Annotated in this window: 98 protein-coding genes and 1 pseudogene (2 of these 99 only partly in view); 56 read left to right on the forward strand and 43 right to left on the reverse strand. The window is 71.6% G+C overall.

Annotated elements, in window-relative coordinates:
• On the forward strand, positions 1-759 hold the final stretch of the coding sequence (locus IF29_RS41925; RefSeq protein ID WP_051725323.1) for a tetratricopeptide repeat protein. Its footprint begins 1,410 nt before the window's first position; the window shows 759 of its 2,169 coding nt (coding positions 1,411-2,169); its start codon lies off the left edge, out of view; its stop codon occupies positions 757-759.
• A 205-nt stretch (positions 760-964) separates the two neighbouring features.
• Here IF29_RS41925 and IF29_RS0114040 read toward each other — a convergent pair whose 3' ends face one another.
• On the reverse strand, positions 965-1,168 hold the full coding sequence (locus IF29_RS0114040; protein ID WP_030253957.1) for a hypothetical protein: 204 nt from the start codon (positions 1,166-1,168) through the stop codon (positions 965-967).
• A gap of 298 nt (positions 1,169-1,466) precedes the next feature.
• Here IF29_RS0114040 and IF29_RS43520 point away from each other — a divergent pair, with 298 nt between their 5' ends.
• Both IF29_RS43520 and IF29_RS43525 read left to right on the forward strand, forming a co-directional pair.
• The gene (locus IF29_RS43520; protein ID WP_157623735.1) at positions 1,467-1,979 is read left to right on the forward strand and encodes a hypothetical protein; all 513 of its coding nucleotides are present in this window, start codon (positions 1,467-1,469) and stop codon (positions 1,977-1,979) included.
• 198 nt (positions 1,980-2,177) lie between these two features.
• Entirely contained in the window at positions 2,178-4,760 is a 2,583-nt protein-coding gene (locus IF29_RS43525) for a tetratricopeptide repeat protein (RefSeq protein ID WP_232242130.1), read from the forward strand.
• Positions 4,761-5,333: 573 nt separating this feature from the next.
• Here IF29_RS43525 and IF29_RS44890 read toward each other — a convergent pair.
• Positions 5,334-6,194 carry an SUKH-3 domain-containing protein gene (locus IF29_RS44890; RefSeq protein ID WP_232242141.1) on the reverse strand — a complete coding sequence of 287 codons (861 nt, stop codon included), beginning with the start codon at positions 6,192-6,194 and terminating at the stop codon, positions 5,334-5,336.
• 643 nt (positions 6,195-6,837) lie between these two features.
• On the opposite strand from IF29_RS44890, the gene IF29_RS0114075 reads away from it, so the two are divergent.
• Entirely contained in the window at positions 6,838-7,389 is a 552-nt protein-coding gene (locus IF29_RS0114075; protein ID WP_030253962.1) for a Uma2 family endonuclease, read from the forward strand.
• A 201-nt stretch (positions 7,390-7,590) separates the two neighbouring features.
• On the opposite strand, the gene IF29_RS0114080 is transcribed toward IF29_RS0114075, so the two are convergent.
• On the reverse strand, positions 7,591-8,385 hold the full coding sequence (locus IF29_RS0114080) for an MBL fold metallo-hydrolase (RefSeq protein ID WP_030253964.1): 795 nt from the start codon (positions 8,383-8,385) through the stop codon (positions 7,591-7,593).
• Between the two features lie 72 nt (positions 8,386-8,457).
• Here IF29_RS0114080 and IF29_RS0114085 point away from each other — a divergent pair, with 72 nt between their 5' ends.
• From IF29_RS0114085 to IF29_RS0114095, 3 genes are all read left to right on the forward strand, one after another.
• Positions 8,458-9,051, forward strand: coding sequence for a TetR/AcrR family transcriptional regulator (locus IF29_RS0114085; RefSeq protein WP_030253965.1), 594 nt, complete (start codon positions 8,458-8,460; stop codon positions 9,049-9,051).
• Between the two features lie 150 nt (positions 9,052-9,201).
• Positions 9,202-9,990: an ABC transporter ATP-binding protein gene (locus IF29_RS0114090; protein WP_030253967.1), complete on the forward strand. Its 789-nt coding sequence runs from the start codon at positions 9,202-9,204 to the stop codon at positions 9,988-9,990.
• On the forward strand, positions 9,987-12,554 hold the full coding sequence (locus tag IF29_RS0114095) for an ABC transporter permease (RefSeq protein ID WP_030253969.1): 2,568 nt from the start codon (positions 9,987-9,989) through the stop codon (positions 12,552-12,554). Before IF29_RS0114090 ends, IF29_RS0114095 begins: the two co-directional genes overlap by 4 nt.
• 60 nt (positions 12,555-12,614) lie before the next feature.
• Here IF29_RS0114095 and IF29_RS0114100 read toward each other — a convergent pair whose 3' ends face one another.
• The 3 genes from IF29_RS0114100 to IF29_RS0114110 are packed head-to-tail and all read right to left on the reverse strand — an operon-like array spanning position 12,615 to position 14,948.
• On the reverse strand, positions 12,615-13,064 hold the full coding sequence (locus tag IF29_RS0114100; RefSeq protein WP_030253970.1) for a nuclear transport factor 2 family protein: 450 nt from the start codon (positions 13,062-13,064) through the stop codon (positions 12,615-12,617).
• Entirely contained in the window at positions 13,061-13,960 is a 900-nt protein-coding gene (locus IF29_RS0114105) for an SDR family NAD(P)-dependent oxidoreductase (RefSeq protein WP_232242131.1), read from the reverse strand. The genes IF29_RS0114100 and IF29_RS0114105 overlap by 4 nt, the downstream gene beginning before the upstream one ends.
• Complete coding sequence (locus tag IF29_RS0114110; RefSeq protein WP_030253974.1) at positions 13,953-14,948, reverse strand: LLM class flavin-dependent oxidoreductase; 996 nt, start codon at positions 14,946-14,948, stop codon at positions 13,953-13,955. The genes IF29_RS0114105 and IF29_RS0114110 overlap by 8 nt, the downstream gene beginning before the upstream one ends.
• A gap of 339 nt (positions 14,949-15,287) precedes the next feature.
• Here IF29_RS0114110 and IF29_RS0114115 point away from each other — a divergent pair, with 339 nt between their 5' ends.
• Positions 15,288-17,498, forward strand: coding sequence for an RICIN domain-containing protein (locus IF29_RS0114115; protein ID WP_037595147.1), 2,211 nt, complete (start codon positions 15,288-15,290; stop codon positions 17,496-17,498).
• An 85-nt stretch (positions 17,499-17,583) separates the two neighbouring features.
• Here the strand turns inward: IF29_RS0114115 and IF29_RS0114120 are convergent, their stop codons facing one another.
• The 7 genes from IF29_RS0114120 to IF29_RS0114150 all read right to left on the reverse strand — a co-directional run bounded on the left by IF29_RS0114120 (position 17,584) and on the right by IF29_RS0114150 (position 25,804).
• Positions 17,584-19,959, reverse strand: coding sequence for a beta-glucosidase family protein (locus tag IF29_RS0114120; RefSeq protein WP_051725288.1), 2,376 nt, complete (start codon positions 19,957-19,959; stop codon positions 17,584-17,586).
• Positions 19,960-20,060: 101 nt separating this feature from the next.
• Positions 20,061-20,879 (reverse strand): carbohydrate ABC transporter permease, encoded by an 819-nt coding sequence (locus IF29_RS0114125; RefSeq protein ID WP_030253979.1) that lies wholly within the window; start codon positions 20,877-20,879, stop codon positions 20,061-20,063.
• Positions 20,876-21,763: a carbohydrate ABC transporter permease gene (locus IF29_RS0114130; protein ID WP_030253981.1), complete on the reverse strand. Its 888-nt coding sequence runs from the start codon at positions 21,761-21,763 to the stop codon at positions 20,876-20,878. Before IF29_RS0114130 ends, IF29_RS0114125 begins: the two co-directional genes overlap by 4 nt.
• A gap of 70 nt (positions 21,764-21,833) precedes the next feature.
• On the reverse strand, positions 21,834-23,126 hold the full coding sequence (locus IF29_RS0114135; RefSeq protein ID WP_084714173.1) for an ABC transporter substrate-binding protein: 1,293 nt from the start codon (positions 23,124-23,126) through the stop codon (positions 21,834-21,836).
• A 277-nt stretch (positions 23,127-23,403) separates the two neighbouring features.
• On the reverse strand, positions 23,404-24,444 hold the full coding sequence (locus tag IF29_RS0114140) for a LacI family DNA-binding transcriptional regulator (protein WP_030253985.1): 1,041 nt from the start codon (positions 24,442-24,444) through the stop codon (positions 23,404-23,406).
• A 108-nt stretch (positions 24,445-24,552) separates the two neighbouring features.
• Complete coding sequence (locus IF29_RS0114145; RefSeq protein WP_063757494.1) at positions 24,553-25,218, reverse strand: TMEM175 family protein; 666 nt, start codon at positions 25,216-25,218, stop codon at positions 24,553-24,555.
• Between the two features lie 31 nt (positions 25,219-25,249).
• Positions 25,250-25,804: a potassium channel family protein gene (locus IF29_RS0114150; RefSeq protein WP_051725289.1), complete on the reverse strand. Its 555-nt coding sequence runs from the start codon at positions 25,802-25,804 to the stop codon at positions 25,250-25,252.
• A gap of 166 nt (positions 25,805-25,970) precedes the next feature.
• On the opposite strand from IF29_RS0114150, the gene IF29_RS0114155 reads away from it, so the two are divergent.
• Together IF29_RS0114155 and IF29_RS0114160 are read left to right on the forward strand one after the other, a co-directional pair.
• Complete coding sequence (locus IF29_RS0114155; RefSeq protein WP_030253990.1) at positions 25,971-26,678, forward strand: MIP family channel protein; 708 nt, start codon at positions 25,971-25,973, stop codon at positions 26,676-26,678.
• A 110-nt stretch (positions 26,679-26,788) separates the two neighbouring features.
• Positions 26,789-28,006 (forward strand): cytochrome P450, encoded by a 1,218-nt coding sequence (locus IF29_RS0114160; RefSeq protein WP_030253992.1) that lies wholly within the window; start codon positions 26,789-26,791, stop codon positions 28,004-28,006.
• A 22-nt stretch (positions 28,007-28,028) separates the two neighbouring features.
• Here IF29_RS0114160 and IF29_RS0114165 read toward each other — a convergent pair whose 3' ends face one another.
• The 6 genes from IF29_RS0114165 to IF29_RS0114190 all read right to left on the reverse strand — a co-directional run bounded on the left by IF29_RS0114165 (position 28,029) and on the right by IF29_RS0114190 (position 34,106).
• Positions 28,029-29,318, reverse strand: a complete 1,290-nt coding sequence (locus IF29_RS0114165) for a cytochrome P450 (RefSeq protein ID WP_380523546.1) — start codon at positions 29,316-29,318, stop codon at positions 28,029-28,031.
• A gap of 29 nt (positions 29,319-29,347) precedes the next feature.
• Complete coding sequence (locus IF29_RS0114170; protein WP_030253995.1) at positions 29,348-29,986, reverse strand: GTP-binding protein; 639 nt, start codon at positions 29,984-29,986, stop codon at positions 29,348-29,350.
• On the reverse strand, positions 29,967-30,326 hold the full coding sequence (locus IF29_RS0114175; protein WP_030253997.1) for a DUF742 domain-containing protein: 360 nt from the start codon (positions 30,324-30,326) through the stop codon (positions 29,967-29,969). The genes IF29_RS0114170 and IF29_RS0114175 overlap by 20 nt, the downstream gene beginning before the upstream one ends.
• Positions 30,323-30,724, reverse strand: a complete 402-nt coding sequence (locus IF29_RS0114180; protein WP_030253998.1) for a roadblock/LC7 domain-containing protein — start codon at positions 30,722-30,724, stop codon at positions 30,323-30,325. Before IF29_RS0114180 ends, IF29_RS0114175 begins: the two co-directional genes overlap by 4 nt.
• The gene (locus tag IF29_RS41930; protein ID WP_063757495.1) at positions 30,721-32,391 is read right to left on the reverse strand and encodes a sensor histidine kinase; all 1,671 of its coding nucleotides are present in this window, start codon (positions 32,389-32,391) and stop codon (positions 30,721-30,723) included. The genes IF29_RS0114180 and IF29_RS41930 overlap by 4 nt, the downstream gene beginning before the upstream one ends.
• A gap of 200 nt (positions 32,392-32,591) precedes the next feature.
• Positions 32,592-34,106, reverse strand: a complete 1,515-nt coding sequence (locus tag IF29_RS0114190; protein ID WP_030254000.1) for an MFS transporter — start codon at positions 34,104-34,106, stop codon at positions 32,592-32,594.
• Positions 34,107-34,202: 96 nt separating this feature from the next.
• On the opposite strand from IF29_RS0114190, the gene IF29_RS0114195 reads away from it, so the two are divergent.
• Complete coding sequence (locus IF29_RS0114195) at positions 34,203-35,186, forward strand: helix-turn-helix transcriptional regulator (RefSeq protein ID WP_030254001.1); 984 nt, start codon at positions 34,203-34,205, stop codon at positions 35,184-35,186.
• Between the two features lie 81 nt (positions 35,187-35,267).
• Here the strand turns inward: IF29_RS0114195 and IF29_RS0114200 are convergent, their stop codons facing one another.
• A complete protein-coding gene (locus IF29_RS0114200) occupies positions 35,268-36,308 on the reverse strand; it encodes a terpene synthase family protein (RefSeq protein WP_030254002.1) in 1,041 nt (346 codons plus the stop codon).
• A 181-nt stretch (positions 36,309-36,489) separates the two neighbouring features.
• Here IF29_RS0114200 and IF29_RS0114205 point away from each other — a divergent pair, with 181 nt between their 5' ends.
• Positions 36,490-39,405: an ATP-binding protein gene (locus IF29_RS0114205; RefSeq protein ID WP_084714176.1), complete on the forward strand. Its 2,916-nt coding sequence runs from the start codon at positions 36,490-36,492 to the stop codon at positions 39,403-39,405.
• A gap of 82 nt (positions 39,406-39,487) precedes the next feature.
• The gene (gene trxA / locus IF29_RS0114210) at positions 39,488-39,865 is read left to right on the forward strand and encodes a thioredoxin (RefSeq protein WP_030254004.1); all 378 of its coding nucleotides are present in this window, start codon (positions 39,488-39,490) and stop codon (positions 39,863-39,865) included.
• Between the two features lie 24 nt (positions 39,866-39,889).
• Here the strand turns inward: trxA and IF29_RS0114215 are convergent, their stop codons facing one another.
• Positions 39,890-40,495: a TetR/AcrR family transcriptional regulator gene (locus IF29_RS0114215; protein WP_030254005.1), complete on the reverse strand. Its 606-nt coding sequence runs from the start codon at positions 40,493-40,495 to the stop codon at positions 39,890-39,892.
• A gap of 182 nt (positions 40,496-40,677) precedes the next feature.
• Between IF29_RS0114215 and IF29_RS41935 the strand changes: the two genes are divergently transcribed.
• From IF29_RS41935 to IF29_RS46000, 3 genes are all read left to right on the forward strand, one after another.
• A complete protein-coding gene (locus tag IF29_RS41935; protein ID WP_037595150.1) occupies positions 40,678-41,070 on the forward strand; it encodes a Zn-ribbon domain-containing OB-fold protein in 393 nt (130 codons plus the stop codon).
• A 123-nt stretch (positions 41,071-41,193) separates the two neighbouring features.
• Positions 41,194-41,592, forward strand: a complete 399-nt coding sequence (locus IF29_RS0114225; RefSeq protein ID WP_037595152.1) for a hypothetical protein — start codon at positions 41,194-41,196, stop codon at positions 41,590-41,592.
• A 238-nt stretch (positions 41,593-41,830) separates the two neighbouring features.
• A complete protein-coding gene (locus IF29_RS46000) occupies positions 41,831-42,046 on the forward strand; it encodes a hypothetical protein (protein WP_030254007.1) in 216 nt (71 codons plus the stop codon).
• Between the two features lie 158 nt (positions 42,047-42,204).
• On the opposite strand, the gene IF29_RS0114235 is transcribed toward IF29_RS46000, so the two are convergent.
• Both IF29_RS0114235 and IF29_RS0114240 read right to left on the reverse strand, forming a co-directional pair.
• The gene (locus tag IF29_RS0114235) at positions 42,205-42,513 is read right to left on the reverse strand and encodes a hypothetical protein (protein WP_030254008.1); all 309 of its coding nucleotides are present in this window, start codon (positions 42,511-42,513) and stop codon (positions 42,205-42,207) included.
• Between the two features lie 179 nt (positions 42,514-42,692).
• Positions 42,693-43,655: a cation diffusion facilitator family transporter gene (locus tag IF29_RS0114240; protein WP_051725325.1), complete on the reverse strand. Its 963-nt coding sequence runs from the start codon at positions 43,653-43,655 to the stop codon at positions 42,693-42,695.
• Between the two features lie 108 nt (positions 43,656-43,763).
• On the opposite strand from IF29_RS0114240, the gene IF29_RS0114245 reads away from it, so the two are divergent.
• The 5 genes from IF29_RS0114245 to IF29_RS0114265 all read left to right on the forward strand — a co-directional run bounded on the left by IF29_RS0114245 (position 43,764) and on the right by IF29_RS0114265 (position 48,761).
• Complete coding sequence (locus tag IF29_RS0114245; RefSeq protein WP_051725291.1) at positions 43,764-45,383, forward strand: threonine/serine exporter family protein; 1,620 nt, start codon at positions 43,764-43,766, stop codon at positions 45,381-45,383.
• Between the two features lie 24 nt (positions 45,384-45,407).
• Positions 45,408-46,325 carry a hypothetical protein gene (locus IF29_RS0114250; RefSeq protein ID WP_084714185.1) on the forward strand — a complete coding sequence of 306 codons (918 nt, stop codon included), beginning with the start codon at positions 45,408-45,410 and terminating at the stop codon, positions 46,323-46,325.
• A gap of 270 nt (positions 46,326-46,595) precedes the next feature.
• Complete coding sequence (locus IF29_RS0114255; RefSeq protein WP_030254012.1) at positions 46,596-47,678, forward strand: C40 family peptidase; 1,083 nt, start codon at positions 46,596-46,598, stop codon at positions 47,676-47,678.
• A gap of 26 nt (positions 47,679-47,704) precedes the next feature.
• Positions 47,705-48,343 (forward strand): class I SAM-dependent DNA methyltransferase, encoded by a 639-nt coding sequence (locus IF29_RS0114260; protein WP_030254014.1) that lies wholly within the window; start codon positions 47,705-47,707, stop codon positions 48,341-48,343.
• Between the two features lie 28 nt (positions 48,344-48,371).
• Positions 48,372-48,761: a nitroreductase/quinone reductase family protein gene (locus IF29_RS0114265; protein ID WP_030254015.1), complete on the forward strand. Its 390-nt coding sequence runs from the start codon at positions 48,372-48,374 to the stop codon at positions 48,759-48,761.
• 94 nt (positions 48,762-48,855) lie between these two features.
• Here the strand turns inward: IF29_RS0114265 and IF29_RS0114275 are convergent, their stop codons facing one another.
• A complete protein-coding gene (locus tag IF29_RS0114275) occupies positions 48,856-49,350 on the reverse strand; it encodes an inorganic diphosphatase (protein ID WP_030254020.1) in 495 nt (164 codons plus the stop codon).
• Positions 49,351-49,447: 97 nt separating this feature from the next.
• Between IF29_RS0114275 and dacB the strand changes: the two genes are divergently transcribed.
• The 7 genes from dacB (at position 49,448) to IF29_RS0114310 (ending at position 58,280) form a co-directional block, all read left to right on the forward strand.
• The gene (gene dacB, locus IF29_RS0114280; RefSeq protein ID WP_030254021.1) at positions 49,448-50,974 is read left to right on the forward strand and encodes a D-alanyl-D-alanine carboxypeptidase/D-alanyl-D-alanine endopeptidase; all 1,527 of its coding nucleotides are present in this window, start codon (positions 49,448-49,450) and stop codon (positions 50,972-50,974) included.
• 27 nt (positions 50,975-51,001) lie between these two features.
• Complete coding sequence (locus IF29_RS0114285; protein WP_030254023.1) at positions 51,002-52,192, forward strand: zinc-dependent metalloprotease; 1,191 nt, start codon at positions 51,002-51,004, stop codon at positions 52,190-52,192.
• Between the two features lie 238 nt (positions 52,193-52,430).
• Positions 52,431-53,537, forward strand: a complete 1,107-nt coding sequence (tilS, locus tag IF29_RS0114290) for a tRNA lysidine(34) synthetase TilS (protein WP_030254025.1) — start codon at positions 52,431-52,433, stop codon at positions 53,535-53,537.
• 83 nt (positions 53,538-53,620) lie between these two features.
• Positions 53,621-54,175, forward strand: coding sequence for a hypoxanthine phosphoribosyltransferase (gene hpt / locus IF29_RS0114295; protein WP_030254026.1), 555 nt, complete (start codon positions 53,621-53,623; stop codon positions 54,173-54,175).
• A 248-nt stretch (positions 54,176-54,423) separates the two neighbouring features.
• On the forward strand, positions 54,424-56,433 hold the full coding sequence (ftsH, locus tag IF29_RS0114300; protein WP_030254028.1) for an ATP-dependent zinc metalloprotease FtsH: 2,010 nt from the start codon (positions 54,424-54,426) through the stop codon (positions 56,431-56,433).
• 97 nt (positions 56,434-56,530) lie between these two features.
• On the forward strand, positions 56,531-57,139 hold the full coding sequence (gene folE, locus IF29_RS0114305; protein WP_030254030.1) for a GTP cyclohydrolase I FolE: 609 nt from the start codon (positions 56,531-56,533) through the stop codon (positions 57,137-57,139).
• A gap of 286 nt (positions 57,140-57,425) precedes the next feature.
• Positions 57,426-58,280, forward strand: coding sequence for a hypothetical protein (locus IF29_RS0114310; protein WP_232242144.1), 855 nt, complete (start codon positions 57,426-57,428; stop codon positions 58,278-58,280).
• Positions 58,281-58,354: 74 nt separating this feature from the next.
• On the opposite strand, the gene IF29_RS0114315 is transcribed toward IF29_RS0114310, so the two are convergent.
• Both IF29_RS0114315 and IF29_RS0114320 read right to left on the reverse strand, forming a co-directional pair.
• Complete coding sequence (locus tag IF29_RS0114315) at positions 58,355-59,614, reverse strand: alpha/beta hydrolase (RefSeq protein WP_030254038.1); 1,260 nt, start codon at positions 59,612-59,614, stop codon at positions 58,355-58,357.
• A 167-nt stretch (positions 59,615-59,781) separates the two neighbouring features.
• Positions 59,782-60,969: an alpha/beta hydrolase gene (locus tag IF29_RS0114320; protein WP_030254039.1), complete on the reverse strand. Its 1,188-nt coding sequence runs from the start codon at positions 60,967-60,969 to the stop codon at positions 59,782-59,784.
• A 218-nt stretch (positions 60,970-61,187) separates the two neighbouring features.
• Between IF29_RS0114320 and IF29_RS0114325 the strand changes: the two genes are divergently transcribed.
• The 7 genes from IF29_RS0114325 (at position 61,188) to IF29_RS0114355 (ending at position 67,509) form a co-directional block, all read left to right on the forward strand.
• Entirely contained in the window at positions 61,188-63,050 is a 1,863-nt protein-coding gene (locus tag IF29_RS0114325) for a phosphatidylglycerol lysyltransferase domain-containing protein (RefSeq protein WP_084714188.1), read from the forward strand.
• A gap of 155 nt (positions 63,051-63,205) precedes the next feature.
• Positions 63,206-64,078 carry a dihydropteroate synthase gene (folP, locus tag IF29_RS0114330; protein ID WP_030254043.1) on the forward strand — a complete coding sequence of 291 codons (873 nt, stop codon included), beginning with the start codon at positions 63,206-63,208 and terminating at the stop codon, positions 64,076-64,078.
• Positions 64,075-64,545, forward strand: a complete 471-nt coding sequence (locus tag IF29_RS0114335) for a nuclear transport factor 2 family protein (protein ID WP_030254045.1) — start codon at positions 64,075-64,077, stop codon at positions 64,543-64,545. Before folP ends, IF29_RS0114335 begins: the two co-directional genes overlap by 4 nt.
• 275 nt (positions 64,546-64,820) lie before the next feature.
• A complete protein-coding gene (gene folB, locus IF29_RS0114340; protein WP_030254047.1) occupies positions 64,821-65,180 on the forward strand; it encodes a dihydroneopterin aldolase in 360 nt (119 codons plus the stop codon).
• Positions 65,177-65,764, forward strand: coding sequence for a 2-amino-4-hydroxy-6-hydroxymethyldihydropteridine diphosphokinase (folK, locus tag IF29_RS0114345; protein ID WP_030254049.1), 588 nt, complete (start codon positions 65,177-65,179; stop codon positions 65,762-65,764). Before folB ends, folK begins: the two co-directional genes overlap by 4 nt.
• Positions 65,765-65,820: 56 nt before the next feature.
• Positions 65,821-66,315 carry a DUF3180 domain-containing protein gene (locus tag IF29_RS0114350; RefSeq protein ID WP_030254051.1) on the forward strand — a complete coding sequence of 165 codons (495 nt, stop codon included), beginning with the start codon at positions 65,821-65,823 and terminating at the stop codon, positions 66,313-66,315.
• 120 nt (positions 66,316-66,435) lie between these two features.
• Positions 66,436-67,509 carry a hypothetical protein gene (locus IF29_RS0114355; RefSeq protein ID WP_157623736.1) on the forward strand — a complete coding sequence of 358 codons (1,074 nt, stop codon included), beginning with the start codon at positions 66,436-66,438 and terminating at the stop codon, positions 67,507-67,509.
• An 84-nt stretch (positions 67,510-67,593) separates the two neighbouring features.
• On the opposite strand, the gene IF29_RS0114360 is transcribed toward IF29_RS0114355, so the two are convergent.
• From IF29_RS0114360 to IF29_RS48500, 5 genes are read right to left on the reverse strand one after another with little or no spacing between them, the layout of a single operon-like run.
• Positions 67,594-67,956 (reverse strand): tetratricopeptide repeat protein, encoded by a 363-nt coding sequence (locus tag IF29_RS0114360; protein ID WP_030254054.1) that lies wholly within the window; start codon positions 67,954-67,956, stop codon positions 67,594-67,596.
• A gap of 29 nt (positions 67,957-67,985) precedes the next feature.
• Positions 67,986-70,547: an Hsp70 family protein gene (locus tag IF29_RS43530; protein ID WP_051725293.1), complete on the reverse strand. Its 2,562-nt coding sequence runs from the start codon at positions 70,545-70,547 to the stop codon at positions 67,986-67,988.
• A 38-nt stretch (positions 70,548-70,585) separates the two neighbouring features.
• On the reverse strand, positions 70,586-71,263 hold the full coding sequence (gene grpE / locus IF29_RS0114370) for a nucleotide exchange factor GrpE (RefSeq protein WP_030254058.1): 678 nt from the start codon (positions 71,261-71,263) through the stop codon (positions 70,586-70,588).
• 7 nt (positions 71,264-71,270) lie between these two features.
• Positions 71,271-71,699 (reverse strand): hypothetical protein, encoded by a 429-nt coding sequence (locus tag IF29_RS0114375; RefSeq protein ID WP_030254060.1) that lies wholly within the window; start codon positions 71,697-71,699, stop codon positions 71,271-71,273.
• A gap of 20 nt (positions 71,700-71,719) precedes the next feature.
• On the reverse strand, positions 71,720-75,946 hold the full coding sequence (locus IF29_RS48500; RefSeq protein WP_030254062.1) for a hypothetical protein: 4,227 nt from the start codon (positions 75,944-75,946) through the stop codon (positions 71,720-71,722).
• Between the two features lie 255 nt (positions 75,947-76,201).
• Here IF29_RS48500 and IF29_RS0114385 point away from each other — a divergent pair, with 255 nt between their 5' ends.
• Positions 76,202-78,076 carry a protein kinase domain-containing protein gene (locus IF29_RS0114385; RefSeq protein WP_030254064.1) on the forward strand — a complete coding sequence of 625 codons (1,875 nt, stop codon included), beginning with the start codon at positions 76,202-76,204 and terminating at the stop codon, positions 78,074-78,076.
• A gap of 26 nt (positions 78,077-78,102) precedes the next feature.
• Here the strand turns inward: IF29_RS0114385 and IF29_RS0114390 are convergent, their stop codons facing one another.
• Both IF29_RS0114390 and IF29_RS0114395 read right to left on the reverse strand, forming a co-directional pair.
• Positions 78,103-79,314: an NADH-quinone oxidoreductase subunit D gene (locus IF29_RS0114390; protein WP_030254066.1), complete on the reverse strand. Its 1,212-nt coding sequence runs from the start codon at positions 79,312-79,314 to the stop codon at positions 78,103-78,105.
• The gene (locus IF29_RS0114395; RefSeq protein WP_063757497.1) at positions 79,274-80,416 is read right to left on the reverse strand and encodes an SAM-dependent methyltransferase; all 1,143 of its coding nucleotides are present in this window, start codon (positions 80,414-80,416) and stop codon (positions 79,274-79,276) included. The genes IF29_RS0114390 and IF29_RS0114395 overlap by 41 nt, the downstream gene beginning before the upstream one ends.
• Before the next feature lie 170 nt (positions 80,417-80,586).
• On the opposite strand from IF29_RS0114395, the gene IF29_RS0114400 reads away from it, so the two are divergent.
• Together IF29_RS0114400 and IF29_RS0114405 are read left to right on the forward strand one after the other, a co-directional pair.
• Positions 80,587-81,897 carry a sensor histidine kinase gene (locus tag IF29_RS0114400; protein WP_084714245.1) on the forward strand — a complete coding sequence of 437 codons (1,311 nt, stop codon included), beginning with the start codon at positions 80,587-80,589 and terminating at the stop codon, positions 81,895-81,897.
• 11 nt (positions 81,898-81,908) lie between these two features.
• On the forward strand, positions 81,909-82,607 hold the full coding sequence (locus tag IF29_RS0114405) for a response regulator (RefSeq protein ID WP_030254071.1): 699 nt from the start codon (positions 81,909-81,911) through the stop codon (positions 82,605-82,607).
• A gap of 123 nt (positions 82,608-82,730) precedes the next feature.
• Here IF29_RS0114405 and IF29_RS0114410 read toward each other — a convergent pair whose 3' ends face one another.
• Positions 82,731-83,852: a threonine aldolase family protein gene (locus IF29_RS0114410; protein WP_030254073.1), complete on the reverse strand. Its 1,122-nt coding sequence runs from the start codon at positions 83,850-83,852 to the stop codon at positions 82,731-82,733.
• A 126-nt stretch (positions 83,853-83,978) separates the two neighbouring features.
• Between IF29_RS0114410 and IF29_RS0114415 the strand changes: the two genes are divergently transcribed.
• The 14 genes from IF29_RS0114415 (at position 83,979) to IF29_RS0114480 (ending at position 97,074) form a co-directional block, all read left to right on the forward strand.
• Complete coding sequence (locus IF29_RS0114415; protein ID WP_030254075.1) at positions 83,979-84,653, forward strand: lysophospholipid acyltransferase family protein; 675 nt, start codon at positions 83,979-83,981, stop codon at positions 84,651-84,653.
• A 161-nt stretch (positions 84,654-84,814) separates the two neighbouring features.
• Complete coding sequence (locus IF29_RS47590; RefSeq protein WP_232242134.1) at positions 84,815-85,747, forward strand: Rossmann-like and DUF2520 domain-containing protein; 933 nt, start codon at positions 84,815-84,817, stop codon at positions 85,745-85,747.
• A complete protein-coding gene (panC, locus tag IF29_RS47595) occupies positions 85,744-86,592 on the forward strand; it encodes a pantoate--beta-alanine ligase (protein ID WP_030254078.1) in 849 nt (282 codons plus the stop codon). Before IF29_RS47590 ends, panC begins: the two co-directional genes overlap by 4 nt.
• A 47-nt stretch (positions 86,593-86,639) precedes the next feature.
• Positions 86,640-87,131 carry an aspartate 1-decarboxylase gene (panD, locus tag IF29_RS0114430; protein ID WP_084714194.1) on the forward strand — a complete coding sequence of 164 codons (492 nt, stop codon included), beginning with the start codon at positions 86,640-86,642 and terminating at the stop codon, positions 87,129-87,131.
• On the forward strand, positions 87,128-88,822 hold the full coding sequence (locus IF29_RS0114435; protein WP_051725294.1) for an L-aspartate oxidase: 1,695 nt from the start codon (positions 87,128-87,130) through the stop codon (positions 88,820-88,822). The genes panD and IF29_RS0114435 overlap by 4 nt, the downstream gene beginning before the upstream one ends.
• Entirely contained in the window at positions 88,819-89,802 is a 984-nt protein-coding gene (gene nadC, locus IF29_RS0114440; protein ID WP_030254084.1) for a carboxylating nicotinate-nucleotide diphosphorylase, read from the forward strand. Before IF29_RS0114435 ends, nadC begins: the two co-directional genes overlap by 4 nt.
• Positions 89,803-89,842: 40 nt before the next feature.
• Positions 89,843-90,628 carry a type III pantothenate kinase gene (locus tag IF29_RS0114445; RefSeq protein WP_030254086.1) on the forward strand — a complete coding sequence of 262 codons (786 nt, stop codon included), beginning with the start codon at positions 89,843-89,845 and terminating at the stop codon, positions 90,626-90,628.
• Between the two features lie 198 nt (positions 90,629-90,826).
• On the forward strand, positions 90,827-91,699 hold the full coding sequence (locus tag IF29_RS0114450) for a hypothetical protein (RefSeq protein ID WP_157623737.1): 873 nt from the start codon (positions 90,827-90,829) through the stop codon (positions 91,697-91,699).
• Positions 91,700-91,830: 131 nt separating this feature from the next.
• A complete protein-coding gene (locus IF29_RS0114455; RefSeq protein ID WP_157623738.1) occupies positions 91,831-93,591 on the forward strand; it encodes an LPXTG cell wall anchor domain-containing protein in 1,761 nt (586 codons plus the stop codon).
• Between the two features lie 84 nt (positions 93,592-93,675).
• Positions 93,676-95,208, forward strand: a complete 1,533-nt coding sequence (gene lysX / locus IF29_RS0114460) for a bifunctional lysylphosphatidylglycerol synthetase/lysine--tRNA ligase LysX (protein ID WP_084714197.1) — start codon at positions 93,676-93,678, stop codon at positions 95,206-95,208.
• A gap of 115 nt (positions 95,209-95,323) precedes the next feature.
• Positions 95,324-95,494 carry a hypothetical protein gene (locus IF29_RS46860; RefSeq protein ID WP_030254094.1) on the forward strand — a complete coding sequence of 57 codons (171 nt, stop codon included), beginning with the start codon at positions 95,324-95,326 and terminating at the stop codon, positions 95,492-95,494.
• Positions 95,495-95,609: 115 nt separating this feature from the next.
• Positions 95,610-96,086, forward strand: a complete 477-nt coding sequence (locus IF29_RS0114470; protein WP_084714200.1) for a BlaI/MecI/CopY family transcriptional regulator — start codon at positions 95,610-95,612, stop codon at positions 96,084-96,086.
• 9 nt (positions 96,087-96,095) lie between these two features.
• On the forward strand, positions 96,096-96,599 hold the full coding sequence (locus tag IF29_RS0114475) for an amino-acid N-acetyltransferase (RefSeq protein ID WP_030254097.1): 504 nt from the start codon (positions 96,096-96,098) through the stop codon (positions 96,597-96,599).
• A gap of 127 nt (positions 96,600-96,726) precedes the next feature.
• Positions 96,727-97,074, forward strand: a complete 348-nt coding sequence (locus IF29_RS0114480) for a histone-like nucleoid-structuring protein Lsr2 (RefSeq protein WP_030254099.1) — start codon at positions 96,727-96,729, stop codon at positions 97,072-97,074.
• Positions 97,075-97,081: 7 nt separating this feature from the next.
• Here the strand turns inward: IF29_RS0114480 and IF29_RS43535 are convergent, their stop codons facing one another.
• Complete coding sequence (locus IF29_RS43535) at positions 97,082-97,543, reverse strand: hypothetical protein (protein WP_030254101.1); 462 nt, start codon at positions 97,541-97,543, stop codon at positions 97,082-97,084.
• Positions 97,544-97,971: 428 nt separating this feature from the next.
• Here IF29_RS43535 and IF29_RS0114490 point away from each other — a divergent pair, with 428 nt between their 5' ends.
• The gene (locus tag IF29_RS0114490; protein WP_030254103.1) at positions 97,972-100,488 is read left to right on the forward strand and encodes an ATP-dependent Clp protease ATP-binding subunit; all 2,517 of its coding nucleotides are present in this window, start codon (positions 97,972-97,974) and stop codon (positions 100,486-100,488) included.
• A gap of 100 nt (positions 100,489-100,588) precedes the next feature.
• Here the strand turns inward: IF29_RS0114490 and IF29_RS0114495 are convergent, their stop codons facing one another.
• The 4 genes from IF29_RS0114495 to IF29_RS0114510 form a co-directional block, all read right to left on the reverse strand.
• A complete protein-coding gene (locus tag IF29_RS0114495) occupies positions 100,589-101,416 on the reverse strand; it encodes a DUF1906 domain-containing protein (RefSeq protein ID WP_030254105.1) in 828 nt (275 codons plus the stop codon).
• A gap of 78 nt (positions 101,417-101,494) precedes the next feature.
• On the reverse strand, positions 101,495-104,737 hold the full coding sequence (locus IF29_RS0114500; protein WP_051725295.1) for a serine protease: 3,243 nt from the start codon (positions 104,735-104,737) through the stop codon (positions 101,495-101,497).
• 1 nt (position 104,738) lies between these two features.
• A complete protein-coding gene (locus IF29_RS0114505; RefSeq protein ID WP_030254108.1) occupies positions 104,739-105,071 on the reverse strand; it encodes a trypco2 family protein in 333 nt (110 codons plus the stop codon).
• Positions 105,072-105,147: 76 nt separating this feature from the next.
• A complete protein-coding gene (locus IF29_RS0114510) occupies positions 105,148-107,916 on the reverse strand; it encodes a YfhO family protein (RefSeq protein ID WP_030254110.1) in 2,769 nt (922 codons plus the stop codon).
• Between the two features lie 346 nt (positions 107,917-108,262).
• On the opposite strand from IF29_RS0114510, the gene IF29_RS0114515 reads away from it, so the two are divergent.
• The gene (locus IF29_RS0114515; protein ID WP_084714203.1) at positions 108,263-109,234 is read left to right on the forward strand and encodes a glycosyltransferase family 2 protein; all 972 of its coding nucleotides are present in this window, start codon (positions 108,263-108,265) and stop codon (positions 109,232-109,234) included.
• A gap of 137 nt (positions 109,235-109,371) precedes the next feature.
• Here IF29_RS0114515 and IF29_RS0114520 read toward each other — a convergent pair whose 3' ends face one another.
• Entirely contained in the window at positions 109,372-110,523 is a 1,152-nt protein-coding gene (locus IF29_RS0114520) for a glycosyltransferase (protein WP_051725296.1), read from the reverse strand.
• 213 nt (positions 110,524-110,736) lie between these two features.
• Here IF29_RS0114520 and IF29_RS0114525 point away from each other — a divergent pair, with 213 nt between their 5' ends.
• The gene (locus IF29_RS0114525; protein WP_198037449.1) at positions 110,737-111,471 is read left to right on the forward strand and encodes a class I SAM-dependent methyltransferase; all 735 of its coding nucleotides are present in this window, start codon (positions 110,737-110,739) and stop codon (positions 111,469-111,471) included.
• A 60-nt stretch (positions 111,472-111,531) separates the two neighbouring features.
• Positions 111,532-112,617, forward strand: a complete 1,086-nt coding sequence (locus IF29_RS47600; RefSeq protein ID WP_084714206.1) for a lysylphosphatidylglycerol synthase transmembrane domain-containing protein — start codon at positions 111,532-111,534, stop codon at positions 112,615-112,617.
• Between the two features lie 769 nt (positions 112,618-113,386).
• On the opposite strand, the pseudogene IF29_RS47605 reads toward IF29_RS47600, so the two are convergent.
• From IF29_RS47605 to IF29_RS0114545, 3 genes and pseudogenes are all read right to left on the reverse strand, one after another.
• Positions 113,387-113,545: pseudogene (locus tag IF29_RS47605) on the reverse strand (type IV toxin-antitoxin system AbiEi family antitoxin domain-containing protein); the annotation flags it as partial.
• Between the two features lie 75 nt (positions 113,546-113,620).
• Positions 113,621-114,730, reverse strand: a complete 1,110-nt coding sequence (locus tag IF29_RS0114540) for a ferritin-like domain-containing protein (protein ID WP_030254121.1) — start codon at positions 114,728-114,730, stop codon at positions 113,621-113,623.
• 131 nt (positions 114,731-114,861) lie between these two features.
• On the reverse strand, positions 114,862-115,343 hold the 3' portion of the coding sequence (locus IF29_RS0114545) for an aldehyde dehydrogenase family protein (protein WP_051725327.1). 1,057 nt of this gene lie beyond the right edge of the window; the window shows 482 of its 1,539 coding nt (coding positions 1,058-1,539); the start codon falls outside the window, past its right edge — the gene reads right to left on this strand; the stop codon is at positions 114,862-114,864.

Here is a 115,343-nt window from a genome sequence, read left to right on the forward strand (position 1 = left end):
GCAGCGACCGCGTTCACCGACCTGCTGGAGGACCGGCTGCGAGTGCTGGGTGCCGACCACCGCGACACCCTGGCCACCCGACACCACCTCGCCCACTGGCGGGGCGAGACAGGGGATGCGGCCGGAGCAGCGACCGCGTTCACCGACCTGCTGGAAGACATGCTGCGGGTACTGGGTGCCGACCACCGCGATACCCTGGCCGCTCGGCACGACCTCGCCCGCTGGCGGGGGGAGGCAGGGGATGTGACCGGAGCAGCGACCGCGTTCACCGACCTGCTGGAAGACATGCTGCGGGTGCTGGGTGCCGACCACCGCGACACCTTGACCACCCGACACCACCTCGCCCACTGGCGGGGGGAGACAGGGGATGCGGCCGGAGCAGCGACCGCGACCGCCGACCTGCTGGAAGACATGCTGCGGGTGCTGGGTGCCGACCACCCCGACACCCTGGCCACCCGACATACCCTCGCCCACTGGCGAGGGCAGGCGGGGGATGCGGCCGGAGCAGCGACCGCGTTCACCGACCTGCTGGAGGACCAGCTGCGGGTGCTGGGTGCCGACCACCCCCACACCCTGGTCGCGCGGGGTAACCAGGCTTACTGGCGGGGGCAGGCCGGGGATGCGGCCGGAGCCGCAGCCGCGACGGCCGAGTTACTGGAAGACATGCTGACGGTGCTGGGCGCTGACCACCCCGAAACCCTGGCCAACCGGCGCAACCTCGTAAGATGGCGGAGGGCAAGCAGGGAAGTCAATTTCTGATGCCGTCCCAAGGCACCTCTCCGTGATTAAGCGGGAGCTGGTGACACGACCTTTGCGCACCCGACTACGCCTCGCTGTGCGCCGCAGCTCTGCTGGCCGAGAGAAGCCGTCCGGGGAGCCGAGGGCCAGGATCCTGAAGATCATTCACGGAAGTACGGTCAGAACCGCTTTCAAGGAGGGTCATCACCAACTGGCAGGCGCCCACTCACCTGACCGCCCGCACCGGCGAACGGACCGCAGACGGGGCCGGGCGGCTCTCGGTGGGCTGCAGGGCGAGTACGCCGACCAGCTGCAGCCGGCCGAAGACGCGCTGGGCAGGCAGATACTGGCCCAGCCGCAGCAGCTGGAGGCGGCCTGCCAGGCCGCAGAAGAGCTGTTCGAGGCGGGGCAGGAGGCGTTTCCTCCGCATCCGAACGCGGAGGTAAATCTGCGCCTCCCCGGGCTAGGCATCCAGCTCGGCACCCGGGCCCTGGCTGAGATTGGAGACGATTGCCACCGCTTCGCTGACGCCTGCGGCCTGTAGGCATACTCCGACTCCTCGGCCACTGACCGTTTCCTGGTTACGCCTGCGTACGCGGCTGCGTACTGTCGGTCTGGGGGCGGCCACGGAATCGCCTCGGGCCCGCGCAAGCCATTACGTGCACTGAGGAATCGGTTCGCGAGTACCGTCGTTCCGCAGGAGCTGATTGGGGGCCGTGTTGACGGGCGTGGAAATCGCAGTCGGGTATGTGTTCGCGTGGTTGGTCCGCAAGGCTAAGCGCGTAGCGGGGCCGGCCGATACGGAGACTGACCGGGTGTTGGACGCGGGCATGGACCGGCTTCACGAGCTCGTCAGTGCGAGGCTGGGCCCGGATCCGGCACTGAAGCGGGCTCAGGAGGAGGCGCAGTCAGGCCAGGGTGAGCTGAGCGCGCGCACGCGTCGACGGTTGGTCGATGCGCTGGACGAGGTGGCCGAGCGCGACACGGCCTTCGCGCAGGCCCTGCTGCATGCGGTGGCTGGGGTGCAGGTGGCTGGACCGGTAGACGTCGCTCGCTACACCGGCACCGCGAAGGCCAGCGGCGGCGGCAGCGCGAGCACAGGGATCGTTCGCCCCGGCGGAGCGGGGGAGGGCTCAGCGACTGCAGAGAACACGGGGTACGCCACGGCAGAGGGTGCGGGCAGTCGCGCGATTACGGGTGTCGAGTACGGCTGGCCGGGCCACAGCCTTGCTACGACGTAATTGACGGGAGGGTCAGGCGAAGTGGGCAAAAGGGAAAAATATGCACCCTCTGCCACAGGTGCCGAGCCTGTTGCTGGAGAAGGGCCGGGCACAGCGGGTGAACCGGGTGTGTGCTCCAAGCTGGTTGGTCCCAGTGGTGACAATGGGGTGTCCTCACAGCAGTCGCCCTCCAGCCCGGGGGTATTGGCTGTGGGACAGGTGTCAGTCTCGGACACGGCTTCTGCGACAGCCATCGCAGGTGGTGTTGCTGTCACTGGCTACGTCCACAACTTGACGCTCGTGCAGTTGGAACGGCAGCCCGTCAGCTTTCCGTATCAGGTTGGCGTCCTTCCCCGACCCGCAGCATATTTCCAGTTTCGAGAGGAGGTTGCCCAACTGGAACGGATGGTCGCAGGGGGCGGTACTGCGGTGGTTGGTCCGGTGCTGTCGGGGATGGGCGGGGTCGGCAAGACGCAACTTGCGGCGCATTTCGCCCGCCGGGCCTGGGACACTGATTCTCTTGACTTATTGGTATGGGTGACAGCAGGGACGCGCGCGGCGATCGTCGATGCTTACGCTGGCGTTGCTGGCGCCGTCCTGGGGTCGGTGCCTGCTGACCGCGAACAAGCAGCACAGCAGTTTCTGGCCTGGTTGCAGCCCAAGCGTGCTTCTGGTCCTTGCCGCTGGTTGATGGTCCTTGATGACGTAGCGGATCCCCAAGATATCAAGGGGCTGTGGCCTCCTGACAGCCCTCTGGGCCGCACTCTGATCACCACACGCCGACGAGACGACTCTTTGCTGCGTGGCCGTAGCATCGTGCGGGTGGAACTGTTCACACAGGCTCAAGCGGTCACTTATCTCTCCGAAGCGTTGGCAACTGGGGGACGTGGCCACTCCACTGCCGAGCTGGCTGGTTTGGCAGCAGACCTTGGCTACCTTCCTCTGGCCCTGTCTCAGGCTGCCGCCTACCTCGTAGATGCCGCCCTGGACGTCGGCATCTATCGCGACCTTCTCGCTGATCAGGCCAGACGGTTGCCAAACCTCCTTCCCCGGGGCGGGCAGCTGCCGGATGACCAGACGCTCACCGTGGCGGCGGCCTGGACCTTGTCACTGAACCGTGCCGACCTGCTGCATCCTCAGAACCTTGCCCGAGCCATGCTCGATCTCGTTGCGATGCTTGATCCCAACGGCATTCCCGAGCGGATCCTGACCAGCAAGCCAGCCAGAGACTTCCTCGCGTTCCAGCGCAGGGCCGCTGCAACTGACAGTAGCGGATCGATCTCGGAGGTATCGGCAGACGATGCGGTGGCTGCACTGCGAGCACTCGACCGCTTGGGCCTGATCGACCACACTCCCGCCACACCGCACCGCGCGGTGCGTGTCCATCAGCTCATCCAGCGGTCCGCCCGGGACCGCATGGACTCGGCATACCGCTCCCTTCTGGCTCGGACCGCAGCTGACGCCCTCATCGACAGCTGGCCCGGCATCGAACGCGACACCGATCTCGCCCAGGGGTTCCGTGCCAACTCCCAGGTCCTTACGGACCACAGCGGGGAACTGCTCTGGCAGTTCGGTGCACACCACCTGCTTTTCCGCACCGGGCACAGCCTCGGCGAGAGCGGACAGCCCTCAGCTGCTGTTGCTTACCACCAGCACATGATGGAAATCGGAGCCCGCACGCTGGGGCAAGACCATCGGGACGTACTCGCTTGTCGCCATTTCCTCGCCCTGTGGCAAGGCCAAGCGGGCGACGCGTCAGGCACCGTTGCGGCCTACGAACATCTGCTGTCCGACCAGACTCGCGTTCTGGGGGCCTCTGACCTCGACACTATCTCGACGCGCAACAATCTCGCATGGTGGCGTGGGCGCTCAGGAGACGCGGCCGGAGCAACTGCCTCGTTCAAAGCGCTCCTGGCAGAGGTGCTGGACACTCTTGGGCCCACCCACCCCGCTGCCTTCAAGGCGCGCCACAACTTCGGTTACTGGCAAGCCCACGCCGGAGATGTCGCTGGTGCCGTCACGACCTATGAGGCCCTGCTCTCCGACCAGGTTCAGGCATTGGGCCCAGATGACCCCGACACTATGAACACGCGAAACTGCCTCGCGTGCTCACGCGGCTCCGCAGGTGATCCATCCGCAGCCGTCCGTTCCTTGAAAGTGCTGCTTGATGACCGTCTTCGTGTCCTCGGCCCCAACCATCGGCTGACCCTGGTCACGCGCCATAACCTCGCCCGCTTCAGCGGTGAATCCGGTGACGCGGCTGGCGCGTTCGCCGCATTCGGACCCATCGTGGCCGACAGGCAGCGCGTCCTGGGTCCCGATCACCCGCACACCCTCAACGCACGCAGCGAGCTCCTTCGCTGGCAGGCAGAAGTCGGGGATCCAGCTGGTGCCGCCGCCGGCTACCAGGAGCTACTCCTGGACCGGCTCCGCGTCCAGGGACCAGATCACCCCGACACGCTCACCACACGTCACAGCCTGGCGCAACGGTGCGGGGAGGCCGGCGACAGCACTAACGCCGCACGCAGCCTTGAAGGTGTCCTCGCAGATCGACTGCGCATTCTTGGCCCCGATCATCCGCAATCACTCACCACCCGCAGCGAGCTGATCCGCTGGCAGGCAGGGGCCGCCGGTCCCGGTAACACTGTGAACGCGTATGAGGAACTGCTCGCGGATCGGCTACGCGCCCTTGGGCCAGATCACAAGGACACGCTGGCCACCCGCAACGACCTGGCCCAATGGCGAGGCACCGCAGAAGACACAAATGGCGCCGCCACTGATACTGAACTTGATTGGGGGTAGCTCCTTTCTCTGGCGGCGCACACGTCGAACTGTGGCGGGTGCTCCAAGGTCGCAAGGAGATCGTCAATGGCGCGGGACAGACGGTCTCGCTTCCCGCGCCTGCCCCGGACGCGATCCGGTCTGCCGTACAGACCACGATCGATGCCTGCCTGCACCCCATACTCCGCTTGGGCGAGCACTTCGGTTGGACCTACGCGGAACTGACCGTGGATGTTCTCGTCGACGACGTGTCCACCGCCGTCGAGGGGGCCATGTAGAGCGCGGCATCCACATGCTGGGGCCCGGCCAGATGACCGCTGGCTGGGCTCCTCTGCGCAGGACACTCAGGCAGAGCGATCCTCTTCCGCCGATCCGGCGGGCTTCCGTGGTGGTGTCTTCCTCTTGGTCGGGGACGGCCTGACCGTGTAGATCGCTGAAGTAGGGCCGACGCGAAGTCGGATCCGTCTCTCGATCCCCCGGATAGGAGCTGTGCTAGTCGGCAACTGGCGAGTGTCCGAGCCCAGTTGCTCTTGCAGTCGATCAGGAGTTCGCCGGGCTGCTGCAACGGCCCGATCTGCACGACGTGGAACGCGCTCATGACGTTGCGATGGTCTGCGGAAGGACGCCCAGGACGAGTTTCTCCAGGGCGTCCTTGAGGGGGCCGAACGTCGCGATCCAGTCTGCGACGAGGTAGATCTCGCTGTGCTCGTCGATGCCCAGGAAGAACCGGCCCTGGTCGAGCTCCCCGATAGGGAAGAGGTCGCGCCCGATCGTTTCACCCCAGTCGGCGAACCGGTCTCCCTCGCCGACGCAGAGCTCGGGATCGAACTCGAAGGGGGTCTTGGCGCAGGTGATGCCCGGCCCGCTCAGTGACACGCTCAGGCCCCCGAACTCGGCCAGGAACCGTTCGGCTGCTTCATGCAGGTGCACCAGGCCGTCCTCTTCCAGGGCGTCGCGCCACGGATCAACGGACACGCGCCGGCTGGGCCACCATCCGGCCGCGCGCAAGGCTTCCTCGGTTTCGATGGAGAACCCGGTCACCACGTCCGCTTCTGCCAAGGGCGTTGCCGTCGCGTCCACCCAGGCGTGGACCCGGGCCTGCGTTGCTGCCGACGACGTGCTGACGGGTACTGGCTGTCCCCGCTCAGCGGCCCAGGCCGGTCGCATTCTCGCCTGCCACCGATCGAAGTCGTCTCGCAGGAAGCAGGGGTCGACCGGCTTGAGTCGCAGTTGCGGTCGCTCGTCGGCCCACCAGACCTCGAACTCGACGACAGAGCCCTCCCGCGGCCACCGGTCCGCATCGACCGGCAGCAGGAGCACGTCCACGAAGCCACCAACGGGCAGGCCGACGTCGATGAAGATCCCCATCGCCCCCGGCCTCGGCACCCGGACCACCCTCCCCGAGAGCCGCTGCCCGAAGCGCAGGCCCCCGCGAACGCGATTCCACTCCTCCATGTCCACCACGCCGGCATCCTCGCAGCCTTCCGGGCCACAAGAATTCGAGTTAGCCCCGCCGTCCGGATCACAAGACCGGAACCCTGGTGCCGCCGCGCGGCCAGAGGAGCGACTGGAGGCCGTTGGGTGGGCACACTGCGTAGCGATAGGGAGAGTGGAGCAGCTGGCCTGCGAATGCTGAACCCGTCGACTCCCGTGGCTCCTGGTGCGAAAATCATGGTGCGCGGAGGGCGCTGTGAGGCTCCGATTGCGCTGGCCTGCAGGGCCCTCGGCGGCGTGAACTGGAGGCCAGGAGCTCGCACGTTGGAGTACGGATTCAGTCCGCATGAGGACGAGAATTCACGAGAAACGTTGAGAGCCACTGAGAGGGATTTATGCAGGTCAGACGAGATGGCGGCTGCATTTGCGCAGGTCAGGGGCCTGCTCGGCCAAAACTCGTAATGCGTAGGTCTCGGGTTCGAATCCCGAAGGCGGCTCACCCCAAAGCCCCGGTCGGACCACTCCGACCGGGGCTTTCGTGGCTGTCGGTCCGTCGTCGCTCCGTCCTGTTGGCGGTGGAATCCCTGGACTGACTGTGCGGTGTGTCCAGGGTGTGCGCGGAGAGCGGAGGTGTGCGGTGACTGTCACAGAGGATCGGCCGCAGATGCTGGCGGAGGAGTTCGAACGCATTGCCGCTGCCGCTGAGCGTGAGGGCGTTCGGCTGGAGTTCGTCCACGGGAAGCTGGGGGTCAAGGCTGTGCCGGACGGGGATCATGATGAGATCGTCCGCTGGGTGATGGAGCACTGTATGCAACAGCGTCCGGACCTGTGGCTCTATCCGGAACGTGGTCTGAAGGTCGAGACCTGTCGAAAAGGCCATGCGAAACCTGACGGGGCACTGGCACCCAAGGGAAGCTTTGCCGGGCAGGGGGAGTGGGCGAACGCTGACCGGGTGCAGATGGTGGTCGAGGTGACGTCCTACGACACCGACACCGACAGGCGCGACCGGGATGAGAAGCCGCGCGCCTACGCGCAGACCGGCATCCCCGTGTACCTGCTGATCGACCGGGATTCCTGCGAGTCCCTGGTGTACAGCGAGCCCGAGGACGGCGCGTACACAACGCTCACGCGACGCCCGTTCGGGAAGACCGTCGAACTGCCCGGTCCGGTCGGGATCACTCTGGACACCGAGCCGTTGAAGGATTGGGTTCGCTGACGACGAAGGCTGCTGAGAGGGACTTCGTAGGCCGGACGGGCTGTCAGCTACGTTCTCGCGCTCTCGCGCGGAGTGTCTGAACTGGACGGCGGAGCAGCCCCGTCGGGGCGAGTGTGTCCGACCTGGTCTGAATTCGACGGCACCCAGCACTCGGCACCCGGCAGCCGCTGGCCGGAGGGCTGTTTTGGGGCCGGCTGCTGTTCAGAGCGTCAGGGCTTCGCCCTGTTTCGGGGTGAGGGCCTGGTAGGTCTCGGTGGAGGCGGCGTCGAGGAAGCGGGGGAGTTCCTCCGGCTGGGTGGTGTAGACGCCGTTGATGTGGAAGCCGTCGTAGTGGATGGGTAGTGCGACCTTGGCGCCCAGCAGGCGTGCGGCCACTGCCGCGTGTTCGGCGTCGAGGGCTGCGGGGTAGGGGCTCGGTGGTTGGCAGTGCGGGAAGCAGAGGGTCGGGCCGTTGATCGGGGTCAGTACCGCGTCGAAGGGGCCGTACCGGTGGGCGGCTCGCCACCAGTAGCCGTGGAACATGCTGTCGCCCAGGTGGATCACGCGTTTGCCGCCGGCTTCGACGGCCCAGGAGACCTGGGGGTCTCCGAGGGCGTCGACGGCGGGGACGGCTGCGATCGTGAAGGGTCCGATCCTGGTGGTCTCCCACAGCGCCATGGGCCGTCTGGGCAGCTTCCGTTCGGTGAGTTCGCCGTCGGCCTTGAGTAGCCAGAGGTTCTCGTGGGCGTCGCCGCCGAAGGGCTGGGGGTGCAGCACCTGGCCGCCGGGGCGCAGGGCGCGGGCGAGTGCTCCGGCGTCGGTGTGGTCCCGGTGCAGATGGGTGCAGAGCCCGGCGAGCACGTCCCCTTCGGTGCTCGGCGGGGTGACCCTGGGCAGCGGAGCCGAGAGCGGGGTGCCCTCCAGGACTCCCTCGGGGCGGCCGAGCAGGTCGATGACCAGGCTCTCGCCCTGTGCTTCGAGTTCCACTCCGGCCCAGCCCAGCCATCGGACGCGCATCGGGATCCCCTCCACTTTGGCGTACGCTCGTTCGGCAAAAATTAGCACACGGGCGTTCGGTAAGCTGCGGGCATGAGGAAATCCGTCGACGAGGCCCGCCGTACCCGCGACCGCATCGTCAGCACGGCCGTGATGCAGGCGTCGAGCACGGGGCTCTCGGGCCTGACCATCGGCTCGCTCGCCGAGGCGCTCGGCATGAGCAAGGCCGGAGTGGTGGGTCCGTTCGGCTCCCGGGCGGAGCTTCAACTTGCCGCACTGACGCGGGCGGTGGACATGTTCATCGAGGCCGTGGTGACGCCGGGCCTCGGGGCCGATCCCGGCGCCGCCCGACTGAACGCCGTGATCGACAGGTGGTGCGACTACCTCGCCGACAGCCCGTTCCCCAACGGCTGCTTCGTCACGGCGGCCTCCTGCGAGTTGGACGGTCGGCCGGGTGAGCTGCGCAGCTACCTGCGCGAGACGGTGCTCCGCTGGCGGGCCTTCCTGCGTGAGCAGATCGTCGTCGCGCAGGCCGCGGGGGACATCGGCGCCGGGGTCGACGCCGACGGCCTGGTGTCGGGGCTGATCGGCATCGCCATGGCCGCCAACCAGGAGATCCAGTTGCTGGACGACGACACGGCGGCGGAGCGGGCACGGGGTCTGATGCACGCCGTCGTCCGCCCGTAGCCGCCAGGCCGTGCCGTACCGCGCAGCCGGGTGGGGTGGGGTTACCCCCACCCCAGACCCGGTGACGTGCCCCATGGTTGCGCCATGCCCGCTCCAGGAGGCTTGAGACACAAGGACGCACGCCCGTGTCGAGCATTCAGGAGAACTCCAGTGACCACGTCCGTATCGAGTCACCAGGCTGAGGGCAGCACAGCGCACTCGTCGTACGCTGCCCGTGCGCGGGGACTGACCAAGGCGTACGGCAGCGGCGAGACCCGGGTGGTCGCGCTCGACGCGGTGGACGTCGACATTCCCCGCGGGCAGTTCACCGCGATCATGGGTCCGTCGGGCTCCGGCAAGTCCACGCTGATGCACTGCCTGGCCGGTCTCGACACCGCCTCCAGCGGCAAGATCTGGGTCGGCGGGACCGAGATCACCAGGCTCAGGGACAAGCGGCTGACCCGGCTGCGCCGGGACAACATCGGCTTCATCTTCCAGGCGTTCAACCTGCTGCCGACGCTGACCGCGCTGGAGAACATCACCCTGCCGATGGACATCGCCGGCCGCACCCCCGACCGGGTCTGGCTGGACCTGGTCGTGGAGACGGTGGGGCTGGCCGGACGGCTCAAGCACCGCCCGTCGCAGCTGTCCGGCGGCCAGCAGCAGCGGGTCGCCGTGGCCCGGGCCCTGGCCGCCCGCCCCGAGATCATCTTCGGGGACGAGCCGACCGGGAACCTGGACTCCCGGGCCGGCGCCGAGATCCTCGGCTTCCTGCGCCACTCGGTGGACCAACTCGGCCAGACCATCGTCATGGTGACCCACGACCCGGTGGCCGCCTCCTACGCCGACCGGGTCCTCTACCTCGCCGACGGACGGATCGTCGACGAGATGCACACACCGACGGCCGACGCCGTGCTGGAGCGGATGAAGTCCTTCGACTCCCGGGGCAGGACGTCATGACCGTGCTGCGGACCTCCCTGCGCAACTTCCTCGCCCACAAGGGCCGGATGGCCCTCTCCGCGGTGGCCGTGCTGCTGTCGGTGGCCTTCGTCTGCGGGACGCTGGTGTTCACCGACACCATGAACGCGACCTTCGACAAGCTCTTCGCGACCACCTCGTCCGACGTCACCGTCAGCCCGCCGAAGGTCGACAACGCCCAGCAGACCGGGACCCCGGACACGCTCCCCGCCTCCCTGCAGGCCCAGTTGGCCAAGGTGTCCGGCGTGGCCCGGGTCGTGCCCGAGGTCAGCAGCCAGCAGGCCACCGTCGCCGACAGCCGCAACCAGGACATCGGCTCCAGCACCGGCGCGCCGACCATCGTCGGCAACTGGAACCCGACCCAGACCAAGGCCGTCGACATCACCTCCGGCCACACCCCGCAGGCCCCCGGCGACGCGGTACTGGACACCGACACCGCGGCCAAGCACCACCTCGCCATCGGCGACACCCTGCGGGTGATCGCCGGACCCGGCGACACCAAGGTGACCATCACCGGCATCGCCACCTTCCGGACCACCAACCCGGGCGCGGCCGTCGTCTACCTCGACACCCCCACCGCCCAGCAGGTGCTCCTCGGCTCCCGCACCGCCTACACCGACTTCGCCCTGGACGCCGCCCCCGGCGTCAGCAACGACCAGCTCAAGGCGCAGGTCGTCGCCGCGCTCGGCGGGCACGGCTACCAGGTGCAGACCGCCGCCGAACTGACGGCCCAGAACCAGCAGGACATCGGCTCCTTCCTCAACCCCATGAAGTACGTGCTGCTGGGCTTCGCCGGCATCGCCGTACTGGTGGGCGTCTTCCTGATCGTCAACACCTTCTCCATGCTGGTCGCCCAGCGCACCCGGGAGATCGGGCTGATGCGGGCCATCGGTTCCAGCCGCCGGCAGGTCAACCGCTCGGTGCTGGTGGAGGCGGTGCTGCTCGGAGTCGTCGGCTCGCTGGCCGGGATCGGCGCGGGCATCGGCCTCGCCGTCGGCCTGATCAAGCTGATGGGCGCGCTGGGGATGCACCTGAACACCGCGGACCTGACCATCAAGGCGGCCACCCCGCTGATCGGTCTGACCGTCGGTGTGGTGGTGACCGTGGTGTCCGCGATGCTGCCCGCCCACCGGGCCGGCGCGATCTCGCCGATGGCCGCCATGCGCGACGCCGGTACCCCCGCCGACGCCCGCGCCGGACGGGTCCGCGCCGCCTTCGGTGTGCTGCTCACTGCCGCCGGCGGCACCGCGCTCGCGATGGCCGCGTCCTCGTCCACCACCTCGGCCGGTTCCGGGCTGCTCGCCATCGGTGTGCTGTTGACGCTGGTCGGCTTCGTGGTCGTCGGCCCGCTGCTGGCCGGGCTGGTGGTGCGGATCCTGGGCGCGGTCACGCTGCGGATGTTCGGCCCGGTGGGCCGTCTCGCCGAGCGCAACGCGCTGCGCAACCCGCGCCGCACCGGTGCCACCGCCGCCGCGCTGATGGTGGGTCTGGCGCTGGTCGCCAGCCTGTCGGTGGTCGGCAACTCCATGGTGGCCTCGGCGACCAACCAGATGGACAAGTCCGTCGGCGCCGACTTCATCATCCAGTCGGGCAACGGCAACCCGATCAGCCCGGCCGCGGCCCAGGCGATCCACGCGGCCGGACACCTGGCGCATGTCACCGACCGCACCGACGTCGCGGCCACGGTCATCGCCCCCGACGGCAGCAGGGACAAGACGCAGATCGCCGCGGCCACCCCGTCCTACACCGACGACCTGCAGGCCAAGACCGTGCAGGGACGGCTGATCGACGCCTACGCCGCCGGCGCCATGTCGGTGCCCGAGGGCTGGGCCAAGACCCACAAGGTCGTCCTCGGCGACCGGCTCAAGGTCGCCTTCACCAGCGGCAGCACGGCGCAGCTCACGGTCAGGGCGATCACCTCCGACGACACCGTCTTCGACAAGGGCGCGATGTACATGAACATCGCCGACGCGAAGAAGTACCTCCCGGCCGCCGAGTTCCCGCTGAACGACATGATGTTCGCCGCCGCGTCCCCCGGCCAGCAGAGCCAGGCGGCAGCGGCGCTGAAGGCGGCCACCGCCGACTACCCGCAGGTCAAGGTCCGCGACCAGGCCGACTACAAGGCCATGATCAAGCAGCAGTTGGACCAGCTGCTGAACATGATCTACGCCCTGCTGGCGCTCGCCATCGTGGTCGCCGTCCTCGGCGTGGTGAACACCCTCGCCCTCTCGGTCGTCGAACGCACCCGGGAGATCGGGCTGATGCGCGCCATCGGGCTCTCCCGGCGCCAGCTGCGCCGGATGGTCCGGCTGGAGTCGGTGGTCATCGCCCTGTTCGGCGCGGTGCTGGGGGTCGCCCTGGGCATGGGCTGGGGCATCGCGGCGCAGAAGCTGCTGGCCCTGGCCGGGCTGGGGGTGCTCAGCATCCCGTGGACCACCATCGGCGTCGTCTTCCTCGGCTCCGCCGTGGTGGGCCTGCTGGCCGCGCTCTTTCCGGCCTTCCGGGCCGGGCGGATGAACGTGCTGAAGGCCATCGCGACGGACTAGCGGCAACGCGAGGACTAGCGGCAAGGCGACGGGAGCACTGCTCCGGCACGGCGCGGACGGTCACCCCACGGGACCGTCCGCGCCGTGCTCCGTCCGTGAGAGCAGCCTGGTGTAGCGGCGGCGGGCGATCCGCCAGCCGTCGTCGGTGCGCACCAGGTCGTCGTCGCAGTAGCCGACGGTCTGCACGGCGGCCCGGCCGTCGGCGGTCATGACGACGGCGTCGAGGTAGCAGCGGGCGGTGGCGGTGGTCCCGTCGTCGCCGGACCGGGTGACGGTCTGGTTGGTGACCCGGTGCAGCGAGGGGCCGGCCCGTCGGTGGGCCCGGTCCATCCAGGCGGTGAAGGAATCGGCGTCGCTCCAGGCGCCGATGTCGCCGTAGTCGGCCCGGCAGTCGTCGGTGAAGCAGCTGCGGAACAGCTCCCAGTCGCGCCGGTCGACGCCGGTGGCGTAGCGCACCAGCAGCTCGGCCACGTCCTGCTGCAGCTCCCGGTCGGTGGAGTGGACGGTCATCGGGCGGCCTCCCGCCGGGAACCCCCGGCCATCACCCCGCCGCTGCTGTGCCGCAGCATCGCCCTGACCGCGTCGCTGCGGGTGAGCGCCCCCAACTGCCGGGCGCTTTCCCGAAGACGGCTGCCGGCGAACCAGGTCGGGCCGTTGGACAGGTTGGCGATCGCCTCGGCCACCACCTCCTCCGGGGTCATCGCGCCGGGGATCGGGACGGGGGGCAGGGCGGCGTCGTCCGGGGCGCGGAGGCTGCCTCGGGCGGCCAGCAGCCGACGCAGCGCGGGGGTGTCGGTGGCCCCCAGCACCAGGGCCAGGACGTCCACGCCGTCGCCGTGCAGCTCCGCCCAGAGCGCCTCGGCCATCACGGTGTCAAAGGCCTTGGAGGCGCCGTAGGCCACCATGTTGGCGGAGCCGTAGAGCCCGGCCGCCGAGGAGACCAGCACGACGGCGCCGCTGCCCCGGGCCTGCATCGGCGCGGCGAAGTGGTGGCAGACCTGCAGCGGCACCAGGCAGTTGCGCTGCACCATGGCCAGCGCGGTGTCCACCGGGCCGGCCAGGAAGGGCCGGAAGTCGGGGTCGGCGCCGGCGCAGTACATCACCGTGCCGATGTCGAGCCCGGCGGTGGCCGCCACGATCGTCTCCATCGCCCCGTCACGGGAGAGGTCGACGGCGACGGTCCGGGTCTGCACGCCGGTGTCCGCGCGGATGGCCGCGGCGGTCTCGTCGAGCACGGCCTGGCGCCGGGCCAGCAGCACCACATGGACGCCGCGTTCGGCCATCGCCCGGGCATAGGCGGCACCGACCCCCTCCGAGGCGCCGGCCACCAGCGCCCACGGGCCGTAGCGCTCGGCGAAGGCGGTGTCCGGCGCGTGATCACGGTCCGTCATGTGTTCCTCAGACATGGGGTCCTCCTCGGTCAGCGGCGAACGCCGGCAGCACCTCGTGCTCGAACAGCCGCAGGCTCGACCAGGCCGACTCGATCGGCATCCCCCCGCACAGCGGGTGGAACTGCACGAACGGGGACGCCGACTCCTGCTGCTCGGTCACGAACTGTTCCGGCGTCAGCACCCGGTACCGGCCGGTGGCCCGAAGCGCCTCGGCGTCGGCGACGGTGCGGTAGGGGCCGGCGACGCCGTCCTGGGCCTGCCAGGCGCCGTAGGCGTTGGTCTCGTGCAGGAAGAAGCGCGCCATCTGCTCCCAGCCCTTCTCCGGGTCCTCGGCGAGCGCCACCACGCGGTTCTCGCCGACCGGGCTGGGGCCGGGGTCGGGCCGGCCGAGCCGCTGGACCTCGTCCCGGTAGAACTCCCACACCTCCGGCACCGAGGGGACGAACCCGTCCGCGATGCGGGCGGCCCGCCGCGCGGCCGGCTCGCTGCTGCCGCCCAGCAGGACGCCCGGTCCACCCGGCCGGTACGGCGCCGGCGTCAGTCGCACCGTGCGGCCCCGGTAGTCGAACGGCTCGCCGGTGAAGGCCGCCTTCAGGGTGCGCACCGCCTCGGTGACACGTGCCGCCCGCTCGCCCATCGGGACGTCGAACAGGGCGAACTCCTCGCGTACGTAACCGCCGGCGGCGATCAGGTCGACCCGCCCCCGGCTGAGGTTGTCCAGCACGATCAGGTCCTCGGCCAGCCGCAGCGGGTCGTGGAACGGAACGATCAGCGCGGCGATGAGGAAGCGGACGTCGGTGGTGCGGGCGGCCATCGCCGCCAGCATCGGGATCGGGCTGGGCAGGTACCCGTCCGGCGAGCCGTGGTGCTCGGAGACCGTGATCCTGGTGCAGCCGAGGCGGTCGGCCCAGGCGGCCATGTCGACGGCGGCCGCGTAGCGGTCGGCCATGGTGGTGCCGGACAGGTCGGGGTTGCGGAAGTCGAAGCGCAGCGCGAACTTCATGCAGTGATGTTAGCCAGTCTGGTTCTCGAAATCGAGAGGAAGGTTCTCATCGGTTCCGGTCGCGCCGCGGACCCCCGTCCGCAGCCGCTTCCGGGTGTTGCCGCTCCGTCAACACCCGGTGACGGCAGGATTTCGAAAGCCTTTCGGATGCGCGCCGGTGACATGTCGGCGTCGCGCGCCAATACTGTCCCCAACCGGTTCCTCGCCGCAATGAGCGCAATTCGCGCGGCCTTCCACCCGATGGCGGCGGCGAGGGGCCGGAATGATTTCCCCCACCCAGCCGCGGAGTGGTTCTTCCCTGCTCCGACGGCTGCCAGGCGTACGTCCAGAGGAACCGCAATGGTACAGAATTTGATACGGAAGGCGGTCGCAGCGGCGACCGCCTTCTGCATCGGCGTGGTATTCGCCATCGCCTCGGCGACGAGTGCGTCGGCCTATCAGCCGGTCTCGTCCAACCTGTATGTGGCGACCAATTCCGCTGCCTGCAACAAGAGTCCCTGTGTGCTCTACCCGAAGTCGGCGCAGCTGCCGGACGGCCGACTGGTGTCGGCGTTCGAGGACAGCGAGACCGCCCCGGTGGGGCAGACGATCCCCATCAACGCGAGCGACGACGACGGCACCACCTGGACCAAGCTGTCCGACGTCAAGGCCCCCGCCTACCTCTCCAGCGACTCCAAGTACGCGGCCTACACCAGCAACTGGACCAACCCGTACCTCTATGTGCTGCCGCAGGCGGTCGGCTCGCTGAGCGCCGGCACGCTGATGCTGGCCAGCATCGTCTCGGGTGACGACCAGTACTACGAGGAGCAGAAGGCCGCCAACTCCGCCTGGACCCCGTCCGGCGACGGCGACCGGCAGAACGTCGCACTCGCGCTGTACGACAGCACCGACAACGGCGTGACCTGGAACATCGTCAACATCATCGCTGCCGGCGGCTGGCAGGGCGGCAGCGCCGGTGACCTCGGCCGGGTCTCCACCGCCAACACCTACGCCCAGGCCGACGCGGTCTGGGAGCCCTACCTGATGGCCCACAACGGCCAGTTGATCGCCTACTACTCCGACGAGGACGACTACACCGGCTACAACGCCACCACCGGGGCGCTGACGATCGACCCGGACAACGCCACCGCCACCGACTCGGGCGGCCAGGTGCTGATGCACCGGACCTGGGACGGCGTCAGCGCCGACGCCTGGAGCTCGCCGGTGGTCGACGTCCCGGGCAGCACCGTGACCATGAGCAGCACCAAGACCGAGATCGGCGGCGGCCGTCCGGGCATGGAGACGATCGTCCCCACCACCGACGGCAAGTGGCTGCTCACCTACGAGTACTGGGGCGGCGGCACCAACGTCCGCTACCGGATCTCCAGTGACCCGCTGAAGTTCTTCTCGGCCACCGACGCCGCGATCACCGCGCTGCCGGTGCCCTCGGGCGGCAACACCCTGGCCACCGGCGGCAGTCCGGTGCTGGAGGCGATGCCGGACGGACGGATCGTCTACAACGCGGCCGGCAGCGGCGACGTCTGGGTGAACGAGTCCGGGGCCAGCACCGGGACCTGGAAGGAGTACAAGACCCCGATGGCGGCCGGCTACAGCCGAGACCTCCAGTACGTCCAGGGGACCGGACGGATCCTCATCCTCCAGGCCGCCTGGAGCGGCGGCAGCGTCGGACCGGTGCACTACGCCGAGGTGGACCTCGGCCACTCCGACGGCACCTACGACACCCTGGTGAACCGGCTGACCGGGCAGGTGCTCAGCCCCACCGCCGGAAAGACCCAGGACGCCAGCCTGACCGGGAACGTCGCCGACCTGATCACGCGGGCCGCGGACGCCACCGACGCCTCGCAGCGCTGGCACCTGACCGCCAAGGGCAGCAGCGTCACCCTGCTCAACAAGGCGGGCGGCCGCGCCGTCGCGATCTGGACCGGCACCGCGACGGCCGGGCAGCAGTTGGCCCAGTGGGTCGACGACGGGGCCAGCGACAAGCAGTGGAACATGGTGGCCCAGAGCGACGGGTACTACAAGATCCAGTCGGTGCTCAACACCTCCATGTATATGACGGGTGCGACCGCGGGCGGCGCGGTCACCCTGGGCACGCTGATCGACACCTCCAGCAGCGCGGCGGCGGGCTACTCGCAGGAGTGGCAGGTGGTCGCGGACGCCACGACGACCGGGGTGGCCGACACCCTGGTCGGCAGTGCCTCCGGCCGCTGCCTCGACGTGCCGAACGGCGCGCTGGGCGTGCAGGTGCAGATCTACGACTGCTCCGGCAACGCCAACCAGGAGATCACCCCGACCGCCGCCGGCGAGCTCCGGGTCTCCGGCTCGTGCCTGGCCGCCAACGGTGACGGCACCACCGCGGGCACCAAGGTCATCCTCTGGACCTGCAACGGCAAGACCAGCCAGCAGTGGTCGACCACGCTGAACGGATCCATCGTCAACCGCTCCAACGGGCTGGCGATCGATGTCACCGGTGCGGCGACGGCCAACGGCTCGCCGGTGGAGCTGTGGACGCCGCTCGGCAGCACCAACCAGATCTGGAGCCGTGGGTAGTCGTTAGGAGAGCACAGCACGAAGAAGCCCCAGGTCGGATATCCGACCTGGGGCTTCTTCGCGGGACATCGGTCCTGATCGGGCGTCAGTCCTGATCCACCGTCACCGGGGCGCTCATGGCCCGGGTGTGGTCGACGATCCGGGTCTCGCCCTCCAGGGTGACCAGCAGGCTCGCGCCGGGGTCGGCGGCCGACTGCCCGAGGCGCAGCAGGATCCGGCCGGGCTCGACCCGGCGCCGCAGGTCCTGGCCGGTGAAGCTGGTCAGGTCGGCGTGGACCTCGAACTGCACGGTCCGGCTCCGGCCCGGCTCCAGGTCGACCCGGGTGAACCCGATCAGCTGCCGGACCGGGCGGGTCACCGTGGCGACCAGGTCGGTGAGGTAGAGCTGCGGCACCCCGGTGCCGGCCCGGTCGCCGGTGTTGGTCACCGTGGCGCTGACCGTCACCGAGCCGTCGACGGCCATCGTGCTCCCGGAGGCCCGGACGTCGGTGATGGCGAAGCCGGTGTAGGACAGCCCGTGCCCGAAGGGGAAGGCCGGGGTCGGGTCGATGTTGCTCACGCCGTCGCTCTTCAGCGCCAGCGCGGCGGCCAGGTAGGTGCCGGGCTGGCCGGCCCTGTCGCCGGGGATCTGCACCGGCAGGTGCCCGGACGGGTTGACCCGTCCGGAGAGCACGCCGGCGATCGCCGCGGCGCCCTCCTGGCCGGGGAAGAAGGCCTGCACGGTGGCGCCCGCCGCGGCGGCGTGGCGGCCGACCGCGTACGGGCGGCCGGAGACCACCACCAGGACGGTCCGGTCGGCGCCGGCGGCCAGCACGGCCTGCACCAACTCGTCCTGCACACCCGGCAGTTGCAGCGTGGAGACGTCGCAGCCCTCGCCCGAGGTCCCGTGGCCGAACAGGCCCGAGCGGTCGCCCACGACCAGCAGGGTCAGGTCCGCGGCCGTCGCCGCGGCCACCGCTGCCTCGATGCCGCTGCGGTCGTCGCCGGTGATCCCGCAGCCGGTCACATGCTCCACCGTCGCCTGCGGGAACTCGCGCCGGACCGCGTCCAGCACGGTCGGCGCCTCGACGCCGAGGGGGAGCTCGGGGTGGTGCGGCAGCACGTGGTTGGGGAAGGAGTAGCAGCCGAACAGGCACTGGGCGTCGTCGGCGGCGGGCCCGACCACCGCGATGGACCGCGGGCCGGCCGGGGCGTCGGCGAGCGGGCCGCCCAGCGGCAGCAGGCCGGAGCCGTTGGCGAGCAGCACCACGGACTCCTCCGCCAGCCGGCGGGCGATGTCCCGGTTGCCCGGCGAGTCGAAGTCCGCGGGCGCGGTGTACTGCCCGGGGTGCCAGTCGGGGTCGAGCAGGCCCAGTTCGGCCTTCTGGGTCAGCACCCGCAGCACGGCCCGGTCCAGGAGTTCGACCGGAACGCGGCCGTCCTCCACCATCGCCCGCAGCGGGTCGCCGTAGCCGGAGGTGTGCGGCAGCTCCACGTCCAGGCCCGCCGCCAGCGCGAGGTGCGCCGCGTCGGGTATGCCGTCGGCCATGTGGTGCATCGAGGCGAGGAAGGCGATCGACCAGTAGTCGGACACCACCGTCCCGGTGAAGCCCCAGGTGTCCCGGAGCAGACCGGTGAGCAGCCGCTCGTTGGCGGCGCAGGGGACGCCGTCGACGTCGTTGTAGGCGTTCATCACCGAGCCGACCCGGCCGTGCACCACCGACTTCTCGAAGGGCGGCAGGATGACGTCGGCGAACTCCCGCGGGCCGAGGGCGGCCGGCGCGTGGTTGCGGGCGGCCCTGGAGGTGGAGTAGCCGGCGAAGTGCTTCAGCGTGGCGACCACCCCGGCCGACTGCAGCCCCTGGACGTAGGCCAGGCCCAGCTCGGAGACCAGGTAGGGGTCCTCGCCGAGGGTCTCCTCGACCCGTCCCCAGCGGTAGTCGCGCACCACGTCCAGGACCGGGGACAGGCCCTGGTGGATGCCGACGGCGGCCATGTCCGAGCCGATGGCCGCGGCCATCGCCCGGACCAGCTCGGGGTTCCAGGTGGCGGCCCAGGCCAGCGCGGTCGGGTAGACGGTGGCCTGCCAGGTGGTGAACCCGGTCAGGCACTCCTCGTGGGCGACGGCCGGGATGCCGAACCGGTTGGCGGCCACCACCTGGGCCTGCAGCCCGGCCAGGCGCTCGCGGCCGGCCTCGGGGCTGACCGGCCCGGTGCCGAAGACCCGGGTCAGCTGCCCGAGGCCGTCGACGAGGGCCTCCTCGAAGGACTCGGCGTCCCGGAAGGTCTCCTGCATCGGGGCGACGTCGCCGCCGTCGTCGTGCCCCGGCCAGGAGCTGCCGAGCTGGCGGGCCTTCTCGGAGATGGTCATGGAGTCGAGCAGGGCCTTGGCGCGGACGGGTGCCGGAAGGGCGGGGTCGTTCCAGGGCCCGGTCGTGGGGCGCTCATCGCTGATCGTCAAGACAGGTCCGTTTCTGCGCATGCCAAAGGCGGCCCGCGCGGGCAAGAAGGGGAGAGCGAGCAGGGTGCGGGGCAGGCAAGGGCGTTGCGCGCTGAGGGCCGGGGGGATTCCCCGGCCCCTCATCACTTGCCGCCGGCTCCCATGAGTCCCGCCACCAGGGCCCTGCGGGCGAAGAGGTAGACGAGGAGGATCGGGATCGCGGACATCAGCACCGCGGCCAGCAGGGCCGGGATGTCGGCTCCGTACGAGGAGACGAAGTTGTACAGGCCGAGGGTGACCAGCTTGTTGGAGTTGGACTGCGTCATGATCAGCGGGAACAGGAAGCCGTTCCACGCCTGCAGCGCCGCGAACACCGAGGCGCTGGCGATGCTGGACCGCGACAGCGGGACCACCAGGTCCCACAGGATCCGGGCGGGCCGGGCGCCGTCCAGCGCCATGGCCTCGTAGAGCGAGACCGAGATCTCCCGCATGCCGCCGCTGATCACCAGCACGCTCACCGGCAGTGAGAAGGCCGCGGTGGGCAGGATGACGCCCCACAGGGTGTCGTAGAAGCCGAGCCGGTTGATGATCAGGAACAGCGGGATGATCACGGCCTGGGCCGGGATCGCCAGGCCCAGCAGGAACAGCCGGAACACGCCCCGGGTGAGCCAGCTGCGCCCGCGCACCACGGCGTAGCTGATCGGCACGGCGAGCAGCAGCACGATGGCGACGGTGGCGGCCGCGACCAGGATGGTGTTCCACAGGTAGCCGAGGAATCCGCTGTCCACCACGGTGGCGAAGTTGTGGAAGGTGATCCCGGAGGGGAGCGACAGCGGCCCCCGGTCGCTGTACTGGGACTGCGACTCCAACGAGCTGTTGACCAGCGCGTAGAGCGGGGTGCCGATGATCAGCAGCCAGGCGAACGCGGCGATGCCGGCCAGGTAGTTCGGGCGGCTTCTCACATTCCCTCCAGGGTGCTGGTCATCTTGTCGTAGCCGCTGAGCTTCACCATCACGAAGGAGGCGCCGGTGGCGAGCAGCAGCAGGAAGCTGGCGATCACGCTGGCGTATCCGTAGTCGTAGGTCTGGAACCCGGTCTGGTACATGGCGAAGGGCAGGATCGAGGTGTCTGTACCGGGCCCTCCGTCGGTGAGCAGCAGCACGATGTCAAACGCGGTGAGGCCGCCGACCACCATGAAGATGGTCGAGGTCACGATGGTGTTGCGGAGCTGCGGAAGGGTGATGGCGAAGAACTGCCGCACCCTTCCGGCCCCGTCGATCGCCGCTGCCTGGTACAGGGTCTCCGGGACGGTGCGGGCGGCGCCCTGGTAGAGCAGGGTGTGGAAGGGGATGAACTGCCAGCTGGTCACCAGGACCAGGCAGGCGACCGCGCCGCTCTGGCTGCCGAGCAGGTTGGTGTCCCCGATGAGGCCGGACAGCTTGGCCGGGATGCCGAAGTTGGGGTCCAGCAGCTGCCGCCACATCACCGCGGTGGCCGCGGTGGAGAACAGCAGCGGCAGGAAGAAGATCGCCGACAGCACCGCGCGGTTGCGCTGCTTGCCGGCCGACCAGACCCCCAACAGGATGCTGATCGGCGCCTGCACCACGATGTTGCCCACCAGCAGCACCGCCGTGACGACGGTGTCCTGCCACATCTGGCCGTCGCCCAGGAACCGGGACCAGTTCTGCAGTCCGGTGAACTGCGGATCGCTGAGCCCGTCCCAGCTGGTGAGGGAGAGGTAGACCACTCCCACCATCGGCACCAGTGCGAAGAGGCAGAAGAAGACCAGCCCGGGAACCGCCCAGGCCGCGCCCGGCCGCGCCAGATCGGCAGCGGCCGAGCGCACCTCACCGCTCCGATGTCGCCGGGAACTCGTACGCCGGGAACTCGTAACGGAGACCACGTGCCTTGCCTTTCTAGTGCTTGATCGCCAGCACGCCGCTGACGAACTGCTCAGGGGTGTCCTGGCCGTTGAACAGCTTCTGGATCACGGTGAGCAGCGGCGTGCCCAGGGTCAGGCCGAGGGCCTGGTCCCAGGACTGGGTGAACGAGGGGGCGTTCGCCACCAGGTTGTACTGGAACATGGCGTAGGTCGGGTCCGGTGCCTTGGCCAGCGCGGCCTTGGCGTTGGTGGTGACCGGGACCTCGCCCTTGGCGACCAGGCCCGCGACGTAGCTGTCGCTGTAGGTGGTCTTGAGGAACGCCTCTGCGGTCTGGCTGGGAGCGGAGGTGGTCACCGAGAGGTAGTTGGTCGGGTTGCCGACCACATCGGCCGGGTTGCCCTTGCCGCCCTCGACGGACGGGAACGGAACGTAGCCCAGCCCGGACTTGGCGAAGGTCGCGTCGGCGGCCTGCTGGGTGGCGTACTCCCAGGACCCCATCAGGACCATGGCGGCCTTGCCCTTGTCCAGCAGGGTCGAGGTGCCGCCGGCGCCGTAGCTGACCGAGGCGAAGTTGCTGCCGAAGGCGCCGCTGTCCACCAGCTGCTTGACCATCTGCGCGGTCTTGAGGATGGCGGGGTCGCTCCACAGGTTCCAGTCGCCGGCCGCGATCTTGCTGAAGAGGTCGGGGCCGGCGAGGCGGTCGACCAGGTACTCGATCCACATCAGCTCGGTCCACGAGTCGGTGGCGGTGCCCGCGACGGCGAACGGGGTGATGCCCTTGGCCTTGAACACCGGGACCAGGTTGACCAGGTCGGTCCAGGTCTTGGGGGGCGTCACGCCGGCGTCGGTGAAGACCTTCTTGTTGTAGAAGAGGAAGACCGGCTGGGTGCCGCGGCTCGGGACCCCGACCAGCTTGCCGTCGACCGTTCCGGCCTGCAGCGCGGACGGGAGGAAGTGGGAGATCAGGTCCGAGTCGAGGGTGACCAGCTTCCCGGCCTTGACGTAGTCGCTGAGGCTGCCGCCGCCCCAGTTGAAGAAGATCCCGGGCATCGCCGAGGAGCCCATCGCGGTACGGAGCTTGTCCTTGTACCCGTCGGTGGCGATGACGTTCATGCTGACCTTGCCGGGCCCGGTGGTGTTGTAGGCGTCGACGGCGGACTGGCTCACCGAGTTGGTGGGGTCCTGGAGCATCCAGAGCGAGGCGCTGCCGGTGGAGGACTTGGCCGTGCTGGAGGACGATCCGCAGCCCGCCGCCGTGACCACGAGCGCAGCGCTGACCGCCAGGGTGATGCAGGCCCGCTTTCTGGATGCGGTGATGTTCTTCATTGAACGCCTTCTTTCGACTCCGAGAGGTGCCCCGCCGGGGTTCGCTGTCACCCGGTGGGCGGTGGGACGACCTGGTGCGCGCTCAGTGGGGGAGCGGCGGGTTGTCACGTTAGGCGCCGAGATTCGGGGGCGGCAATAAAGTGGACGCTCTTGGTTTCGAAAGACTTTCGGCGGTCGGGCCGGTGGGTGGCGGCCATGCACGCACTCCGCATGCGGTCTTTACGGCGGATCGGGGTCGCCGGGCGGTGCGAATCGAAAGACTTTCGGAAGGGTTCCGTTACTTCCGGGCGAGGTGGCGGGGGGTCGCGGTGGACGTCCGCAGCACCAGTTCGGTGGCCAGCTCGACCCGCAGCGAGGCCGGTGGACGGCCCTCGGCCAGCTGCAGCAGCACCCGGGTGGCCTCGTGTCCCAGCTCCTCGAAGGGCTGCCGCACCGCGCTCAGCGGGGGACAGGCCATGGCGGCCACCAGGGTGTCGTCGAAGGACATCACCGCCAGGTCCCTGGGGACGCTCAGGCCGTACTGCCGGGCCGCCTCCAGCACGCCCAGGGCCTGCGCATCACTGGCCGCGAAGAAGGCCGTGGGCGGCTCCGTGGAGGCCATCACCTGCAGGCTGGCGACCAGCGCCTCGTCGAAGTCGAAGTCGGTCGAGCGGACGATGGCGGGGTCGTAGGCGATCCCGGCCTCCTCCAGGGCGGCCCGGTAGCCGTGCAGCCGCGCCGCCCCGGCCAGCGAGTGCGAGCGGCCCGCGACCATGCCGATCCGGGTGTGCCCGAGCCCCAGCAGATGCTGCACCGCGTCCCTGGCCCCGCTCCAGTTGGTCACCCCGATGCTGGGGATGTCCAGGGTGGGGGAGCTGAGCGGGTCGATCAGCACCACCGGGAGCTGCTGTTCGACGATGCGGCGCTGGTCCTCCTCGGTCAGCATGGAGATGACGATGATCATGCCCTTGGCGCGGAGCGCCAGGCACTCCTCCAGCCACTGGGAGATCGACCGCCGGCTGGTCGTCCCGGTGATCACGTCCACGCCGAGCGCCCCTGCGGCGTCGACTATCCCGCGCACGACCTCCAGCGTGAACGGTCCGGACAGGTCCCGGAAGACCGCGACGATCTGGCGCGGCGCCGAGGCGTCCTGCTCCCAGACCCGGACGTAGCCGTACCGCGCCAGCAGCTCCTCGACCCGGGCCCGGGTGCTCGCGGCGACGTCGCGGCGCCGGTGCACCACCTTGGACACCGTGCTGAGCGACACCTCCGCCTCGGCGGCGATGGTCGTCAGCAGACCGTACTGCGCATCCACGTGCGCCCTGTCCTGAGCTGTCATGCGACGCCGTCCCACTCGTCGGCACTGCTGCGCCTTGTGCTGCGTTCCGCGCGGGAACCTCGCCGCAAGCTAACCGGACCGGGGGTCCGGGGCAAGCCTCGGAGCAGCTCAGCGGCGCAGTCGGTGCTGGAGCGGCCGGTCGTGCAGGCTCCAGTCGTGAACGGCCCGCCCGGCGGCCGGTGCGAGGATCCAGCACAGGTAGGCGTACTGGCCGGCGGCGAACGAGACCGGGATCGACACCAGGAAGGCGACCGCCATCACGGTGATCCGCTGGACCGTCCGGGGGAACAGCTCCGGCGGGGTGCCCTCCCGGAGCAGGCCGTCGCGCCGGACCTCCCGGAGCATCAGCACGAACAGCACGCAGCCGGCGCACTGCACGGCGGCGTAGAAGGAGAACCGCGCCTGGAACGCCCCGTCGCTGCTGAGCAGCCTGGTCGCGAACGGGGTGATCACCAGTATCAGCAGCCAGTACAGGGTCAGGTTGGTCAGCCGCCGGTTCAACCCGGTGACGTAGCGGAACAGGGTGTGGTGCGAGCGCCAGTGCGAGCCGATCACCAGGAAACTGATGACGAACGCCAGGTACCCCTCCCGGTCCTTGAACGCCGCGTGCAGCAGCGCGGAGTTGGTGCTCCCCTCAGGGAGCGGCAGCTCCAGCGCCAGCAGGGTGAGCGCGATGGCGATCACCGCGTCGCTGAAGAAGGTCAGCCGTTCGGCGGCGACCGCCCTCGCCTCCAGTGCGTCGTCGGGCGGTTCGCGGTCCACGGCTTCGGTCATGGCAGCAGAGAATGCCACATCCCGGGGCGCCTCAGGTGTCGCCGCGGTGCAGGCTGAACCGGGTGACGGTGACCAGGAAGCGCAGGAACAGCGCGACATAGGCCAGGTCGACCAGGATCTGCAGGCTGACCAGGATACGGGCCACGTCGCTCCTCGGCACGATGTCGCCGTAGCCCACGGTGCCCAGGGTGACGACGGCGAAGTACAGGCCCGCGGTGCGGTTCAGCCGCTCGCTGAAGTCGGCGGGGCTGGCGTTGGACAGCGACACGTAGGCGGTGGCGAACACCACCACGAACAGCGGCAGCGACACGGCCATGGCCTCGACCGCGCGCAGCTGCGGCAGTTGGGCGGTGAGGATCCGGTGCAGCTCCAGCCCCATCACCACGACGAAGACCAGCGCCCCCAGCACCAGCCGGACCACGGCGCCGGTGTCCCCGGGCGCTCCGTCGAGCGGGAGGAGGTAGTAGACCAGCACCACCACCGCGGTGGTGAGCAGGCAGCGGATGGTGCTGGCCGCCATCGCCCGCCGCCGCTCCCGGCGGCCGAGGTCGCCCAGCCGACGCGGGGACACCGGCGCGACGCCCATCACGGCTCCTTCCAGCTGGTCAAGGCCAGGCTAGGGGCGGAGCCGCCGGGCGGCGCGGCGAAAGCCGATTTGCCAGGGTCCGTCCTGAGATGCGGCTTGATGATCCGTACCTGATGATCGTCCTGTATCGCCCTGTTCGCCCCGGGCAGGGTCGAAGGAGGGAACGATGGACAGGCGACCGATCATCTGCGAGTTCTTGGGCACCGCGCTGCTGGTACTGATGGGCGTCGGAGCCGCCGTCCTTGCCGGCGCGTGGATCGGGAATCTCGGTGTGGCGCTGGCGTTCGGGTTCGCCCTGCTGGCGCTGGCCTACTCGCTCGGCCCCATCTCCGGCTGCCATGTGAACCCGGCGGTCACCCTGGGCTTCCTGCTGGCCAAGCGGATCGACGTGCGCACCGCGGTCTCCTACTGGGTGGCCCAGTTCCTCGGCGGGATCGCCGGTGCCGCGCTGGTGTTCTGGCTGGCCAAGAACGTCCCCGGGCTGCGGACCCACGGCAAGATGGGCAGCAACGGCTGGGGCGCGCGCTCCGAGGTGCACATCGACATGGGCGGCGCGTTCCTGGCGGAGGTGCTGCTGACCTTCCTGCTGGTGTTCGTGGTCCTCTCGGCCACCCACAAGCTGGCGCTGACCGGCTTCGCCGGGCTGCCGATCGGCTTCTCACTGGCCGTCATCCACCTCATCGGCATCCCGCTGACCGGCACCTCGGTCAATCCGGCCCGCAGCCTGGGCCCGGCGATCTTCGCCGGCGGCGCGGCCCTGTCGCAGCTGTGGCTGTTCATCGTGGCCCCGCTGGTGGGCGGTGCCATCGCGGCGGGCGCGCACATGCTGACCCACCCGCCCGCGCCCAACGCCGTTGCGGCGGACCAGGCGTAGCCGGACCGGATTGGCTGAAAGCAGGCTCAGAGCGGCCGGGCGACAGGACCCGTGGAAACGTCAGATCAGTAGTCTGTTCGATCAGTTGACCACTGATCGAGGAGCATGACGTGACAACTGCCCAGCAGGCACCGGACATCCTGTCCCCGGCCTTCGCCGCCGACCCGTACGCGTCCTACCGCGTCATGCGCGAGCAGTACCCGCTGATCTGGCACGAGGGCATGCAGAGCTACATCGTCTCCCGGTACGCGGACGTCGAGAAGGCCTTCAAGGACCCGGTGTTCACCAGCGACAACTACGACTGGCAGCTGGAGCCGGTGCACGGCAGGACCATCCTGCAGATGGGCGGGCGGGAGCACTCGGTGCGCCGGGCGCTGGTGGCCCCGGCCTTCCGCGGCAAGGAGCTGCAGGAGAAGTTCCTGCCGGTGATCGAGCGCAACGCCAGGGAGCTGATCGAGGCCTTCGCGGCCGACGGCAGCGCCGACCTGGTGGCCCAGTTCGCGACCTGGTTCCCGATCAACGTGATCGTCGACATGCTCGGCCTGCCGCGCGAGGACCACGCCCGCTTCCACGGCTGGTACACCTCGATCATCGGCTTCCTCGGCAACCTCACCCAGGACCCCGAGGTCACCGCCGCGGGGCTGCGCACCCGCGAGGAACTCGCCGCCTACATGATCCCCGTCATCCAGGAGCGCCGTGCGAACCCGGGCGACGACCTGCTCTCCGCCCTGTGCACGGCGGAGATCGACGGCACCACCATGAGCGACGAGGACATCAAGGCGTTCGTCAGCCTGCTGCTGGCGGCCGGCGGCGAGACCACGGACAAGGCGATAGCCGGGGTCTTCCGCAACCTGCTGGCCAACCCGGACCAGCTGGCCGCGGTGCGGGCCGACCGGGAGCTGGTCCCGGCCGCCTTCGCGGAGACCCTGCGGTTCACCCCGCCGGTGCACATGATCATGCGTCAGCCCTCGGCCGACGTGGAGCTGAGCGGTGGCACGGTGGCCGCGGGCAAGACGGTGACCTGCCTGATCGGCTCCGCCAACCGGGACGGCGAGCGGTACGCGGACGCGGACCGCTTCGACGTCTTCCGCCAGGACCTGACCACGGCCAACGCCTTCTCGGCCGCCGCCGACCACCTCGCCTTCGCGCTGGGACGGCACTTCTGCGTCGGCGCGCTGCTGGCCAAGGCCGAGATCGAGGTGGGCGTCAACCAACTCCTGGACGCCCTGCCCGATCTGGCCCTGGCCGAGGGCGAGACGGCCGAGGAGCAGGGACTGTTCACCCGGGGCCCGGCCTCGCTCCGGGTCACCTTCACGCCGAAGGGCTGAGCGTCCGGATCCGGCCGCCCGCTCAGATCGAGGTGAACTCGACCGGGAGGGTGGCCGGGCCGCGCATCCAGATCGACGGACGCCACTCGACCTCCTCGGCCGGCACGGTCAGCATCACGTCGGGAAGGCGGTCGAGCAGCACCTCGACCGCCGCCCGGGCGATCACCTCGGCCATCTCCGGCGCCGGCACCGGGCAGCGGTGCTCGCCGTGGCTGAAGGACAGATGGGCCTGGTTGCCCACCGAGCCCGCACTGAAGTCCGGCTGCACCTCCGGGTCGGTGTTGGCCGCCGCGAGCCCCAGCACCAGGCAGTCGCCCTTGCGGATCCGCACGCCCGCCAGCTGGGTGTCCCGCGCCGCCCAGCGCCCGACGAAGTTCTGGGTCGGGGTGTCCGCCCAGAGCACCTCGTTGAGCGCCTGGCCGACGCTGCGCCTGCCGCCGGACAGGGTGACCGCGAAACGGTCGTCGGTGAGCATCAGCCGCAGCGTGTTGCCGATCCAGTTGGCCGTCGGCTGCTGGCCGGCCGCCATGATCGAGATCATGTCCTGGATGATCTCCTCGTCCTCCAGCCCGGCCGGGTGCGCCAGCATCCGTGACGGAACATCAGGTCCCGGGGCGCTGCGGCCCTTCTCCAGCAGCCCGGTCATGGTGGCGTGGATGCGCATGTAGGCGTCCAGGGCGCCGGGGCCCTCGTCCAGCGAGCCGGCCATGTCCCGTTCCAGCTGGAAGATCTGGTCCAGGTCCAGGCCGAAGAGCCCGGCCACCACCCGCAGCGGGACCTGGGCGGCGTAGTCGGCCATCAGGTCGGCCTGCCCGGCGCCGGCGAAGTCGTCGATCAGCGCGTCGGCGACCCGTTCGCTGGTGGCGTGCAGCTCGAACTGGTCCACCGCGGAGAGCACGTCGGTGATCACCCCGGCCCGGCGCTGGTGCTCGGCCCCCTCCTTGAACAGCACCGAGGGGGTGTAGGTGACGTAGGGCATCAGCGGCCAGTTGGCCGGGATGGCGTCCCAGGCGTGCCAGCGCCGCGAGTCCCTGGCGAACAGTTCGGAGTTGCTGGTGACGTAGTGGACCTCGCGGTAGCCCAGCACCAGCCAGGCCGGGATGTCGTCGTCCAGCAGGATCGGCGCGACCGGGCCGTGCTCGCGCCGCAGCAGCCGGTAGAGCTCGGCCGGGTCCCGCTGGAAGCGCGGCGAGTGCATCCGCACCGCGCCGCCCGGGCCGGTGCTCTCCCCGGCCGCCGAGGGGTCGTGCGCGGGACAGCCGGGTGGCGGCTGGACTGCGGCTTCCTGCGGTGGCGCTGCCTGAACTGACACTGCCTGAACTGTCGATTCCTGAGATGGCGTCACGGGGTCGGCTCCAGGGCGTGGGAGAGGGAGTGCAGGTGTCGGACGAGGGCGACCAGGACGTCCCGGCTCGACTCCCGCTTCCGCGCGTCGCAGTCCAGCAGCGGGACGTCCGGGTTGAGCGACAGGGCGGCGCGCACCTGCTCCAGCGAGTGCGTGGGCTCGTCGAAGTTGTTGCGGGCCACCACGAACGGCAGGCCGTGGTGCTCCAGCCGGTCGATGGCGTACCAGGAGTCGGCCAGCCTGCGGGTGTCCACCAGCACCACCGCGCCCAGGGTGCCGGCGAACAGCCGGTCCCAGAGGAACCAGAACCGCTCCTGACCTGGGGCGCCGAAGAGGTAGAGCACCATCTCGTCGTCGAGGGTGATCCGGCCGAAGTCGAAGGCGACGGTGGTGGTGGTCTTGGTGCGCACCCCCTCGCGGTCGTCGATGCCGACGCCGGCCTGGGTCATCACCTCCTCGGTGCTCAGCGGGCGGATCTCGCTGACGGAGCCGACCAGGGTGGTCTTGCCCACGCCGAAGCCGCCCACGACGACGATCTTCAGACCGTCCCTGGCGGTGTCCCTGAGCGGCCGCCCCGACAGCGCGGGGGCCGCAGGGGCGGCGGGGTCTTCGGGGTCAGAGGTTCTGGAGGGCAAGGAGCACCTTCTTCAGGGTTTCGGGCGGCGGTAGCTGCCTGCCGCGCCCGGACGACTGCGGATGGCGGGCGGTGATCCGGCCGGTGTCGAGCAGGTCGCAGAGCAGGATCTTCACCACCCCGACGGGAAGGTCCAGCAGTGACGCCAACTCCACGACGGCGACCGGGCGTTCGCTCAGCTGCAGGATCCGGACCAGTTCGGACTGCATTCCGGGCGTCGGCCCGCTCTCCCGCACGATCAGCGTGACCAGGTCGAAAGCCTGCTCGTCGGCCCTGGTCCGGCCGCCGGTGACGGTGTAGAGACGGTCCGGGTCGCCACTGTCGACCGGACGGCGGATCATGCGTGCTGCCTCGGCTCGGCCCGCAGGTGCACGCCTATCTGTTCCACCAGCTCGTTCATGTTGTGGCCGACCACGCCCGGGTCGGCGTCGTCCCCGGCGACCACCGCGAGGTGCGCGCCGACGCCGGCCTCGACGATGAACAGGATGCCGCCGTGGAACTCGGTCATGGACTGCCGGACGCCGCCGGTGCCGTCGCCGAACTCGATGGAGGCGCCGTGGGACAGGCTCTGGATGCCCGAGGCGATGGCGGCCAGCTGGTCGGCCTGGTCCACGGTGAGACCGGAGGACAGGCAGAGCTTGAGGCCGTCGCGCGAGAGCACCAGGGCGTGCCGGGTCCCCGGGGTCTTCTCCAGCAGGTTCTCCAGCAGCCAGTCGAGGCTGCGGTCGGTGGTGCTCATCGCTCGGTGTCCTCTTCGGTCCGGTCGGTCTCGGTCGGTTCGGTCTCTGCGGGGGCGGCGTCCTGGGACCCGCCGCGGGCGGCCGTGCGGAAGGCGCCGAACCGGGCGCCCGCGTCGGCGCGGGAGGGAACGTCCTCGGCGGCGGTGGGAGCCACCGCCGGAGTGCTGCGCAGGGCCGCGGCGAGGGTCCGTCCCGGCGGCCGCTTGGGCAGTTCCAGCGCGGAGTCGTCGGGGACGGGCAGCGCGGACGTGGTGGCCGGGGCCGCCGTGGCGACCCGGGCCGGGGCCGGGGTCGAGGCCGGTCGTGAGGTCCCGCCGGCGACGGACTCGCGTGCGGTGGTGAGCCGGTTGCCGGGGCCGCGCATGATCAGCTGCTGCGGGATCAGCACCACCACGCCCGTTCCGCCGCGCGAGGACGGCCGGAAGGAGACCGTGAGGCCGTGCTTGCGGGCCAGGCAGCCGACCACGGCCAGGCCGAGCCGGGTGCCGCCCAGGGTCATCAGGTCCAGGGGTTCCGCCGAGACCAGCCGCTCGGCCTTGGCCAGGGTGGCGGCCGGCATCACCAGGCCGCCGTCCTCGATGGTGACCACCACGCCGGAGTGCATCTCCTGGACGTAGACGTGCACCTCCTCGGTGGGCGGGGAGAAGCTGGTGGCGTTGTCCATCAGCTCGGCCAGGGCGTGCATCACGCCCTCCGCCGCGTAGCCGGCCACTGCGGCCGTGCTCGCCGAGTGCAGCCTGACCCGCTGGTAGGCGCTGATCCGGCCCATGGCGCCGCGCAGCACGCTCTCCATCACGATCGGCTTGGTCCAGCGCCGCCCGGAGCGGGCCCCGGTCAGCACCGCGATGCTGTCCGCGAGCCGGCCGGCCTGGGCGGTGCCGTGGTCCAGCCGGAGCAGGTCGCCGAGGACCTCCTCGTTGTGCCGGTTCTCCATCTCGCGCAGGTCGGCGAGCATGCTGGTGGCCAGCGCCTGGACCCGTCCGGCGGCGTTGGCGCAGGCGGCCATGCCGGAGGCGCGCAGGCGCTCGCTGGTGCCGACCTCCTGGACCAGGGTCCGCAGCACCTGCTGGTGCGTCTCGTCGAGGTGGCCGGGGGCGCCGGCGAGCACGGTCTCCATGGAGACGCCCTCGCGCAGCTGCTTCACCGCCTGCGGGATGGCCTGGCCGGTGAGCTGCTCGGCCTCGCCGACGAACTGGTCGACCTGGGCCACCAGTTGGCCGATCTCCGCCTCCAGCGCCGCCGACCTGGCCTTCTCGGCGTCCAGGGCGGCGCGGATCGCGGTCTCGGCCGCTGCGGCGCGCTGGCGCTCCGCGTCGGCGTTCCAGGCGTCGTGGCGGGCGGCCTGGGCGTCGCTCGCGGCCTGGCCGACCTGCGCGGCCTGCTCGGCGACGGAGCGCTCGGCCTCGGCCCGCACCGTCTCCAGCCGGGCCCGGTGGGCGGCGGAGCTGCGGGAGCGGAGCAGGGCCAGGGTCAGGGCGGCGCCCAGGAGCAGGGCCGCGGCGGCGCCGAAGCAGGCGACGGGGACCCGGTCCGCCGCGCCGGCCCTGGCGGTCACCCAGGCGCAGACCGCCCCGGCCAGCACCGCCGCCAGGGGGGGAACGAGCCAGGACCATGCCTTCGACCTGCGGCGGACATCCGGCGGACGGGAGGACATCTGGACAGACATCAATCAGTTCCTCGTGGCGAGCGGAAGAAAATATCGTATGACCACGCAGCTCCCACCCTACCCGCTGAAAACACCTGCAACGTCCGCCACTTGACGCTCCCGCAGCAAAATTGGAGTCAGGGAATCCGGGGAATGTGAAGGCGCCGTGCCACCGGGAGACTCCCGGCGGCACGGCGCCTTCGCTTACGCCGCAGGTCGGCTCAGCGGACCAGGGCGAGTTCGGCCCCGTCCGCCTCGGCGGGCGTGCCCGAGGCCACCGGTACGTCGTGCTGGACGGCCCTGCGGGGCAGCCCGAACATCAGCGCGAAGGCCAGCAGCAGTCCGCCGGCGACCCACCACAGCGACTCGGTGAACGCTCCGCCGAAGATCTGCGCGGTGCTGTGCCGGCTCCGGTCGGCGTGCTCGACCACGCCCAGGAAGCAGACCGAGACCAGTCCCATCCCCAGCGCCGCGCCCAGCTGCATGGTGGTGTTGATCAGGCCGGAGGCCGAACCGGCGTGCTCCCTGGGGACCTCGGACAGCACCGCGTCGGTCAGCGGGGCGACGATCAGGCCCATGCCCGCACCCATCACCAGCAGCGGCAGGATCATCTGCCAGGAGTGCAGCCCGCCGCCGTAGCGCCCGACCTCCCAGGCGTAGAGCGCCGTGCCCAGGGCCATCACCAGGGCGCCCGCCTGCAGCACCCTGCGGCCGAACCGGGGCACCAGCAGCTGGACCGAGAGCCCGGCGGCGGTGGAGACGCCCAGGGCGAACGGCAGCCCGGTCAGGCCGGCGTGCAGCGGGGTCCAGCCGAGGCCGAGCTGCATGTAGAGGGTCCAGGTCAGGAAGAAGATGCCGCAGAAGACTCCCTGCGCCAGCTGGATGCCGATGCCGGCGGCGAAGCTCTTCACCCGGAACAGCGACAGCTCCACCAGCGGCGAGCCGTCCCGCGCCGTCTTGGCCCGCTCGTACCGGACGAACACCGCGAAGACCGGCAGGCTAGCAGCCATCGAGACGAAGCCCCACAGCGGCCAGCCCGACTGCTGGCCCTGCATCAGCGGGTACAGCAGCATCAGCAGGCCGAGGCTGCCCAGCGCGACGCCGACCAGGTCCAGCCGCAGCGCCTTCGGGGCCTTGGACTCGGTGATGTAGCGGATGCCCAGGACCAGCCCGGCGACGCCCAGCGGCAGGTTGATCAGGAAGATCGGCCGCCACTGCAGCCCGAACAGGTTCCACTGGGTCAGCAGCGCGCCGAACAGCGGTCCGCTGACGGCGCCCAGGCCGATCATCGCCCCGAACATCCCGAACACCTTGCCGCGCTCCTCGGCCGGGAAGGTGGTGTGCACGATCGCCAGCACCTGCGGCACCATCATCGCCGCCGCCGCGCCCTGCAGCAGCCGGGTGGAGACCAGCATCTCCGGGCCCACGGCCAGGCCGCACAGCGCCGAGGCGACGGTGAAGCCGCCGATCCCGACCAGGAACATCCGTTTGCGGCCGACGATGTCACCCAGCCGTCCGCCGGTGATCAGGCCGATCGCGAAGGCCAGCGCATAGCCCGCGGTGATCCACTGGACCGAGCTGAAGGAGGCCCCGGTGTCCCTCTGGATGCTGGGGACGGCGATGTTGACGATGGTCACGTCCATCATGTCCATCAGGCTGGCGGTCAGCACCACCGCGAGCGCCAGCCACCTCCGGGGGTCCAACGGAGCTGCTGCTGAGTCGTCCTGAGCGGTCATCAGATTGCCTTTCGACTGGTCCGGCTGCGGTACGTCCCCGACTCTAGGAGGCATGTAGGTCAGATCCTGTCCGCCTTGTCGGGCATCCTTGGACCCATGACGGACACACCGGCACGACTGCTGACCCTGCTGTCCCTGCTGCAGACCCCGCGCGAGTGGCCCGGCAGCGAACTGGCCGAGCGGCTGCAGGTCAGCGCGCGGACCATCCGCCGCGACATCGACCGGCTGCGCGAGCTGGGCTACCCGGTCGAGGCCACCATGGGCGCGGTCGGCGGGTACCGGCTGGTGGCCGGAAAGGCGATGCCACCGCTGCTGCTCGACGACGAGGAGGCGGTGGCCATCGCGGTGGGCCTGCGCGCCGCCGCGGGCAGCCCGGTGGACGGCATCGAGGAGGCCTCGATGCGGGCCCTGGCCAAACTGCAGCAGGTGCTGCCGGCCCGGCTGCGGCACCGGGTGGGGTCACTGAGCGCGGCCACCGTCTCACTGGCGGGCTGGGCCGGCGCGACGGTCGACCCCGAGGTGCTGACGGTGCTGGCGGCCGGCACCGCCGGGCACGAGAAGCTGCGCTTCGGCTATCTGGCCGCGGACCGGGCCGAGAGCCGCCGGCTGGTGGAGCCGCACCGGCTGGTCACGGCCGGACGCCGCTGGTACCTGGTCGCCTACGACGCCGACCGCGCCGACTGGCGGATGTTCCGGGTGGACCGGATCAGCGAGCCGCAGCTCACCGGCGCGAGGTTCGCGCCGCGGGCGCTGCCGGGGGACGACCCGGCGGCCTTCGTCCAGCAGAAGCTCAGGGGCCTGCAGCGGTCCGTCGAGGCGGTGGTGACCCTGCAGGCTCCTGCGGAGCAGATCACGGCGAAGCTCGGCAGCAGCGTTCTCCGGGTCGAGCCGATCGACGAGCACAGCTGCGTGGTGCACACGCGGGCCGACGCGATGGAGTGGCTGGCGGTGCGGTTGGCCATGCTTGGTTGCGAGTTCGTCGTCGAGGAGCCGGATGAGCTGAGGGAGTACCTGGCTGAGCTCGGTGCCAGAGTCTCCCGTTCGGCGGGTGGCTTGTCGCGCAGTTCCCCGCGCCCCTAAGGCGCTGCAACTGGCTCAGTTGCACTATCTAGGGGCGCGGGGAACTGCGCGAACAGCAACCATGCAGCTACGTGCACATGTTCACCACCGTCGACTGAGCAACCGCTCCACGAAGTTCGGCCGGTCAACCGGCATCCGCCCCTCCGCCCGGTACCGGACGGTGCTCCGCTCCCAGTCGAAGTAGCCCCGCATCCACCCGGCCATACCGTCCCGGTACTCCTCGACCGCCTGCCGTTCGCTCCGGTCCAGGCCGAGCCGCCGGCACACCCGGGGCAGTTCCTCGGAGAGCCGGACCCACTCGTCCACCATCCACTGCGCCTGCGCCTGCACCGCCGCCTGGGCCTCCTGGAGGCCGCACTGCCGCTCGTGCTGCAGGATCACCACCAGGTTGTAGACGTCGCCGCGCGGCGCCTCCTTGTCGTAGGACCAGACGTCGTTGTTGATGGCCGGGGCGTCCCCGGCCAGCAGCCGCATCTGGCGCAACTCCGGGCTGTGGTACGCGATGGCCGGTACTTCCCGGTGGAAGCGCTCGATCATGTCCAGCACCGTCTCCACCCCGGACGCGCCACGCCGCAGCAGCATGTAGGCGTCCCGGGTGGGGATCGCTGCGGCGCCGCCGTCCCGCTCGGCCTCGGCCGCGAGGGTGCGGCCCAGGGCCTCGTTGGGGTGGGCCGCGAAGTACCACTCCCAGTGGTACGAGGCGCGGGCCCGCCACCGCGGCGACATGCCCTGGCAGCCGCGCCGCCACAGGTCGGCGAAGGCCGAGTTCACCGGGGTGTCCGGGATCTCGGTGGCGGGCTGCTCGCCGGGGCCGGTGCGGGCCAGTTCGATCAGTGGCGCACAGACCCTGGCGACCTCGGCGGGGTCGAGCCCGAGGTCGCTGTCGAACTGGTCGTCGAAGAGGAAGTAGAAGGCGCACTGGTCCACGGCGAGGCACAGGTCGTCGAGTTCCAGGTCGGGGAAGCTGGCCGCGGCCAGCCCCGCTATGTTCCAGCGCTCGTAGAGCGCGGCGGCTTCCGGGCCCCGCAACATGTCGTGCGCGCGGAGCCATTCGAGATTGCGCTGTGCGGCAGTGCCCCTGCGGGGGTTGGTCCGCTCGGGGAAGGGGAGCTGCAGGTCCACGTCCAGTCCCTTCGTCAGGCGCAGTCGGCTCGGGTGACGCTACCGGATGTGATCTTTTCCGGTGAGGCTTTGATCGGTCATATGTTCAAGTATCAACCGTAGTTGGCCAAGAAAGCCCCGTCTGTTCTGCCGAGTCCTCGCCCGCCGGTGTCCGACTGGCATAGCCTCGGAGCAGACGGCGATGGACGGAGCACAAGCGGTGACCGATCGCGAACTGTACGAGCGCGACGAGGCTACAGGGCAGGCCGAGCAGGCTCTGCAGGACCTCTGCGAAGGGGCCAGATCCGGGCTCACCGGCCTGGGCAGCCTGCTCCTCTTCAGCGGATCGGCCGGGCAGGGGAAGACCAGCCTGCTGGCCCGGCTCCGCCAGGCTGCGGCCCGCGAACCGGAGTGCACGGTGCTCTACTCCCGCGGCGGCGAGCAGCAGCGCAACGTCCCCTTCAACATCGTCAGGCAGCTGCTCCAGCCGGTGCTGGCCAAGCGGACCCCCGAGGGTCGCCGGGAGCTGCTGGACGGGTCCAACTACGACCTGGCGGCGCCGGCGCTGGGCCTGGCGGTGCCGGCGGCCGGTGCGTCCAACGACCCCCAGGGCGTCCAGGACGCGCTCAACTGGGTGGTCACCCAACTCGCGGTCCGCGAGGGTCCGTTGCTGCTGATCGTGGACGACCTGCACTGGGCCGACTCGGAGTCGCTGGCCTGGCTCAGCTCGTTCACCTCGCGCATCCCCGGCCTGCCGCTGCTGGTGGCCGCCGCCTACCGGCCGGAGGAGCTGCCGCCCGAGGGCGCGGCGATCCCGGACGCGGCGAGCCGCGGCAATCTGCTGAAGCTGCGCAACCTCACCCCGCCCGCCGTCGAGGAGCTGCTCAGGAGCGAGTTCGGCCCCGAGGACTACGACGACCTGTTCGTCCGCCAGTGCTGGGAGCTGACCGGCGGCAACCCTTACGACCTCAGCCTGGTCGTCAGCAAGATGAAGGAGCGTCAGCTCAACCCGGTGGACGAGAGCATCCCGCAGCTGCGCGACCTGGTGGCCGCCGGACGCGGGCCCGCCATCGTGGAGACGCTGGAGCGGATGCCTGCCGACACCTACCGCTTCGCGCTGGCCGCGGCGGTGCTGGACAACGAGATCAACCCGGATGTGGCGGCCAGTATCGCGGTGGTCTCCCCGGCGGCGGCCCGCACCGCGGTCGAGCAGCTGCGCGAGGAGGGGATCCTCCGGGAGGACCACCACTCGGTGTCCGGGCACACGGTGCTGGAGTTCTGCCACCCCACCATCGGCACCGCCATCTACCAGTCGATGCGGCTGACCGCCTTCCGCACCTCCATGCACGGCCAGGCCGCCAAGGCGGTGCTGCTGGCCGGCGGCACCGAGGCGGCCGCCTCCAGGCACCTGCTTGAGGTGCTGCCGGAGGACGACCTGGAGGTGGTCAGGCTGCTGCGCAAGGCCGCCGACCAGCACCTGGCCGTCGGCGCCCCGGACGCGGCCCGGCGCTGCCTGGAACGCGCCCTGCGCGAGCCCCCGGCCGACGAGGACCGCGCCGACGTGCTCTACGAACTCGGCTGCTCGACCCTGCTCACCGCGCCCGACGTGACCATCAACCACCTGCGGCAGTCGCTGGACGCCAACCCCGGCCTCAACGCGCAGCGCCGCGAGCTGGCCACGCTGCGCCTCAGCTCCGCCCTCGGGCACAGCAACCTGGTCAAGGAGGCCGCCGAGGCCGCCGCCGCGGAGAGCAGGCGCACCGATCCCGGACTGAGCCGCACCCGGCTGCAGGCCGCGTACTTCATGTGGCGGGCCTTCCTGCGCGAGGAGCCGGACGGGGTCGAGCGCTCCCGGATGCTCGCCGAACTCGCCGACAGCCTGACCGGAACCGACGCCGGGGCGCGGGCGGTGCGGGTGCTCCGGGCCTTCGACCTCACCCAGCGCGGCGAGGACTCCGCGGAGGCCCTGGCCCTCGCCGAGCAGGCCTTCGACCGGGGCCGGCTGGCCGAGGGGATCGACTGGACCAACCAGGTCTGGGGCTTCGAGATCCCGGTGCTGCTGGGCCTCACCTTCGTCTACAACGACCGCCTCGACCTGGCCTCGGACCTCTTCAACCAGGCCGCCCAGGAGTTCGAGCTGGCCGGCTGGAGCGGCGGCCACCTGGCCTTCGCCAACTTCATGCGCGGACTGGTGCTGTTCCGCTGGGGTCGGCTGGAGGAGGCCGAGAAGTTCCTCCGGGAGACCCTGAAGCGCTCCGACCGGCTCGGCCGGGGCACCCCGCTGCAGTGGGACCTGGTCGCGCTGCTCTGCGACACCCTGATGGCGCGCGGCCGGACCGACCAGGCGGTCGACCTCGCCGAGGAGTACGCCTTCAAGCCGCCCTTCTCCCCGGTCATGGTGGTCCCGGACGCGGCCACGCTGTACGGCAGGCTGCTGCTGGCGCAGGGCCGGGCCAAGGAGGCGGCGGAGATCCTCACCGAGTCCGGCCGCGGTCTCGAGGACAAGGAGTGGCACAACGGGCTGTGGGCGCCGTGGGCCGGGCCGCTGGCCGTGGCCGTCGCCGAGGAGGAGCCGGAGCGGGCCAGGGCGATAGCGGCCGAGGCGCTCAAGCGGGCGATGCGGGTCGGCGTGAACTCGGCGGTGGGCAGCGCCATGCGCTGGCTCGCCGCGGTGAACCCGCCGCAGCAGGCGGTCGGCCTGCTGCGACAGGCCGTGCAGCACCTGGAGCAGTCACCGGCCGCCTACGAGCTGGCGCTCGCGCTGGTCGACTACGGGTCGGCACTGCGCCGGACCGGACGTCCGCGCGAGGCCGGCGACGCCCTGGGGCAGGGCGTGCAGCTGGCGGCGCAGTGCGGGGCGGACGGGCTGGTGATCCGGGCACGGTCCGAGCTGGCCGCGGCCGGTGCCAGCTCGGAGCGGCTGCACGCGATCGCCGCCCGGGTGCTCAGCGAGCCGGAGCGGGTGGTGGCCGAGCGCTCCGCCCGGGGCGTCCCGCCCCAGCGGATCGCCGCCGAGCTGGGCATCAGCCAGGCGGTGGTGGCCCAGCGGCTGGCCTCGGTCTACCGCAAGGTCGGCACCGGTCCCGAGGGCCTGGCGGCGGCGATCGGCCTGGAATAGTGACTGCCGGCCTGCTGTTGACGGCAGCAGGCCAAGGGCCGACCGGCCAACTCCCCTCACGGCAGGAAGCAGGGCAGCACAGATGAGCACGCTCGAGCTCACCAAGGACAACTTCAACGAGGTCGTGGAGCAGAGCCCCTTCGTTCTGGTCGACTTCTGGGCGTCCTGGTGCGGCCCCTGCCGGATGTTCGCACCGGTGTACGACAAGGCGTCGGAGGCCAACCCCGACCTGGTCTTCGCCAAGGTCGACACCGAGGCCCAGCAGGAGCTGGCCGCGGCGTTCGAGATCCGCTCGATCCCCACGCTGATGATCATCCGTGACCGCACCGTGGTCTTCTCGCAGCCGGGCGCGCTTCCCGCCCCCGCGCTGGAGGACCTGATCAAGCAGGCCAGGGCGCTGGACATGGACGAGGTGCGCCGGGAGACCGGCCAGGACGCCAAGGCCGCCGAAGAAGGCTGAAAGTCCCCTCCTCAGCCCCGCCGGTCAGCCGCGACCGGCCGACCAGGAGCGCTGCGGTCGGTACTCCACGATGGTCAGGGCGATCGCCACATGGCGGTCGACCAGTTCGTCCAGGCTGAGCGGCCCGTCCGGCCGGAACCACTGGGCGACGGCGTTGCACATGGCGATGACCGCCCTGCGGGACTCGTCCGGGTAGGGGGTCAGGAAGATCCCCGCCGCCACTCCCGCGTCGATGGCGTGCCGGAACAGGTTGGTGGCCTCGGCGTGCCGGCTGCTGTAGCTGGCCAGCCGCTCCGGGGCCAGGCTGCGCTCCTCGGAGAGCAGGATGTTGCTCCTGGCCAGGTGCTCGGCGCGGAACCGGGTGGTGGCCGCCACCACGGCGGACAGCCGGTCCGCGGGCTCCTCGCCGACCTGGGCCAGGGCGCGGGCGCAGCTGGCGAAGTAGGTGTCCAGGCTCTCGTCCAGGATGGCGTGCAGCAGCTCCTGCTTGCCGGAGTAGTAGTGGTACATCGCCGAGAGGCTCATCCCGGCGCGCTGGGCGATCGCGCGGATCGAGGCGCTGCCGAAGCCCTGCTCGGAGAACTCCTGCCGGGCGGCCTCCAGTAGCGCGTCCTGTCCGGAGGGTCGCATCGGCGGTGTCCTTGCTGGGGGCGGGGCTACAGATCGATCGTTCAGATCCTAGCCGGGATCGGCCGGAAAGCACCCGGTGGATGGCGTCCGTCACATCACTGCACGGGACTGGACAGTAACCTCCGGCATCCGTAATTTAACGATCGTTCGAGTTGCCGACCCGTGCCGGGGAGTGATCCGCCATGCCGACCGCCGAGCTCGACCCCGGCGAACACGACCCCGCCGAGGTCTTCCGGGACGGACTCGCCCTCGGGGAACTGCGCTACCGGCGCTGCCGCTGCCGCTGGTGCGCCGACCGCTCCGCCCAGCTCCGGCTGCTGTGCGCGACCTGCGGCGGCACCGAGTTCGACTGGGAGCGCAGCAGTGGCCGGGGCCGGATCTACCGCATGGCGGAGCCGACCGGCGGGGGAGCGGCCGGCGGCACCGCGGTGGTGGAGCTGGCCGAGGGCTTCCGGATGAGCGCTCGGCTGGTGCCCGTCCCGGCGCACCGGCTGTGGCCGGGGGCCCCGGTCCGGCTGGAGGTCACCGAGGACGGCGGGGCGCTGCGGCCGGCGTTCCGCGCGGTGGCGGCCTGAGCGTCGGCCTCCTGGCGGCTGCGTGTTCTGGCTGCGGCGTTCTGGCTGTGGCGTTCTGACAGCGGGCGGGTCCAGTCGCTACCCTGCGGAGCCGGACGCAACGCTTCGTTCAAGGACGGTCCCATGCAGAGCCTCTCCCGCCGCCTCGGCACCCTGGCCGTGGCCACCGCGGTCGCGACCGCGGGTCTCGCCGTCTGCTCGACGGCGGCCTCGGCCAAGTCCGACCTGGCCGTCGGTGTCGGCAGCCGCACCGTGGCCCTCGGCGGCACGGTCCGGGTGCAGGCCGAGGGGGACTCCGACGACTTCGGCGGCGCCGCCGTCCGGATCTGCATCGACGGGCGGACCGGCCGGGGCGCCTGGCGGCAGCTGGCCTGCGGCCCGCAGAACCACCGGCTCCAGCTGAAGCTGAGGGCCCGTCACCGCGGCATCCTGCGCTTCCGGGCCCAGCTGGTCGCGCTGACCGGGCCGCACCACCACACGGTCGACCGCACCTCGGCGGTGGTCGCGGTCCGGGTGCGCTGACGGGGCGGTGCTGACGGGGCGGTGCTGGCGGGGCTGTGCTGACGCCTGGTCACGCTGAGGCATGCTCAGTGACGGCTGTCACCAGGGGTGCTGTTGCTTTGTCAGTGCCTGTGGGTACTCTGCGTGGCACGTGCAGGACGGCTCGTCGCTCCTCTTTCGGCTATCTGTGCGGTTAACGGGCAGGGAACCAGGAGAGGCCGTACGACCGTCCCGTACGGCACGAGAACGGGAGTACGCCATGACCACCATGATCGACACCACGGCCCTCGCGACGGCGACCTGTCACCTCTGCCCTCCGGGCGGGGGCACCGTCGTGGCCACCTACTCGGGGGACGGTCCGTCGCGCCTGGCGGGGGACCGCGCCAGGTCCGAGACCCGGGCCTCGGGTGTGCAGCACCACGACCACTACGACCCGGCGCTGGACGCCTTCGTGGTGGTCCGCCACCAGGCGTAGCGGCGCCACCGGACAGGAGCTCCGGGGACGGGACGAGGCCGACAGCCCCATCTGCTGTCGGCCTCGGGTGACCCTCTCCGGCCCGCTCACCCACCCGCTCCGGCGCTGGTGGAGCGGGGTGGTACCGGGCACGGGCGGCGCGCACTGCGCCGACGTAGCTAGTAGTAGACGTCCACCGCCGACCAGTTGCTGTTGGACTGGCCCGCGGCCACCGTGCCGGCGTTGCCGGCCACCCCGCCGGTGTTGGCCGCGTTGGCGGCGCCGCCCCCGGTGCCGGTCTGCTGGGACGCGTCGGCGTTGCCCTTGACGCCGCCGCTGAGGCCGCCAGAGCCGTCATTGCTGACGATGCTGCTGTTGGACTGCTGCGAGGCGCCGGAGGCGTTGCTCGCGGCGGCGGCCGTGCCGATACCGAGGCACATGAAGGCTGCCAGCGCGGTGAACGCCGCGAAGGTGCGCAAACGGGACACGCGATCTCCCTGTTCATGGTGTGGATGGTGACGGGGGGTTGGCCGGCCCCTGCCGTCGGTCCTGACGTCGCGTGCCCAGCATTCACCAACAAGTCGATAAAGTTCCATCCAGATCGGTGCATGTCCCCCGAATGGGGTCAGTGACCGATGGTCGTCCCCTTCGTTGGGCCGCCGCCGCGTCAACTGCCGCCCGGGGTCGGGTCCAGGAAGACCCGGCCGATCGAGGGGAAGCGGTCGTGCAGCGCCTTCTCCGCGTTCTCGCAGGCCGTCTCGATCTCGGTGGCGGTCGCCGCGTCCCGGAAGTCGACCTTCGCCGCGACGATCACATCGTGCGGTCCCTGCAGGATGGTGACCAGGTCCAGTACGCCCTCGATGTCGGGCTGGTCCATCAGCAGCTGTTCGACCTCGTCCTCCATGAAGGCCGGCATCGAGCGGCCGATCAGCATGGTGGCGTTGGCGCGTCCCAGCACGAAGGCGACCCAGGCCAGCAGCAGGCCGATGCAGAGCGACGAGATCCCGTCCCACACCCCCGAGCCGGTCAGCTGCCCGCCCAGCAGGCCGCCGGCCGCCAGTACCAGCCCGATCAGCGCCGCCGAGTCCTCCAGCACCACCGCCTTCACGGTGGTGTCCGGCGTGTGCCGCAGGTAGTCCAGCGTCCGGACCCGGTGCCGGGCGGCCTCGCCGCGGGACTGCCGCATCCCCTTCAGCAGCGAGGTGCCCTCCAGGGCGAAGGCCACCGCGAGCACCAGGTAGGAGATCCAGGGCGAGCCCAGCTTCTCGCCGTGGGTCAGCGTGTGCACCCCGTCGGTGACCGAGAACACCGCGCCGCCGACGAAGGTGGCCACCGAGGCGAACATCGCCCAGATGTAGCGCTCGCGCCCGTAGCCCAGCGGGTGGGCGTCGTCGGCCGGCTTCTCACTCCGTTTCAGCGCGGTCAGCAGCAGGACCTCGGTGACGGTGTCCGCCAGCGAGTGCGCCGCCTCCGACATCATCGCGCTGGAACCGCTGATCACCCCGCCGACCGCCTTGGCGACGGCGATGCCGAGGTTGGCGGCGCCCGCGACCAGGACCGTGGCTGTGCTCTCCGCGTTGGCCCCGCCCTCCTCGGGCGGCGGGAAGGGGATCGGCTGTTCGCTGCCCATGGCCATGATGTATGTCCGTATACAGATAGGAAAGTAACAAATATGGGTGTGCGTCACCCTCGCTGATCAGGCACAGTTGAGCCCGGAGACGACTACAAGGAGCCGAGGGTGCCCGAGGGCAGCAAGCCTGACCAGGACGACGACACATGGGGGACCGTTACCCCCGGACTGCTCGGGCACGCCGAACCGGTCGGCACCACCCCCTCGTCGCTGGAGCAGAGCCCCGTTCCCGCCCCGGCGCAGCCCCCGGCCGAGGACTGGATAGCGCTCGGCTACACCCCTCCCTCCGGCATCTCCCTCACCAAGCTGGGTGTCGGCGGCCCCGGCGGCGCCCCCTGGCCGGACCGGATGCGCGCCCTGCTGCGCACCCCCATGTACGAACGGCCCGCCTTCGAGCGCAGCACCACCCCCGAGCCGGCCGAGGTCGGGCCGAACGTCCCTCGGGTGCTGGACCTGACGCTCCGTATCGGCGAACTGCTGCTGGCCAGCGGCGAGAGCGCCGAGGACGTCGAGGCGGCCATGCTGGGCGTCAGCCACGCCTACGGCCTGGACCGCTGCGAGCCGCAGGTCACCTTCACCCTGATCTCCATCTCCTACCAGCCCTCGCTGGTGGAGCCGCCGGTCACCGCCTCCCGGGTGGTGCGCCGCCGGGGCTCGGACTGCACCCGGCTCGGCGCGGTCTACCGGCTGGTCGCCGACATCACCGGGGAGCAGGCCAGCACCGAGGACGCCTACCGCAGGCTGGCCGAGATCCGCCGCAACCGGCACCCCTACCCCGGCTGGGTGCTGTCGCTCGCCACCGGGCTGCTGGCCGGCTCGGCGACGCTGCTGGTCGGCGGCCGGGGCGACGCCCAGGCCTGGCTGGTGTTCGCCGCCGCCTTCGTCGCCTCCGTCATCGGCGACCGGCTGGCCTGGGGCGTGGCCAGGAAGGGTCTGCCGGAGTTCTACCAGTTCGTGGTCGCGGCAATGCCGGCCGCCGGGATGGGCGTGGTGCTCACCCTGGGCGACTCCGGGCTGCGCGGCTCGGTGGTGATCACCGGTGGCCTGTTCGCGCTGCTGCCCGGCCGCGCCCTGGTCGCCGCCGTCGCCGACGGCCTCACCGGCTTCTACATCACCGCGGCGGCGCGGCTGCTGGAGGTGCTCTACCTGGTCGTCGGCATCGTCCTGGGCGTGCTGCTGGTGCTCTACGTCGGCGTCAACGTCAGTGCCTCGCTGCACCCCGAGCAGACCTTCGCCACCCATGCCTTCCCGGCGCTGCAACTGCCGGCGGCGATGGCGCTGACCCTGTTCTTCGCGGTGCTGCTGCAGACCTCCCGCCAGGTGCTGCCCTTCGTCACCTGCTTCGGCGGCATCGGCTGGGCGGTGTACGGGGTGCTCACCGTCGAGGGCAGGCTCTCCCCGATCATCGCCACCGGGCTGGCCTCCGGGACGGTGGGCCTGTTCGGCCAGCTGGCCTCGCGCTACCGTTACGCCTCCTCGCTGCCGTACGTCACCGCCGCGCTCGGACCGCTGATGCCGGGCTCGGTGATCTACCTGGGCCTGCTGGCCTTCGCCAAGGGCCAGCCGATCGCCGGCCTGGTCTCGATCAGCCGGGCGGCGGCCATCGCCCTGGCCCTGGCCGTCGGGGTGAACCTGGGCGGCGAGGTGGCCCGGCTGTTCCTGAAGGTCCCCCAGGGCGACGGGCCCGCAGTGGTGCGCCGCGCGGCCAAGCGCACCCGCGGCTTCTGACCGGCCGGGAGGGGAGCGACGACCGTGTGGCAGCACTTCTGGGAGCTCTACGCCCGCCACATCCAGGACCCGGGCAAGCAGCCGCTGTTCCTGGTGCTGGTCGGCTTCATCGGCTCCTTCCTCTTCATCCGCTTCAGCGTGCGCATGATCCGCCGCGGAGTGCGCTGGTGGCCGGGCAACGTCACCCCCGGCGGCCTGCACATCCACCATGTCGTCTTCGGCATGTTCTTCCTGCTGCTGGGCGGGATCGGCGCGTTCGCCACCGCCGGGACCCACCCCTGGCTGGACGTCTTCGGCCTGGTCTTCGGCATCGGCTGCGGACTGGTGCTGGACGAGTTCGCCCTGCTGCTGCACCTGGAGGACGTCTACTGGAGCGAGCAGGGCCGCAAGTCCGTGGACGCGGTCATCGTCGGCATCCTCTTCACCGGGCTGCTGCTGGTCGGCTACCTGCCGCTGGGGGTCACCCCGGACAGCAACGTCCGCTGGGGGCTGATCGGGGTGATCTGCGCCAATGCGCTGTTCACCGTGGCGACGCTGCTGAAGGGGAAGTTCTGGAGCGGGATGATCGGCATCATGGTGCCGGGCGTCTCCTGGATCGCCGCGGTGCGGCTGGCCCGGCCGAACAGCCCGTGGGCCCGCTGGCGCTACACCGGCAACCCGCGGAAGTTCGCCAGGGCGCGGCGGCGGGAGGGCCGGTGGCACCGGCGCGCGGACACCGCCCGGCAGTGGCTCTTCGACCTGATCGCCGGCAAGCCGACGCCGCCGGGGACCAGGCCCACCCGGGCCCATCTGCTCGCCGAACGGATGGCCGCAAAGTTGGAGCGCCCGGCTCGCCCCCCGCACGACGACGAACGCATCCGTCGGCTCCGGGCCGCGAGGGCCCGTCGCAGCACCGTCACCGCGGGGAGGCCCCGCAGGGGTCCGGCACGACGTCGGGGGTGAGGTGCACGGGGCTGCATGGTTTCTGTTCGCGCAGTTCCCCGCGCCCCCAGGGGGTTAGGGGCGCGGGGAACTGCGCGACCAGCCGCCCACTTGGCCGCACCTGTCCTGCGAACCTCCAGCGCCTCTGACAACACTGGTGACGAGTAGTCAGTTGACCCGCCCCGGAGGTGTCCCCGCCTGCGCAGCCGAACCCTAGCCCTCGCGGTACTGCTCGGACTCCTTCCCGTCGGTGCGGCCCGTGCGGACGAGAACACCCCCAGTGCCGCCCAGGTGCAGGCCTCCCAGCAGACGGCAGCCCGCCGTTCGGGCGAGGCGGAGGCCGCCACCCGGGCCCTCGCCGCCGCGCAGGCGTCCGCCCAGGCCCTGGACGTCCGGGCCGAGCAGGCCGTCGAGCGGCACAACGGCGCGGTGCTGCACCAGCAGCAGGCGGAGGCGCGGGCCGCCCAGGCCCGCCGCACGGCGGCGACCGCCGCCGCCACCGCGGATGCGGCCCGTACCGCCGCCGCGGCCCTGGCCGCGGCCCAGTACCGCGGCGACGTACGGCCCGGTCTGGCCGGTCTGGCGGGCCTGCTCTCGGTGCGGGACCTGCACGCGGCGAGCGTCCGGCGGGAGGCGGTCCGGTCCGTCGTCGAGGAGACCCGCAGGGTCGAGGACACCGCCTCCGCCGCCTCCGCGGACGCCGGTGCCGCCTCCGCCGCAGCGACCCTGGCGGCGACCGCCGCCCGCGCGGCCACCATCGAGGTGACGCAGGCTCAGCAGCAGATGCAGGCCCAGCTGACGGCCCAGCGGACCGAGGTGGCGCGGCTCGCAGCCGAGCGCACCACCCTGCTGGCGCAGCTCGCCGCCGCGCAGCAGACCTCCGTGGAGCTGGCCGCAGCCCGGCAGCAGGCCCTCGCCGACGCCGCCGCCAGGGCAGCGGCCGAGGTCGCCCGCAAGGCCGCACTGACGGCCTCCGACACGACCCCGGACGGAGCGTCCCCGTACCGCCCCGGTGACGCCTCGGCGGCCGTCGCCTTCGCCCGGGCCCAGCTCGGCCGCCCCTACGTCTGGGGCGGCGCCGGACCGGACACCTACGACTGCTCGGGCCTGACCATGCGTTCCTGGCAGCGCGCCCGCGTCGACCTGCCGCACTTCGCCGCCGACCAGTTCGCCCGGTCCACCCCGCTCTCCTACAGCCGGCTCCACCCCGGCGACCTGGTCTTCTGGTCCCACGACGGGACCCCGCAGGACATCTACCATGTCGCCATCTACCTCGGTGACGACCAGATGATCGAGGCCCCCCGCACCGGCGACGTGGTCAAGGTCGCCAGCCTCTGGATCATGGGAACCCCGAACTTCTACGCCCGCCCCTGACTACTCCCTGACTACTGTGTCGGACCATGAACCCGGACTGGTTGGCGGACACCCGGAACTCCTACGACACGGTCGCGGTCAGCTACGCCGACCAGTTGCGCGAGGGCCTGGACGGCAAGCCCTACCTCAGGGCGGCGCTGGCCCTGTTCGCCGACCTGGTCCAGGGCGCCGGCGGCGGCCCGGTGGCGGACGTCGGCTGCGGACCCGGCCATGTCACCGCCCACCTCGGCCGGCTGGGCGTGGACGTGTTCGGGATCGACCTCTCCCCGGGCATGGTCGCGGTGGCCCGGGCCGAACACCCCGAACTCCGGTTCGAGGTGGGCTCGATGACGGCGCTGGACCTCGCCGCCGGGTCGCTCGCCGGTCTGCTCGCCTTCTGGTCGCTGATCCACGTCCCCGACGACGAGGTCCCCGCGGTCCTGGACGGATTCCGGCGGGTGCTGCGCCCCGGCGCACCGCTGCTGATCGGCTTCCACGTGGGCGAGGGGTCGCGGCTGAAGACCGAGGGCTACGGCGGCCACCCGATGCGGGTGCAGGTCCACCGCCGCCGCCCGGCCCAACTGGGCGGCCGGCTCCGGGAGGCCGGCTTCGCGGTCGAGGCCGAACTGCTGATCGACCCGGACGCAGCGGTCCCGGGAGCCGTCCTCTTCGCCCGCCGCGGCTGAGGACGCAGCCGCGGAGCATGGATAGGGTGTGAGTGTGACCGAACTCAAGTTCCGTACTGTGACGGCCTTTCAGCGGAGGATCGTCAACCCGGTCGCGCGCCGGATGCCGGGTCAGGTGCTGCTGGAGACCACCGGGCGGAAGTCCGGGCTGCCCAGACGGACCCCGGTCGGCGGCCGCCGCATCGGCGACGCGTTCTGGCTGGTCTCCGAGTACGGCGACAAGTCCCACTACGTGCGCAACATCCAGGCCGACCCGCAGGTCCGGGTCCGGCTCAAGGGCGTCTGGCACACCGGCACCGCGCACCTGCTCCCGGACGACGACGTCCGCGCCCGGCTCAGGACGCTGCCCCGCTACAACAGCGCCGTGGTCCAGGGCCTGGGCACCCAGCTGTTGACCGTCCGGGTCGACCTCACCTGAGCCCGAGCCCCGCGGCCGAGCCGCCACGACAACGCCGCCCCGGCCCCCGCGATCCGCGGTGCCGAAGCGGCGTCGGTGCAGCGCTGCCGGCCGGTCAGTGCGACTGGCCCGAGTCCGCGAGGCGCTTGATGGAGTTGACGATCTCCTCCTCGGCCTCGACGCGGCCGACCCAGTGGGCGCCCTCGACCGACTTGCCCGGCTCCAGGTCCTTGTAGACCTCGAAGAAGTGCTGGATCTCCAGGCGGTCGAACTCCGACACGTGGTGGATGTCGCGCAGGTGCTCCCAGCGCGGGTCCGAGGCCGGGACGCAGAGCAGCTTGTCGTCGCCGCCCGCCTCGTCGGTCATGTGGAACATGCCGATCGCCCGGCACTTGATCAGGCAGCCGGGGAAGGTGGGCTCCTCCAGGATGACCAGGGCGTCCAGCGGGTCGCCGTCCTCACCGAGGGTGCCCTCGACGAAGCCGTAGTCGGCGGGGTAACGCGTCGAGGTGAAGAGCATCCGGTCCAGGAAGATGCGACCAGTCTCGTGGTCGACCTCGTACTTGTTCCGCGAGCCCTTCGGAATCTCGATCGTGACGTCGAACTCCACAGCTCCTCCATTGCTTCTTATAGATGTGCGCAGTCGGTCGTTCGCAGCCAATAGTGTCTCCTACAGCAAGGGGTGCTCGGGAAAGGGGCAGGTCCGGATGGGTTCTTGGTGGGGGTCTGCGACGCGGGCCGGCCTGGTGCGCGGCTACGCGCTGGCGCCGACGCGCAGGGTCGCGGTGGTGTCCGGGGCGCTGGGCCTCGCGCTGGCGGCCGGAAGCGTCGCCGCCACCGGCCCCTGGGAGGGCGGCAAGCGGGTCGCCGAGCGCGACCGGAGCAGGGTCAGCGAGCTGCTGGACGGTGCGGGGGGTGCGGTGCGGGTCCGCCCCAGGCCGGTGCCCGCGCCGAGCTGGCTGGCGCCGCAGGCCGTGCTGGCCCCGGCCGTCGTCGCCGGCACCGTCGCCGGCGCCGGCAGCGCGGACGCAGCGGCCCCCACCACGAAGGGTCTGGCCGCGGCCCTGGGTTCGGCCCTGTCCACCCCGGTCCTGGGGCAGTTCACCGCCTCGGTGGTGGACGCCGCCACCGGCCGCACGCTCTACGCCAAGGGCCAGGACACCGCGCAGGCCCCGGCCTCCACCAACAAGATCGCCACCTCGGTGGCCGCGCTCTCACTGCTCGGCCCGGAGCACCGCTTCACCACCCGGGTGGTCAGCACCGCCCCCGGCCGGATCGTCCTGGTCGGCGGCGGCGACCCCAGCCTCACCGCGGCCGCCACCCACGGCGCCGACCCCCGGGCCAGCCTGGCCACCCTCGCCGACCGCACCGCCGCCGCGCTCAGGGCGACCGGCGTCAGCACGGTCCGGCTGGGGTACGACATCTCGCTGTTCGGCGGCCCCGCGCAGACCCCGGCCGCCAACGTCGGCGACAACATCGCCCTGGTCCAGGCGCTGACCGTGGACGAGGGCCGGACCGACCCCGGCAGCACCGAGAACGCCCCCCGCTACAGCGACCCGGCGGCCAACGCCGCCGCCCAGTTCGCCGCCCTGCTCGTCAAACGCGGCATCACGGTCCAGCAGGGCACGGCGTCCCGGACCACCGTGTCCGCCGCGGCCAAGGCCGCCGCACCGCTCGCCCAGGTCCAGTCGCAGCCGCTGAGCGAGCTGGTCGAGCAGATGCTGACCGAGAGCGACAACGACTACGCCGAGGACCTCGGCCACCAGGCGGCCATCGCCACCGGCCGGCCCGCCACCTTCGCCGGCGGCGCGGCCGCGGTGACGCAGACCCTCACCCGGCTCGGCGTCCCGCTGGGAAGCACCCACCTGGTCGACGCCAGCGGCCTCTCCTCGCAGGACGGCATCCCGGCCGCGGTGCTCACCAGGCTGCTGCTGCTCGCCTCCTCCTCGGCCCACCCGGAGCTGCGCTCCGTGGTCACCGGACTGCCGATCGCCGGCTACACCGGCACCCTCGCCGACCGCTTCGACGGCGACGGCAGCAGCTCCGGACTGGGCCTGGTCCGGGCCAAGACCGGATCGCTGAGCACCGTCAACGCCCTTGCCGGGCTGGTCATGGACCGCGACGGCAGGCTGCTGGCGTTCTCCTTCATGTCCAATGCGAGCGGTGACGTGACCGCCGCCCGCAACGCCCTGGACCGTCTTGCCGGGCGCGTCGCAGTATGCGGCTGCCGCTGACGGGCAGGAGCACGTACGGTTGCTGACATGACGAGCCAGAGCGGCGGTGCGGATATGGCGGACGCGGCAGACGCGACAGGCATGGTCGACTGGAATCTCGCGGTGGCCACCGCGACCCGGTTGGCGCGTCCGGGACCGGAGGTCACCCGGGAGGAGGCGCGCGCCGCGGTGAAGGAGCTCCGGCTGCACGCGGCCGAGGCCGAGCAGCACGTCCGGGCGTTCACCGGGATGCAGGCGCCGGGGGCCTCGGGCACCCCGGTGCTGGTGGTGGACCGTCCCGGCTGGATCAAGGCCAATGTGGCCGGCTTCCGCACCATCATCACCCCGCTCGCGGAGCGGATGCAGGCGCGGCGGGCCTCGCTGCCGGGCGCCGGCGTGCTGGGCAGCGGGGCGCTGGGCGCGGTGGGCGGCAAGGTCACCGGCATCGAGCTGGGGATGCTGCTGGCCTTCCTCTCCTCCAAGGTGCTCGGCCAGTACGAGACCTTCGCCCCCGCGGAGATCCCCTCCGACCTCTCGACCCTGGACGACGAGCACCCGGTGCAGCCCGGCCGGCTGCTGCTGGTGGTCCCCAACATCGTCGCCGTCGAGCGCGAGCTGGACGTGGACCCGCACGACTTCCGGCTCTGGGTCTGCCTGCACGAGGAGACCCACCGCACCCAGTTCACCGCGGTGCCGTGGCTGCGCGACCACATCGAGGGCGAGATCCACGCGTTCCTCGCCGAGACCGACATCGACCCGGCGACCCTGCTGGAGCGGCTGCGCGACGCGGCCGGTTCGTTGCCGGGGTTCGGCGGCGGGTCGGAGCCGGAGGAGGGCGGCGCTGGCGGCGGCACCGGCAGTCTGATGGACATCGTGCAGACGCCGGCCCAGCGGGAGATCCTCGGGCGGCTCACCGCGGTGATGTCGCTGCTGGAGGGCCACGCCGACGTGGTGATGGACGGCGTTGGACCGCAGGTGGTGCCGAGCGTCGCGGAGATCCGGGAGAAGTTCCAGAAGCGCCGGGCGAAGGGCACCGGGCGGCTGGACCAGCTGCTGCGGAAGGCGCTCGGGCTGGACGCGAAGATGCGGCAGTACGCGGACGGTGCGGTGTTCGTCCGCGGGGTGGTGGACGCGGTCGGGATGGAGGGGTTCAACCGGGTGTGGACCTCGCCGAACACGCTGCCCACCAAGGAGGAGATTCACGAGCCTGCTGCGTGGGTTGCTCGGGTGCACAAGTAGCCGTCCGCGGTGGTTGCCCTTCGCGCAGTTCCCCGCGCCCCTGATTAGGGTGCGGGGATTCACCCTTCCGGGGGGACCATGGGTGTTGCGGGAACGCGGGTGGGCCTGGGCGCGGAAGACTTCTGCGACCATCGGCCTACGACAGTGCGTTGTCGCCCCGTCACTGTGAGCCATCACAGTGTGGGACGATCCGCCGATCAGCCCTCCGCTCCGGTCCGCTCATAGGAGTGATCAACACATGGGTCCGCACCCCGCAGTGGCCGCGATACGCCTGGCAGTACGCCGGGTCCTCAACGATGTCGCCGCCCAGGTTCCTGACACCTTCTCAGCCGCCATCCCCAACCCCAGCCCCGGCACGGCGTCACGCCCCGTGTTCCGTCCGGTCGGCGACGTCGATCCGCGCCATGCCGAGCTGCGCACCCCCCGCCCCCGCCCCGCGCCGGACGCCCCCCTGGTCCTGGTGGCCTGCAGCGGCGGGGCCGACTCCATGGCGCTGGCCGCCGCCACCGCCTTCGAGGCGGCCAAGCTGGGCCTGCGGGCCGGCGCGGTCACCGTCGACCACGGCCTGCAGGACGGCTCCACCGGCCGCGCCGTCGAGGTCGCCGGGCGGCTGCGCGCGCTCGGGCTCGACCCGGTGGACGCCCTCGGCGTGCGGGTGGGACGGGCCGGAGGGCCTGAGGCGGCCGCCCGGGACGCCCGCTACGCCGCGCTGGACAGTGCCGCCGAGCGGCACGGCGCCAGCGTGGTGCTGCTCGGCCACACCCGCGACGACCAGGCCGAGACCGTGCTGCTGGGCCTGGCCCGCGGCTCCGGGCCGCGCTCGCTCTCCGGCATGGCCGCCGCCACCGGGCGCTACCGCCGGCCCTTCCTGGAACTGGACCGCAGCATCACCCGCCAGGCCTGCGCCGTGCTGGACCTGCCGGTCTGGGACGACCCGCACAACGTCGACCCCGCCTACACCCGCTCCCGGGTCCGCCACGAGGTGCTGCCGGTGCTGGAGAAGCACCTCGGCGGCGGCGTGGTCGAGGCGCTGGCCCGCACCGCGCGGCTGTTCCGAGACGACGCCGACGCCCTGGACGCCTGGGCCGCGCAGGCCGAGGCCGCCGCCATGACCGACGAGGGCCTGGACGCCGCCGCGCTGGCCGCCCTCCCGCCCGCGGTCCGCCGCCGGGTGCTGCGCCGGGGCGCGCTGCGGGCCGGCAGCCCGGCCGGGGACCTGTTCGCCCGCCATGTCGAGGCCATGGACCAGCTGGTCACCGCCTGGCACGGGCAGGGCCCGCTGCACCTGCCCGGCGCCGTGGAACTGCGCCGTCGCTCCGGCCGGCTGGCCTTCCGCCGCATGTAAGCGGTGACGGGTGTGGCAAGGTTGGTGCGGTAGACACCGGATCTCCAGCACTTGAGACTCCAGAGGGTAAGGACGTACCGCGGGTGGACGAGAAGGACATGGGCAGCGACCTTGCGAAGGTGCTCATCAGCAAGGACGAGATCGACGCCAAGCTGGCGGAGCTGGCGGAGACCGTCGACCGCGACTACGCCGGCAAGGACCTGCTGATCGTCGGCGTGCTCAAGGGCGCGGTGATGGTCATGGCCGACCTGGCCAGGGCCCTGCACACCCCGGTCACCATGGACTGGATGGCCGTCTCCTCGTACGGCATGGGCACCAAGTCGTCCGGGGTGGTCCGCATCCTCAAGGACCTGGACACCGACATCAACGGCCGGGACGTGCTCATCGTCGAGGACATCATCGACTCCGGGCTCACCCTGTCCTGGCTGCTGAGCAACCTGCAGTCGCGCGGGCCGGCCTCGCTGGAGGTCTGCACCCTGCTGCGCAAGCCGGACGCGGCCAAGGTCTCCATCGACGTGAAGTACGTCGGCTTCGACATTCCCAACGAGTTCGTCGTGGGATACGGGCTGGACTACGCCGAGAAGTACCGCAACCTGCCCTTCGTCGGCACCCTCGCCCCGCACGTCTACGGAGGCTGACGGTCCGCTGGGAACAGGGGAGGGTTTCCCTCCGTTGGACCCGGGGAAGGGCCGTTTGACACCGGTGCGCAGTCGCTTCATGGGCTTTCATGGAGAATGGCTGCGGTACCGTCCAATAATCCACTGTCTCCGTTGACGGTGGATGACCAACCGGTCGAGGTCATACATAGGACGCGTCCCACGGCTGAGCCTGGGACGCCGCACAGTGGCAGGAGGGACGGGGCGGCTCATATTGTCGCCCCGCATGGATGGACGTGAAGCGATACTTCCGTGCGCCGGTGATGTGGATCGTGCTGGCCGTCCTCGCCGTCGTCGTGCTGATGCAGGTGGTGTCCTCCTCGGCCGGTTACAAGACCGAGGACACCAGCACCGTCGTCGCCGCGATCAACGACGGCAAGGCCCAGTCGGTCCAGATGACCACCGGCGACAGTCAGATGATCAAGGTTCAGCTGAAGAGCGGCCAGCAGATCGACGGCACCAGCCAGATCCAGGCCCCCTACACCTCGGACCAGTACGCGGCCACGCTGCAGACCAACATGCAGCAGGCCGTCACCGACAACAAGCTGGGCAGCTACACGGTCAAGGTCGACAAGCAGAACGCCTTCGTCGGGCTGCTGCTGTCGTTCCTCCCGTTCGTGCTGATCATCCTGGTGTTCCTGTTCCTGATGAACCAGATGCAGGGCGGCGGCTCGCGCGTCATGCAGTTCGGCAAGTCCAAGGCCAAGCTGATCACCAAGGACACGCCCAAGACGACCTTCGCGGACGTCGCGGGCGCCGACGAGGCGGTCGAGGAGCTCCACGAGATCAAGGAGTTCCTGCAGGAGCCGGCCAAGTTCCAGGCGGTCGGTGCCAAGATCCCCAAGGGTGTGCTGCTCTACGGCCCGCCCGGAACCGGTAAGACCCTGCTGGCCCGCGCGGTCGCGGGTGAGGCCGGGGTGCCGTTCTACTCGATCTCCGGCTCCGACTTCGTCGAGATGTTCGTGGGTGTCGGCGCCAGCCGGGTCCGCGACCTCTTCGAGCAGGCCAAGGCCAACGCCCCGGCGATCGTCTTCGTCGACGAGATCGACGCGGTCGGCCGCCACCGCGGCGCCGGCCTCGGCGGCGGGCACGACGAGCGCGAGCAGACCCTCAACCAGCTGCTGGTCGAGATGGACGGCTTCGACGTCAAGGGCGGCGTGATCCTGATCGCGGCGACCAACCGCCCCGACATCCTGGACCCGGCGCTGCTGCGTCCCGGCCGCTTCGACCGCCAGATCGCGGTGGACCGTCCCGACCTCACCGGCCGGCACGACATCCTCAAGGTGCACCAGAAGGGCAAGCCGGTCGCCCCGGACGTCGACCTCATGGTCGTCGCCCGCCGCACCCCCGGCTTCACCGGTGCCGACCTGGCCAACGTCCTGAACGAGGCAGCCCTGCTGACCGCGCGCAGCGACAAGAAGCTGATCGACAACGGCACCCTGGACGAGGCGATCGACCGGGTGGTGGCGGGTCCGCAGAAGCGCACCCGGATCATGTCGGAGAAGGAGAAGAAGATCACCGCGTACCACGAGGGCGGACACGCCCTGGTCGCGGCGGCCTCTCCGAACAGCGACCCGGTGCACAAGGTCACCATCCTGTCCCGCGGCCGGGCCCTGGGCTACACCATGGTGCTCCCGGACGAGGACAAGTACTCGACCACCCGCAACGAGATGCTCGACCAGCTCGCCTACATGATGGGCGGTCGCGCGGCGGAGGAGCTGGTCTTCCACGACCCGACCACCGGCGCGTCCAACGACATCGAGAAGGCGACCACCACGGCGCGGGCCATGGTCACCCAGTACGGGATGACCGAGCGCCTGGGCGCGATCAAGTTCGGGACCGACGGCTCCGAGCCCTTCCTGGGCCGTGAGATGGGTCACCAGCGCGACTACTCGGAAGAGGTCGCCGGGCTGGTGGACGAGGAGGTCAAGAAGCTGATCGAGAACGCCCACAACGAGGCGTGGGAGATCCTGGTCGAGAACCGCGACGTGCTGGACAACCTGGTGCTGGAGCTCCTGGAGAAGGAGACCCTGAACAAGGAGCAGATCGCCGAGATCTTCCGTCCGATCGTCAAGCGTCCGGCCCGCCCGGCCTGGACCGGTTCCGCGCGGCGGACCCCGTCCACCCGTCCGCCGGTCCAGTCCCCCCGGGAGCTGGCCCTCACCAACGGTGTGGCCCAGCTCGACGGCCCTGCGCCGGTGGACATCCTGAAGCTCCCGCAGGAGCCGACGGAGAGCTGATATCCGCTGCTTCGGCACGGAATAGCACGGAATGTGTGCCGCTGCCCCAAGGTTCTAGCCTTGGGGCAGCGGCATTCCTACTGGAGGGAAACGATCCATGACCGACCCGGTGACCATCGAGGGTGCGACCGGCGCCGTCCGTGAGTTCGACCAGAAGCGGGCCGAGGACGCCGTCAGGGAACTGCTCATCGCGGTCGGGGAGAATCCGGACCGCGAGGGGCTGCGGGACACCCCCGGCCGGGTGGCCCGCGCCTACCAGGAGATATTCGCAGGCCTCTGGCAGGAGCCGGAGGACGTCCTGACCACCACCTTCGACCTGGGCCACGACGAGATGGTGCTGGTCAAGGACATCGAACTGGTCTCCTGCTGCGAGCACCATCTGCTTCCCTTCCATGGCGTCGCTCATGTGGGCTACATCCCTGCCGCTAACGGCAAGATCACCGGACTGTCCAAGCTGGCTCGGCTGGTGGATGTGTTCGCGCGCCGTCCCCAGGTGCAGGAGCGGCTCACCACGCAGATCGCGGATTCGCTGATGCGGATCCTGGACGCCCGTGGCGTGATCGTCGTCATCGAGGCAGAGCACATGTGCATGTCAGTGCGCGGTATCCGCAAGCCCGGCGCCAAGACACTGACGTCCGCAGTCCGCGGCCAGCTCCGGGATGCGGTGACAAGGGCTGAGGCGATGAGTCTCATCATCGGGCGCTAGTTCCGGGCGCGATCAGTGCGTCGGCTGCGCGCCCCTGGTCCCACGACCGAACCTCCGGGGGCGTGTTGTCGCACATCCGGAGGTCACGCACAGTGTGTCAGTCATTGCCGATAGTGTCCTTCTCGTAGCTCGCGGGGAGGGAAATGTGGATATCGGGGTTCCGAGCAAGCAGACGGTGAGCACCCGGGGCGGGCGTTGCCGGGCAGCGGATGTCAGGGTCGGGACTGAGCTGTGGAATCTGATCGGGACGCGGACGGGGACTGGGACGGTTCGTGAGGTCGTGACCATGAAAGTCCGGCGGCTGTACGAGGTGACGACGGAGCACTGCACGTTTGCCCTGGGCGCTGATCAACTGCTCCGGTCGCCCGACGGTTGGGTGGCCCCCGATGAGGCGTTGGGGACCGTGGTCGCGTGGACCAAAGCCCGTCATCTGCATCGGCGTCGGCTGGTGATCGTTCCTGGCTACTCGTTCGGGTACATGGTCGGAGCGGTGTGCTCCGACGGGACAGTCGGGGCCAACTATGTGTCGCTCGTGGTGAATGACCGGGGTTTTGCTGACAAGTTCCTGGAGAGTCTGACAGCCGCGACAGGACTCCAGGGCCAGGTGGCGTCGGTCAGCAGACCGTCCGGTTATCTGGGTCGGGAGGTTTCTGGCTGGCGGGTCAGGGTCGTCTCTTCATACCTGGCGGCGCTGATCAGGCAGTACGTCGGCGGCGACGCACATCACCTGAGACAGGGCTTTCCCAGGGTTGTGCTGCGGGACCAGGAGACCTTCCGAGGCTTCCTGGACGGCTATGTGGACGGAGACGGTTTCCGTGCTCCCCGGGGGGATGGGAGCACGATTGTCAGCGCCAACGTTTCATTTCTGGCAGAACTAGCGATGATCGTCGGAGCCCGGTTCACGCCTGCCAGGACGAACCGGGCGTCCCAGTTGTGGATCTCGGAACGGTGGCCGGAGAGAAGGACATTGCGCACGGAGGACCATGCGCTCCAACTGAAGGAATCTTCGTGGGTGGAGGTGAGGGCAGTGCGGCCACGGCCGGCGGGCGGTAATAAGCCCTTTGTCCTCCACGCCTTCCGCTTGGACGCGGGCATGGGCTTTTTGGTGAACGGGCACGTCACCAGATCCTTCTGGCCCTGAACAGGCGGGCCACCCGGGCCGAGGCGATGAGTCTGATCATCGCCCGCTAGCACCCGACAGCAGGGGACGGTGCCTCAGCCGGGGACGGCGGTGAGGCTTGGGACCGTGATCGGGCTGCTGGGGACCGTTGACGGCGTGGCCGCCGGGGCCGGGGCCGGCGCCGCGGTGGGCGGGTTGAGCTGCTGGCCCAGCCAGGCCAGGGCGGGTTCCAGCTCCAGGCTCCAGGTGGTGTAGTTGTGGCCGCCGCTGGACAGCACCAGCGGTGTGATCTGCAGCGGCGCCTTCGCGGCACGGACGAACAGCTGGGTGCCCTTGTAGTCGTGCTCGCCGTGGGCGGTGGTGGCGACCAGCACCCGGACGTCGGGGACCGGCAGGTGCTGCAGCCGCCAGACCAGGTTGTAGCTGTTCAGCAGGGCGTCCCTGACCGGGCCCGGGGGGCCGAAGAGGACGCCGGTGGTCGAGGTCTCGTACTCCCAGTACTCGCCGCCGAGCGAGGCGGCCACGCCGAAGGTGCCGGGGTGCCGCAGGGTGTTCTCCAGCGCGCAGGTGGCGCCCTCGGAGACGCCGGTCAGCCCCCAGCCGCGCGGGTCGCGCTCGACCCGGTAGGCGGAGCGGAGCGCGGCCGGCACGTCCTGGGTCAGGTAGGTCTCGGCCTGGGGGCCGCCGGGGGCGTTGATGCAGTCGGTGTCCCTGGGCGGGGCCACCGTCTGCGAGACGATCACCATGATGGTGGGCTGCATCTGCCCGTCCTGCATCATCCCGGCCGCGATCTGCGGCATCCGCAGCCGGTCCACCATGGTCTGGATGCTGCCCGGGTAGCCCACGTACGAGGTCAGCACCGGGAAGTCGACGTGCCGGTAGGCGGGCTGGAAGTACTGCGGCGGCAGGTAGACGTAGGCCTGCTGGCGGTAGCCGGTGCGCTCGCCGACCAGGGTCACCGCGCTGAAGCGGCCGTTGCGCTGGGGCGGCCCGGACGGCAGCTCGTCGGACCGCTGCAGCGGTCCGAGCCGGGACGGCAGCACCAGCCTGCTGCCGAGGTCGGAGACCTGCTCCTCGCTGCCCCCGGCGCCGCCCTGGACCCGGCCCAGGGTGACCGTCTGGTTGCCGCCGCCCACCAGGTCGGTCCAGGTCGGGTAGAAGTCGCCGTAGGAGTTCAGCAGCAGCGCGGCCAGCAGCACCAGCGACAGCTGGGAGGCTCCGATCAGCGCCAGCCGCCCGAGGATCCGGCGCAGCCCGCGGCGGGCCAGTCGCGGCCAGAGCCACAGGGTGGCGCAGACGCTGAGGAAGGTCAGCAGCCCTGCGCCGTACTCCAGCGTGCTGCTGGTCAGATCCATCGCCTGTGCTCCCGCTCCCTGCCCGTGTGTCGGTCCATCCTGCTGCCTGGACCGGGCACGGACCGAGCCGGAAGGCCCAGTGGCCCCCGATCGAGTGACATGGCGTCAGCGGAAAGGGCGGCGGCCGGGGGCCGGAACGGTCGGGGCGAGGGGGCGGGGGCGGAGGGTCAGGAGGGCAGGCTGCCCGCCGGCAGGCCCGGGGTGGCCGGGCCGCCGATCCTGGCGGAGAGCCAGCGCAGGGCGGGCGGCGTCTCCTTGTTCCAGGTGCCGAAGTTGTGGCCGCCCTCGGGCAGGAACAGGGTGGACACCTCCAGCGGGGCCTTGGCCGCCGCGGCGAAGGCCACCGTCGCCTTGTAGTCGCCCTCGCCCTTCAGGCTGCTGGCGACCAGCAGCGAGACCTTGGGCATCGGCAGGTTCTTCAGCCGCCACATCAGGTCGTTCTCGTTGCGGAGCTGCTGGCTGCCGCCGAACAGGTCACCGGTGGTGCTGTCCACGGCGGAGGCGTAGTACCCGGAGAGCGAGGCCGCGGCGCTGAAGGCCTCGGGGTGACGCATGGTCAGCTTGAGGGCGCAGTAGCCGCCGGTGGAGTCGCCGATGACGCCCCAGTGCGCACCGCCGGTCTCGGCGCGGTACTCGTGGGTGACGGCGTTCTGGACGTCCCTGGTGAAGAAGGTCTCCGCCTGCGGGCCGCCCGGGACGTCCTGGCACTCGGTGTCCCTGGGCAGGTTCACGGCCGGCCGCATCATCACCAGGATGGTCGGCTGCATCTGCTTCTGCTGGATCGCCTGGGCGGCGACCGTGGGGTACTGCATCCGGGTGACCAGGTTCTTCGGCGTGCCGGGGTAGCCGGTGAACACCAGGATCACCGGGAACCTGGTGTGCGCGTACGCAGCCTGGCCGTACTGCGGCGGGAGGTAGACGTAGGCGTCCTCGGAGAAGCCGGTGCTGCCGCCCTTGAGGGTGACCTGCTGCAGGATGCCGCCGGTGGCGTCCTTGCCGGCGTCGGGGAGCTTCAGCGGGACCGGCTTGCTGTCCAGCACCTGGATCGAGTTCCCCTGGCTGTCCTGGGTGGCCGAGCTGGGGTGCACCCCGCTGTTGATGGTCACCGGCGTGCCGTTGCCGGCGTCGGTGCCCAGCAGGTCGTTCCAGGAGCTGTAGAAGGCTCCCCAGTTGTTGGCGGCCAGGCCGATCGCGGCAAGTGTGAATATCTGGCTCGCGGCCAGCAGACCCACCCGCCCGAGCAGTGCGCGCCAATTGCGCCGACCCAGACGGGGCCAGATCCAGACCGTCGCCACAAAACAGCCCACCGCAATCAGCGCGACGAGTATCTGCAGTTTCTGGCTGGTGAGTCCCATGTTCCACATCCTGTTGCCTGGCCTGGATCCGTGCTCTGCCGGTACCTGCTCCCCCTGACGGAGTGCGGGCTGCGGAGGTCCAGACGCTCCAGCATGCCTGGGAAGTTGCTGTGTACTGCCGGAAAGTTACCTGTAGAGCGGAAACTCATGCCTGGGACGGATGCTCTCCTACTCGGGTCTGACCGAAGTCCTTACCTGAGCCTCTACTCTGGTCCACCATGAGCGATCCCCAGGCCGCCACCCCGGCCGAGCAGCAGGCCGCGGACGGCCGTTCCCGCAAGGGCATCCAGTTGCCCAAGGGCATCCAGCTCCCTGGAGTGGCTCGTCCGTGGGTTCCGGGGGTCGTCGGATACGCGACGGCGCTGGTCGGACTGGGCGACATCGTCGGCGCGGTGGCACCGCACTTCAAGGGATCCAGGGTCCACGAGCTGGCCAGCTTCCTCCCAGGAACGGTGACCACGGTGGCCACCGCCGCCTCGCTGGTCGTCGGCATCCTGCTGATCATGCTGGCGCACGCGCTGCGCCGCAGGAAGCAGCGGGCCTGGAAGGCCGTGGCGGTGCTGCTGCCGATCGGCGCCCTGCTGGAGGCGCTGCGCTGGCACCACACCGGAACCGCGGCGGTGACGGTGGTGGTGTTCGTCGTCGTACTGGTGAACAGGCGCGAGTTCTACGCGCTGTCGGATCCGCGCAGCCGTTGGCGCGCCCTGGGCAATTTCATCGCGATGTACCTGGTGAGTTTCGGACTCGGCCTGGTGATCGTCAGTTCGCACGCCAAGACCACGCTCGGAGTACCCACTTTCGGCGACCGTTTCTGGCAGGTGGTCTGGGGCCTGATCGGAATCGGCGGCCCGATCCACTACACCGCGGACCGCACCAATGACGTGGTCTACTACTCGCTCGCCGGGCTGGGCCTGCTGACCGCGGTCTCCACGGTGTGGCTGGCGACCAAGCCGTCCAAGCCGGTCGCCGAGCTCAGCACCCAGGAGGAGCAGCAGGTCCGCGAGCTGCTGGCGAAGCACGGGGCCCGGGACTCGCTGGGCTACTTCGCACTGCGCCGGGACAAGAGCGTGGTGTTCTCGCCCAGCGGCAAGGCCGCGATCGCCTACCGGGTGGTGTCCGGGGTGATGCTGGCCTCCGGCGACCCGATCGGCGACGTCGAGGCCTGGCCCGGCGCGATCAAGCTGTTCATGGAGGAGGCGCACCGGCACGCCTGGGTGCCGGCGGTGATGGGCTGCAGCGAGACCGGCGGCGAGGTGTGGACCCGCGAGGCCGGTCTGGACGCGCTGGAGATCGGCGACGAGGCCATCGTCGAGGTCGCCGACTTCACCCTGGAGGGCCGGGCCATGCGCAACGTCCGGCAGATGGTGAAGCGGATCGAGCGGTTCGGCTACGTCTGCAAGGTGCGCCGGGTCGACGAGCTCAGCGAGCTGGAGCTGGAGCAGATCCGCTACGCCGCGGACGCCTGGCGCGGCACCGAGACCGAGCGCGGCTTCTCGATGGCGCTGGGCCGCTTCGGCGACCCGGCCGACACCGGCTGCGTGGTGGTCACCGCGCACAAGCTCCCCGAGGGGGCGGCCGAGGGTGCGTCGGACATCCGCGCGGTGCTGCACTTCGTGCCCTGGGGCCGGGAGGGGATCTCGCTGGAGCTGATGCGCCGTGACCGGGACGCCGACCCCGGGCTGAACGAGCTGCTGATCGTCAAGGCGCTGCAGGCCTCGGGCGAGCTGGGGATCAGCCGGGTGTCGCTGAACTTCGCGATGTTCCGCTCGGCGCTGGCGCGGGGCGAGCGGATCGGCGCCGGGCCGGTGCTGCGGGCGTGGCGCGGGCTACTGGTGTTCCTGTCGCGGTGGTTCCAGATCGAGTCGCTGTACAAGTTCAACGCCAAGTTCCGCCCGATCTGGGAGCCGCGCTTCCTGGTCTACCCGACCGCGCGGGACCTGCCCAGGATCGGCCTCTCGGCGCTGCAGGCGGAGGCGTTCATCGTGATGGAGCTGCCCAAGTTCCTGCGGCGCAGGCCCAAGCCGGTTCTTCCGTCGCAGCAGGCCAGGGGTGAGCTCAGGGGGACTCCGGCGCGGACGTAGGTCTTTCGGGTGCAGGCCCGGGGTGGCTGGTCGCGCAGTTCCCCGCGCCCCTAGCTGGTGCAACCGGGCCAGTTGCACATGCTCAGGGGCGCGGGGAACTGCGCGACCGACCAGGCAGGCGCCGCACCCGAAGGACCCTGCACCACAATGGCGGCATGAGCAGCACGTACAAGTCCCCGCTCCCCGGCCTCCCCGAGTGGCACCGCAGCGGGGTGATGGGCATCGTCAACGTCACCCCCGACTCCTTCTCGGACGGCGGCCTCTGGCTCGACCCGGACCGGGCCGTCGCGCACGGGCTCGACCTGGTCCGCCAGGGTGCGGACCTCGTGGACGTGGGCGGCGAGTCAACCCGCCCGGGCGCGGTGCGGGTCACCCGTGAGGAGGAACTCCGCCGGGTGCTGCCGGTGGTCCGGGGGCTGGTCGAGGGCGGGGCCCTGGTCAGCGTGGACACCATGCGGGCCGCCGTCGCCGAGGCCGCCGTCGAGGCGGGGGCGCGGATCATCAACGACGTCAGCGGGGGCCGGGCCGACCCGGACATGGTCGGCGTCGCCGCCCGGACCGGCGTCCCCTTCGTGGTGATGCACTGGCGCGGGCAGTCCGCGGCCATGGATGGGCTGGCCTCCTACGGGGATGTAGTGGGCGAGGTCATCGAGGAAGTGGAGCGCCAGATGGACGCTGTGGTGTCGGGCGGGGTCGACCCCGCCCAGGTGATCGTCGATCCCGGGCTGGGCTTCGCCAAGACCAGGGAGGACGACTGGGCCCTGCTGGCCCGGCTGGACGCCTGGTCGGGGCTGGGCCGGCCGGTGCTGGTCGCGGCCTCGCGCAAGCGGTTCCTGGGCACCCTGCTGGCCGATCCGGTGACCGGCGACCCGCGCCCGGCCCGGGCCCGCGACGCCGCCACGGCCGCGGTCTCCGCGCTGGCGGCGGCCCAGGGCGCCTGGGCGGTACGGGTGCACGAGGTGCCGGCGACGGCCGACGCGGTGCGGGTCGAGGCCGCGCTCCGTGCCGCCAGGGACGGCGGCAAGTGACCGGGCCGGAGGAGACCCGGCCGGAGGGCGACGAGCAGGCGGTGGAGGCCGCCAACGCGGCCCTCTACGCCGCGCTGGAGGCCGGCGACCTGGACCGGCTCACCGACGTCTGGGTGTCCGGCGCGGACGCCGACGACGTCCGCGGCGCGGTCTGCGTGCACCCCGGCTGGCCGGTGCTGCGCGGACGGGCGTCGGTGCTGCGCTCCTACGCGCTGATCATGGCGCACACCGAGTACATCCAGTTCTTCCTCACCGACGTGGAGGTGGAGGTCCTCGGCGATGTGGCACTTGTCACCTGCACCGAGAACATCCTCTCCGGCGGCGAGGCCGAGGCCGAGGGCGAGCTGGGGCCACTGGTCGGCGGCCGGGTGGTGGCCAGCAACCTGTTCCGGCGCACCGCGGAGGGCTGGCGGCTCTGGTCGCACCACGGTTCACCCGTGCTGACCAGCGGTGCTGACGAGGAGTAGGACGCGCGGACCGGTTCGGAACCGGTCCCGTTCCGGGGAATGCGACCGCGCACCGCGGATGTTCACCCGACTGCCGAAGGGGTGGCGGCGGGCACGGCCGGACGGCCCTGCAGCCCGCTTTCGCTGTCAGTCCCCGGAGGTAGTTTGGCTGAGACAGTTTTCGACTGGGCAGGCAGTGCCGCCTGCAACGTTCCCGCCTGCCCGGCCCCGGCCGGCAGCCGGACGGGGGCGCTCGATCAGTGGGAGTGATTCCTTTGTCCGACCGGGAGCAGCGCCTGGACCGGGTCGCGGTGCGGGGCCTCCGGGCCCGTGGCCACCACGGCGTCTTTCCGCGCGAGCGGGAGCAGGGCCAGACCTTCGTGGTCGACATCGTCCTCGGCATGGACACCCGTCCCGCCGCCTCGGGCGACGATCTCAGCAGGACCGCCCACTACGGGGTCGTCTCCGAGGAGGTCGTGGCGATCGTGCAGGGCGAGCCCGTCGACCTGATCGAGACCCTGGCCCAGCGCATCGCCGACCAGTGCCTGAAGCACGATGCGGTACAGGAGGTCGAGGTGACCGTGCACAAGCCGGACGCCCCGATCACCGTGCCGTTCGACGACGTGACCATCACCATCGTTCGGAGCCGCGGATGAGCAGCGATCCCACCACCAGCCCCGTCGCCCCCGAGGTGGAGCAGCAGGTCGACGAGGCCGACTTCACCCTGCACAACCCGGTCCTCGCCGTCGTGGCGCTGGGCAGCAACCTCGGCAACCGGCTGGAGAACCTGCAGGGCGCCGTGGACGCGCTGGAGGACACCCCCGGCGTACGGATCCGCGCGGTCTCCCCGGTCTACGAGACCGACGGCGTCGGCGGACCCGAGGGCCAGCCGACCTACTTCAACGCGGTGCTGGTGCTGCGCACCACGCTGCCCCCGCACTCGCTGCTGGAGCGGGCCAACGCGGTCGAGGACGCCTTCGGCCGGGTCCGCGAGGTCCGCTGGGGCGCGCGCACCCTGGACGTCGACATCCTCGCCTACGAGGGCGTGGTCGAGGACTCGGCGACGCTGACCCTGCCGCACCCGCGCGCCCATGAGCGGGCCTTCGTGCTGGCCCCCTGGCTGGATGTGGACCCGGTGGCGGAGATCCCCGGCGCCGGACCGGTCGCGGAACTGCTCGGTGCGGTCGGCACCGCCGGGGTCCGGCAGCGCGACGACCTCTCGCTGCACCTGCCCGCTTAACTCGCGGCGGCGAGTAGGCTCTCAGCTTGAGCTAGGGACGATCTGAAGGGGAGATCTTGAAGGCGCTACGCGCTGTCGTACTCGTCGGGATCACCCTGGTGGCCGGGGTGCTGTCCTGGGCCGGGTCGCAGCTGTGGAACTCGATGGGGTCGCTGCCCGGCGTCCCCACGGCGGCGCCGGTCGTGCTGGCGATCATCGCGGTGGTGCTGGCGGCCACCGCGATCTCGCTGCGCGGCAGGCTGAAGGCCCAGCGGGAGCGGGTGCCGGGGGCCAAGGGCGTGGACCCGCTGTCGGCCGCCAGGGCGGTCGTGCTGGGCCAGGCGAGCGCGCTGGTCTCGGCCCTGGTCACCGGGGTCTACGGCGGCATGGGCGTGTTCCTGCTGAGCAGCAGCGACGCCTCGGCCCGCCGGGGGCAGGCGCTGACGGCGCTGTTCGCGGTGCTGGCCGGAATCGCGGTGATGGCGGCCGGGCTGTGGATCCAGTACATCTGCCGGCTGCCGGAGGACCAGGACCCGTCGACGCCGGTGCACAGCTCGGCGGAGCGGCCCTGAGGCCTCGGAAGGGTCGCCGACCGTCATGGTCGGTACACCCAACGTCATGTGATGGTCCTGTCAAGACCACATTTGGGACCTGGCCTGACATGGGCAGCGCGGTCACGCTAGATTCTGGCCATGCCACGTGGTCGCCACCGCCAGTCCTCGCCTCTGAGCAGGCTCCTCCCTCCGACCGCCTGCGGAGTGCTGGCGATCGCCGCACTCATATCCGCGGTCTTCGTGACCGACCCGGGGACGCTCCGCGTCCTGGTGGTGGCCGCGTCCGTCGGGGCCTTCGCCGGTGCGGTGCTGCTGCGGCTGCGTGAGCACGCCGGCGAGGTCGAACTCGAGGCCGAGGTGGCCGCGAGGTCCCGGGACGAGGCCCGCTTCGAGGACCGGGTGGCCGAGTTGGAGTACGCCGCGGAGGCGGCGGAGGAGCAGGTCAAGCGGCTGGAGCGGCGGCTGCTGGCGCAGCGCAGCCAGATCGCCAGGGCCGAGGCCGAGAACGCCAGGCTGCTGCGGGAGCGCGCCAGGATCGCGGCGGAGCAGGCCCTGCGGGAGGCCGAGGAGGCCCAGCGCAAGGAGGTCGCGCTGCGGGGCATGCGTCCGACCGCGACGGCCTATCTGAAGGCCGCCGCGGCCCTGCGGGGCCTGGAGCGGCGGGCGGCGGTGGGACAGGCCCAGCGGATCGCCGCGGGGGCGGCGGGCGCCGGCGGCGGGGTCGTGGTGGAGCCGGTGGCCGAGCCCGTGGTGGAGCAGGTGGCGGCCGAGCCGGAACCGAAGCAGGAGCGGGTGCGGGAGCGGGCCCAGGAACGGTCGGCGTTCCGGCCGAAGGCGCCGAAGGCCGCCAAGGTCAAGAAGGCCGCCGCGGCCGTGGCGGAGGCGCCGGCGGGACCGGCGTGGGCGCGGGCGGCGTTGCCGCCGCTGCGGCCGGCCAGCCCGGTGCTGCCGCGGCAGTCGCGGGACGTGCTGCGGCAGGATGCCGGCAGCAGCGGGACGTTCAACTTCTTCAGCCGTCAGGAGACGGCGATCTCCACCGAGTTGGGGGATCTCGCGGACGTGGTCGGTACGGAGGCTGCTGCGGCGCAGCGGGAGTACGCGGACGCGGGGGTTGCGGACGGGGCCGCGGGGACGGCGGAGGACGTCGTGCACGACCTCACCGCGGAGGACGAGACCGAGCCGATCGACGTCCGCTCCCTGCGGGCGCTTTAGCTCTTTGTGTCTTTAGGGGCGCGGGGAACTGCGCGACCAGCCCTCTACGGAGGTGCATGGTTGGCAGCGCAGTTCCCCGCGCCCCTATGGGGTTGCTGTCAGGGCGGACAGTGCGGCTTGGATCGTTGGGTCGGCTGGGTCGAGGGCTGCTGCCCGGGTCAGGGCCTCGTGGGCGCGCGGAGCGTCTCCCTGGTGGGCGGCGATCTTGCCGAGGAGGAGCCAGGCCGGGGTGAGGTCCGGCTCCTCCTGGACCGCGCGTTCCAGGGCCGCCCGGGCCCGGGTATGGTCGCCGTTGCGGGCGTGGGTCAGGCCCGTGTTGTAGCTGATGCGGCCGCGGTACACGAGATGGGCCAGCGCGGCGAGGTCCTCCTGGCAGCCGGGGCAGTGCAGGGTGTCGGGCAGGGCGTCCAGCCGGCACTGGGGGCAGCTGACCCGGATGTCTGACATGGCCGTCCTCACTGTTGGGGGGTGTCCCACTACTCGGGCCGCACCGGGGTGCTGTGGATGTCGGGGGCCGGGGCGTCGTCCATCTCCCGCAGGGCCTCGGCGTGCAGGCCGACCAGCGCGGACAGGGCCTGGTTGACCTTCTCCAGGTTGGCCTCCTCCATGCCCTCGTCGATCGCCCGCAGCGCGCTGCGCAGCCGCTGGGACAGGGCCGGGGAGAGCAGGTTCTGACTGACGAACACATGGCTGTAGGTCACCATGAGGACGTTGGGCCCCATCGAGTCGGTGAGCCGGTCCGCGGCCAGCGTGAGCCGCTTCATCGCCTCGAAGTCGGCGCGGTCGCGCGCCGACTTCAGCTCCTCGCGGGCGCGGCGGATCGCGGCCAGGTCCTCGTCGCTGAGCAGCTTGTCGCAGAAGGCCAGCACCGCGCCCAGGTAGGCGTCGGTGCCGCGGGCCCGGCTCTGGATCCTGGCCTGCTCCTCGAAGGCGCGCAGCAGCTCCTCGGCGGAGCGGCCGCGGGTCTGGCCCGCGGAGACGTCGTCGAGGTCCTCGATGGCCTTGCGGGCGGCCCGCCGTTCGGCGTCGGTGAGCTCGTCCTCCCAGCGTTCGGTGTAGCCCTCGATGGCCATCCGCTTCTCGTCCAACTGGGCCTTGAGCTCCGGCTCCAGGGTGACCCGTTCGAGTTTGACGGTGCGTTGCGGGCCGCCGTGGATGCGGACCGAGAGGGTGATGGTGCGGTCCTGGGAGAGGCCGAAGGAGACGGTGACCGGCACCCGGCCGGAGAAGCCGTCGGGGAGCCGCAGGCTGAGGTGGCCGATGAGCTCGTTCTGCTGGGCGATCTCCCGGTCGCCCTCGAACACGGCGACCTCCAGCCGCTGCCGTCCCGATCCGGCGACGTGGAAGTCGCGGCTGACCGGGTCGGTGGTGGGGTAGCTGGAGTTCTTCGGGATGATCACGGCGAAGCTGCCGTCGTTGAGCTCGATGCCGAGGCTCTTCGGGGTGATGTCGAAGGGGTTGGCGACCTGAAGCCAGGCGCCGCAGCCGGAACAGGTCTCGGCGCCGGGCTCGTTGACGGTCCGGCACTCCGCGCAGCGCAGCCCTGACGGTCCGTCGGCCTGGGCGTCGGCGCCCGCCTGGCCGGCGAGCGGGGAGCCGCACAGGTCGCACTCGCGGTCGCCGGGGGCGGCCGGGGTGCCGCAGCGCGGGCAGCTGCGGGGCTCCTGCCGGGCGGCCGGCGCCGGGCGGGCGGCACCGGTCGGGCCGCTGCCGCCGCCGGACGTGCTGCCGCTGCCGTCCAGGGCCTGGTGGCACTTGGGGCAGGCGCTCTCGTCCGGGGAGACCGGCAGGTAGCAGGTGGGGCAGGAGATCCGCTCGGCACCGACCAGGGACGCCTGGCAGCCGGTGCAGACCTCGTCGGTGAGCGCACCCAGCTGGTGGCACTCGGCGCACTCGACCTCGCCCAGCAGCGCCGACTGGACTGCGGCGCCGAGGGCGACGCACTGCATCGGATTGCCGCCGAGCTTGATCCGCTTGGGTCCGAAGACCTCGCCGAGCCGCCGGATCACCAGCGGGATCGAGGTGGAGCCGCCGACCAGCAGCACCTCGTCGATGTCGGCGACGGTGAGGTTGGCCTCCATGATCGCCTTGTGGGTCAGCTCGATGGTGCGCTCGATCTGGTCCTCGATCAGCCGCTCGAAGCGGGTGCGGTCGAACTCGGCCTCGAAGATCTGGCTGCCGTCGCCGATCCCGGCCAGGGTGACCTCGGTGGCCTGCTGGCTGGAGAGGTCGATCTTGGTGGCCTCGGCGGTGCCGGTGATCCGGGAGCGGTCCAGCCGGTGCGGCTGGTAGTCGGCGCCGTACTCCGCCTTGATGTCGTCCAGCAGGGCGCTGGTGATGGCCTTGTCGAAGTCGTCGCCGCCGAGCAGGTTGTCGCCCTCGATGCCGAGCACCTGGCAGGAACCGGGGATCAGCAGCAGGATCGAGATGTCGAAGGTGCCGCCGCCGAGGTCGTAGACCAGCACGGTGCGGCCGTCCTCGCCGAGGTCGCCGGTCATGCCGTAGGCGAGGGCGGCGGCGGTGGGCTCGTTGATGATCCGCAGCACATGGAAGCCGGCCAGCCGGCCCGCCTCCTGGGTGGCCGCGACCTGGCGCTCGCCGAAGTAGGCGGGGACGGTGATCACCGCCCGCTGGAACGGGGCGCCGGCCCGGCCCTCGGCGTCCTCCTTGAGCTTGCGCAGGATGATCGCGGATATCTCGATCGGGGTGTAGGAGCGGCCGTCCAGCCAGACGTTGACGTCGCCGTCCAGCCCGGCGGTGACCTTGTAGTCCAGCTCGCCCAGCGCGGCCTGCACCTGCGGGTCGCGGAACTTGCGGCCCATGAAGCGCTTGGCGGAGCGGATCACGTTCTCGCCGTCGGTCGCCATCCGTCCCCGCGCCGAGGTCCCCACCAGCAGTTCGCCGCGCCTGCCGCGGCCCACCACCGAGGGGGTGGCCTCCTGGTTCTGCTTGTTGTAGACGATCTCGGGCTCTCCACGGCGGAGTTGGGCGACCACGGAGTTGGTGGTGCCCAGGTCGATACCGAGCGTACGGATCATGCTGCGGGGTTCCCCTCGGGGCGACTGCTGACGGGTGGTCACTTGCGCTTGCGGGAGCTGCGGGTCTTGCGGGGCTTGCGCGCCGACGGCTGCTTGCGCTGCCGGGGAGCCGGGGTGCGCCGGGGTTCGGGGGCGTCCTGCGGCTCCGGGACCGGCGCCGCGGCGGGGGCGAGGGCGGGCGCGGGCTCCGGGTCCTGCCCGGTCCAGGGCACGGCGACCTCCACCTCGGCCCGGCGCAGCACGTCCCCGCGCCAGTTGAAGCCGTTGCGCACCACCGCCACCACGGTCTCGTCGGGCTTGTCGGCGCTGGGGACGCGGCCGACGATGTCGGCGACGGCCGGGTGCGCGACGTAGTTCAGCAGGCGCATCGGGGACACCTCGGCGACGGCCAGTTTCTTCCGCAGGATGCCCTGCACCGCCGCCGCCATCTCGACCAGGTTGTCCGGCCGGGGGATGCCGGGCGGCAGCTGGGCCTGCTTCTCCTGCACCGCGAACAGCACGTCGTCCACCTCCAGCAGCCCCAGCAGCAGCCCGCGTTGGGCCGACTCGGCGGCCCTGGCGTCCTCCTCCCGGCGGCGCCGGGCGATGGAGCTGCGGAACAGCAGCTTGGTGAAGGCGTCGGCCAGGTCGACGTCGAGGGCCCGCTCCGGTACGGGCAGGAAGTCCTCGGTGATCGCCAGCGGATCGGTGCTGACCTCGGTTCCGGTCTCGGTCATGGGTCGGCTACTCCGGGATCTCGACGGGGGGCAGTACGGCGGTTCCGGCCTGGTACGCGGCGGGCACCCGCAGTGCCTCGACCCCGGCCTCGGGCGGGGGATCGGCCCAGTCGGCGGTCAGCTCCGACTCGCGCAGCACCAGCAGGTCCGCGGCCGGCGGCATGGTGAAGGCGGCCGGGTCCGGCAGCGGCGGCTCCGCGTCGACCGGGGCGAAGGCCTCGTCCAGGCCGGCCGAGGTCTGCGCCGGCAGGTGTTCCAGCAGGTCCCACTCCAGGCGCTTCTCCGGGTTGCGCAGCGCCGCGGCGGCCTGCGCCACCTCGTTGGGACGGTGCTTGCGCGCCCGGATCGCCCTGGCCTGCGCGGCCTTGAGCTCGGCGCTTCCGGCCGAGCTGTCGATGCCGAGGATCTCGTAGGGCGACGGTCCTGACAGGGGCATGGGTGTGGTCCTCTCCCGGCTCAGTAGCCGCGTCGCCGCAGGGCGGCCTGCAGGGTGAGCAGGTCCTTGTTCTGCGGGTCGTAGCCCAGGCCGGTCCGCATCTCGTTCCTGGCGGAGCGGAACTGGCTCCTGTTGGCGAGGCGGTAGGCCTCGCCGCAGTAGGCGTCGGCCAGTTGCTGCCGGGTCACCTGGTTGTTCTGCACCTGCAGCGCCGCGAGCAGGAAGGCGACCCCGCCCTGGTGGTTCTTGGCCTTCAGCAGCTCCACGCCCCGGTTGTGCAGCACCACCGACAGCCTGCGCTCGGCCTCGGGGGCGGTGGTGCGCAGGTCGGTGCCGTCCGACTCCGGGTCGAACAGCACCGACTGGGTCATCAGCTCCAGGGCGGTGTCCAGCCGGGACCGGGTCAGCGCGATCGCCTTGGACCTGGCGTAGAGCACATTGCTGAGCATCAGCCGACGCTCCTTGCTGCCCTCCAGCTTCAGCGCCTCGGTGAGCAGTTCGCCGGCCTGCGCCAGCGAGGCGTCGTCCTCGGCGTTCATCAGCTGGTTGGCCCAGTTGGTGAGGGCGGCGGCGGTGAACTCGCGGGCGGTGGGGTCCTCCGGGGCGTGCTTCACGGCCAGCCGCAGCAGCCGCACCGCCTCGGGGTAGTCCTTGCGCTGGTTGTTGGCCCGCAGGCCGAGCTGGGAGTAGCCGGCGCTGAGGTTGGCGGCGACGGTCGGGTTCCCCGGGGCCAGCGCCAGGGTCCGCACCAGGACGTCGACGGCCGCCTGGTGGGCGTCCCGGTCCTCGCCGAGCAGCCGCTGGGCCTCCTTGACGCCGGCGTCGGCGAGGGTGGTGCGGTGCGCCGGGGTGAGTTCGGCGCCGAGCCGGGCGACCTCCTCGAAGCCGTCCAGCGCGGCGGCCCAGCGCTGGTGGGCGTAGTGCTCCTGGGCCCCGGCCCGGACCGCGGTCGCCAGCAGTGCGGAGCCCTCGGTGCCGCGTTCCATGGTGGACAGCGCCCGCAGCCCGTCGGCCGCGTCGTCGAAGCGTTTCTGCTGGACCAGGTACCAGTAGGCGCCGAGGGGTCCGAACAGCGGGCGCAGCTGCTCGGCGAGCGGGCCGCTGTGGTCCGGCCGCAGCAGCAGGTCGAGGTCCTGGGCCAGAGCCCGCCCCTGCCGGGCCCCGGGGAGCAGCGACTGCAGCAGGGGGCCGCGGACCACCGGCTGCGCCGGGCCGGACTCCGCGGCGAGCGTCGGCGCGTACCGGGCCAGGGTGGCGGCGGCCTGGCATTCCAGCCCCCAGCGGACCGCCCAGCCGGTGGCTGACGGACCGTCACCGTCGGTGCCGTGGGCGGCGTCGCGGGTCAGGAAGTCCTGCCTGATGCGTTCCGTCAGCGCGGTCCGTACCGCCTGTCCGCGGTCCTCGGGGACCGGGCGGCCGGTGGCCTCGGCGATCCCCGGCCACAGGCCGGGGTGGTGCAGCGCGGCGGCCCAGCAGGCCAGGGTCCACTCCCAGACGGCGTCGTCGGCCTCGGCGACGCCGCGTTCGGAGGCCAGCCGGTAGCTGGCCAGGCCCAGCGAGTGCAGGGCGCGCAGGTCCTGCGGGCGGTCCTGCCACAGCTGGTGGAACCGGTCCCAGGCGTCCGCGTGCCGTCCGGCCCGGCTGTGGGCCAGCGCCTCGTGCTCGGCCAGCAGCGGGAGCGCGGCGGCGGCGACCGGGTCGTCGGGGGCGACCGCCTCGACCTCGCGCAGGGCGGTCAGCGTCAGCTCCAGGTCCCCGGCGGCGGCCGCGGCGGCGGCGCGGTGCAGCTGGACCAGGCGCAGGGTGTCGGCGTCCGCACCGGCGTCGACGGCCTCGGCGAGGGCCGCCTCCGGGTCGCCGCAGTGCAGCCGGATCCGGGGGAGTGCGTTCCGCAGCGGCGCTGCCGGGGCGCTGTCGCGGGGCAGGACGGCGGCCCAGGCGGCCAGCAGCGGCACCGCCTCCTCGGGCCTACCGGTCCGGAGCGCGTGGGCGAGCAGCGCGGGCAGGTCTGCGGCCAGGCAGGTGTGGCAGCGGGTGGGGAGCGGAGTGGTCACGGCGGTGTCGGCGGGCTCCGTGGGCGGCTCGCCGACCGTTCCGAGGACCACGGTGGCGTCGGCCGGCTGCGGTCGCTCCCCGGACGGTTGGAGGGCAGTGGTGTCGGCCGGCTGAGGTCCGTCGGGTTCCGCGGCCGGCGGACGGGACCGGTGCAGGTGGGCGGCGCAGGCGGGGCGGCCGCACTGGCCGCAGCCGGCCACCGCGGGCTGGTTGCAGGCGGTGGCGCCGGTGCCGGAGCAGGGTGTGCCCGGGGTGACCGTGTCGCCGCCGTGCGGGCCGTGCGCGGTGAGGGCCTGGGCCTCCGCCGCGAAGGCGTTCGGCCAGGCCCCGGCCCGTGCCGCCAGCAGCGCGCGCAGCCGGTGCAGGGCCGGCTCCTCGACCGGGCCCGCCCCGGCGCCGGTCGGCCCTTCGGCCGACTCCACCGTCCTGAGCAGGGCGATCGCGGTACGCGGCTGTCCGGCGGCGAGCTGCAGCGCGGCCAGCCGGGGGCGGTCCCCGGCGAGCAGCGGGGCCGCGGTGGCGGCGTCGTCGCGCAGCATCGCCAGCGCGCCCCTGAGCCGGCGCAGCCGCGGGCTGCCGCCGTCGATCCGCTCGTGCCGGGCCGCCACGGCCAGCGCGGCGTCCGCGCGGTCCAGGGACTCGGCCCGGTCCCGGCCGGTGAGCAGTGCCAGGCCGGCCTCGCGCAGCCCGGCCTCCACCAGCGCGGTCCGGTACTCGGCGGTGTCCGGGAAGGCCGCCACGCAGGTCTCCCACAGCCGCATCGCCCGGCCGGGTCGACGCTCCGTCAGTTCCCGTGCCGCCAGCAGGCTCCGCAGTACGGCGCGGTTGCGGGCCAGGACCTGGTGGCGATCGTCGGGCAGCGCCTGCCAGCTGTCCAGGGCGGCGTCGGGGCTGCCGAGCCCGGCCCTGGCCAGGCCCAGATGGAAGACGGCGGTGTCGCTCCAGGCGTCCTTCGGCCGGTCCGCCTCGGTGGTCAGGCCGCGTACCGCGTCGGCGTGCTGCCCGGCCGCGCAGAGCGCCGCGCCGAGTCGGATCCGGCCGGGCCGCCAGTCGGGCCGCAGCGCCGTCCCGGCCTGGTACTCGGCCGCCGCCAGGGCCACCTCGCCGGACCACTCGTGCAGCAGGCCCAGGCCGAACCTGGCCGGCGCGTGCCGGGGGTCGGCCCGCAGCGCGGCGATGAAGCAGGCGTGTGCGGTGTCGCGGTCGGGGGTGGGGGAGTCGAGGGCGAGGCAGCCCAGCGCGTAGTGCGTCCTGGGGTCGCCGGGGCCGAGCCGGACCGCGGCGAGCAGATCGTCGGAGGCGGCCTCCCAGTGCTGCAGCCGCTGCTGGGCCAGGCCGCGGAACAGCCGGGCCTCGACCGGCAGCCTGGTGCCGCGACCCCAGGGCCCGGTGCCCCAGGGGTCGGCCACTCCCGGCGGCCTGACCAGGGTCTCGCTGAACGCGGTGACGGCCTCCTGGTCCAGCCCGAGGCGGCTGAGCACGGCGCCGAGCCGGAACCACACCTCGGCGCTGCCGCCCGCCTGCGCCACGGCGGTGAGCGGTGCCCGGGCCTCGGCGGAGCGCCCCTGCGCGGACAGCGCGGCGGCGCGGGCCAGCACCGTCCACTCGGCCTGCGGCAGCGCGGCCAGGGCACGGGTGGTGAAGGTGTCGCGGTCACCGTCGGGTCCGGCGCCCGGACCGCCCGCCGCGGCCCCGGCGCCGCAGCGGGCCTGCAGCCAGAACAGCACCGGCTCGGCGGCCGTGTGCGCCGCGGCGGCCGGATCCCGGTACACCGCGCCGAGGTAGGCCAGCAGCAGATCGAGGTCCTCGGGCCGGTCGCCCTCGTGGATCCGCTGCTCGGCCAGGGCGTGCAGGGTCCACGGCGGCAGCGCCGCGACCGGGTCGGCCAGCAGCGGGAACGCCTCGCGGTAGAGCCGCAGCGCCTGCACCCGGTCGGTGGTCGCCCCGGCCTGCCCCAGCACGGCGGTGCCGCGCTGGGCGGCCAGCTCCGGCGCGGTGCCGGCCCTGGCCAGCCGCGCCGCGAGCCTGCCGTAGCGCTGCACGGCCTGCGGCGAACGTCCGGCGTCGGCGGCCTTCTTGGCGGCGGCCAGGGCCCGGTCGATCCCGCGCTGGTCGATCCGGGCCCGGCTGCGCAGGACCAGGCCGCCGAGGAGCAGCAGCACCACCACGGGCACGGCGAGCAGCGCGATCATCGGACCCCCCGGACGAATCGCTGACAGTTGCTGGCCATTTCCGGAGGTTCCCCCTGCTGCTCCGTCAAGTACTGCTTGCCTCAGCCGAATTGATGATCAGTTAACCGGGCGACCTTTTCCAGGGTAGGGAAGATCGAGCCGCAACGCAGCAGTTTGTGCCCCCCAAAGCGGGGACGGTCTACCCTGGTTCGGCTGGACGTGGTGCTCTGTTGTGGTCGGTGCGGCGGGGGGTGCGGGATGCAGCAGGGGCGTGGCGTGCCGCGGTCGCGTTGGACGGCGGGCCAGTGCTTCGGCCCGGACCACGACCCGGAGCAGTACCGGCTGCTGGAGTTCCGGCACCGCGGCGGCGAGGCCGAGGTCTGGCGCGCGGAGCGGACCAGCCACAGCGGCCGCAAGGAGATCGTCGCCGCGAAGATCATGCTGGAGCGCGACCCCTCCGAGGTGCGCCGCTGGCTGGGGCGCTGGGAGGACGTCACCCACAACGCCAACCGGCTCGGGGTGGCCGACCTGGTCGTCCCCACCTTCCTGCTCGGCCCCTGGCCGCACCCTCCCGGCCGGCCGTCGACCGGCCTGGTGGCCTACCAGATATCGCCGTGGCTGGACGCGGTGCCGCTGGACCAGTGGGCCCGCTCGGCCACCGGCGGTCCGGCCGCCGCCGCCGAGGTGCTGCTGCGGCTCTGCCGGATCGTCGACGACCTGCACGGCAAGCGCTGGGTGCACCGCGACATCTCCGCGGCCAATGTGCTGGTGGACGCCGACGCCCTGGTCAAGCTGATCGACCTGACCTTCCTGACCCCGCTGGACGCCGCGCTGACGGTGGCGGTCTTCACCCCGGGGCACGTCCCGCCCGAGCAGGAGCAGGTCGGCGGCTACCCGACCGCGGCCAAGGACCTGTTCGCGGTGGGGACGCTGGCCAGGACGCTGCTGCTGCCCGACGCCGGCCGGCTCGACCTGCACGAGCCGGACGCGCAGACCCGGCGCGAGCTGCACGAGGCCGGGCTGCCGGGCGCCGTCGCCGACTGGCTCTGCGAGGCCCTGGACGCGGCGCCGGAGCGCCGTCCGTCGCCGCTGGTGCCCTGGGCCGAGCGCGGCGGTGAGCTGCTGCGGGCGCTGCCGGCCGAGGGCCGGATCAGCTGCCTGCAGCTGGTGGCGGACGGCTGGGGGCGTCCGGTGGTGGTCACCGGCGGTCCCGGCGGCGTCGAGTTCTTCGCGGCCTCGCCGGACCGGGCGCGGACCAGGCTGCAGCCGGACGCCGCACCGCCGCCGGCCCCGGCGCTGCCCCCGGCCGGGGGACCGGCCGGGGTGCGGGAGATCGCGGCGGGCCGCGCGGCCGACGGCGGGGTGGCCGTGTTCGCGGTGGACCGGCGCGGGGTGCTCTGGTGCGGCACCAGTGGTCAGGGCTGGTCGGAGGCGCTGCACAGCGTCGCCGGCATCGCCGCCGCGACCACGCCGTTCGGCGAGGTGGCGGCCTGGACGGCGCGCGGCGGCACCGTCCAGATGCTGCGCTGGACCCCCGGCGTCGCGCTGTCCGTCAGCGAGCTGCGGCGCTGCCCGGCGGACCGGGTGCTCGCCGCCACGGCCGAGCCGGACGGCGGCTGGGCGCTGCTGGTGGAGCGTCACGGGCGGCTGTTCCACTGCTCGGTGGCCGATCCGGACCGCTACCGGCGCACCTCCTACGACGGCGCCGAGTCCGCCGAGCCGCCGGCCTCCCGGCAGCTGCTGGCCGAACCGGTCGCGGCGGCGGCCCTGGCCGCCGGACCGGGCGGCCTGCGGGCCGGCGCGGTGCTGGCGGACGGCGGCGTGGCGCTGTGGAGCCTGGGCGCGAGCGGCTGGCGGCGCGCGGCGGACCTGGTCCGGCCGGGCGGCGCCGACCGGGCCGAGGGCTTCGCCCTGGTCGGCCACCGGTCCGGCCCCACCTGCGCGGTGGTCGGCGGCGGCGGGGTCCGGCTGCGCTCGCTCAGCTCCGGGGACGCCTGGTGGCGGCCGACGCTGCGACCGGCCACCCGGGTGGCGCTGCTGCAGGGCGCGGACTGGCGGCTGAGCCTGGCGGCGGTGGTCGAGGACGAGGTGCACTGCTGGCAGGAGGACGAGGCGCTGCGCTGGCGCCCGGTGCCGCTGGAGCAGTGCTGACCCGTCGTCGACTGCGCGCCGGCTGTCTACTTGTCGATGTCGCCGACCACGAAGAACAGCGAGCCCAGGATCGCCACCATGTCGGCGACCAGGGTCCCGGGCAGCAGCTCGCCGAGGACCTGGATGTTGTTGAAGGAGGCCGAGCGCAGCTTCAGCCGCCACGGCGTCTTGTCGCCCCGGGAGACCAGGTAGTAGCCGTTCACCCCGAGCGGGTTCTCGGTCCAGGTGTAGGTGTGGCCCTCGGGCGCCTTCAGCACCTTCGGCAGCCTGGTGTTGATCGGTCCCGGCGCCAGCCCGGCCAGGGTGTCCAGGCAGGCGTCGGCCAGGTCCAGCGAGTTGTGCACCTGCTCCAGCAGGCACTCGAACCGGGCCAGGCAGTCGCCCTCCTGACGGGTCACCACCCGCAGCACCCCGCCCAGCTCCGGGTAGGCCAGGTAGGGCTGGTCCCGGCGCAGGTCGAAGTCCACCCCGGAGGCCCTGGCGATGGGCCCGCTCACCCCGTAGGCGTGCACCAGCTCCGGCGCCAGCACGCCGACGCCCCTGGTGCGGGCCCGGAAGATGTCGTTGCCGAGGACCAGGTCGTCGAAGACGCCCATCCGGCTGCGGACCGAGGCGACCGCGGCGCGCACCCGTCCGTACCATCCGGCCGGCAGGTCCTCCTTGAGGCCGCCGACCCGGTTGAACATGTAGTGCATCCGGCCGCCGGAGGCCTCCTCCATCACCGCCTGGAGCTGCTCGCGCTCGTGGAAGGCGTGGAAGACCGGGGTGATCCCGCCCAGCTCCAGCGGGTACGAGCCGAGGAACATCAGGTGGTTGAGCACCCGGTTCAGCTCGGCCAGCAGGGTGCGGGTCCAGGTGGCCCGCACCGGCACCTCCATGCCGAGCATCCGCTCCACACCGAGGACCACGCCCAGCTCGTTGGCGAAGGCCGAGAGCCAGTCGTGGCGGTTGGCCAGCATGACGATCTGCCGGTAGTCCCTGGCCTCGAACAGCTTCTCGGCGCCGCGGTGCATGTAGCCGACCACCGGCTCGGCGGCGGTGATCAGCTCACCGTCCAGGCGCAGCTTGATCCGCAGCACGCCGTGGGTGGACGGGTGCTGCGGGCCGATGTTGAGCACCATGTCGCTGGTGCCCAGCTCGGTCGCGGCCCCGGCGCCGATCCCGACCGTGGTCTCGCGGGTGCCGCTGCCCGGCGTGCTACTCGTCGGCGTGCTGGTCCTCGGCGTGCTGGTCCTCATGGAGCAAGAGTGTGCCACCACCGGACGCCGCCAGAGCCGGCCAGCGTCCGGGTAGCGGCATGCCCACCGACTGCAGGCCCCAGACGAAGGAGCCCAGCCCGCTCGGCGCGGTGAGCTCGGCGGCCTCACCCGCCGCGGCCAGGGCGCGCAGGTAGCCGGCGGGGTCGCTCGACGCCAGCGCCAGCGGGGGGCGGGCGCCGTCCACGCCGAGCGCGGCCAGGGCGCGGCGCTGAGTCGTCCACAGGCTGTGGACGGGGCGGCCCGCGGCGGCCTGCCGGGCGGCGGCCAGGCAGGAGTCCAGGGCCACGTGGGAGGTCAGATCGCAGCCGCCGTCCGGTACCGGCCGCACCTCGCGGCCCTCACGGAAGGCGGCGAGGCTGCCGAAGGGCGGCCGGCCGGCGGCGTCGTGGGCGTAGTCGACCGCGACCGCGAGCCCCCGCCGCAGCGAGCCGACGGCTGCCGCCCAGGCCCGGTCGCGGTCCAGCCCGATCTCGGCGCGCTCGCCGGGCTCCGCGCCGTCCAGCGGCCACCAGCGGGCCAGCCAGGCGGCCTGCTCGCCGGCGACCGCCGGTCCCGGTCGCTCCTCGCCGCTGCCGCGCTCCACCTCGACCAGCCGCGCCACGCCCTCGGCGTCGACCTCGGCGATGTCCACCGGCACGTTGTCCAGCCACTCGTTGGCGAACAGCACTCCGTCCGCGGCCGGCTCGATCCGGTCGCTCCAGCCGATCCACCCGGGCAGGCCGTCCGGTCGCGGAGCCCGTTCGACGGCGCGCAGCACCAGCCGGTCCGCCAGTCCGGGCCGCTCCGCGCGGGCGCGCACCCCCAGGGCGCACAGCAACTCCGCGCGCCCCGCGCCGACGTCGGTCACCACCAGTTCCGCCGGACGGCCCAATGCCCGGTCCACCTCGGCCACCAGTTCCAGCACCGCCCCGGCGAACAGCTCGCCGCCGCCGGCCGAGGCGTGCACGGAGGTACGGAAGTGCCCGGCCGGACCGGCCCCCGTCCGGGTGAAGAAGCCGTCCGGCCCGTACAGCGCCCGCTCGGTCGCCGCACGCCACCCGGTCCACTCCGCCGCCTGCGCGGTCCGCCTCCCGCTGTCCATTGCTGCACCCTAGTTCGCGCGGCCCCGGGGCGGTTCGCGCGGCGCGGGGCCGGGCGGACGGGAGGAGTCCGGTCGCCGTACGCGCCGCTCCTCTCTCCGACCTGCGGAGGACGGCCGACTCCGCCCGGCGGGGGACCCGACCGCTGTTCCACCTGCATAGGCTGGTGAGTGTGCAACTCCTCTACAGCTGGTTCCGCAGGCACCCCACGGTGTCCGACGCCATCTGGGCGTCGCTGCTGTTCCTGCTGTGCCTGGTGGAGCTGGCGTCCGACTGGAAGGACGGCAGGAGCCAGGCCGCGCTGGCCGCCCTGGTCTTCGTCTCGGTGACGCTGTGCACGCTGATGGTGCTGCGCCGGCGCTGGCCCGATGTCACCGTCTGGGTGGGCATCGCGGTGGGCCTGGGGCAGGTGGCGCTCCGCCGGGACCCCAGCAGCGCCGACATCGCGCTGCTGATCCTCGCCTACACCGCGGCGGCCTTCGCCCACATCTGGACCTCCAGGGCCGCCCTGCTGATGAGCGCCCTGGCCGGGCCGCTGACGTACTTCCGGTTCGGCCCCGACGGCAACAACCCGCACCCCTCGGTCGCCGAGAACGTCCTGGTCAGCCTGCTGGCCTCGACCCCGTTCCTGCTGTGCTGGGTGCTCGGCCGGTTCACCCGGATCCGCCGCGCCTACTACGTCGAGCTGGAGGACCGCGCCGCCCGGCTGGAGCGCGAGCGTGACGCCCAGTCGAAGATCGCCGTGGCCGCCGAGCGGGCCCGGATCGCCCGGGAGCTGCACGACGTGGTGGCCCACAACGTCTCGGTGATGATCGTTCAGGCCGACGGGGCCTCCTATGTGATGGACTCCTCGCCCGAACAGGCCAAGCAGGCGCTGGCCACCATCGCCGGCACCGGCCGCCAGGCGCTGGAGGAGATGCGCCGGCTGCTGGGGCTGCTGCGCTCGGCCGACAGCGCCGGCGAGTACGTTCCGCAGCCGGGCGTGGAACAGCTCCCCGAGCTGCTGGAACAGGTCCGCAACGCCGGGCTCCCGGTCGCCTTCGCGGTGGAGGGCGAGCCCAGGGAGCTGCCGCGCGGCGTCGAGCTGACGGCCTATCGGATCGTCCAGGAGGCGCTCACCAACGCCCGCAAGCACGGCGGGCCGACGGCCAGCGCCTCGGTGCGGATCCGCTTCGACGACCGCGGCCTGGACATGCTGATCGAGGACAACGGCCGCGGCGCCACCGCCGAGCTGGCCCGCGACGGCGGCGAGGACGGCTTCGGGCACGGACTGATCGGGATGCGCGAGCGGGTCGGCATGGTGGGCGGCACGCTGGATGCCGGGCCCCGCCCCGGCGGCGGCTTCCGGATCAACGCGGTGCTGCCGCTGAAGCCCGCACGGGGCGGGGCGGCTGCGGCTGCGCCCGCCCCGGCCCCCGCGTCACCGCCTCCGCCCGCACCGCCCGGCCCGGTGGCCGACCCCGCCGTCCACCTCAGCAAGTAGAAGGACCCCCGATGCCGATCCGCGTGATGCTCGTCGACGACCAGGAACTGCTGCGCACCGGATTCCGGATGGTGCTCCAGTCGCAGCAGGACATCGAGATCGTCGCCGAGGCCGGTGACGGCGTCCAGGCCCTGGAGGTGCTCGCGACGACCCCGGTCGACGTGATCCTGATGGATGTCCGGATGCCGCGGATGGACGGCGTCGAGGCCACCCGCCGCATCTGCGCCCTGCAGGACGCCGCGGCGGCGAGCGACCCGGGCAGCGACACCGGGCCGCGGGTGCTCATCCTCACCACCTTCGACCTGGACGAGTACGCCTTCGCCGCGCTCAAGGCCGGGGCCAGCGGCTTCCTGCTCAAGGACGTGCCGCCGACCGAGCTGGTCGCCGCGATCCGGGCGGTCCGCGGCGGCGATGCGGTGGTGGCCCCGACCACCACCCGCCGCATGATCGACCGCTTCGCCACGGTGCTGCCCAGCTCGCTGCCGCCGGCCGAGACGCCGGAGCTGGCCCGGCTCACCGAACGCGAGCGCGAGGTGCTGCTGCTGATCGCCCAGGGGCTCTCCAACGGCGAGATCGCGGCCCGGCTCTCACTCTCCGAGGCGACCGTGAAGACCCACGTCGGCCGGATCCTCACCAAGCTGCAGCTGCGCGACCGGGTGCAGGCCGTGGTCCTGGCCTATGAGACGGGGCTGGTCCGGGCGCAGCACTGACCCTTTCGGGGTGGCTTGTCGCGCAGTTCCCCGCGCCCCCAGCAAGTGCAACTGGCCCAGTTGCAGCCCCCTAGGGGCGCGGGGAACTGCGCGACAAACCACCCACAGCCCGCACCCGAAGGCCTACTTCAACCGTTCCAGCAACGCCGCCACCCCCGAGCGAACCTCCTGTGGGGACCACTCCAGCGCCGGGGCCTGCACGGTGACCTCGGTGTACGAGATCCCCGGCAGCCCGGGCTCGCGCCAGCCGCCGAACAGCGCCTGTCCGGTTTCCTCAGCCATCCGCAGCCCCGCCTCGACCAGGGTCTCAGCCGGGTACGGCAGCCACAGCTGGAACTGGTGGGTGTGCGGCGGCTCCGGGAACACCCGGGCGCCGGGCACCTCGGCCACCGCCTCCGCCAGCGCCGCGGCCACCACCTTGGCGTGCGCGACGTACTCGCCCAGCCGCGGCAGCTCCCGCTCGATCCCGGCCAGCGCGCTCAGCGCCGCAGGCCACTGCTGGTAGAGCTGGCCGCCGTAACGGTGCCGCCAGGTCCGCGCCTCGGCGACGAACTCCGCAGGGCCGGCCAGAGCAGCCCCGCTGATCCCGCCGAGGGTCTTGTAGAACGACACGTAGACGGAGTCGGCGAGACCGGCGATCTCCGGCAGCGAACGGTCGAAGTGCGGCGTGGTCTCCCAGATCCGGGCCCCGTCCAGATGCACCACCGCGTCCCTGGCCCTGGCCGCCTCGACGGTGGCCTCCAGCTCGGTCCAGGTCGGCAGCAGGAATCCGGCGTCGCGCAGCGGCAGCTCCAGCATCAGCGTGCCGAAGGGCTCGGCGAAGTCGGCCACCTCCTCCGCGTCGGGCATCCGCCGCTCGGTCGTCGGCCAGACGCTGCGCAAGCCGCTGAGCTGCGCATACGCAAAGCGCTCATGGACCTCGGGGTGGGCCAGCGGGTGCATCGCCACCGTGCGGTCACCGGTCCGCCCGGCCCAGCAGCGCAGCGCGACCTGCTGCGCCATCGTCCCGGTCGGGAAGAACGCTGCGGCCTCGGTGCCGAGAAGACCGGCGACCCGCTCCTCCAGGACCTCGACCACGCCGTCCCCGTACACGTCGGTACGGCCGCCAAGCTCGTGCGAGCCGCCGGCGAGGGAGTCGATGCTCTCCCGCAGGCTCCTCGGGCGGGTACCGGAGAGTAGCCTTCCGGAGCCACGCAGCGCCTCGTAGCGGCGCTGCTGCGGGTCTATTTCCATCTCTTCAGCCATGGACCGATCATCTCCCATGCCGCTGGGCCGGGCTCTCGCCGACCGGGACGGGGCTGACCCGGAGGCGCTGGATGTCATACGATCCGGCGGCAGCCACCCCTCACCCGATGGTCCCCGGAGGATTCCGTGTTCGCTCTAGTCCTCAGGTTGATCCTCATCCCGTTGACCCGGGTGATCTACCGGCCGGTGATCGAGGGGCGCGAGAACGTACCCCGGCGCGGTCCGGTGATCCTGGCCAGCAACCACCTGTCCTTCATCGACAGCATGGTCATCCCGCTGGTGGCACCCCGCCCGGTGGCCTTCCTGGCCAAGAAGGAGTACTGGACCGGAACCGGGATCAAGGGGCGGATCATGCGCTCCTTCTTCATCGCGATCAGCGCCGTCCCGGTCGAGCGCGGTACCCACCGCGCGGCCCAGGCCTCGCTGGACGCCTCGCTGGCCGTCCTCAACGAGGGCATGGCCTTCGGCATCTATCCGGAGGGCACCCGCTCGCTGGACGGCCGGCTGTACCGCGGGCGCACCGGGGTGGCCTGGCTCGCGCTCACCTCCGGCGCACCGGTGGTCCCGGTGGCCCTGGCGGGCACCCAGGACATCCAGCCGGTCGGCAAGCGGCTGCCCCGCGTCCGACGGGTGACCGTCCGCTTCGGAGAGCCCATGGACTTCAGCGACCGCCGCGACCTGAAGCCGGTGGGGCCGGTGCGGCGCGGGGTCACCGACGAGATCATGGACGCCATCCACAAGCTGTCCGGGCAGACGCGGGTGGCGGCGTACAACGAGCGCCCGTCGGAGGACGCGGCGTAGGTCGCGCGGCGGTGCGGGCTGCGCATGGTTGCTGTTCGCGCAGTTCCCCGCGCCCCTGAAGGGGCGCGGGCAACCACCCCCCGAGGTGCACCCGTGAGCCCGCCGTACGATGGTGCGGTACGTCCGGTACCCATGAGGACTGGAACGGAAGGCAGGAACACGTGAGTGCAGACGACCTCGGTCTGCCGGACTTCGGCGACCCCACCGACCCCGCGAACCGCCCGGCCCGCCTCGCCGTGGGCGTCGTCGGTACGGGCAGGGTCGGCCCCGCCCTCGCCGCCGCGCTGCAGCTCGCGGGGCACCGCGTGGTCGCCGCCTCCGGCGTCTCCCGGGAGTCGCGCCGTCGCGCCGAGACCCTGCTGCCGGGCGTCCGCCTGGTCACGCCCCCGCAGGTGATGGCCGCCTCCGACCTGGTGCTGCTGACCGTCCCCGACGACGTCCTCGCCGAACTGGTGGCGGGGCTCGCGGCGACGGGCGCGGTGCGGCCGGGGCAGATACTGGTGCACACCTCCGGCGCGCACGGCGTCGCCGTGCTGGACCCAGCGGCCCGCGCCGGCGCACTCCCGCTGGCTCTGCACCCGGCGATGACCTTCACCGGCACCGCCGTCGACGTGGCCCGGCTGTCCGGCTGCCCCTTCGGGGTGACCTCCCCGGAGGAGCTTCGCCCGGTCGCCGAGGCGCTGGTCGTGGAGATGGGCGGCGAGCCGGAATGGGTGCCCGAGGCGGTCCGCCCGCTCTACCACACCGCCCTCGCGCACGGCTCCAACCACCTGGTCACCCTGGTGGCCCAGGCCATGGAGATCCTCGGCGACGCCGGTGTCGCCGAGCCGGGCCGGATGCTCGGCCCGCTCCTCGGCGCCGCCCTCGACAACGCGCTGCGCAGCGGCGACGCCGCGCTGACCGGTCCGGTCGCCCGCGGCGACGCCGGGACGGTGCGCAAGCACGTGCAGCAACTGCGGGCGACCTCGCCCCAGGTGCTGGAGAGCTACCGGGCGATGGCCCGGGCCACCGCCGACCGCGCGCTGGCCAACGGAATGCTGAAGGCGGAGGCGGCCGAGGCGCTGCTGGACGTCCTGGCGGAGGAGGACAAGTGACCGAGCTGGTGCGGACGGCCAAGGAGCTGCGCGAGGCCGCCCCGGGCGCGCAGCGGGCCGTGGTGATGACCATGGGCGCACTGCACGAGGGCCACGCGGCGTTGATCAGGGCGGCGCGCAAGCGGGTCGGACCGGGCGGCGCGGTGATCGTGACGGTGTTCGTCAACCCGCTCCAGTTCGGCCCCGGCGAGGACCTGGACCGCTATCCGCGCACCCTGGACGCCGACGTCGAGCTCGCCGCGGAGGCCGGCGCCAGCGTGGTGTTCGCGCCGTCGGTGGACGAGGTCTACCCCGGCGGCGCGCCGCAACTGCGGCTGGCGGCCGGCCCGATGGGGGAGGGGTACGAGGGCGCCTCGCGCCCCGGCCACTTCGACGGGATGCTCACCGTGGTCGCCAAGATGCTCCACCTCACCGCCCCCGACGTGACCTTCTTCGGCGAGAAGGACGGGCAGCAGCTCGCCCTGGTGCGGCGGATGGTCAAGGACCTCAACTTCCCGGTCGAGGTGGTCGGCGTCCCCACCGTTCGGGAGCCCGACGGACTGGCGCTGTCCAGCCGCAACCGCTTCCTCTCGGCGGAGGACCGGACCCGGGCGCTGGCGCTGTCGCAGATGCTCTTCGCCGGGCACGCGGCCCGCAAGAGCGGTCCGGCCGCGGTCATGGCCGCGGCGCGGGCGGTGCTCGCGGACCACCCGGACCTGTCCGTCGACTACCTCGCGCTGATCGACCCGTCCGACTTCACCGAGGTCGACCGGGAGGACCACCGGGGCGAGGCACTGCTCGCCGTCGCCGCGAAGGTCGGCAGCACCCGTCTGATCGACAACGTACGCATCTTCTTCCAGCCGTAGTCCCTCGCACCGCCCCCGGCATGTACTCACCACCAGGAGACGTGACCATGTACCGCACCATGCTGAAGTCCAAGATCCACCGAGCCACCGTCACCCAGGCCGACCTGCACTACGTGGGCTCGGTGACGGTGGATCAGGACCTGCTGGACGCCGCCGACCTGCTCCCCGGCGAGCTGGTCCACATCGTCGACATCGACAACGGCAACCGGCTGGAGACCTACACCATCGCGGGGGAGCGCGGCACCGGCATCATCGGCATCAACGGCGCCGCCGCCCGGCTGGTCCACCCGGGCGACCTGGTGATCCTGATCGCCTACGCCCAGCTGGAGGACGCCGAGGCGCGCAGTCACCAGCCCCGGGTGGTCTTCGTGGACGGCGACAACCGGGTCACCCACCTGGGCTCCGACGCCGCCCACGCCCCGGCCGGCAGCGGGCTCACCTCCGGGCATACGGATTCCCGTGCGATTCCCGGACAGGCGTACCGTGACGTCGACGGTGCTGCCCACAGCACCCCTGTGCCCGCGCGGAGCGAAGCATGACCCCTGTTCTCAAGACGCCCGTACCCGAGGACGTCAGGACGCGACTGGCCGCCCCGGCGCCCGGCTGGACCACCGCCACCGACGTGGTCGTGGTCGGGTCCGGCGTCGCCGGGCTGACCACGGCCCTGCGGCTGCGCGCCGCGGGGCTGAAGGTCATGGTGGTCACCAAGGCGGTACTGGACGACGGCTCCACCCGCTGGGCCCAGGGCGGCATCGCCGCCGCGCTCGGCGAGGGCGACACCCCCGAGCAGCACCTGGCCGACACCCTGGTCGCCGGGGCCGGCCTCTGCGACGAGGAGGCGGTGCGGGTCCTGGTCACCGAGGGCCCGGCCGCCGTGCGGCGGCTGATCGCCACCGGCGCGGCCTTCGACAAGGGCGCCGACGGGAAGATCCTGCTCACCCGCGAGGGCGGCCACCACCGCCGCCGGATCGCCCACGCCGGCGGCGACGCCACCGGCGCCGAGATCTCCCGCGCCCTGGTCGAGGCCGTCCAGGCCGATCCGCAGATCGAGGTCATCGAGCACGCCCTGGTGCTGGACCTGCTCACCGACGCCGAGGGCCGCACCGCCGGACTGACCCTGCACGTGATGGGCGAGGGCCAGCGGGACGGCGTCGGCGCGCTGCACGCCCGTGCGGTGGTGCTGGCCACCGGCGGCATGGGCCAGGTCTACTCGGCCACCACCAACCCGGCCGTCTCCACCGGCGACGGCGTCGCACTGGCGCTGCGGGCCGGGGCCGAGGTCACCGACCTGGAGTTCGTCCAGTTCCACCCGACCGTGCTGTGGCTGGGCCCGGACGCCGAGGGCCAGCAGCCGCTGATCTCCGAGGCGGTCCGCGGCGAGGGCGCCCACCTGGTCGACGCCGACGAGGTGCGGTTCATGGTGGGCCAGCACGAGCTGGCCGAGCTGGCGCCGCGCGACATCGTCGCCAAGGGCATCATGCGCCGGATGCTCGAGACCGGCGCCGAGCACATGTACCTGGACGGACGGCACTTCGGCGAGCGGATGTGGGAGGAGCGCTTCCCCACCATCCTGGCCTCCTGCCGCTCGCACGGCATCGACCCGGTGACCGAGCTGATCCCGGTCGCCCCCGCCGCCCACCACGCCTCCGGCGGGGTCCGCACCGACCTGCGCGGCCACACCACCGTCTCCGGCCTCTACGCCTGCGGCGAGGTCGCCTGCACCGGGGTGCACGGCGCCAACCGGCTGGCCTCCAACTCGCTGCTGGAGGGGCTGGTCTTCGCCGAGCGCATCGCCGCCGACATCCTGGAGCGGGACACGGCCGGCAAGCTGACCCCCCGTCACGAGGACACCACCCGCGAGGTCGAGCGTGTTCCGCTGCTGGCCTCCGAGGCGCGGGCCGACATCCAGCGGCTGATGACCAGGGGCGTGGGCGTGCTGCGCAACGCCGCCGGCATGGCCGAGGCCGCCGAGGGGCTGGCGGCCCTGACCGCCGACCCGCACAGCAGCGCCGTCACCGGCAAGGGCGAGGCCCCGCAGGTCGAGACCTGGGAGGCGACCAACCTGCACCTGGTCGCCACCGCGCTCACCGCCGCCGCCCGGCTGCGCGAGGAGACCCGCGGCTGCCACTGGCGCGAGGACTTCCCGGACCGCGACGACGCGGCCTGGCAGCGTCATCTCATCTCCCGTCAGCAGGACGGCGTTCTGACCACCACCAAGGAGCAGCAGTGACCGCGCACGACCACGAGCACGACCACCCGGAACTCCAGCTCGTCGACGGAGAGGGCGGCGGCTGCGGCGACGGCTGCGCCTGCGGCGAGGAGTACGTCACCGGCCTGGACCCGGCCCTGGCCGCCCTGCTGGAGGAGGCCGGTCTGGACCCGGTCGAGGTCGAGGACATCGCCACCCTCGCGCTGGCCGAGGACCTGGCCGGCGGCGAGGACGTGACCTCGGTCGCCACCGTTCCCGAGGAGGCCGTCGCCACCGCCGACTTCACCGCCCGCGAGGCCGGCGTGGTCGCCGGGCTGCGGGTCGCCGAGGCGGTGCTCTCGCTGGTCGCCGAGGAGGAGTTCAGCGTCGAACGGCACGCCGAGGACGGCGACCGGGTCGAGGCCGGGCAGGTGCTGCTCAGTGTGACCACCCGCACCCGCGACCTGCTCACCGCCGAGCGCAGCGCGCTCAACCTGCTGTGCCACCTCTCCGGCATCGCCACCGCCACCCGGGCCTGGGTCGACGCCCTGGAGGGCACCGGCGCGGTGGTCCGCGACACCCGCAAGACCACCCCGGGGCTGCGCGCGCTGCAGAAGTACGCGGTGCGGGCCGGCGGCGGCAGCAACCACCGGATGGCGCTGTCGGACGCCGCCCTGGTCAAGGACAACCACGTGGTCGCCGCCGGCGGCGTCGCCGAGGCGTTCAAGGCCGTCCGTGACGCCTACCCGGACCTGGCCGTCGAGGTGGAGGTGGACCGCCTGGACCAGATCCAGCCGGTGCTGGACGCCGGGGCGGACCTGATCCTGCTCGACAACTTCAGCATCCCCGAGCTGCGCGAGGCCGTCGCGCTGGTGGCCGGCCGGGCCAAGCTGGAGTCCTCCGGCGGGCTGACCCTCGCCGAGGCCCGCGCGGTCGGCGAGACCGGCGTGGACTACCTGGCGGTGGGTGCCCTGACGCACTCCTCGCCCATCCTTGACATCGGCCTGGACCTGCGCGGATAGTCCCCCGACTACCCCTTATTGACTTAGGAACGGCGCCAGCATGCTGCTCACGATCGACGTCGGCAACACCCACACCGTCCTCGGCCTGTTCGACGGCGAGGAGATCGTGGAGCACTGGCGGGTGTCCACCGACCCCCGCCGGACCGCCGACGAGACGGCCGTGCTGATGCAGGGGCTGATGGGTTCGCACCCCGCGCTGGGCGAGGACACCGTCGACGGACTGGCGATCTGCTCCACCGTGCCGTCGGTACTGCACGAACTGCGCGAGGTGACCCGCCGTTACTACGGGGACGTCCCGGCGGTGCTGGTGGAGCCGGGCGTCAAGACCGGGGTGCACGTCCTCACCGACAACCCCAAGGAGGTGGGCGCGGACCGGATCGTGAACACCCTCGCGGCCAAGCACCTCTACGGCGGCCCCTGCATCGTGGTCGACTTCGGCACGGCGACCACCTTCGACGCGGTCAACGAGCGCGGGGACTACGTGGGCGGGGCGATCGCTCCCGGCATCGAGATCTCGGTGGAGGCACTGGGGCTGCGGGGCGCGAAGCTGCCGAAGATCGAGATCATCCGTCCGCGCAACGTCATCGGCAAGAACACCGTGGAGTGCATGCAGTCCGGCATCCTCTACGGCTTCGCCGGACAGGTGGACGGCGTCGTGAACCGGATGGCCGCGGAGTTGGCCACCGACCCGGACGATGTGCAGGTGATCGCCACGGGGGGGCTGGCGCCGCTGGTGCTGGGGGAGGCGAGCTCCATCGATGTGCACGAGCCTTGGCTGACGCTGATCGGGCTGCGCTTGGTCTATGAGCGGAACACCGCGGGGTAGTGGCTTCGGGTGCGGCGTGTGCCTGGTTGCTGTTCGCGCAGTTCCCCGCGCCCCTAGCAAGTGCAACTGAGCCAGTTGCAGACCCCTGGGGGCGCGGGGAACTGCGCGGCCAACCCACTACGGCCTGCACCTGAAAACCCGTCAGAACTCAGCGCGTCGATAATCACAAATAGGTCACAACGGGCATAGGGTCAACTCATGCCTACGCCTCACGGGTCTCGCGGCGGTATGGCCTTCAGTGCGGACGAGCTGCGGGTGCTGCGGCGCGCCCTCGCTCAGGTCTTGAACCCACCGAGTCTGAACCCGCCCTCCCCGGCCCTGACACCCGCTCACTCCACCTCGCCCGCCCTGGTCCCGGCCCGCGCCCCGCACCCGCTCGGCTGGGCCTCGGACGTCCAGGACGTCCTGCGCCTCGCCGAGTCCATCGACGAGGCCGTCCACGAGGCCGGCCGGATGCGTGCCTTCGCCCTCGCCGACCTCGCCCGCTACCGCCAGGCCCTCCCCGGCAGCGCGACCGGGTACCTGGAGCGGCTGGACGAGGCCGTCGGCGACGGCTACCTCCCCGAGGCCGACGACCTCGCCGCGCTGCGCACGCTGACCGCCCAGCCCTGCGCCCCGGCCGAGCGCGCCCGCAGGCTCGCGCTCCGCGCGCACTGCGGCGAACTCGCCGAGGCCGCGGTACGCCGCCGGCTGGAGTCCGCGACGAGGCCGCCCCAGCTCGGCGGCGGTACGGTGACCGAGTTCGCCCGCCCGGCGCGCACACCGCGTCCGCGCGGGGGTACGGGGGGTCGCACCCCGGAAATCCGCAACAGCCCGGGGGGAGCCCCCCTCTCCCTGCCGAACCGACGTGGAGGTCCCATTCCCATGGCTTCGTCCGACACCCCCACCCCCACCCCCAGCAGCAAGGCCGGCCGGACCGGCGCCGACGAGGCCGCCGTGGAGCCGGAGGAGGAGCAGCGGACCCGCGCCGTCCGCCCGGTGCCGACCCCGGCCGACCTCTTCCCGCGCGGGGTCCGCAAGCCGCAGGCACCGCTGCCGGGCGGATCGGAACTGGCCACCGGCACCGGCTGAGCATGGTCACAGATGGATGACAGATGGGTCCCGGTTGCCGCATGGCGGCCTCCGGGGCCGTAGGGCGGTCCCCCGGGGTGATTTGATCTGCGGCACTGTACGTCAGCACCGCACCCTCGGGGGAAAACTCCATGTCAGACCCGCTTTTGCGCCGGTTCGCCCGGATCGGTGCCGCGGTCGTCGCGGCCTCGGCCATATCCGTCGGCCTCGCTCTTCCCGCCCAGGCGGACGCCGGCACCGGCAGCGCCGGCGGTGCGCTGATCTCGGTGCTGGCCCCGCCGGCGGTGACGCTGGTGCCGCAGCCCGCGAGCGGCGGCCCGACGGCCTTCACCACGCTCACTCCGATCGTGGCGAACGAGGGCGACGTCACGCAGGTGGACGACGTCGTACTGAGCGTCGACGCCACCGGGCTGAAGGGGGTCGCCGAGCTCTCGCTGCCCAAGGGGTGCTCCTACACCGACGCGGCGCAGACCAAGGCCGACTGCCGGCTCGGATCGGTCGCCATCGTCGGAACGCTGGACCTGGGCATCCGTACCCTGCCCGGCGCCACCGTCGGCACCAAGGCGAAGCTGTCCTTCAAGGCCACCGCCGCCAACGCGGTCGAGGACCCGTCGGACAGCGCCGAGAGCCTCACCACGGAGGTCACCGTCGGGGACGGCCCCGACCTGGCGACCACTCAGCTCGGCGCCCTCACGGTCAAGCCGGGCGGCAGCACCGGCTACACCCCGCAGCTGCGCAACCTGGGTGACCGGGACTCCGACAAGGGCGTGGTGATGCTGATCGACGCCGCTTCCATGAGCGGCGGAGCCGGCTTCAGCATCGGCGGCAACTACAGCAACTGCCAGTACGGCGTCGGCGACGTCGAGGCACCCGCCGCCGAGCGCACCGGGGTGCTGTGCCACTTCGACGACGTGGTGGTGCACCCGGGCGACGTGCTGCAGCCCTCCGAGCCGATCACCGTCGACGCGACCTCGGCCGCCACCCGCGGCTACACCGAGTACGGCTTCGACACCGTCGGCGGCGAGCTGACCAAGGGCGTCAGCAGCGGCCACGCGGGCACCGGTGCCGCGCTGACCCTGGTGCCGGTCCCGAGCGCCGGGGTCCGGTCCCGCATCGCGGACATCGACTACACCAACAACGTCGGCTTCGCCGAGCTCAGCACCGGGCAGTCGCTGGACGTCGCCGCCACCGGCAAGGACTTCAGCGGCACGGTCGGCAGCAGCGCCCACCTCTACGCGGGCGTGGTCAACAAGGGCACCGTGCCCACCCAGGCCCTGGAGGGCGCCCCCTCGGCCGACGACACCGTCGCGCTGCTGGTCGCCCTGCCCGAGGGCATCAAGGTCACCAAGGTCCCCGCGGGGTGCGAGAGGGACGACAGCGAGTCGTCCGGGGCCGTCCGGAGCCGGGTCGGCAACGCCCTGAGCAGCAGGCTGACCGCCGCGGCCGGCTCGCTGTCCGAGCCGGACGGATCCCTGTACGACTGCCTGGTCGGCTCCGTGGTCCAGCCCGGTGCCTCCTACACCCTCGACTTCACCGTCGAACCGACCGCGGTGCTGCACCAGGCGGCGGGCGAGGTCATGGCCTTCACCGGTGACGGCATCGACGACGACATGGACAACAACGTCGCCGACTTCACCGTCGAGACGGTCAAGGGCAGCACCACCCCGGTCACCGTGACGTCCACGCCCACGCCCACGGTGTCCGCGACCGCGACGGCGAGCGCCTCGGCCACCCCGTCCGCCCCGGCGACCGCCGCCACCGGCGGTGTCCTCGCCGCGACCGGCGGCGGTGACGACACCTCCCCGATGCTGTTCTTCGGCGTCGGCGCCATCGCCCTGGGCGTCGCGGCGATGCTGCTCACCCGGCGCCGCCGGGCCGGCAGCCACGGCTGACCGTCCGTACCAGTGGTGTCCCGGTGTCCCGCCACCCGGTAATCGGGTGGCGGGGCACCGTCGTCTCCTCGATACCCTTGCACCGTGACTGATCAGACCCCGGTACCCGCGTCCGACGACCTTCCCGAGCAGATGCGGGTACGCCGCGAGAAGCTGGAGCGCCTGCGCGCCGCCGGCATTGACCCGTACCCGGTCGGCTTCCCGCGTACGACCACGCTGGCCGACCTGCGCGCCGCCTACCCCGACCTGGAGCCCGACCACGCCACCGGCGACCGCGCCGGCGTGACCGGCCGGGTCGTGCTCAGCCGTACCGGCGGCAAGCTGTGCTTCGCCACGCTGCGGGACGGCACCGCCGACCTCCAGGTGATGCTCTCGCTGGACCGGCTGGGCGCCGAGAGCCTGGCGGCGTGGAAGGCCGACGTCGACCTGGGCGACCACGTCGGCGTCGAGGGCGAGGTCATCACCTCCAAGCGCGGCGAGCTCTCGATCATGGTCGACAACTGGGCGATCACCGCCAAGTGCCTGCGCCCGCTGCCGGACAAGCACAAGGGCCTGACCGACCCCGAGGCCCGGGTCCGCCAGCGCTACGTGGACCTCATCGTCAACCCCGCCGCCAGGGAGATGCTCTACCTGCGCAGCAAGGTGGTCCGCTCGATCCGCCGAACCTACGAGGAGCGCGGCTTCACCGAGGTCGAGACCCCGATGATGCAGCCGGTCCACGGCGGCGCCAACGCGCGTCCGTTCAAGACCCACATCAACGCCTACGACATCGACCTCTACATGCGGATCGCCCCCGAGCTCTACCTCAAGCGGCTCGCGGTCGGCGGCGCGGAGAAGATCTTCGAGATCAACCGCAACTTCCGCAACGAGGGCGCGGACTCCACCCACAACCCCGAGTTCACCATGCTGGAGTCCTACGAGGCCTACGGCGACTACAACACCCAGGCCGAGATGATCCGCGCCACGATCGTCAACGCGGCCCGGGACGCGCTGGGCACCACGGTGATCCGCGGCGTGGACCCGCACGGCGTGGAGCACGAGATCGACCTGGCCGAGCCCTGGGCCGAGATCACCGTCTACGGCGGGATCTCCGAGCAGCTCGGCACCGAGATCACCCCGGACACCACGGTCGAGGAGCTGCGCAAGCTGGCGGACGCGGCCGGCGTCCCCTACGAGAAGCAGTGGGGCCACGGCCAGATCGTCCTGGAGATGGTCGAGCGGCTGCTGGAGGAGGCGGCGGTCAAGCCCACCTTCATCCGGGACTACCCCACCGAGGTCTCCCCGCTGACCCGCCAGCACCGCAGCAACCCGGGTGTCGCCGAGAAGTGGGACCTGATGATCTTCGGCACTGAGATCGGCACCGGCTACTCCGAGCTGGTCGACCCGGTCGAGCAGCGGGCCCGGCTGACCGCCCAGTCGCTGCTGGCGGCCGGCGGCGACGTCGACGCGATGCAGCTGGACGAGGACTTCCTCCGCGCCCTGGAGTACGCGATGCCGCCCACCGGCGGCCTCGGGATGGGCGTGGACCGGCTGATCATGCTGCTCACCGGCAAGAACATCCGGGAGACGGTGCTGTTCCCGCTGGTGAAGCCGGACGTCCAGGGGGCCCAGGGCTGACTGCCTGGCTCCGCCCGGATTCGCAGCACCGACCCCGGTCCCCGATGCCTTCGGGGGCCGGGGTTAGCCTTTTGTCGCCACGCTTTCCCCTGTCCCGCAGAGGCGGTCCGGAACCATGCAGTACCTCGAGGCACTGACGCCCCCCGTTGTGATGTGCATCGCCTTCTCCCTGATGATCCGGACGCTGTTCCGCAACCAGGGCGGAGCCAATGCGGCCAAGGAGGACGCCGTGGCCGAGGCGATCACCGTGGCCGCGACCCCGGCGCAGCGTCTCGCCAAGGACTGACCGGCGGAATCGCAGCACCGGAACGCCCCCTTTCACAGCCGGAAGCTGCACAATGCTTATGTCCGGCAAAGGCGATATATGCGCCGCTCAGTCTGCCCAGGGGGAGAGAACGGCGATGGTGCGCCAACTCGGTGAACTCGAGAACGAGGTGATGACCCGGGTATGGCAGTGGAACCGCCCGGTGACGGTTCGCGAGGTTCTCGAGGATCTGCTGCGGGAACGCGAGCTCGCCTACACCACGGTGATGACCGTGATGGACAAGTTGTTCCAGAAGGGGTGGCTCCGCCGGGAACAGGAGGGCCGGGCCTTCCGATATGAGCCGGTCTCCTCGCGCGAGGCCTATACCGCGGCGCTGATGAACGACGCATGGGCGACGAGCGACAACCCGGCCGCGGCGCTGGTCCACTTCTTCGGCATGATGTCACCCGAACAACAGGACGCCTTGCGCGACGCATTGCGGGTCGCCGCCCCGCCACCGGTCGAACAGTCCGACGAACAGGTCACCGAACTGGCCACCGAACTGACCGGCGAACTGAGCGGCGGAGAACCCCCGGGGGATATCGGTTCCCCCGCTGACCCCGGGGCACGATAGCGTCCCCCCATGGAGCTCACGATCCGCCGCGCGCGGACCAGCGATGTACGGGCCATCCGCAGGCTGGTGGACGGCTATGCGCGCGAACGGATCCTGCTGAACAAGCCCACCGTCACCCTGTTCGAGTCGGTGCAGGAGTTCTGGGTCGCCGAGCGGGACGACAACGCCGAGGTCGTCGCCTGCGGCGCACTGCATGTGATGTGGGAGGATCTCGCCGAGGTCCGCACGCTGGCGGTGGACGCCTCCTGCCGCGGCACCGGCATCGGGCACCGCCTTCTGGAGAAGTTGACCCAGACCGCGCGCTGGATCGGCGTCCGTCGCATTTTCTGCCTGACGTTCGAAGTGGACTTCTTCGCCAAACACGGCTTCGTCGAGATCGGAGCGACTCCGGTGGACGCCGATGTGTACGAGGAGCTCCTGCGAAGCTACGACGAAGGTGTTGCGGAGTTCCTCGATCTGGAACGCGTCAAACCCAACACCTTGGGCAACACACGGATGCTCTTGCACCTCTGACCCGGGTTCGTCAAGGGCGGTTCGGAAGGTCGCCGGGACAGCACTTCGGGCAGAGGGTTTGAATTTTCGCCGGAAAGAGGGTTTCCTTTCCTACAAGTAATCCGTGCTTTTGAGGAAAGGGAAGCCCGTGGCGCAGAAGGTCCAGGTCCTTCTTGTCGATGATCTCGAGGGCGGCGAGGCGGACGAGACGGTGACGTTTGCTCTCGACGGGGTTGCCTACGAGATCGATCTCACGCACACGAACGCCGGTAAGCTGCGCGAGCTGCTGGCTCCGTACACCGACAAGGGCCGCAAGCAGAGCGGTCGCGGCGCTGTCAGCGGCGGTCGCGGCCGTGGCCGTTCGCCGCGTCCGGTGGGCGGAAACCCCGACACGGCCAAGATCCGTGCCTGGGCCAAGGAGAACGGCCACGAGGTCAACGACCGCGGCCGGGTGCCGAGCACGGTCCGCGAGGCCTACGAGAAGGCCAACGGCTGACGCCGGATCAGCCCGCAGTGCCGCTCCGCTCCATCAGGGCGCGGGCGCAGGCGTCCGCGAGGGTGTCCAGGGCCTGCGGCAGGTGCCGCTCGGTCAGGGCGCCGGAGGCGGCGTCCTGGGTGGCGTCGTGGGCACCTTCTGGGGCCCCGCAGCGGGTCTGCCGGGGCACCGCGGGCATGGGGCGGGTCCGCAGCACGCCGTCCAGGTGCCCCCAGCCGAGCCAGCGCAGCAGCTCGGGAACGTCCCCGGCACTGCCGGGGGCGAGCCGCAGCAGCAGCCGGTCGCCCTCCACGGCGACCTGGCCGCAGGGCCGGCCACGCCTGCGCATCTGCGCCAGCGCGGCCAGCCCCGCGGCCAGCGGCGCCTCGACGGCGTCATGGCGTTCGGCCGCAGGGCCGGTTCCGAGGCCGATGCCGGGTCGGGTGCCCTGTCGGATGCCGGGGCCGGCCGCCTGCTGATGGGTGGTCACATGCTGCCCAACTCGCGACACCTGGCCCCGGTTACGCTGGGAGTCCCTTCCGCTGCGTGCTGTCACGCGCCCGGCCCGCACCGATCGTCCGACTTCTCGGTAGGCGAACACCTGATGCCGGAAAGTCGGTATGGACCCGGGTGCACTGCGGGTATGAATGCCCATGTGAGGGCTTCACAGCCGAATCCTCGCGGCGTGTCGGGGGAAGCGTTCGCCGTCGGCGTAGCGTTTCCAGGTGGATCTGCCTGGCCTGCGGGAACACCATCCCGCAGCATTCGGTTGGAGTCATTGTCCGCCGTCGCGAGCATTGCGGGACGGTGGGGTGTCGGCGGTTGAAGTGAGCTGTTCCGGCCTCCGGGACTAGCATGCGGAAGGACAGGGAGGGGACCGACCCCTCACTGCCCGACCGCTCTGAGGAGCGATTAACGATGTTCGAGAGGTTCACCGACCGCGCGCGGCGGGTTGTCGTCCTGGCTCAGGAAGAAGCCCGGATGCTCAACCACAACTACATCGGCACCGAGCACATCCTCCTGGGCTTGATCCACGAGGGTGAGGGTGTCGCCGCTAAGGCCCTGGAGAGCCTCGGGATTTCGCTCGAGGCGGTCCGCCAGCAGGTTGAGGAGATCATCGGGCAGGGGCAGCAGGCCCCGTCCGGCCACATCCCCTTCACTCCTCGGGCGAAGAAGGTCCTGGAGCTGTCGCTCCGCGAGGCCCTCCAGCTCGGCCACAACTACATCGGGACCGAGCACATCCTGCTCGGCCTCATCCGCGAGGGCGAGGGCGTCGCCGCCCAGGTCCTCGTGAAGCTCGGCGCGGACCTGAACCGGGTCCGGCAGCAGGTCATCCAGCTGCTGTCCGGCTACCAGGGCGGCGGCAAGGAGTCGGCCACGGCCGGCGGCCCGACCGAGGGCACCCCCTCGACCTCGCTGGTCCTGGACCAGTTCGGGCGCAACCTCACCCAGGCGGCCCGCGAGTCCAAGCTCGACCCGGTGATCGGGCGCGAGAAGGAGATCGAGCGGGTCATGCAGGTGCTGTCCCGCCGCACCAAGAACAACCCGGTGCTGATCGGCGAGCCCGGCGTCGGCAAGACCGCCGTCGTGGAGGGCCTGGCCCAGGCGATCGTCAAGGGCGAGGTGCCCGAGACGATCAAGGACAAGCAGCTCTACACCCTGGACCTGGGCGCCCTGGTCGCCGGCTCCCGCTACCGCGGTGACTTCGAGGAGCGCCTGAAGAAGGTGCTCAAGGAGATCCGCACCCGCGGCGACATCATCCTGTTCATCGACGAGATCCACACCCTGGTGGGTGCGGGTGCCGCCGAGGGCGCGATCGACGCGGCCAGCATCCTCAAGCCCATGCTGGCCCGGGGCGAGCTGCAGACCATCGGCGCCACCACGCTCGACGAGTACCGCAAGCACCTGGAGAAGGACGCCGCGCTGGAGCGCCGCTTCCAGCCGATCCAGGTCGCCGAGCCCTCGCTCAAGCACACCATCGAGATCCTCAAGGGCCTCCGGGACCGCTACGAGGCGCACCACCGGGTCTCCATCACCGACGCGGCCCTGGTGGCCGCGGCGACCCTGGCGGACCGCTACATCTCGGACCGCTTCCTGCCGGACAAGGCGATCGACCTCATCGACGAGGCCGGCTCGCGCATGCGCATCCGCCGCATGACCGCGCCGCCGGACCTGCGCGAGTTCGACGAGAAGATCGCGGGCGTCCGTCGGGACAAGGAGTCCGCGATCGATGCGCAGGACTTCGAGAAGGCCGCCTCGCTCCGCGACTCGGAGAAGCAGCTCCTGCAGGCCAAGGCCAAGCGGGAGAAGGAGTGGAAGGCCGGCGACATGGACGTCGTCGCCGAGGTGGACGAGGAGCTGATCGCCGAGGTGCTGGCGACGGCCACCGGCATCCCGGTCTTCAAGCTCACCGAGGAGGAGTCCTCCCGGCTGCTGCGCATGGAGGACGAGCTGCACAAGCGCGTCATCGGCCAGAAGGACGCCATCAAGGCGCTCTCCCAGGCCATCCGGCGCACCCGTGCGGGCCTCAAGGACCCCAAGCGCCCCGGCGGCTCGTTCATCTTCGCCGGCCCGTCCGGCGTCGGTAAGACCGAGCTCAGCAAGACCCTCGCCGAGTTCCTGTTCGGCGACGAGGACGCGCTGATCCAGCTGGACATGTCCGAGTTCAGCGAGAAGCACACCGTCTCGAGGCTGTTCGGCTCGCCTCCCGGCTACGTCGGGTACGAGGAGGGCGGCCAGCTCACCGAGAAGGTGCGCCGCAAGCCGTTCTCGGTCGTCCTCTTCGACGAGGTCGAGAAGGCCCACCCGGACATCTTCAACTCGCTGCTGCAGATCCTGGAGGACGGTCGGCTGACCGACAGCCAGGGCCGGGTCGTCGACTTCAAGAACACGGTCATCATCATGACCACCAACCTCGGCACCCGGGACATCTCCAAGGGCTTCAACCTGGGCTTCGCTGCCCAGGGCGACCTGTCCACCGGGTACGAGCGGATGAAGAACAAGGTCGGCGAGGAGCTCAAGCAGCACTTCCGCCCCGAGTTCCTCAACCGTGTCGACGACATCGTGGTGTTCCACCAGCTGTCCGAGGAAGACATCATCCAGATCGTCGACCTCATGGCGGCCAAGGTGGACGGCCGGCTGCAGGACCGCGACATGGGTCTGGAACTGACCCCCGCCGCCAAGTCCCTGCTGGCCAAGCGTGGCTACGACCCGATCCTGGGTGCCCGCCCGCTGCGCCGCACCATCCAGCGCGAGATCGAGGACGTGCTCTCCGAGAAGATCCTCTTCGGCGAGCTGCGCTCCGGCCACATCGTCCTGGTCGACGTCGAGGGCGAGGGCAAGAACGCCAAGTTCACCTTCACCGGCGCCGACAAGGTCCCGGTGGCGGACGCCCCGCCGGTCGCCGCCAGCGGCCCGGACCTCACCAAGGGCTGACCGGCACGGTCGGCACCACGTACGCAGGGCCCGGCCCCCCGACAGGGGGGCCGGGCCCTGCGGCGTGTCGCCGTCGTCGCAGACCAGCCGTTGCCGCCGATCAGCCGACGACGGCGACCGGAGCGTCCCAGTAGCTGGTGTCGATGCCGAGGGCGACGCCGCCGAGCGTCACCGTGTGGCCGCCCAGGTACTGCCGCGACCGGGTCCGGCCGGTCCACAGGGTGTCCGGGAGGACCGGGTCCGAGGTCGAGGTGATGACCTTCGAGGTGTCGCCGACCCAGCGCGCGATCCACAGGTCGTCCGGCAGGTCGGTGGTGCCGGCCCGGGCAGCGGCGCCCATCGCGGTGATGCCTGAGTCGGCGCTGCTGTAGAAGCCGGCCCGGTAGCCCTCGGCGTGCATGGCGGCGTCCCAGGCCCGGGTGTAGTCGAGTACCGCGGCGGCGACGGTCGGGTCCTTCTGGTCGTAGGCCTCCATGTCCAGGTAGACCGGGCTGCCGGGGGCGATACCGAGCGCGCCGGCGTCCCCCGCGGCTTCGGCGCCGTCGGCCCGGCCCTGTGAGGTGGCGGTGGCGGCGTTGATCCGGTTGGCCGAGGTCCGGTCGGGAGCCTGCGCGCCGGCGTAGATCGGCACGATGCTCCAGCCGGAAGCATCCACTGCGGCCACCCATGCGGCGGTGAGCTGCGGCTGGTCGCAGGCCCGGCTGCTGCCGCCGACGTAGACGCCGACCCCGCCGTAGCGGTTGGCGGGATCGGCCTTCCAGGCGTCCATCGTGCTCAGCGCGGGAGCCGTGCAAGCGTCGAAGACCTGACCGGTGAAGATCCTCCCCGGCGCCGGTACCAGGTCGGCCGCGGTGGCGGTGCCCGTCGGTACGGTTCCGAGGACGCCGAGCACGACCAGCACGGTGGAGAGACGCAGCGCGGTGGACACAGGGCCCTTTCTAACACCCGGAACTGACTGATCCGGATATTCCCGGCTCGGCCGGTGCCGTGTCCTGCCCTGCCGAGCTCAGCGGATGGCGAAGGTGCTGACCGAGGTGGGCCGGGCGCCCTGGCTGATGCCGAAGATGGAGAGCGGGACGGGGGGCTGGTAGTGCTGGATCTCGACCTGGCAGCCGTACAGGTCGCTGAGGTCCGAGGCCAGCAGGGACTCGTCCAGCGGCTCGGTGCCGTCCACCGCCAGGGTGAGGCTGTGGATGTTCGGGTAGACCCGGGTCAGTTCGGCGATGTGGCCGATCCGGCTCGGTACCAGCAGCTCCAGCTTGCTGATCTGTGGGAGCGGGCGCTGTCGGGGGAGCTCGGCGAGGTCCTCGTGGCTGATCCGGAGTCGGCGCAGCCGGGTGAGTTCCGGGAGCCTTCCGCGGTCGGCCGCGGTGGTGCGGAGGGCGTCGAAGGACAGGTGGGCCAGTCCGCCGAGGGAGCCCAGCTGCTCCCAGAGCCGGGGGCCGGACTCGTAACGGCCGATGTGGAGGTGGGTCAGGCCGGGCGGGAGGGCCAGCCCCGGGATCTCGGTCTCGCTGACGATGCCGAGCACCCGGATGGAGGCGGAGTCGCCGAGCGCGGCGGCGTTCCGCAGCTCGGTGTTGGTGTGCAGGTAGAGGTCCTCCACCGGGTGGTGGGGGAGCGGGCCGAGGTCGATGGGGCTGGTGCAGTCGCTGAGCCAGAAGTTGCGGGCACGGGTGCGCCCCAGTACGTCGTCGAGATCGATCGGGTTCGGGATGTCGTGCAGCCGCAGCTGGTCCAGCCCCGGTGGGAGCAGCGCCAGGTCCGCCATGGTGAGCGGACCGGAGCACTCGATGCGCGGGCGGTGGCCCAGCGTGTTCAGGAACTCCAGCTGTTCCCGGGACTTGACCATGAAGCGGAAGGTGTCGTGGAAGGCCAGTCGGGCGATGACCCGTTCGCCGTACTCCACGGTGTCGAAGCGGTCCCAGGCCGAGGTGAGCTGGCCGCGGACGTTGGTCGAGGGATGGTCGACGTACCGGAGGATCAGCGGGATGGCCTGGCTGGTGGCGACCGTGGTGGCGGCCACCGCCACGGCGTAGGCGGTGGTCTGTTCCAGGTCCTCGGGGCCGGGGAGCAGTCCGAGGATGAGCGGTCCGGCCGCTGCCAGGTCCCGGGCGGCCTCGGTGTCCTGCGGCGGGATGAGCGTGGCGGTGCGGTCGGTTACCTGCTGTCGGACCGCGGGGTCCAGTTCGGTCGCGTGTTCCAGACAGGTAGCCGCGAGCAGCCAGAGCCGCTTGTCGCCGTTCTCGTCGGCCCGCAGCAGCAACGAGCGCAGCAGCGCGGCGCGTTCTCGGGGGCGTCCGTGGCCGACGGCCATGCGGATCACGTCGTGCCACTGGTCGTCGACGGCGTTGGCGACCAGCAGGCCGAAGTCCTCGTCCTCGACGGCGGCCTTGGCGGCGAGGTAGTCCTGGAAGGTGCGGTGGACGAAGTCCACGGAGTCGGCGGTGGGCTGGCGCAGCAGGCCGCTGCGGACCAGCAGGTGGTGCAGCACCTGCTCGGCGTCGGCGGTGATCGCGGGCATCGCCGGGAGGGCTTCGGCGAGCTTGCGGACGGCCAGCTCCCGGTCGATCTCCACCGCCCCGTTCTTGGCCAGCCAGTAGGCCAGCCGCTGCAGCAGCTGGGTCTGCTGATCGACCGTCAGCCGGAGCCCGTCCTGGCCGAGGATGCCGCGTTCGCGGTCGCGGCGGACCAGCAGCATCTCCAGGGCAGCGGAGTAGAGCTCCATCCGGCCCTCGGGCAGGTAGCCGTTGCGGTCGCGGTTGAGGGCGCAGATCAGCGCGCACATCAACGGGCTGTTGGCGAGGCGGCCCAGGTCCTGCTTGGTGACCACAGCGGTGCGCAGCTTCTCGCACCACTCCGGCAGCCGGGGGTCGTCACCGGCTGCGGTGTGCCATTTTCCGATGAAGGCGGAGACGTCGCTGCGGCTCATCGGCAGCAGCTCCAGCTCGGTGAAGCCCGCCTGGGTCAGCCAGCCCTCGCGGACCGCGGAGGGGCGGGTGGTGACCACGTAGCGGCAGTCGGGGTAGGCGTCCAGCAGGTCCAGCAGCCAGCGGCGGGTCCGGGCCCGGTCCGCCTCCGGGACCTCGTCCACGCCGTCCACCAGCAGCAGCACCCGGCCGGCCGCCAGCTGCGCGGTGACCCAGCCGGCCGACCCGGCGCTGCCGCTGAGCGGTCGGGCGACGGTGGCCAGGAACTCCTCGGGGCTGGGGAGTTCGTCGCGCTGGGCCACGGCGCGCAGCCGGATCAGCAGCGGGACGCAGTCGTCCAGGTCGGACAGCGGGGACGGCAGGTCGCGGCGGGCGGTGGCGGTGGCGAGCCACTGCAGCAGGGTGGTCTTGCCCGAGCCGGCCGATCCGCGCACCAGCACCCGCCGGTGGCCGGCCAGGGCCTGCTCGGCGCGCTGGGCCGTCGGCCCCTGCTCGTCGGCGTCCTGCGCGGCGGAGCCGCCGAGCAGTTCCAGGCTGAGGTAGCTGGTGTCCAGCGGCCAGGAGTCGTCCTCGTCGCCGCCCCGGCTCAGTCCGATGATGTGCAGGGTGCTGGACTGCCTCACGACGAAGGCGCGGTAGCGCTCCTCGAAGTCGTCGACCGGGGTGCGCACCCGCTTCCAGGCCAGGGCGTTGTTGTTGCTGTCGCAGGTGGGCTTGAACAGCGGGGAGTCCAGGATGGTCGTGGCCGGGGTGATCTCCACCCGTCCGTGCCGCCACTGCGCCGGATCCGCGCGGACGACGCCGACCAGGCGGTTCTCCACGAAGACGGCCGATCCGGAGAAGCCCGCCCAGGGTGAGCCGCCGTCGGGCCGGGCCGCGGGTGCGCCGTGCAGGCTGTCCAGGACCTGGCGGTGCCGCAGCAGGCCCGAACCGGGTTTCAGGGTGCCGAAGAGCTGCTCCCCGTCCAGTTCGCCGTCGGCACCGGCGACCGCGGGGAAGCCGATGGCATGCGCGCCGGGGAGCGGCGCGAGGTCGTCGACCTTGCCCCAGACCAGGGTGCTGAACTCGCGGAAGCTCCGGGACGGCACCAACTCCCGTTCGGAGAGCAGCAGCGCGGCGTCGCACTCCTCGTCGTAGCGGGTCCAGGCGACGGAGCAGTGCTGCGGACCGGTCCCCCCGGGAACGACGACGGTGGGCTGCTCGGCTCCGCGGACCACATGAGCCGCCGTCAGCACCAGCCAGGGGGTGAGCAGGTAGCCGCTGCCCTGGCTGGTGCCGAAGACGGCGGCGATGCGCTGCCGCTGGGGGTGCGCCGCCATCTCAGTTGCCGGCCCCGAACCTGGAGGTCCCGCCCGGCTCCTGGTTGCCGACCTCGATCGGGGCGCCGCTCACGGCGTCCTTGGGGGTGAGCGTGAAGGACACCCGGTGCGTGGTCGCCCGCGACGCCTTGGCCTCGGCCTCGGCGCTGAGCACCCAGGCCTTCACCCCGCCCCTGGCCCCGGCCTCGCGGCGGAGTTCCACCGCGAAGTCCATCTGGATCGGGCCGACCTCGAAACGGATCGGGGCGCCGGCCCCGTCCAGGGCGGCCCGGACCAGTTGTTCACGGATGGCACGGACTGCGGTGGAGAGCTCGATCTCGCTGAAGTCGGACACGGATCCCCCGGAGCGTCATGATCTGGAGATCCGACGGTACGACAGGTCCGGGCCCTCCGTCAGGAGTTCGGGCGGCTCAGCCCTGCCGCCGGCGCAGCCACCAGGCCTCGCCGCCGACGGCCAGCAGCAGCAGGACCGCGGTGGCGATGCTGACAGCGTAGCCGAGGGTGGCGTGCGGGGGGGCCAGCCGCACCGTGACGGTGTGCTTGCCGGCCGGCACGGCCACGGTGACCAGGCCCTGGTCGGCGGGGAGCAGCGCGGCGGACTTGCCGTCGACGGTGGCGACCCAGCCGGACTGGTCGGCGTCGGCGACGACCAGGTAGCCGGCGCCCTTGGCGTCGACCTCGGTGGTCACCGTGTCGGTGCCGTCCTTGGTGACGTCCACGCTCGCGGACTGCCCGGAGGCGGCGGGGCCGGGGGAGTTGAGCACGACCTGGTCGGCGCCGACCTTGCCGGAGGAGAGCAGGGCGAGCCGGGCCGCCTGGTCGGGCACGACCGTGGCGGTGGAGGCCCAGCGGATCCTCGGCTGGGCGTTGAGCCGCAGGTAGATGGCGGAGTCGTCGACGTGGACCAGCCGCAGCCCGTCGTCCTCGCCCTCGATGGTGGAGAGCGCCGGCGCCCCCTGGTCGGCGGCCACGGTGAGCGGGGTGCTGCCGTGCACGGTGAGGCTGGCGGTCAGCGTGGTGCCGGCGGCCACGCTGTCGGCCGCGACCGGGACGTTGAATCCGACGCCCTTGTAGATGGTGTTGGTCAGCCGGTTGCTGGTGGCCACCGTCCGGCCGGAGGCGTCCTTGATCACTACTTCCAGCGTCTCGGTGCTGCCGGTCTGCAGCGTGTCGGCGGCGGTCACGGCGATCCCGCGCAGCGGGCCGGTCTGGGTGACCGGCACGGTGACCGTGGTGCCGGGCTGGAGCGTGGTGGTGGTGCCGTCGGTGGGCGCGTTCACCGGGTTGCCGAGCACCGGGTCGCTCGGGGCGGTCACGAAGTACTTGGTGCCGAGCAGGTCCAGCACCGGGTTGGTCGCCTGGGCGTGGTCGGCGTTGAAGTCGATGTAGGTCTCAAAGAAGATGGGGTTGCCGGGAATCTGCTCGACCAGTGTCGCGAAGGGCGCGTTGATGAAGGTGTGCCCGTTCACCGAACGCAGGTCGTAGGCGGCGTTGGTACCGAACACCATGCCGCTGCTGGACGAGGCGAAACGCTGACCGCCCAGGTTGGCGGCCAGGTACCTGTGGGTGTCCGTCTCCGGGTAGAAGGCGGTCTTGCTGGACTTTGGGTAGTACGCCGACATGTAGGCGCCGCCCTGGGCGGCGACCAGCAGCGGCAGCGCCGCAGCGGCGGCGAAGCGCAGCACGAGCAGCGTCCGCTTGCGGCCCCAGGCCGGGTCCGGGCGGCGCACCAGACGGAGGATCAGGACGCAGGCTCCGGCGGCGGCGAGCATCAGCGCGCCGATCAGCAGATGGTGCTTGAACGCCTGCACGGACGCCCTGTTGTGGGTGGCGACCACGGCGTGGTGGCCGTGGACCACCAGTACGGCGCCCAGCGCGAGGATCCCCGCGCCCAGGACGAAGGGCCACACCCGCAGCAGGGCCAGACGTCCGGTCAGCCGGGGGAGCTCGGCACGGCGCCGCAGCAGCAGGTCGAAGCCGACCGCGGCGAGGACGCCGAGCAGGAAGTCCAGGATGCTGCGGCTGCGACCGATGTAGTTGGCCGCGAACAGGGCCCGCGAGACCGGCAGCTTCTGCAGCACCTCCAGCGGCGCGCCGCCCACGTAGATCAGCAGGGTCCAGCCCGCGGCCAGGGCGAACAGCACGATCCAGACCCCGCGCGGCAGCAGCGCCCGGCCCCGGCGGGGCATCGCGAGCGCGACCAGCACCAGCACCACGGCGGCGGCGCTGATGTACGACATGGCCTCGACGAGGTTGGGCTTCAGGATGAACATCGGCTGCTGGGTGACATTGGCGGTGCCGAACACCCAGGGGCTGAACGTCTCCAGCAGGTTGATGGCGGCCAGGTGCATCTGCGGGGTCTGCGCGCGCCCCTGGACCAGCCAGGTCGGATAGAAGTAGAGGAAGCCCACCATCTGGAACATCGCCAGCCCGGCCCCGGCCGCGAGTCCGGCCAGCGCGCCGAGTGCGGTGAGGGCCAGCCGCTTCGGCGTGGTCCGGTACTCGGCCAGCAGCCGGACCACGGTGTAGACGCCGGCCGTGAGCATGGCGTAGGCCATCACCGAGGGGAAGCCGCCCAGCAGCAGTGACGCGACCGGGATCGCGACCAGGGCCGCGTCGCGCACCCTGCGCTCCTGGATCAGCCGTTCCAGGGTCCAGAACAGCACCGGGATGAAGGCGGCCACCCGGGTCTGCGGGAACCCCACCCAGGACACCATGAAGGCACTGCCGGCGAAGATCAGTCCGCCGGTGACCGCGGCGGCCGGGGAGACCCGTAGCCTGCGCAGGAAGAGGAAACTGCCGGCGACTGCACAGACGATCTCCAGCAGCCGCCCGTAGGCGGGTGCGATCCAGGTCGGCAGCAGGTAGTAGGGGACGGTCAGCGGGGACCACAGCGCCTGGTTGGGGACGTTCCCGAGGTTGGTACCGCCGGCCTCGTAGGGGTTCCAGCCGGTCCCCTCACCCTTCTGGAGCTCCTGCTTGAACAGGATGGTCGAGGGGAGTTCGGAGGTGTAGGTGTCGTCCAGCAGCCAGTTGTGGGTGGGCGGCCCGCTCAGACCGGCATCCAGCCAGGGGCTGGAGCTGACCATCTCGTCGGTGGCGGTCAGCGTCGAGTTGCCGGCCAGTTGACCCCCGATGCCCCAGAGCGCGAACAGCACAGCGGCGAGGACTGCCAGCACGCTCAGCGGGCGTGGCAGATTACGGCGTCGAAGCATCGTGGTCCCAGGCAGGTGTGTCGCGGTCGGATGAGGGCCGGCGGCGCCGACGTCCGGAGGATACGGATGAGCCTAGGCGAGGCGGGTGCGGGGGGCTCGGGAGGGGTGCCCCCGCTTGTGAATCCCCGCTATGCCGTCGCTCCGCCCCGCGAGGGACGTGGAGTCGATCATCCCGTGAAAATGAGAGGATAGCCAAAACCTCGTGCCATGGATACCGTATGGGCTTGCTGTCCGGGGGGAAGATGGCACTCCAAAACTTCGCCTCCGTGCGTAAGCGGACCGGGGGCTCCCGAGAGGAATACCCAGCGTGATGCTCACCGATCCCGGCCGCTCCTTCAAGGAGGCCGAGCCGCAGGCCGCCAAGGCCGGCCAGGCGGACCAGGCGGATGCGTCCGACCGGCCGCACGTCTCGATCGTGCTTCCTTGCTACAACGAGGAACCGCACCTCATGCTGGAGCTCAAGCGGATCAGCCAGGCGATGGACGAGTCCGGCTACACCTACGAGCTGCTGGCCGTCGACGACTGCTCGACCGACGGCACCCTCAAGGTGATCCAGGAAGCCGAGCTGGAGTTCCCGAACCTGCGGGCCATCGCCTTCCGCCGCAACGGCGGGGCCGGCACCGTGCGCCGGATCGGCTCGCAGATGGCCCGTGGCGAGATCGTGGTCTGGACCGACGCGGACATGACCTACCCGAACGACCGCATCCCGGAGCTGGTCCGGATGCTCGACGAGGACGGCAGCATCGACCAGGTCGTCGGCGCGCGCACCACCGAGGAGGGGTCGCACAAGATCCTCCGCGTCCCCGCCAAATGGGTCGTCCGGAAGATCGCAGAAAAGCTCGCGGGTCAACGTATCCCGGACCTGAACTCCGGGTTGCGGGCAATGCGACGGGATGTTGCGCTTCCGTATCTCCGACTGCTTCCGCCGGGATTCTCCTGCGTCACCACGATCACCCTTGCATTCCTGTCGAATCAGCATGACATCAGCTACTTGCCGATCGACTACGCCAAAAGGGCGGGTAAGTCCAAGTTCCGGTTCGTCAAGGACGCCTACCGGTACATCCTTCAGGTCCTCCGCATGGTGATGTACTTCAACCCGCTCAAGGTCCTGATGCCGCTCGCCCTGTGGCTGATCGGTATCGGCCTGGCCAAGGGCGTGTACGACATGGTGGAGCACCCGGTCCGGTTCGCCGTCAACACCGTGCTGATCTTCATCACCGGTCTGCTGGTCGCCTCGCTGGCGCTGCTGGCCGACCTGATCGTGCGGTCCCGGCAGGACTGAACGGGCTCGGGCCCGGCCGGTGACACCGGCCGGGCCCGAGAGCGATGTCGGCCCGTCAGCAGAGCCTCCTCAGCCCCTGGTGAGAACCTTCACCAGGGGCTGAACCCTTGACGGGGCACTGAACGGCGCTCCGCCTGCTACGGGTTCCGTGGGGGTACGGGGGGTCGCTCCCCGGAGAGCTGGAGTACCAGGGGCTGAACCACTGCTGCGGGGCCGAAGCGGTCCTCGGCGGCGGCGCGGGCGGCCTGCTTCATCCGGTCCAGCTCACCACGGTCCTCGGCGAGCTTCCGCAGCGCCGCGGCCAGGGCCGCCGGGTCGCCCGGCGGTACCAGCACCGCGGCGTCGCCCAGCTCGCGCCGCTGCGGCTCGGTGTCGGAGGTGATCAGGGCGCAGCCGGCGGCCGCGCCCTGGAAGACCTTGTTGGGGACGACCCGCAGCGCCTTGGGTCCGGTGCCGAAGATGCCCAGGCAGACGTCGTGACCGGCCACCAGCGCGGGCAGCTCGGCCGCGGGCACCCAGTCCAGCCAGCGGACCGAGCCGTCGGTCGGGGCCGCGCTCCTGGCGGCCTCGGAGTCCTGCCCGCGTCCGATCATCGTCAGCTCGACCCCCGCGCCGTCCAGCGCGGCCAGTGCCTCGGTGATCACCGGAGCGCCCTGCAGCGGGGTGAACAGGCCGTAGAAGACCACGCTCAGCGGGCCGGGAGCGGGGTCTGTGGCGGGGTCTGCGGCCTCGCGGGCCGCTGCCGCCGCCGCGCCTGCCTCGAACCAGTACCCGGGTGCGCCGACCGGCACCACCACGGCGCGCTCCTGGTCGGCCTCGGGCAGCGCCAGGCGGTGCTCCTCGGTGTCCACCACGACCACGGTGGCGGCCTTCAGCGCACCCGCGTCGATGGCCCGCAGCAGCACCTGCTTGAGGCCGCCGCTGGACAGCCTGCGGTCCTTGGCCGTGTCGCTGGCGCTGATCAGGTGGTCCAGCACGATCGGGGTGCGCCGGAACAGCAGCCGGGCCAGCCGCACGTCGAAGTGGCCGAGGTACCCCACCAGGATCACGTCGGGCCGCGGCATCTTCCGGGCCGTCCGGGCCAGCCGCCACCAGCGGTCGGCCAGCCGCAGCAGCAGCAGCGGAACCCGCCAGGGCTGGGCCAGCATGGCCACCCGCCCCGCGGTGTCCAGGCCCAGCGGGACGTTGCACTCCTCAACGTCCATGCCGTGGGACCGCAGCCCGTCGGCGATGATGCCGACCCGGGGGTGTGAGGACGTGTCGTAGGTGCCGAAGACCAGAACGCGCATGGGACGAAGAGTAGGGCACCGGTCGGTCGGGGCCGCAGCGGGCTCCGGGAGTGCGGTCCAAGGCCCGGAAATCAACCCTCGCTGCGATCGCCCCGAACGGGCTAGAGTGACCGCGGTCGGAGGATGTCAGCGCACTGAGGGGTATCTATGGACGCCAGGACGACGGGAGACCGTCCGGGAACGGCGCCGGTCATGGACGCGGTCGCACCACTGATGCCCAACACGTGGCTCAGGTACGACGCGATCGCCCGGCTGTTGCCCGACGGGGTGACCGATGTTCTGGAGATCGGCTGCGGACAGGGAGCCGTGGGGGCGCGACTCGCGCTGCGCTACGACGACTACCTGGGGATCGAGCCGGACGAGACCTCGTACACCGTGGCCAGCGGGCGGGTGGCCGCGGTCGGCCGGGGCCGGGTGAAGAACCTGATGGCCAAGGAGCTGGGCGACCAGCAGTTCGACATGGTGTGCGCCTTCGAGGTGCTGGAGCACCTGGAGGACGACCGGGCGGCGCTGGCGGAGTTCGCCGGGAAGGTGAAGCCCGGAGGGTGGCTGCTGCTGTCGGTGCCGGCCTACCAGGACCGGTTCGGCGCCTGGGACGAGCTGGTGGGGCACTTCCGCCGCTACGACCCGGCCGGCCTGACCGAACTGCTGCACAGCGCCGGCTTCGAGGACGTCGAGGTGCTGCACTGCGGCGCCGGTCTGGGCTTCGTCCTGGAGGGCATCCGCAACGCCATCGGCAAGCGCAGGCTCGCGCGTGCGGCGGACACGTCGATCGAGGAGCGCACCGCGGGCTCCGGGCGGCTGTTCCAGCCGAGCGGTCGGCTCCGCGGTGCGGCCATCCGCCTGGGCACCGACCCGTTCCGCTTCCTGCAGCGGGCGTTCCCCGAGAAGGGCACCGGCCTGGTCGTCCGAGCCCGCCGCACCAAGGACACGACAGCCGGGGCCTGAACCGGCGCTCCGGGCCGGGTGCCCGGTTCCGGTCTCAGGTCGGGCGGATATGCTCCCCGCATGCCCGACCCCGTAGTCAACGAAGCTGAGCAGGACCTTCCCCAGCACACGCACGCCCCGGAGACCGAGGCCCGGACGGGCTGGGTCGGGCGCGTGCGCGCGGCCATGAGCAAGGGGCCGATGGGGCGGGTCGTGCGGGTGGGCTTCGTCCTGGCTGCCGTCGGGGGCGGGGGCTACGCCCTGGCCTCCCAGTGGAGCCAGGTCAAGTCCGGGCTGTCGGATCTGAGCTGGCCGACCCTGGTCGGGGCCCTGGTGGCCCTCCTGGTGGCGTCGGTGGCCAGTATGCAGGGCTGGCGCACCCTGCTGGCGGGGTTCGGTTCCAGGCCGCCGCTGCGCGGAGCCGCGCAGGTGTTCTTCGTCGGCCAGCTCGGCAAGTACCTCCCGGGCTCGGTGTGGTCCGTGGTGGCGCAGATGGACCTGGGCCGGGCGTACAAGATCCCGCCGCGGCGTTCGGCGAGCGCCGCCGCGCTCGCGATGCTGGTCTCGGTGGCCAGTGGACTGCTCTGCACGGTCTGCGCGCTCCCCTTCCTCCAGGGCGGTTCGACCGGCGGCTACGGCTGGGCGTTCCTCGCGGTGCCGGTGATCCTGGCGATGCTGCACCCCCGGCTGCTCAACCCGCTGCTGGACCGGCTGCTCAAGCTGGCCCGCAGGCCGGCTCTGGAGCACCGGGTCTCCGGTCGCACGATCACCCTCTCGCTGGCCTGGTCCCTGCTGTACTGGGGGCTGGTCGGACTGCAGATCTGGATCCTGGTGGTGGGCATGGGCGTCCCCGCCCTGAAGGCACTGGCCCCCTCCATCGGTGGTTTCGCCTTCGCCTGGAGCGTGGGCTTCCTGATCATCATCGCCCCGGCCGGCGCCGGGGTACGCGACGTCATCCTGGCCGCGATGCTGACGCCGATCATGGACGTGGGTCTGGCCACTGCGGTGGCGCTGGTGTCCAGGGTGCTGACGGTCGTGGCCGATCTGCTGGTCGCTGCGCTGGCGGGCTGGCTCGGTCGGGGCAGGGCCGCCGCTGCGGCGGCAGCCACGGCGCAGGAGGGGCCTGGGGGCCCGGAGGGCAGTCCGGGGGACCAGGGCCGCGGCTGATCCGCCGCTCGTCGACCCGCAGCTCGTCGCCCCGCCGCTCGCTGACCCGTAGTTCGTCCAGGGCCGCGCGGACCAGCGCGGCCGCTCCGCCCGGTTCGCTGACGTCGGCCCAGGCGAAGCGGAGCAGCGGCTGGCCGTTGCGGTGCGAGCGGGCCGGCCCCTCGCGCCGGCCGCAGACCTCGCCGAGCAGCGGGCGGCGCAGCCCGCGGTGCCAGCAGAACGCAGCGCGGGCCACCTGCAACTGGTCCGGGGCGACCCCGCCGCGGACGCAGTCCAGCCGGACCGCGGACTCCAGCGGGGCCGCGGCTCTTCCGTCCGCGAGCGGCAGCAGCGACCGGGCCGGATCGGCCCGGGGCCGGTACCGCAGGGCGCGGTCCACCGCGCCGAGGTCGGCGAGCAGCCCCTGGTGCAGCGCCGAGTCCAGCAGCCCGAGCCCCTGCTCCTCCGGCAGCCGCAGCAGCAGGTCGGCCAGGGTGCGCGCGACCGAGGTCAGCGGCAGGCCGCGGCGGCGGACCACCTCGCCCGGCCCCAGCGCCGCCAGGTGCAGCCGTAGCCGCAGATCCGGCCGGGGGTGCCGGCCGCGCGGCAGGTAGACGTCGACATGGGGCGGTTCGGACGGCAGCCCGCGCAGCCGCAGCAGCCGGGCCGCCGTGCCGAGCCCGACCACGCTGCTGGGTCCGCAGCGCAGATGGGCGGCCCAGGCCCGGGCCAGCAGCGGCGGCCGTCCGCCCGGGCCGCGGGCCGTGGGCGGGGTGGTCAGGTACACCCCGTGGTGCAGCGCCGTCCAGCGCCCCTGGCGGACCAGGACGCGGATCTGGTCCCGGGGCAGCCCGGCCTCCAGGGCCTGGCGGGCCAGGACGACGCCGCCCTGGCGGCGGGCGAGCACCTCGACGGTGCGGTGCGCGGAGACTGCTGCGGAATGGGTCATGGCCCGAGCCTGCCGTGCCCGGGCCGGGACCGCATCTCCGCCCTGTGGATAACCCGGCTCCGATGTGATGATCGGTCAGGAACTGGTCGCGCCTTCGGCGATGGCCTCCTCGACCTCCGCGACCCGGGCCGCCTCCTCGGCGGCGAAGCGCTCGGCGTCCAGCTGCTCGGCGATCTCCTCGTCCTGCTGCATCAGCAGGTCGAGGTTGGAGTCGCCCAGTTCGAGGACGCCCATGTCGACGTAGGCCTGCTGCAACCGCGGCCCCCACAGCCCGATGTCCTTGACGCAGGGCACGATCCGGGAGAACAGCAGCTTGCGGAAGAACTGGAGGTACTCGCTCTGCTCGCTGATCTCCTCGGCTTCCTGCAGCGGGATGCCGAAGTTGGTCAGCACCTCCACCCCGCGGATCCGGTCCCGCATCAGGTAGCAGCCCTCGATCACGAACTCCTCGCGTTCGGCGAGCTCCGCCGAGGAGAGGCCGGCGTAGTAGTCGCGCAGCGCCATCCGCCCGAAGGCCACGTGCCGGGCCTCGTCCTGCATCACATAGGCCAGCAGCTGCTTGGGCAGCGGCTTGCTGGTGGTGTCCCGCAGCAGCCCGAACGCGGCCAGCGCCAGGCCCTCGATCAGCACCTGCATGCCGAGGTACGGCATGTCCCAGCGGGAGTCCCGCAGGGTGTCCCCGAGCAGCGCCTGGAGGTTGTCGTTGATCGGGTAGAGCATCCCGATCTTCTCGTGCAGGAAGCGGGAGTACAGCTCCGCGTGGCGGGCCTCGTCCATGGTCTGGGTGGCCGAGTAGAACTTGGCGTCCAGGTCCGGGACGGACTCCACGATGCGGGCCGCGCACACCATGGCGCCCTGCTCACCGTGCAGGAACTGGCTGAACTGCCAGGACGCGTAGTGCCGGCGCAGGTCGGCCCGCTCCTTGGAGCCGAACCTGTCCCAGTACCGGGTGCCGTGGATGGCCATGGCCTCGTCCGGCAGCCCGAGCGGGTCGTAGGGGTCCACCTCCAGGGACCAGTCGATCCGCTTCACCGCGTCCCACTGCTTGTCCTTGCCCTTCTGGTAGAGCGCGAGCAGGCGGTCCCGGCCGTCGTCGTACTCCCAGTTGAACCGCGCCGCTCCGGACGCGGGGACGGTCCAGGTTCCTTCGGCGACCGGGACGGTGTAGAGGGGATGAGTCGACATCGAGGCGCTCCTCGTCGTGTGCGTCGCGGGGTGGTGCAGGGCACACTGAGGAGCGTCACACGAAGTTACTGACGGGTCAACAGGCAGAGTGAACCAGCTGGGTCAGCGGAGCGGATGCCCCGATGCCTGCGTCAGCGGGCCGGATAGAGGGAGTAGCCCGGGAAGTTGCCGTAGAGCTTCTCGTCCTCGCCCTCGGGGCCGTAGCTGACCGCCTGGACCAGCAGGTCGCCGCCGACGAACGCGCCCTTCCAGGAGGCGCCCAGGCCGCCGAAGACCTCCTCGCGGTCCCCGCGCGAGCGCGGCTTGTTGATGCCGACCTTGAAGGCCAGCAGGTCCGGCGCGATCCGGGCGGCGAAGTCGGGGTCGTCGGTGGCGATGCTGGCCACCAGCGAACCGTTGCCCGCGTTCATCGCGGCGAGCAGCTCCGACTCGGTGTCCACCAGCACCACCGAGTCCAGCGGTCCGAACGGCTCGGAGTGGTGCAGCGCCCAGTTGGGCGGCGGGTCCAGCACGCTCGCCGGGGCGATGTAGGCGCCGAGGTCCTGGCCGGGCAGGAAGCTCCCGTCGGCCAGGGTGCCCCGGTGCAGCGGGACGGCCCGGGCGATCACCGCGT

Origin of the sequence: Streptacidiphilus jeojiense (assembly GCF_000719095.1) — a bacterium.
GTDB classification, from domain to species: domain Bacteria; phylum Actinomycetota; class Actinomycetes; order Streptomycetales; family Streptomycetaceae; genus Streptacidiphilus; species Streptacidiphilus jeojiensis.

Coding starts and splice junctions, on each gene's coding strand:
- IF29_RS0114040 (WP_030253957.1), bottom strand. CDS start 1,168: ATGCGGAGGAAACGCCTCCTGCCCCGCCTCGAACAGCTCTTCTGCGGC.
- IF29_RS44890 (WP_232242141.1), bottom strand. CDS start 6,194: ATGGAGGAGTGGAATCGCGTTCGCGGGGGCCTGCGCTTCGGGCAGCGG.
- IF29_RS0114075 (WP_030253962.1), top strand. CDS start 6,838: ATGCTGGCGGAGGAGTTCGAACGCATTGCCGCTGCCGCTGAGCGTGAG.
- IF29_RS0114080 (WP_030253964.1), bottom strand. CDS start 8,385: ATGCGCGTCCGATGGCTGGGCTGGGCCGGAGTGGAACTCGAAGCACAG.
- IF29_RS0114085 (WP_030253965.1), top strand. CDS start 8,458: ATGAGGAAATCCGTCGACGAGGCCCGCCGTACCCGCGACCGCATCGTC.
- IF29_RS0114095 (WP_030253969.1), top strand. CDS start 9,987: ATGACCGTGCTGCGGACCTCCCTGCGCAACTTCCTCGCCCACAAGGGC.
- IF29_RS0114100 (WP_030253970.1), bottom strand. CDS start 13,064: ATGACCGTCCACTCCACCGACCGGGAGCTGCAGCAGGACGTGGCCGAG.
- IF29_RS0114105 (WP_232242131.1), bottom strand. CDS start 13,960: ATGTCTGAGGAACACATGACGGACCGTGATCACGCGCCGGACACCGCC.
- IF29_RS0114110 (WP_030253974.1), bottom strand. CDS start 14,948: ATGAAGTTCGCGCTGCGCTTCGACTTCCGCAACCCCGACCTGTCCGGC.
- IF29_RS0114115 (WP_037595147.1), top strand. CDS start 15,288: ATGGTACAGAATTTGATACGGAAGGCGGTCGCAGCGGCGACCGCCTTC.
- IF29_RS0114120 (WP_051725288.1), bottom strand. CDS start 19,959: ATGCGCAGAAACGGACCTGTCTTGACGATCAGCGATGAGCGCCCCACG.
- IF29_RS0114135 (WP_084714173.1), bottom strand. CDS start 23,126: ATGAAGAACATCACCGCATCCAGAAAGCGGGCCTGCATCACCCTGGCG.
- IF29_RS0114140 (WP_030253985.1), bottom strand. CDS start 24,444: ATGACAGCTCAGGACAGGGCGCACGTGGATGCGCAGTACGGTCTGCTG.
- IF29_RS0114145 (WP_063757494.1), bottom strand. CDS start 25,218: ATGACCGAAGCCGTGGACCGCGAACCGCCCGACGACGCACTGGAGGCG.
- IF29_RS0114150 (WP_051725289.1), bottom strand. CDS start 25,804: ATGGGCGTCGCGCCGGTGTCCCCGCGTCGGCTGGGCGACCTCGGCCGC.
- IF29_RS0114155 (WP_030253990.1), top strand. CDS start 25,971: ATGGACAGGCGACCGATCATCTGCGAGTTCTTGGGCACCGCGCTGCTG.
- IF29_RS0114175 (WP_030253997.1), bottom strand. CDS start 30,326: ATGATCCGCCGTCCGGTCGACAGTGGCGACCCGGACCGTCTCTACACC.
- IF29_RS0114180 (WP_030253998.1), bottom strand. CDS start 30,724: ATGAGCACCACCGACCGCAGCCTCGACTGGCTGCTGGAGAACCTGCTG.
- IF29_RS41930 (WP_063757495.1), bottom strand. CDS start 32,391: ATGTCTGTCCAGATGTCCTCCCGTCCGCCGGATGTCCGCCGCAGGTCG.
- IF29_RS0114190 (WP_030254000.1), bottom strand. CDS start 34,106: ATGACCGCTCAGGACGACTCAGCAGCAGCTCCGTTGGACCCCCGGAGG.
- IF29_RS0114195 (WP_030254001.1), top strand. CDS start 34,203: ATGACGGACACACCGGCACGACTGCTGACCCTGCTGTCCCTGCTGCAG.
- IF29_RS0114205 (WP_084714176.1), top strand. CDS start 36,490: ATGGACGGAGCACAAGCGGTGACCGATCGCGAACTGTACGAGCGCGAC.
- trxA (WP_030254004.1), top strand. CDS start 39,488: ATGAGCACGCTCGAGCTCACCAAGGACAACTTCAACGAGGTCGTGGAG.
- IF29_RS0114215 (WP_030254005.1), bottom strand. CDS start 40,495: ATGCGACCCTCCGGACAGGACGCGCTACTGGAGGCCGCCCGGCAGGAG.
- IF29_RS41935 (WP_037595150.1), top strand. CDS start 40,678: ATGCCGACCGCCGAGCTCGACCCCGGCGAACACGACCCCGCCGAGGTC.
- IF29_RS0114225 (WP_037595152.1), top strand. CDS start 41,194: ATGCAGAGCCTCTCCCGCCGCCTCGGCACCCTGGCCGTGGCCACCGCG.
- IF29_RS46000 (WP_030254007.1), top strand. CDS start 41,831: ATGACCACCATGATCGACACCACGGCCCTCGCGACGGCGACCTGTCAC.
- IF29_RS0114240 (WP_051725325.1), bottom strand. CDS start 43,655: ATGGGCAGCGAACAGCCGATCCCCTTCCCGCCGCCCGAGGAGGGCGGG.
- IF29_RS0114260 (WP_030254014.1), top strand. CDS start 47,705: ATGAACCCGGACTGGTTGGCGGACACCCGGAACTCCTACGACACGGTC.
- dacB (WP_030254021.1), top strand. CDS start 49,448: ATGGGTTCTTGGTGGGGGTCTGCGACGCGGGCCGGCCTGGTGCGCGGC.
- IF29_RS0114285 (WP_030254023.1), top strand. CDS start 51,002: ATGACGAGCCAGAGCGGCGGTGCGGATATGGCGGACGCGGCAGACGCG.
- tilS (WP_030254025.1), top strand. CDS start 52,431: ATGGGTCCGCACCCCGCAGTGGCCGCGATACGCCTGGCAGTACGCCGG.
- ftsH (WP_030254028.1), top strand. CDS start 54,424: ATGGACGTGAAGCGATACTTCCGTGCGCCGGTGATGTGGATCGTGCTG.
- folE (WP_030254030.1), top strand. CDS start 56,531: ATGACCGACCCGGTGACCATCGAGGGTGCGACCGGCGCCGTCCGTGAG.
- IF29_RS0114310 (WP_232242144.1), top strand. CDS start 57,426: ATGAAAGTCCGGCGGCTGTACGAGGTGACGACGGAGCACTGCACGTTT.
- IF29_RS0114315 (WP_030254038.1), bottom strand. CDS start 59,614: ATGGATCTGACCAGCAGCACGCTGGAGTACGGCGCAGGGCTGCTGACC.
- IF29_RS0114320 (WP_030254039.1), bottom strand. CDS start 60,969: ATGGGACTCACCAGCCAGAAACTGCAGATACTCGTCGCGCTGATTGCG.
- IF29_RS0114325 (WP_084714188.1), top strand. CDS start 61,188: ATGAGCGATCCCCAGGCCGCCACCCCGGCCGAGCAGCAGGCCGCGGAC.
- folP (WP_030254043.1), top strand. CDS start 63,206: ATGAGCAGCACGTACAAGTCCCCGCTCCCCGGCCTCCCCGAGTGGCAC.
- folK (WP_030254049.1), top strand. CDS start 65,177: ATGAGCAGCGATCCCACCACCAGCCCCGTCGCCCCCGAGGTGGAGCAG.
- IF29_RS0114355 (WP_157623736.1), top strand. CDS start 66,436: ATGCCACGTGGTCGCCACCGCCAGTCCTCGCCTCTGAGCAGGCTCCTC.
- IF29_RS0114360 (WP_030254054.1), bottom strand. CDS start 67,956: ATGTCAGACATCCGGGTCAGCTGCCCCCAGTGCCGGCTGGACGCCCTG.
- IF29_RS43530 (WP_051725293.1), bottom strand. CDS start 70,547: ATGATCCGTACGCTCGGTATCGACCTGGGCACCACCAACTCCGTGGTC.
- grpE (WP_030254058.1), bottom strand. CDS start 71,263: ATGACCGAGACCGGAACCGAGGTCAGCACCGATCCGCTGGCGATCACC.
- IF29_RS0114375 (WP_030254060.1), bottom strand. CDS start 71,699: ATGCCCCTGTCAGGACCGTCGCCCTACGAGATCCTCGGCATCGACAGC.
- IF29_RS48500 (WP_030254062.1), bottom strand. CDS start 75,946: ATGATCGCGCTGCTCGCCGTGCCCGTGGTGGTGCTGCTGCTCCTCGGC.
- IF29_RS0114390 (WP_030254066.1), bottom strand. CDS start 79,314: ATGAGGACCAGCACGCCGAGGACCAGCACGCCGACGAGTAGCACGCCG.
- IF29_RS0114395 (WP_063757497.1), bottom strand. CDS start 80,416: ATGGACAGCGGGAGGCGGACCGCGCAGGCGGCGGAGTGGACCGGGTGG.
- IF29_RS0114405 (WP_030254071.1), top strand. CDS start 81,909: ATGCCGATCCGCGTGATGCTCGTCGACGACCAGGAACTGCTGCGCACC.
- IF29_RS0114410 (WP_030254073.1), bottom strand. CDS start 83,852: ATGGCTGAAGAGATGGAAATAGACCCGCAGCAGCGCCGCTACGAGGCG.
- panD (WP_084714194.1), top strand. CDS start 86,640: ATGTACCGCACCATGCTGAAGTCCAAGATCCACCGAGCCACCGTCACC.
- IF29_RS0114435 (WP_051725294.1), top strand. CDS start 87,128: ATGACCCCTGTTCTCAAGACGCCCGTACCCGAGGACGTCAGGACGCGA.
- IF29_RS0114445 (WP_030254086.1), top strand. CDS start 89,843: ATGCTGCTCACGATCGACGTCGGCAACACCCACACCGTCCTCGGCCTG.
- IF29_RS0114450 (WP_157623737.1), top strand. CDS start 90,827: ATGCCTACGCCTCACGGGTCTCGCGGCGGTATGGCCTTCAGTGCGGAC.
- IF29_RS0114455 (WP_157623738.1), top strand. CDS start 91,831: ATGTCAGACCCGCTTTTGCGCCGGTTCGCCCGGATCGGTGCCGCGGTC.
- IF29_RS46860 (WP_030254094.1), top strand. CDS start 95,324: ATGCAGTACCTCGAGGCACTGACGCCCCCCGTTGTGATGTGCATCGCC.
- IF29_RS0114470 (WP_084714200.1), top strand. CDS start 95,610: ATGGTGCGCCAACTCGGTGAACTCGAGAACGAGGTGATGACCCGGGTA.
- IF29_RS0114475 (WP_030254097.1), top strand. CDS start 96,096: ATGGAGCTCACGATCCGCCGCGCGCGGACCAGCGATGTACGGGCCATC.
- IF29_RS0114490 (WP_030254103.1), top strand. CDS start 97,972: ATGTTCGAGAGGTTCACCGACCGCGCGCGGCGGGTTGTCGTCCTGGCT.
- IF29_RS0114500 (WP_051725295.1), bottom strand. CDS start 104,737: ATGGCGGCGCACCCCCAGCGGCAGCGCATCGCCGCCGTCTTCGGCACC.
- IF29_RS0114515 (WP_084714203.1), top strand. CDS start 108,263: ATGCTCACCGATCCCGGCCGCTCCTTCAAGGAGGCCGAGCCGCAGGCC.
- IF29_RS0114520 (WP_051725296.1), bottom strand. CDS start 110,523: ATGCGCGTTCTGGTCTTCGGCACCTACGACACGTCCTCACACCCCCGG.
- IF29_RS0114525 (WP_198037449.1), top strand. CDS start 110,737: ATGCCCAACACGTGGCTCAGGTACGACGCGATCGCCCGGCTGTTGCCC.
- IF29_RS47600 (WP_084714206.1), top strand. CDS start 111,532: ATGCCCGACCCCGTAGTCAACGAAGCTGAGCAGGACCTTCCCCAGCAC.
- IF29_RS0114540 (WP_030254121.1), bottom strand. CDS start 114,730: ATGTCGACTCATCCCCTCTACACCGTCCCGGTCGCCGAAGGAACCTGG.